At 37.4% G+C, this 115,343-nt stretch carries 106 protein-coding genes, 1 pseudogene and 3 riboswitches (2 of these 110 cut by a window edge); of the genes and pseudogenes, 14 read left to right on the top strand and 93 right to left on the bottom strand.

The genetic code is table 11. The annotated features are described in order from the left end of the window. On the top strand, window positions 1-635 hold the 3' portion of the coding sequence (locus tag ACFSFW_RS11970; RefSeq protein ID WP_388038885.1) for an ROK family protein. 502 nt of this gene lie to the left of the window's left edge; 635 of the gene's 1,137 nt are visible here — the last part of the coding sequence; its start codon lies beyond the left edge, outside the window; its stop codon occupies window positions 633-635. An 88-nt stretch (window positions 636-723) separates the two neighbouring features. Here the strand turns inward: ACFSFW_RS11970 and ACFSFW_RS11965 are convergent, their stop codons facing one another. The 18 genes from ACFSFW_RS11965 to ACFSFW_RS11880 all read right to left on the bottom strand — a co-directional run bounded on the left by ACFSFW_RS11965 (window position 724) and on the right by ACFSFW_RS11880 (window position 18,607). Next, window positions 724-1,713 carry a glycoside hydrolase family 43 protein gene (locus tag ACFSFW_RS11965; RefSeq protein WP_388038503.1) on the bottom strand — a complete coding sequence of 330 codons (990 nt, stop codon included), beginning with the start codon at window positions 1,711-1,713 and terminating at the stop codon, window positions 724-726. Between the two features lie 152 nt (window positions 1,714-1,865). Next, on the bottom strand, window positions 1,866-2,534 hold the full coding sequence (locus ACFSFW_RS11960; RefSeq protein WP_388038500.1) for a P-II family nitrogen regulator: 669 nt from the start codon (window positions 2,532-2,534) through the stop codon (window positions 1,866-1,868). Further along, entirely contained in the window at window positions 2,524-4,014 is a 1,491-nt protein-coding gene (locus ACFSFW_RS11955; protein ID WP_388038497.1) for a DUF1538 domain-containing protein, read from the bottom strand. The genes ACFSFW_RS11960 and ACFSFW_RS11955 overlap by 11 nt, the downstream gene beginning before the upstream one ends. An 89-nt stretch (window positions 4,015-4,103) precedes the next feature. Next, window positions 4,104-4,667, bottom strand: a complete 564-nt coding sequence (locus tag ACFSFW_RS11950) for a tyrosine-type recombinase/integrase (RefSeq protein ID WP_388038494.1) — start codon at window positions 4,665-4,667, stop codon at window positions 4,104-4,106. A gap of 169 nt (window positions 4,668-4,836) precedes the next feature. Beyond that, a complete protein-coding gene (locus tag ACFSFW_RS11945; protein WP_388038491.1) occupies window positions 4,837-6,009 on the bottom strand; it encodes a sulfite reductase subunit alpha in 1,173 nt (390 codons plus the stop codon). Window positions 6,010-6,390: 381 nt separating this feature from the next. Next, complete coding sequence (locus ACFSFW_RS11940) at window positions 6,391-7,002, bottom strand: DUF2812 domain-containing protein (protein ID WP_388038489.1); 612 nt, start codon at window positions 7,000-7,002, stop codon at window positions 6,391-6,393. Window positions 7,003-7,006: 4 nt separating this feature from the next. After that, on the bottom strand, window positions 7,007-7,333 hold the full coding sequence (locus tag ACFSFW_RS11935; RefSeq protein WP_388038486.1) for a PadR family transcriptional regulator: 327 nt from the start codon (window positions 7,331-7,333) through the stop codon (window positions 7,007-7,009). A 278-nt stretch (window positions 7,334-7,611) separates the two neighbouring features. Beyond that, entirely contained in the window at window positions 7,612-7,935 is a 324-nt protein-coding gene (locus ACFSFW_RS11930) for a hypothetical protein (protein WP_388038483.1), read from the bottom strand. A gap of 87 nt (window positions 7,936-8,022) precedes the next feature. Further along, window positions 8,023-8,844, bottom strand: coding sequence for an alpha/beta fold hydrolase (locus ACFSFW_RS11925; protein ID WP_388038480.1), 822 nt, complete (start codon window positions 8,842-8,844; stop codon window positions 8,023-8,025). A 142-nt stretch (window positions 8,845-8,986) separates the two neighbouring features. Continuing rightward, on the bottom strand, window positions 8,987-10,372 hold the full coding sequence (locus ACFSFW_RS11920; protein ID WP_388038477.1) for an LLM class flavin-dependent oxidoreductase: 1,386 nt from the start codon (window positions 10,370-10,372) through the stop codon (window positions 8,987-8,989). A 20-nt stretch (window positions 10,373-10,392) separates the two neighbouring features. Further along, a complete protein-coding gene (ssuE, locus tag ACFSFW_RS11915) occupies window positions 10,393-10,944 on the bottom strand; it encodes an NADPH-dependent FMN reductase (protein ID WP_388038474.1) in 552 nt (183 codons plus the stop codon). Between the two features lie 179 nt (window positions 10,945-11,123). After that, complete coding sequence (locus tag ACFSFW_RS11910; RefSeq protein WP_388038471.1) at window positions 11,124-11,297, bottom strand: YezD family protein; 174 nt, start codon at window positions 11,295-11,297, stop codon at window positions 11,124-11,126. A 135-nt stretch (window positions 11,298-11,432) separates the two neighbouring features. Next, window positions 11,433-11,533: riboswitch (SAM riboswitch) on the bottom strand. A gap of 478 nt (window positions 11,534-12,011) precedes the next feature. Beyond that, window positions 12,012-12,527, bottom strand: a complete 516-nt coding sequence (locus tag ACFSFW_RS11905) for a hemerythrin domain-containing protein (protein ID WP_304219648.1) — start codon at window positions 12,525-12,527, stop codon at window positions 12,012-12,014. Window positions 12,528-12,909: 382 nt separating this feature from the next. After that, on the bottom strand, window positions 12,910-13,356 hold the full coding sequence (locus ACFSFW_RS11900; protein ID WP_304219646.1) for a poly-beta-1,6-N-acetyl-D-glucosamine biosynthesis protein PgaD: 447 nt from the start codon (window positions 13,354-13,356) through the stop codon (window positions 12,910-12,912). Continuing rightward, the gene (gene pgaC, locus ACFSFW_RS11895; RefSeq protein ID WP_388038468.1) at window positions 13,320-14,552 is read right to left on the bottom strand and encodes a poly-beta-1,6-N-acetyl-D-glucosamine synthase; all 1,233 of its coding nucleotides are present in this window, start codon (window positions 14,550-14,552) and stop codon (window positions 13,320-13,322) included. The genes ACFSFW_RS11900 and pgaC overlap by 37 nt, the downstream gene beginning before the upstream one ends. A gap of 137 nt (window positions 14,553-14,689) precedes the next feature. After that, complete coding sequence (locus tag ACFSFW_RS11890; protein ID WP_388038466.1) at window positions 14,690-15,556, bottom strand: MBL fold metallo-hydrolase; 867 nt, start codon at window positions 15,554-15,556, stop codon at window positions 14,690-14,692. After that, on the bottom strand, window positions 15,556-16,977 hold the full coding sequence (gene nhaC / locus ACFSFW_RS11885) for a Na+/H+ antiporter NhaC (RefSeq protein ID WP_388038463.1): 1,422 nt from the start codon (window positions 16,975-16,977) through the stop codon (window positions 15,556-15,558). Before nhaC ends, ACFSFW_RS11890 begins: the two co-directional genes overlap by 1 nt. Window positions 16,978-17,179: 202 nt before the next feature. After that, entirely contained in the window at window positions 17,180-18,607 is a 1,428-nt protein-coding gene (locus ACFSFW_RS11880) for an alanine/glycine:cation symporter family protein (protein ID WP_388038460.1), read from the bottom strand. Window positions 18,608-18,812: 205 nt separating this feature from the next. Here ACFSFW_RS11880 and ACFSFW_RS11875 point away from each other — a divergent pair, with 205 nt between their 5' ends. Continuing rightward, window positions 18,813-20,510 carry a choice-of-anchor I family protein gene (locus ACFSFW_RS11875; RefSeq protein WP_388038458.1) on the top strand — a complete coding sequence of 566 codons (1,698 nt, stop codon included), beginning with the start codon at window positions 18,813-18,815 and terminating at the stop codon, window positions 20,508-20,510. Window positions 20,511-20,634: 124 nt separating this feature from the next. Here ACFSFW_RS11875 and ACFSFW_RS11870 read toward each other — a convergent pair whose 3' ends face one another. The 10 genes from ACFSFW_RS11870 to ACFSFW_RS11825 form a co-directional block, all read right to left on the bottom strand. Continuing rightward, complete coding sequence (locus tag ACFSFW_RS11870; RefSeq protein WP_388038455.1) at window positions 20,635-21,489, bottom strand: glycerophosphodiester phosphodiesterase; 855 nt, start codon at window positions 21,487-21,489, stop codon at window positions 20,635-20,637. 111 nt (window positions 21,490-21,600) lie between these two features. Continuing rightward, the gene (locus tag ACFSFW_RS11865; RefSeq protein WP_388038452.1) at window positions 21,601-22,968 is read right to left on the bottom strand and encodes an ABC transporter substrate-binding protein; all 1,368 of its coding nucleotides are present in this window, start codon (window positions 22,966-22,968) and stop codon (window positions 21,601-21,603) included. A 38-nt stretch (window positions 22,969-23,006) separates the two neighbouring features. Further along, on the bottom strand, window positions 23,007-23,822 hold the full coding sequence (locus ACFSFW_RS11860) for a carbohydrate ABC transporter permease (RefSeq protein ID WP_388038449.1): 816 nt from the start codon (window positions 23,820-23,822) through the stop codon (window positions 23,007-23,009). Then, window positions 23,819-24,712, bottom strand: a complete 894-nt coding sequence (locus ACFSFW_RS11855; protein WP_388038882.1) for a carbohydrate ABC transporter permease — start codon at window positions 24,710-24,712, stop codon at window positions 23,819-23,821. The genes ACFSFW_RS11860 and ACFSFW_RS11855 overlap by 4 nt, the downstream gene beginning before the upstream one ends. Before the next feature lie 47 nt (window positions 24,713-24,759). Further along, window positions 24,760-25,881 carry an ABC transporter ATP-binding protein gene (locus tag ACFSFW_RS11850; protein WP_388038446.1) on the bottom strand — a complete coding sequence of 374 codons (1,122 nt, stop codon included), beginning with the start codon at window positions 25,879-25,881 and terminating at the stop codon, window positions 24,760-24,762. Between the two features lie 290 nt (window positions 25,882-26,171). Beyond that, window positions 26,172-27,497 carry a TrkH family potassium uptake protein gene (locus ACFSFW_RS11845; protein ID WP_388038443.1) on the bottom strand — a complete coding sequence of 442 codons (1,326 nt, stop codon included), beginning with the start codon at window positions 27,495-27,497 and terminating at the stop codon, window positions 26,172-26,174. 34 nt (window positions 27,498-27,531) lie between these two features. Further along, the gene (locus ACFSFW_RS11840) at window positions 27,532-28,209 is read right to left on the bottom strand and encodes a potassium channel family protein (protein WP_388038440.1); all 678 of its coding nucleotides are present in this window, start codon (window positions 28,207-28,209) and stop codon (window positions 27,532-27,534) included. Window positions 28,210-28,276: 67 nt separating this feature from the next. Beyond that, a riboswitch (cyclic di-AMP (ydaO/yuaA leader) is annotated at window positions 28,277-28,423 on the bottom strand. A 203-nt stretch (window positions 28,424-28,626) separates the two neighbouring features. Then, window positions 28,627-29,049, bottom strand: a complete 423-nt coding sequence (locus ACFSFW_RS11835) for a VOC family protein (RefSeq protein ID WP_388038438.1) — start codon at window positions 29,047-29,049, stop codon at window positions 28,627-28,629. Between the two features lie 107 nt (window positions 29,050-29,156). Next, window positions 29,157-30,398 (bottom strand): MFS transporter, encoded by a 1,242-nt coding sequence (locus ACFSFW_RS11830; protein ID WP_388038435.1) that lies wholly within the window; start codon window positions 30,396-30,398, stop codon window positions 29,157-29,159. A 477-nt stretch (window positions 30,399-30,875) separates the two neighbouring features. Beyond that, window positions 30,876-31,073 (bottom strand): glycine zipper domain-containing protein, encoded by a 198-nt coding sequence (locus ACFSFW_RS11825; RefSeq protein ID WP_304219621.1) that lies wholly within the window; start codon window positions 31,071-31,073, stop codon window positions 30,876-30,878. A 576-nt stretch (window positions 31,074-31,649) separates the two neighbouring features. Between ACFSFW_RS11825 and ACFSFW_RS11820 the strand changes: the two genes are divergently transcribed. The 5 genes from ACFSFW_RS11820 (at window position 31,650) to ACFSFW_RS11800 (ending at window position 37,155) form a co-directional block, all read left to right on the top strand. Next, window positions 31,650-33,590, top strand: a complete 1,941-nt coding sequence (locus tag ACFSFW_RS11820) for an endonuclease MutS2 (RefSeq protein ID WP_388038432.1) — start codon at window positions 31,650-31,652, stop codon at window positions 33,588-33,590. Window positions 33,591-33,713: 123 nt separating this feature from the next. After that, the gene (locus ACFSFW_RS11815; RefSeq protein ID WP_388038429.1) at window positions 33,714-34,259 is read left to right on the top strand and encodes a LysM peptidoglycan-binding domain-containing protein; all 546 of its coding nucleotides are present in this window, start codon (window positions 33,714-33,716) and stop codon (window positions 34,257-34,259) included. A gap of 104 nt (window positions 34,260-34,363) precedes the next feature. After that, complete coding sequence (locus ACFSFW_RS11810; protein WP_388038426.1) at window positions 34,364-34,798, top strand: CBS domain-containing protein; 435 nt, start codon at window positions 34,364-34,366, stop codon at window positions 34,796-34,798. 477 nt (window positions 34,799-35,275) lie between these two features. Continuing rightward, window positions 35,276-36,049: an SGNH/GDSL hydrolase family protein gene (locus tag ACFSFW_RS11805; protein WP_388038423.1), complete on the top strand. Its 774-nt coding sequence runs from the start codon at window positions 35,276-35,278 to the stop codon at window positions 36,047-36,049. Between the two features lie 380 nt (window positions 36,050-36,429). After that, a complete protein-coding gene (locus tag ACFSFW_RS11800) occupies window positions 36,430-37,155 on the top strand; it encodes a CAP domain-containing protein (RefSeq protein WP_388038421.1) in 726 nt (241 codons plus the stop codon). Between the two features lie 147 nt (window positions 37,156-37,302). On the opposite strand, the gene ACFSFW_RS11795 is transcribed toward ACFSFW_RS11800, so the two are convergent. The 4 genes from ACFSFW_RS11795 to ACFSFW_RS11780 form a co-directional block, all read right to left on the bottom strand. Next, complete coding sequence (locus ACFSFW_RS11795) at window positions 37,303-38,406, bottom strand: D-TA family PLP-dependent enzyme (RefSeq protein WP_388038419.1); 1,104 nt, start codon at window positions 38,404-38,406, stop codon at window positions 37,303-37,305. A gap of 225 nt (window positions 38,407-38,631) precedes the next feature. Then, window positions 38,632-39,741 (bottom strand): threonine synthase, encoded by a 1,110-nt coding sequence (locus tag ACFSFW_RS11790; RefSeq protein WP_388038416.1) that lies wholly within the window; start codon window positions 39,739-39,741, stop codon window positions 38,632-38,634. Window positions 39,742-39,755: 14 nt separating this feature from the next. Then, window positions 39,756-40,133, bottom strand: a complete 378-nt coding sequence (locus tag ACFSFW_RS11785) for a RidA family protein (protein ID WP_388038414.1) — start codon at window positions 40,131-40,133, stop codon at window positions 39,756-39,758. Between the two features lie 53 nt (window positions 40,134-40,186). Then, entirely contained in the window at window positions 40,187-40,834 is a 648-nt protein-coding gene (locus ACFSFW_RS11780; protein WP_388038411.1) for a helix-turn-helix transcriptional regulator, read from the bottom strand. A gap of 223 nt (window positions 40,835-41,057) precedes the next feature. Here ACFSFW_RS11780 and ACFSFW_RS11775 point away from each other — a divergent pair, with 223 nt between their 5' ends. After that, window positions 41,058-41,417: a Lin0512 family protein gene (locus ACFSFW_RS11775; protein ID WP_388038408.1), complete on the top strand. Its 360-nt coding sequence runs from the start codon at window positions 41,058-41,060 to the stop codon at window positions 41,415-41,417. Between the two features lie 145 nt (window positions 41,418-41,562). Here the strand turns inward: ACFSFW_RS11775 and argH are convergent, their stop codons facing one another. From argH to ACFSFW_RS11745, 6 genes are all read right to left on the bottom strand, one after another. Beyond that, a complete protein-coding gene (gene argH / locus ACFSFW_RS11770) occupies window positions 41,563-42,891 on the bottom strand; it encodes an argininosuccinate lyase (RefSeq protein WP_388038405.1) in 1,329 nt (442 codons plus the stop codon). After that, the gene (locus ACFSFW_RS11765; RefSeq protein ID WP_388038403.1) at window positions 42,892-44,421 is read right to left on the bottom strand and encodes a Na+/H+ antiporter NhaC family protein; all 1,530 of its coding nucleotides are present in this window, start codon (window positions 44,419-44,421) and stop codon (window positions 42,892-42,894) included. A 352-nt stretch (window positions 44,422-44,773) separates the two neighbouring features. Continuing rightward, entirely contained in the window at window positions 44,774-45,949 is a 1,176-nt protein-coding gene (locus ACFSFW_RS11760; RefSeq protein ID WP_388038401.1) for a M20 metallopeptidase family protein, read from the bottom strand. 53 nt (window positions 45,950-46,002) lie between these two features. Beyond that, window positions 46,003-47,199: a hypothetical protein gene (locus tag ACFSFW_RS11755; RefSeq protein ID WP_388038398.1), complete on the bottom strand. Its 1,197-nt coding sequence runs from the start codon at window positions 47,197-47,199 to the stop codon at window positions 46,003-46,005. 300 nt (window positions 47,200-47,499) lie between these two features. Then, the gene (locus ACFSFW_RS11750) at window positions 47,500-48,030 is read right to left on the bottom strand and encodes a CueP family metal-binding protein (protein ID WP_388038395.1); all 531 of its coding nucleotides are present in this window, start codon (window positions 48,028-48,030) and stop codon (window positions 47,500-47,502) included. 162 nt (window positions 48,031-48,192) lie between these two features. After that, window positions 48,193-49,572, bottom strand: coding sequence for a sensor histidine kinase (locus ACFSFW_RS11745; RefSeq protein WP_304219590.1), 1,380 nt, complete (start codon window positions 49,570-49,572; stop codon window positions 48,193-48,195). Between the two features lie 171 nt (window positions 49,573-49,743). Between ACFSFW_RS11745 and ACFSFW_RS11740 the strand changes: the two genes are divergently transcribed. Then, window positions 49,744-49,998 (top strand): PLC family EF-hand domain-containing protein, encoded by a 255-nt coding sequence (locus ACFSFW_RS11740; protein ID WP_304219588.1) that lies wholly within the window; start codon window positions 49,744-49,746, stop codon window positions 49,996-49,998. Window positions 49,999-50,069: 71 nt separating this feature from the next. Here ACFSFW_RS11740 and ACFSFW_RS11735 read toward each other — a convergent pair whose 3' ends face one another. Both ACFSFW_RS11735 and ACFSFW_RS11730 read right to left on the bottom strand, forming a co-directional pair. Then, a complete protein-coding gene (locus tag ACFSFW_RS11735) occupies window positions 50,070-50,735 on the bottom strand; it encodes a response regulator transcription factor (RefSeq protein WP_304219670.1) in 666 nt (221 codons plus the stop codon). Between the two features lie 218 nt (window positions 50,736-50,953). Continuing rightward, complete coding sequence (locus ACFSFW_RS11730; RefSeq protein WP_304219586.1) at window positions 50,954-51,304, bottom strand: hypothetical protein; 351 nt, start codon at window positions 51,302-51,304, stop codon at window positions 50,954-50,956. Window positions 51,305-51,600: 296 nt separating this feature from the next. On the opposite strand from ACFSFW_RS11730, the gene ACFSFW_RS11725 reads away from it, so the two are divergent. Continuing rightward, window positions 51,601-52,761 (top strand): YncE family protein, encoded by a 1,161-nt coding sequence (locus tag ACFSFW_RS11725; RefSeq protein ID WP_304219584.1) that lies wholly within the window; start codon window positions 51,601-51,603, stop codon window positions 52,759-52,761. A gap of 382 nt (window positions 52,762-53,143) precedes the next feature. Here ACFSFW_RS11725 and ACFSFW_RS11720 read toward each other — a convergent pair whose 3' ends face one another. The 23 genes from ACFSFW_RS11720 to ACFSFW_RS11610 form a co-directional block, all read right to left on the bottom strand. Next, on the bottom strand, window positions 53,144-53,764 hold the full coding sequence (locus tag ACFSFW_RS11720) for a YdhK family protein (RefSeq protein WP_304219582.1): 621 nt from the start codon (window positions 53,762-53,764) through the stop codon (window positions 53,144-53,146). Window positions 53,765-53,899: 135 nt separating this feature from the next. Beyond that, entirely contained in the window at window positions 53,900-54,160 is a 261-nt protein-coding gene (locus tag ACFSFW_RS11715; RefSeq protein WP_304219580.1) for a metal-sensitive transcriptional regulator, read from the bottom strand. Between the two features lie 35 nt (window positions 54,161-54,195). Then, complete coding sequence (locus ACFSFW_RS11710) at window positions 54,196-54,561, bottom strand: rhodanese-like domain-containing protein (RefSeq protein WP_388038388.1); 366 nt, start codon at window positions 54,559-54,561, stop codon at window positions 54,196-54,198. Between the two features lie 34 nt (window positions 54,562-54,595). Then, window positions 54,596-55,372, bottom strand: coding sequence for a sulfite exporter TauE/SafE family protein (locus ACFSFW_RS11705; RefSeq protein WP_388038385.1), 777 nt, complete (start codon window positions 55,370-55,372; stop codon window positions 54,596-54,598). A gap of 57 nt (window positions 55,373-55,429) precedes the next feature. Further along, window positions 55,430-56,557 (bottom strand): MBL fold metallo-hydrolase, encoded by a 1,128-nt coding sequence (locus ACFSFW_RS11700; RefSeq protein WP_388038382.1) that lies wholly within the window; start codon window positions 56,555-56,557, stop codon window positions 55,430-55,432. Window positions 56,558-56,607: 50 nt separating this feature from the next. Continuing rightward, window positions 56,608-57,183 (bottom strand): sulfurtransferase TusA family protein, encoded by a 576-nt coding sequence (locus ACFSFW_RS11695; RefSeq protein WP_388038379.1) that lies wholly within the window; start codon window positions 57,181-57,183, stop codon window positions 56,608-56,610. 109 nt (window positions 57,184-57,292) lie between these two features. Further along, the gene (locus tag ACFSFW_RS11690) at window positions 57,293-57,589 is read right to left on the bottom strand and encodes a rhodanese-like domain-containing protein (protein WP_304219570.1); all 297 of its coding nucleotides are present in this window, start codon (window positions 57,587-57,589) and stop codon (window positions 57,293-57,295) included. 21 nt (window positions 57,590-57,610) lie between these two features. Beyond that, the gene (locus ACFSFW_RS11685) at window positions 57,611-57,970 is read right to left on the bottom strand and encodes a rhodanese-like domain-containing protein (protein ID WP_304219568.1); all 360 of its coding nucleotides are present in this window, start codon (window positions 57,968-57,970) and stop codon (window positions 57,611-57,613) included. A 39-nt stretch (window positions 57,971-58,009) separates the two neighbouring features. Further along, a complete protein-coding gene (locus tag ACFSFW_RS11680; RefSeq protein ID WP_388038376.1) occupies window positions 58,010-58,237 on the bottom strand; it encodes a sulfurtransferase TusA family protein in 228 nt (75 codons plus the stop codon). Between the two features lie 248 nt (window positions 58,238-58,485). Further along, window positions 58,486-60,180, bottom strand: a complete 1,695-nt coding sequence (locus ACFSFW_RS11675; protein ID WP_388038373.1) for an FAD-dependent oxidoreductase — start codon at window positions 60,178-60,180, stop codon at window positions 58,486-58,488. A gap of 166 nt (window positions 60,181-60,346) precedes the next feature. Next, entirely contained in the window at window positions 60,347-60,742 is a 396-nt protein-coding gene (locus ACFSFW_RS11670; protein WP_304219562.1) for a DsrE/DsrF/DrsH-like family protein, read from the bottom strand. Between the two features lie 326 nt (window positions 60,743-61,068). Further along, on the bottom strand, window positions 61,069-61,500 hold the full coding sequence (locus ACFSFW_RS11665) for a hydrogenase maturation protease (RefSeq protein ID WP_388038370.1): 432 nt from the start codon (window positions 61,498-61,500) through the stop codon (window positions 61,069-61,071). After that, the gene (locus ACFSFW_RS11660; RefSeq protein WP_388038367.1) at window positions 61,500-62,906 is read right to left on the bottom strand and encodes a nickel-dependent hydrogenase large subunit; all 1,407 of its coding nucleotides are present in this window, start codon (window positions 62,904-62,906) and stop codon (window positions 61,500-61,502) included. The genes ACFSFW_RS11665 and ACFSFW_RS11660 overlap by 1 nt, the downstream gene beginning before the upstream one ends. Next, a complete protein-coding gene (locus ACFSFW_RS11655) occupies window positions 62,899-63,804 on the bottom strand; it encodes a hydrogenase small subunit (RefSeq protein WP_388038364.1) in 906 nt (301 codons plus the stop codon). Before ACFSFW_RS11655 ends, ACFSFW_RS11660 begins: the two co-directional genes overlap by 8 nt. After that, window positions 63,804-64,328, bottom strand: a complete 525-nt coding sequence (locus ACFSFW_RS11650; protein WP_388038361.1) for a cytochrome b5 domain-containing protein — start codon at window positions 64,326-64,328, stop codon at window positions 63,804-63,806. Before ACFSFW_RS11650 ends, ACFSFW_RS11655 begins: the two co-directional genes overlap by 1 nt. Before the next feature lie 55 nt (window positions 64,329-64,383). Next, window positions 64,384-65,391, bottom strand: coding sequence for a hydrogenase expression/formation protein HypE (gene hypE, locus ACFSFW_RS11645; protein ID WP_388038358.1), 1,008 nt, complete (start codon window positions 65,389-65,391; stop codon window positions 64,384-64,386). A gap of 5 nt (window positions 65,392-65,396) precedes the next feature. Further along, window positions 65,397-66,506: a hydrogenase formation protein HypD gene (gene hypD / locus ACFSFW_RS11640; RefSeq protein WP_388038355.1), complete on the bottom strand. Its 1,110-nt coding sequence runs from the start codon at window positions 66,504-66,506 to the stop codon at window positions 65,397-65,399. Further along, window positions 66,463-66,714, bottom strand: coding sequence for a HypC/HybG/HupF family hydrogenase formation chaperone (locus ACFSFW_RS11635; RefSeq protein WP_341332883.1), 252 nt, complete (start codon window positions 66,712-66,714; stop codon window positions 66,463-66,465). The genes hypD and ACFSFW_RS11635 overlap by 44 nt, the downstream gene beginning before the upstream one ends. A gap of 66 nt (window positions 66,715-66,780) precedes the next feature. After that, a complete protein-coding gene (gene hypF / locus ACFSFW_RS11630; RefSeq protein ID WP_388038351.1) occupies window positions 66,781-69,033 on the bottom strand; it encodes a carbamoyltransferase HypF in 2,253 nt (750 codons plus the stop codon). Then, the gene (gene hypB / locus ACFSFW_RS11625) at window positions 69,018-69,677 is read right to left on the bottom strand and encodes a hydrogenase nickel incorporation protein HypB (RefSeq protein ID WP_388038348.1); all 660 of its coding nucleotides are present in this window, start codon (window positions 69,675-69,677) and stop codon (window positions 69,018-69,020) included. Before hypB ends, hypF begins: the two co-directional genes overlap by 16 nt. After that, entirely contained in the window at window positions 69,674-70,024 is a 351-nt protein-coding gene (locus ACFSFW_RS11620; RefSeq protein WP_388038345.1) for a hydrogenase maturation nickel metallochaperone HypA/HybF, read from the bottom strand. The genes hypB and ACFSFW_RS11620 overlap by 4 nt, the downstream gene beginning before the upstream one ends. Before the next feature lie 147 nt (window positions 70,025-70,171). After that, window positions 70,172-71,389 (bottom strand): amidohydrolase, encoded by a 1,218-nt coding sequence (locus ACFSFW_RS11615; RefSeq protein ID WP_388038342.1) that lies wholly within the window; start codon window positions 71,387-71,389, stop codon window positions 70,172-70,174. Window positions 71,390-71,586: 197 nt separating this feature from the next. Then, window positions 71,587-72,129 carry a DUF6143 family protein gene (locus ACFSFW_RS11610; protein WP_388038340.1) on the bottom strand — a complete coding sequence of 181 codons (543 nt, stop codon included), beginning with the start codon at window positions 72,127-72,129 and terminating at the stop codon, window positions 71,587-71,589. Window positions 72,130-72,376: 247 nt separating this feature from the next. On the opposite strand from ACFSFW_RS11610, the gene ACFSFW_RS11605 reads away from it, so the two are divergent. Beyond that, on the top strand, window positions 72,377-73,576 hold the full coding sequence (locus tag ACFSFW_RS11605; protein WP_388038338.1) for an iron-containing alcohol dehydrogenase: 1,200 nt from the start codon (window positions 72,377-72,379) through the stop codon (window positions 73,574-73,576). A 553-nt stretch (window positions 73,577-74,129) separates the two neighbouring features. Here ACFSFW_RS11605 and ACFSFW_RS11600 read toward each other — a convergent pair. From ACFSFW_RS11600 to ACFSFW_RS11510, 19 genes and pseudogenes are all read right to left on the bottom strand, one after another. Then, on the bottom strand, window positions 74,130-75,131 hold the full coding sequence (locus tag ACFSFW_RS11600) for a DUF3231 family protein (RefSeq protein WP_388038335.1): 1,002 nt from the start codon (window positions 75,129-75,131) through the stop codon (window positions 74,130-74,132). Then, window positions 75,131-76,234, bottom strand: coding sequence for an NAD(P)-binding protein (locus ACFSFW_RS11595; RefSeq protein WP_388038332.1), 1,104 nt, complete (start codon window positions 76,232-76,234; stop codon window positions 75,131-75,133). The genes ACFSFW_RS11600 and ACFSFW_RS11595 overlap by 1 nt, the downstream gene beginning before the upstream one ends. A 265-nt stretch (window positions 76,235-76,499) precedes the next feature. Beyond that, a complete protein-coding gene (locus tag ACFSFW_RS11590; RefSeq protein WP_388038329.1) occupies window positions 76,500-77,132 on the bottom strand; it encodes an FMN-dependent NADH-azoreductase in 633 nt (210 codons plus the stop codon). A 223-nt stretch (window positions 77,133-77,355) separates the two neighbouring features. Continuing rightward, the gene (locus ACFSFW_RS11585; RefSeq protein ID WP_388038879.1) at window positions 77,356-77,859 is read right to left on the bottom strand and encodes a DoxX family membrane protein; all 504 of its coding nucleotides are present in this window, start codon (window positions 77,857-77,859) and stop codon (window positions 77,356-77,358) included. Window positions 77,860-78,102: 243 nt separating this feature from the next. Further along, window positions 78,103-78,873: an SDR family NAD(P)-dependent oxidoreductase gene (locus ACFSFW_RS11580; protein ID WP_099354436.1), complete on the bottom strand. Its 771-nt coding sequence runs from the start codon at window positions 78,871-78,873 to the stop codon at window positions 78,103-78,105. 182 nt (window positions 78,874-79,055) lie between these two features. After that, a complete protein-coding gene (locus ACFSFW_RS11575) occupies window positions 79,056-79,766 on the bottom strand; it encodes a DUF421 domain-containing protein (RefSeq protein WP_304219550.1) in 711 nt (236 codons plus the stop codon). 114 nt (window positions 79,767-79,880) lie between these two features. Then, window positions 79,881-80,525: an HAD-IA family hydrolase gene (locus ACFSFW_RS11570; RefSeq protein ID WP_388038325.1), complete on the bottom strand. Its 645-nt coding sequence runs from the start codon at window positions 80,523-80,525 to the stop codon at window positions 79,881-79,883. A 102-nt stretch (window positions 80,526-80,627) separates the two neighbouring features. After that, window positions 80,628-80,927, bottom strand: a complete 300-nt coding sequence (locus ACFSFW_RS11565; RefSeq protein ID WP_304219546.1) for a hypothetical protein — start codon at window positions 80,925-80,927, stop codon at window positions 80,628-80,630. Between the two features lie 194 nt (window positions 80,928-81,121). Continuing rightward, window positions 81,122-81,604, bottom strand: a complete 483-nt coding sequence (locus tag ACFSFW_RS11560; protein ID WP_388038876.1) for a peptidoglycan recognition protein family protein — start codon at window positions 81,602-81,604, stop codon at window positions 81,122-81,124. Window positions 81,605-81,619: 15 nt separating this feature from the next. Then, window positions 81,620-84,022, bottom strand: coding sequence for a tetratricopeptide repeat protein (locus ACFSFW_RS11555; RefSeq protein ID WP_388038322.1), 2,403 nt, complete (start codon window positions 84,020-84,022; stop codon window positions 81,620-81,622). A gap of 255 nt (window positions 84,023-84,277) precedes the next feature. Then, window positions 84,278-88,744, bottom strand: coding sequence for a hypothetical protein (locus tag ACFSFW_RS11550; RefSeq protein ID WP_388038320.1), 4,467 nt, complete (start codon window positions 88,742-88,744; stop codon window positions 84,278-84,280). Further along, on the bottom strand, window positions 88,722-89,468 hold the full coding sequence (locus ACFSFW_RS11545) for a DUF6063 family protein (protein WP_099354439.1): 747 nt from the start codon (window positions 89,466-89,468) through the stop codon (window positions 88,722-88,724). Before ACFSFW_RS11545 ends, ACFSFW_RS11550 begins: the two co-directional genes overlap by 23 nt. Next, window positions 89,465-90,979 (bottom strand): hypothetical protein, encoded by a 1,515-nt coding sequence (locus ACFSFW_RS11540; protein WP_388038316.1) that lies wholly within the window; start codon window positions 90,977-90,979, stop codon window positions 89,465-89,467. Before ACFSFW_RS11540 ends, ACFSFW_RS11545 begins: the two co-directional genes overlap by 4 nt. Further along, window positions 90,970-92,037, bottom strand: a complete 1,068-nt coding sequence (locus tag ACFSFW_RS11535) for a Wadjet anti-phage system protein JetD domain-containing protein (protein WP_304219535.1) — start codon at window positions 92,035-92,037, stop codon at window positions 90,970-90,972. Before ACFSFW_RS11535 ends, ACFSFW_RS11540 begins: the two co-directional genes overlap by 10 nt. A 340-nt stretch (window positions 92,038-92,377) precedes the next feature. Next, the gene (locus tag ACFSFW_RS11530) at window positions 92,378-93,565 is read right to left on the bottom strand and encodes an amidohydrolase (protein ID WP_304219533.1); all 1,188 of its coding nucleotides are present in this window, start codon (window positions 93,563-93,565) and stop codon (window positions 92,378-92,380) included. A 123-nt stretch (window positions 93,566-93,688) separates the two neighbouring features. Then, a complete protein-coding gene (locus ACFSFW_RS11525) occupies window positions 93,689-95,092 on the bottom strand; it encodes an MFS transporter (RefSeq protein ID WP_304219531.1) in 1,404 nt (467 codons plus the stop codon). 251 nt (window positions 95,093-95,343) lie between these two features. Beyond that, window positions 95,344-97,680 carry a helix-turn-helix domain-containing protein gene (locus ACFSFW_RS11520; RefSeq protein WP_388038312.1) on the bottom strand — a complete coding sequence of 779 codons (2,337 nt, stop codon included), beginning with the start codon at window positions 97,678-97,680 and terminating at the stop codon, window positions 95,344-95,346. A gap of 110 nt (window positions 97,681-97,790) precedes the next feature. Further along, window positions 97,791-98,399, bottom strand: a pseudogene (locus tag ACFSFW_RS11515) (transposase); the annotation flags it as partial. Between the two features lie 132 nt (window positions 98,400-98,531). After that, on the bottom strand, window positions 98,532-100,757 hold the full coding sequence (locus tag ACFSFW_RS11510) for an FIMAH domain-containing protein (protein ID WP_388038309.1): 2,226 nt from the start codon (window positions 100,755-100,757) through the stop codon (window positions 98,532-98,534). Between the two features lie 622 nt (window positions 100,758-101,379). Between ACFSFW_RS11510 and ACFSFW_RS11505 the strand changes: the two genes are divergently transcribed. Next, window positions 101,380-101,829: a S1 domain-containing RNA-binding protein gene (locus ACFSFW_RS11505; RefSeq protein WP_304219525.1), complete on the top strand. Its 450-nt coding sequence runs from the start codon at window positions 101,380-101,382 to the stop codon at window positions 101,827-101,829. Window positions 101,830-102,002: 173 nt separating this feature from the next. Here ACFSFW_RS11505 and ACFSFW_RS11500 read toward each other — a convergent pair whose 3' ends face one another. The 3 genes from ACFSFW_RS11500 to ACFSFW_RS11490 all read right to left on the bottom strand — a co-directional run bounded on the left by ACFSFW_RS11500 (window position 102,003) and on the right by ACFSFW_RS11490 (window position 104,821). Continuing rightward, the gene (locus ACFSFW_RS11500; protein WP_388038307.1) at window positions 102,003-102,458 is read right to left on the bottom strand and encodes a hypothetical protein; all 456 of its coding nucleotides are present in this window, start codon (window positions 102,456-102,458) and stop codon (window positions 102,003-102,005) included. 783 nt (window positions 102,459-103,241) lie between these two features. Further along, a complete protein-coding gene (locus ACFSFW_RS11495; RefSeq protein ID WP_388038305.1) occupies window positions 103,242-104,039 on the bottom strand; it encodes a hypothetical protein in 798 nt (265 codons plus the stop codon). Window positions 104,040-104,413: 374 nt separating this feature from the next. Continuing rightward, entirely contained in the window at window positions 104,414-104,821 is a 408-nt protein-coding gene (locus tag ACFSFW_RS11490; RefSeq protein WP_388038302.1) for a GNAT family N-acetyltransferase, read from the bottom strand. Between the two features lie 312 nt (window positions 104,822-105,133). Between ACFSFW_RS11490 and ACFSFW_RS11485 the strand changes: the two genes are divergently transcribed. After that, complete coding sequence (locus tag ACFSFW_RS11485) at window positions 105,134-105,430, top strand: hypothetical protein (protein ID WP_304214971.1); 297 nt, start codon at window positions 105,134-105,136, stop codon at window positions 105,428-105,430. A gap of 22 nt (window positions 105,431-105,452) precedes the next feature. Then, window positions 105,453-106,244, top strand: a complete 792-nt coding sequence (gene yidC, locus ACFSFW_RS11480; RefSeq protein WP_388038299.1) for a membrane protein insertase YidC — start codon at window positions 105,453-105,455, stop codon at window positions 106,242-106,244. 105 nt (window positions 106,245-106,349) lie between these two features. Here yidC and ACFSFW_RS11475 read toward each other — a convergent pair whose 3' ends face one another. The 8 genes from ACFSFW_RS11475 to ACFSFW_RS11440 all read right to left on the bottom strand — a co-directional run. Beyond that, a complete protein-coding gene (locus ACFSFW_RS11475; protein WP_388038297.1) occupies window positions 106,350-106,853 on the bottom strand; it encodes a carbonic anhydrase in 504 nt (167 codons plus the stop codon). A 62-nt stretch (window positions 106,854-106,915) separates the two neighbouring features. Beyond that, the gene (locus ACFSFW_RS11470) at window positions 106,916-109,543 is read right to left on the bottom strand and encodes a DUF2309 domain-containing protein (RefSeq protein WP_388038295.1); all 2,628 of its coding nucleotides are present in this window, start codon (window positions 109,541-109,543) and stop codon (window positions 106,916-106,918) included. Between the two features lie 26 nt (window positions 109,544-109,569). Continuing rightward, the gene (locus tag ACFSFW_RS11465) at window positions 109,570-111,072 is read right to left on the bottom strand and encodes an NADH dehydrogenase subunit 5 (RefSeq protein ID WP_304214976.1); all 1,503 of its coding nucleotides are present in this window, start codon (window positions 111,070-111,072) and stop codon (window positions 109,570-109,572) included. Between the two features lie 151 nt (window positions 111,073-111,223). Further along, window positions 111,224-111,589, bottom strand: a complete 366-nt coding sequence (locus ACFSFW_RS11460) for a Na-translocating system protein MpsC family protein (protein ID WP_099354449.1) — start codon at window positions 111,587-111,589, stop codon at window positions 111,224-111,226. 268 nt (window positions 111,590-111,857) lie between these two features. After that, the gene (locus ACFSFW_RS11455; RefSeq protein WP_099363901.1) at window positions 111,858-112,601 is read right to left on the bottom strand and encodes an amino acid ABC transporter ATP-binding protein; all 744 of its coding nucleotides are present in this window, start codon (window positions 112,599-112,601) and stop codon (window positions 111,858-111,860) included. Between the two features lie 18 nt (window positions 112,602-112,619). Beyond that, the gene (locus ACFSFW_RS11450) at window positions 112,620-113,366 is read right to left on the bottom strand and encodes an amino acid ABC transporter permease (protein WP_304214981.1); all 747 of its coding nucleotides are present in this window, start codon (window positions 113,364-113,366) and stop codon (window positions 112,620-112,622) included. Window positions 113,367-113,431: 65 nt separating this feature from the next. Then, window positions 113,432-114,268, bottom strand: coding sequence for a transporter substrate-binding domain-containing protein (locus tag ACFSFW_RS11445; RefSeq protein WP_388038291.1), 837 nt, complete (start codon window positions 114,266-114,268; stop codon window positions 113,432-113,434). A gap of 99 nt (window positions 114,269-114,367) precedes the next feature. Next, a riboswitch (Lysine riboswitch) is annotated at window positions 114,368-114,549 on the bottom strand. A gap of 149 nt (window positions 114,550-114,698) precedes the next feature. After that, on the bottom strand, window positions 114,699-115,343 hold the 3' portion of the coding sequence (locus tag ACFSFW_RS11440) for a UxaA family hydrolase (protein WP_304215442.1). Its footprint extends 504 nt past the window's final position; the window shows 645 of its 1,149 coding nt (coding positions 505-1,149); its start codon lies off the right edge, out of view — the gene reads right to left on this strand; it ends in the stop codon at window positions 114,699-114,701.

Below are 115,343 nucleotides of genomic sequence, written 5' to 3'. Positions count from 1 at the left end.
TCCAATTAAAAGAAGAGCTTGAAAAACTCTACAGTGTTCCCGTTATTATTGAAAACGAAGCAAACGCCGGGGCTGTTGGTGAACAGAATTTTGGTTTAGGGCAAAACCATGAAAACATTCTTTATATCAGCGCTGGTATAGGAATTGGTGTCGGAATCATTGTTAACAGGCAGCTTTATAAAGGAATAAATGGATTCTCCGGTGAAATGGGCCATATGATTATTGACATGAACGGCAAGCGTTGTAACTGTGGCAGTCGCGGATGCTGGGAAGCTTATGCATCAGAGCAGGCATTATTGGAAATGTCTGACCCTAGTATTGAATCACTGGAAGTGCTAATTGAGTTAGCGAAGAATGGTGACGAAAAAGCGAAGCATCTCTTTGAAGAGATCGGAAACTATCTAGGACTTGGAATTAATAATATCATTAATACGTTTAACCCAGAACAAGTCATCATCGGAAATCGACTAGCCTTAGCGAAAGAATGGATCGAAGCACCTATCCGGGATACGATTGAAAAACACACACTCGCATTCCACCAAAACGACTTGCAACTCAACTTTTCAAAACTTGGAAAATACTCAACTTCATTAGGTGTATCGGCCTTCGCTGTAGACAACTTTATCAAAGGTTAGGAAACTGTCTCACATCTCTCCCCTGCTTTTAATAGCAGGGCTTTTTTTATAAAAAAAATTCGACAGGCTCTCCTGTCGAATCTCTACATTATTTATCTCCATATGGATCAATCGTTTGGATTGTCCCATCTTCGTTGTATTTAAGTTCTGTAAATTTAACACTGCGCTTATGGTTAATCCCATTTGATAAAGAGCAGTCATGGTAGAAAAGATACCACTTATCCTTAAATTGGACAATTGAATGATGGGTTGTCCAACCTATGACTGGCTTAAGAATGGTCCCCTTGAACACAAATGGTCCTTGTGGATTTTCACTGACAGCGTATACAATTTTATGTGTTGAACCTGTTGAATAGGATAGATAGTAAAGTCCATTGTATTTATGAACCCATGGTCCTTCAAAATATCGACGGTCTTCATCACCTGCTAATATTGGGTTTCCATCTTCATCAACAATTGAAATTTCCTTTGGCTCACTTTTAAAAGTAAGCATATCATCATTTAATTCAGCGAAGATCGGTCCTAATGCAGGTTCTGTAGGAGCTGGTCCTTCTGTAACCTCAGCTTTAAATGAACCTGTTTGCCATTTTTCAAGCTGTCCACCCCAAAGTCCTCCGAAATACATATAAGCGCTATCATTTTCATCTACAAAAACAGCCGGGTCGATACTAAAGCTTCCTGGTATATAATTTTCCTCTGGTGTAAACGGTCCAGCTGGGCTATTTCCTGTCGCAACCCCAATTCTGAAAATATCTTCCTTGTCTCGTGCCGGAAAATAAAAATAGTACTTGCCATTTTTGTAAGCTGCATCTGGTGCCCACATTTGCTTACTTGCCCATGGTACATCCTTTACATGAAGTACTTCCCCATGGTCTACAATAGGTCCTTCCATATCCTCCATGGATAAAACGTGGTAATCTTCCATTTTATATTGGTCCCCATTATCATTTGACGGTTCATCGTGTTCAAGGTCATGTGACGGATAAATATAAAGTTTCCCTTCAAAAACGTGTGCAGAAGGATCTGCTGTAAAAATATGTGTAACGATTGGTTCATTAGGTTTCGTGTTTTTCACCATAACAGCCTCCAGTAACTTTTATGATACCTACACATTCATTAAATCATATTCAATATACTTTGTATAGTGAGACAACTAACTTTTTAATTGCTTTTTTAAAATAAAAAAGTGCCAGCCCCGACTCTTTAACACGTCAGTGCTGGCACCTCATTTTATTTATAGATTCCGTACGTTTTTTTAACATCTTGTATAAAAATGATCCCATTACCTGGTTCATCGATTTTTATTTTTTTCCTAATTGATTCTACAATTGCATCGGTACTTTCTGACTCGGATAAAATTAATACAATCTCTTTTTCCGGTTCTATTTCCATTGAAAATAGTTTACTTGTTTCATGGATTCCAGAACCTCTTGCATTCATGATTGTACCACCCTTAGAGCCAGCCTCGACCGCTGCATCAATCACATCTTCCGCATTACCCTTTTCTACAATCACTGTAATCGAATGATACATTGGATTGTCAGCACCTTCCTCTTCTTTTATTTCTCCACTTTTACAGCTACTTGCTCCAACAATATGACCAACAGAAGTCGTAAATGCTATGCCATGATTGGGTTTTGAGAATTTAAATTTTTTATCGAGTTGATCTAGCGCTTGTTCCGCTATCTTACTATTAGAAACCATTAAGACAATTTCTTTTCGAACATCGTTTAAAGCTAAGAATTCTAAGAGGCGGTTTTTTATCGTGCCTATACCTAACAACACTGTGCCCCCTGATATCCCGTTTTTCTTAGCTGTTTGCATGATTTTACTTCCCATACCATGATTTACAATAATGCAAACCAGTTCAAAGTCGGCTGATTCAGAATTACCCAACATTCTTCTCCAGTCCTCCTTTTTTTGATTTTAATTTAAATACAAATCCTAACACCTGTAAAGCAATTAATGGTGTTAACGCTACCATCGCAATCATTCCAAATCCATCAATTAGGACATTGGCACCTTCAATTGCCTCTGCTGCACCTTGAATGAACGCCAAGATAAAAGTGGCTGTCATTGGACCAGAGGCAACACCACCTGAATCAAAGGCAATCCCCACGAATAGTTTCGGTACGAAATAAGTCATCGCTATAGCAATCATATACCCAGGTAGAAGATAATGCCATAACTGTAGTTCGGGAATTAATATTCTCAGTATCGACAACGCGACCGCAATGCCTACTCCTATGGATAAAGAAAACATGACCGTCTTTCTCGGTACATACCCACTTGTAACATCTTCTATTTGATGTGTCAACACGTGAACAGCAGGTTCTGCCAATATTGTTACAAGCCCCAAGATAAAAGCTACTATAACAAGATATGCTTTACTGTCTAAAGATGCAATACTGTACCCAACTGCGGTACCGACATCCATAAATCCGGCATTCACTCCAACTAAAAACAGGACAAGTCCAATAAATGTGAATAAAAGCCCCATTAAAATTTTCCGAACTGCTTTCTTAGACTTCTTAAATGAGATTTTTTGAAAGATAAGAAAAAGAAGTAAGATAGGTAGTAACGCAATAATGATTTCAAACGCTATGATTGGAAATTTATGCAGGAAAGGTCCAATAATAGAGCTTGAAACCTCAGAGTCTTCCAAACTACCTGAGATTTTATCCGTTTTAGCAATGATGTTCATGATCATGACAGAGATAATCGCCCCTGTAGAAGCTACGGCGACCAGTCCAAAGCTATCTTTTTCAGACGCTTTACTATCCTTTTTTAGCGTAGAAACCCCTAAAGCAAGAGCTAAAATAAACGGAACGGTCAAGGCACCAGTGGTTGCTCCTGAAGCGTCAAATGATATGGCTAAAAATTCTGGAGATGTAAATATGGCGAGTACAAAGATGAGTAAATACAAGATGGATAACAATTTATATAAAGGAAAGTTGTAAACAATTCTGGAAAGACCAACCGCAATTAAAGCACCAATGCCAATTGAAACAATCACAACAAGACTGCTCTTAGAAATTAATCCGGATGTAACAAGATCAACCTGTCCGGCGAGGATATGTAAATCAGGTTCAGCAATTGAGATGAAGAATCCTAGCGCTAATCCAGCTATCACCACGATCCAAATTCTATTAGACTTTGCAATACTTGCTCCCATCGACTGGCCAATTGGCGTAATTCCAAGATCGACTCCAAATAAAAAGATAGACAATCCAATAATGATTAAAATCGCTCCAATGATAAAGCGAATTATTAGTGTCATATCTAAGTGAACCAACGTAAAGTTTAGTATCAAGACGATGGCTGTAATGGGGAGAACAGCATACAAAACTTCTACAAGTTTAGAAACTAATACATGCAATTTTAGCTCATTCCTTTCTATTAGATTTGGGTTAACCTGAAAACAATATCTTAATTACAAAAAAATGGCGGTTCATATTAAATTTTGGATTACAGATTAACGTCCACTTTTATAATATATTTTTCATTTTTATCAATACCGATGTAATGTAGCGTTTCTGCAGAGGATTGGTGGCGATAAATTTTTGATAGGATGGAAACGGCAATCCCCTTTCGATATGCATGATACCCAAAGGTTTTTCTTAAAGTGTGGGTACCGATTTTCCCTGGAATCCCCACCTCTTTTGCCGCATGATTAATAATTCGATACGCTTGCTGACGAGTAATCGGCTTATCATGCTTTTTTGATTTAAATAGATAATCACTCTCCTCCAAATTAACTTGGTTTAAATACTTCCTTAATTCTGTTTTCACACTAAGATTAATATAGAAGTCAGTTACTTCATCCGTGGAAGAACCTTCTATCGAAACAAATTCTTTTATATCCTTCCCATCCCAGATATCATTGACTTTTAAAGAAAGCAATTCACTAACCCTCATCCCCGTATTGATCCCAAAGACAAAGAACAACAAATCCCGCTGCGAATGTTGACTCAATACTTCCTTCATAACCTTAATATCAGCAACCTTTTTTATAGGTTCAACAAACTCCATAGGATTTTCCTCCAATTACCAATGTTACTTAACCATATTTTAACACCAACTATGTAACACCACAATAAAAAATGGGTCACAGGGACAGGTCCCTTGTCCCAGGCATATCCAGAGGTATAGGCCACGAAAAAACCCCTCGCCAAGTGCGAAGGGTTTCGTAAACTCTCTATTAATATACGTCGCGTAGGTAACGACCTTGTGTTTTCATTTCTTTTAGGTATGCTTCTGCAGCTTCTCGGTCCATGCCGCCTTCTTGTTCAATGATTGTGAGAAGGGCTTCATTCACATCTTTTGCCATATGTTCTTTATCTCCACAAACATAGAAATAAGCACCGTTGTTAATCCATTCAAATAATTCTTTGCCATGCTCAAGCATTTTATGCTGTACATATACTTTTTGAGTAGAATCACGTGAGAAAGCAACATCGATTTTTGTCAAAGTACCGTCTTGTTGGTATTTTTCCAATTCGTCTTGATACAAGTAGTCAGTCGCTTTATGCTGATCTCCAAAGAACAACCAAGAACGACCTGTTGCCTTATTTACAGCAAGCTCTTCGATAAATGAACGGAATGGCGCAATCCCTGTTCCAGGACCAACCATGATAATATCTTTATCTAATTCTTCTGGTAAATGGAAGTGTTTATTGATTTGAACAAAGACTGGAAGTGTATCGCCTTCCTGAACTCGTTCCGCACATTGAACTGAGCAAACGCCTTTGCGTTCACGACCGTGCGCAGTATAACGCACTGCACCGATTGTTAAATGAACCTCATCTGGATGTGCTGCTAAACTACTCGCAATGGAATAAAGTCTAGGTACCATTTGTCTTAATAATGCAACGATATCTTGGGCAGAAGCCTTCCACGGGCCAAAGTCACGGAGCATATCAAGTAAGTCCCGGCCATCGCAATATTCTTTTATTGCTGCTGTATCTTCCACAAGTTTTTGCAACTTTTCATTATCTGTGAATGCTGCCGCCCCTTGTAATATTTTCTTTGTAAGTAATGTGATGTCTAAATACGTTATTAATGCTTCTTTAAGCGGCAATGTTTCGCCTTTACGACCAACTGTTACAACCTCATCTGCATCCCACTTCATTTCCTCAAGAAGGGCTGCGACTAATTCTGGATCATTTGAGGGAGCAATTCCAAGTGTATCACCAGGAATATAAGAGAATCCTGAACCTTCTAATGATAGTTCAATATGTCTAGTTTCCTTGCTAGAACCTTCCCCATTTAAGTTGATGTTCTTAAGAACTTTTGCTTGAAATGGATTTGTTCTTGAAAATGTTGCAGGAACAGGCTTTTTCGGATCTTTTTCGTTATCTATAGTTCGTTGCATTTTCTAAAAACCTCCAACAGTTATATATATAGTTAGAATAACACATGTACAAGTTATCTTGTGTGCATTTTGACACATTTTCAGCACTTTTTCATTATACTACCAAAAAAGAGCGCAGCCCAATATATTCGCTTAGTCTTTACATAATCCCAGTTCTTTAATGCTATATTTTTTGCATAACAGGGTAGCACCCTAAGCATTCGTATTTGTTCGAGGTGAAGCAAAGTGGTTCTTTGATATTATATTGTACAATTAATCAAATGCGTGCATGAGGAGCTTGAAAAATAGGATGTAGGAATTTATTTGTAGTCGGTAAGATTCTTAGACAAATCCTCTTGTTTCAACGCCGAGGTCCATGGTGGGACAACGTACTTGCCCCACCTATTTTAGCGTGTTTTTAAAGTTTTGGTCGGCTTTGATGCTGAAAATAAGGTAGAGTATTACCATGATTGGGAAAAAGAAGACTATTATTGCTCTGAAGAGTGCAAATGGTGTTTCAAATAGAAAAGCTCCCCAAAAGTCCATTCCTGCCTTTTCCCATAAACCTGGAGTATAATAAAGTTCCTTTGGATTTAAAAGAGCGGAAGCGTAAAAATAATCTTGAGAAATTAGTCCTATAAGAATAGGTAAATAACAGATAGCAAGAGTCATGTACATTTTTGACAGTCTTTTATATCGGAAAGCCCTGGAGTCAGGGTCGGAGAAAATATCCTCGTCCGCACTTTCACTCACCTTTTTAAAATATTGTGTGCCGGAACTCTTTGTTCCCGCAATATGCTTCCATCCGCAATCCTCGAAAAGAGTTATATAGTCGATAAAATCCTCTTTGGATCTAAATTTTCGGTAATCAATTTTTATATTTACATTTTCGGGTTCTGCAGTGCGAAATTGATAAGTAAATGACTTTCCAACAAATTCAAATCCTCTTTTCGCCATTTCAATTAACCATGTTTCTTCTTTTTCAAAGTTCAGGAAAAACTTTAATTTTCTCATCTCTTCACCTCTTTTTTTCAATTTTAAAAGCCTTTTCGGTTATTCGAATCATATGCTTCATTCTTTCTAAATCAAGGTGCAACATTTCTTTTCCTGTTTCTGTAATGACATAAACCTTCCTTCTGCTGTCTTCACTTGCTACAGGCTCGATAAACTTCAATTTTAGCAAATTATCGATAGCCCCATATAGAGTCCCCGCAGCCATCCTCACCTGTCCATTACTAAGTTCTTCAACTTTTTGAAGGATTAAGTACCCATGTGCCGGCTCCATTAACGCCAAAAGAATGTAATAAACTGTCTCTGTTAGTGGAATATTTTTATCTCGTTTCATAAGTTTCGCCTCAATTCAGGATAACTATATAGTTCGACTGTATAGTTTGATTTTATACAGTTTAACTGTATATGTCAATAAAGCTTTTGAAAAATGGGCTATTCCCCATTAACACCTTTAAAAAAAATTAAAAAAACACCTAGTCTAAAGACTGGTGGAAAGTAATAAAGTTGATGTATTATGTAAAATAAAATGGAGATCTATACAAACTGGTTTTTGGGACAATGGACCTGTCCCTCCGTCCCAAAAAAAAAAGAGCTCAAGGGCTCTCTTTCGAATTATGCTTTAATTTTTAGATTGTGTTCTGTATGCAGTGTTGCGATTATGCCGTAGAATGCGTAGTAAAAGGATTCTGGTGCAATTAAGCGAAAATGACCAACTTCATCTGTGTTGAATTTCAGGGCGTTTTCTAACAGACGATAGGTGGAGTACGCATAAAAGCAAAAATAGACATAATCAAACTTTGGCATTTTCTCATAAATAACGGCAATTTCTTCTTTATATACATCAATATTAGCTGTTGCTTCATCAATGATTGTTTTTAAATCTTCAAGTCCCGCTTCAAGAATTAGATCATTCTTTTCGATTTTTATTGTAGCCATTTTTATACCTCCATGATCATTATCTACCCCCATTAGACCATTTTTTGAAATGTTTTGTTATGATATGAATCACTCATTATTAGAATCTTATTTATCATGTAGAAAATCTTTCACAATCGCATTAAACTTTTCACCATGCTCCCAAAACATCATGTGGCCACCTAGAATCCTCACTTGAGATTCTGGTGTTAATTGTTCTGTATATTCTACGGCAATATCCGCCCAGTGCTCTGCGACAATCGTTAAGGTAGGAACGGCTTTACTAGCTTGTTTGGCTTCCTCTCGATAATCTGAAAACATACCTGAAGCAAATAAATTACCAGCGATGTAATAGGGTGTTTTCAAAGATTGCTCCACTAACCAGGTTAGCTCTTCTTTCTCAAGATCTCTTTGTACCATCACTTGGGTGATATAACTGGTTATGAACTCTCTATGTCCTGTTGGATTTCGTAAATAACCGTTATAGATTGCTGCAATATCATCTAGCTTGCCTTCAACCCATTCTTCATCATTTACCGATAAAGATTTAGGCGGCATATCTACAAGTATTAAAGATTTAATGTTTTCTGAGCCATTTTGCTTCAAATATTCCCAAACTGTAAAACAACCAAACGACCAGCCTACTAGAGTTGCAGTTTTCACATTTAATGCTTGCAGAACGGAAGCCAAATCTGATCCGTGTGTCACATAATCATTTCCGTGAGGAGTTATCGTTGATCTTCCGTGGCTCCTTGGATCTATTACGATTACCCGATTGGTTTTTGAAAAATACTCAACTTGCTTAATAAAAACCTCTGTCGTGAAAGTAAAACCTGGAACGAAAACAATAGGTTCCCCTTCGCCAACATCTTGTACAAACAATTCGACCCCCAGATCGACTTCAATATATTTCCCCTCATTAGTACTCATCATAACTCCTCCTATATTAAGCTTTTAAACACTATATTCATCTATTCAGATCTAAATTCCTTTTATATCGTGAATCAAAAAATGCCAAATAGAAAAGCCTCCGAATCGTTTCGAAGACTTAACTGATACTATTTTTCACACCTTATTTTACTGCTAGTGCCGCAGTTTTGGAGTATTGCTTTCCAGGATGATGGGCAGGCAACTGTCTCCCTTGACCAAATAGGCTATCTCTAAGTGTGTCACCTTCGTATTCTTTTCGTACTAGACCTCTTTCTTGTAATACCGGTACAACAAGCTCTATAAAATCTTTAAATGTTCCAGGTGTAATCGCGTAAGCAATGTTAAACCCATCTACTCCGGTTTCTTCCACCCAGCTTTCTAAATCATTTGCTACCTGTTCTGGGCTGCCAACAGTAACAGGACCTAGGCCGCCAATTCCAGTATATTTTTTGATCTCATCAATCGTCCAAGTTTTATCTGAATCAATTTTTGTAAAGTTCTCAACGGTCGATTGAATCGCGTCGTTTTTAACATACTTAAGATTTTCATCTGGACCATACTCTGAAAAATCTATTCCAGTCCAACCACCCAAAAGTGCTAATGCTCCTTCATAGCTTACGTGTTTTTGATATTCATTGTATTTTTCTTGCGCTTCTTCTTCTGTTCGACCAACGATTGGAGTAATACAAGCAAGTATTTTAATTTCCTCAGGTGCTCTGCCAGCCTTTATTGCCTCTTCACGCAGCTTCTTGACAGAATGCTTAGCTGCATTTTTAGTAGGTGCACCGATGAAGATTAGTTCTGCATGTTTACCAGCAAAAGCGCGCCCCTTACTAGAAGTTCCGGCTTGGTAAAGTACTGGCGTTCTTTGTGGAGACGGCTCACAAAGGTGAGCACCTGGAACCTTATAATACCTACCTTCATGGTTGATGTCGTGAACTTTACTTGGATCTGCGAAAATCCGATTCTGTTTGTCTAGTAAAACGGCATCATCCTCCCAACTTCCTTCCCATAATTTATAGCAAACTTCTAAGTATTCATTGGCAATGTCATAGCGCTCATCGTGTTTAATTTGATCTTCCAATCCCATATTCACAGCGGCACTTTTTAAATATGAAGTTACAATATTCCAGCCTACACGCCCTTTTGTTATATGATCGAGCGTCGACATCCTGCGGGCAAATGTATATGGATGCTCATGGGTAACAGATGCAGTAACTCCAAATCCTAAATGCTTCGTCACCGCTGACATTAACGGTACAACAAGGGATGGGTCGTTAACAGGCGTTTGTGTACCTTGTCGGATTGCAGCATCTCTTGAACCTTGATACACATCGTATGGCCCTAGTACGTCTGCTAGAAATATAGCATCGAATCTACCCTTTTCTAAAAGCTTCGCGAGTTCAATCCAATACTCGCTGTCTTTATAACGATGAGATTGATCCTCCGGATGTGTCCATAGGCCTGGGGATTGATGTCCCACACAATTCATATCAAACGCATTTAAATACATTCTTTTCTTAGTCATTTTTATTAGCTCCTCTTCCGTTAGTTTTTTATGGCAAAATCTTTTTTCTTATTTACTGTCTCGATAAAGTAATAAAGCTCTTTTTTCAATCTTACTAACACATCTTCATCTATTATTGGGTTGATTTCTTGTGTTTTATCGATTTGGCAATCTTGGAAGTACACTCCTTGTTGGCTTTGTCCCTTTAATGCAGCCAATAATGGTTTGAGGCTGAACTCAATCGCAAGTAAGTGGGCTGGGCTTCCACCTGTCATGATTGGTAAGACTGTTTTCTGCGCCAACACATCTTGGGGAAGCAAATCTAGGACTGCCTTCAACACCCCAGTGTAGGCTGCCTTGTATACAGGCGATCCGACAATCACTCCATCAGCCCCTTGAAGGAGTAAAGTCAGTTCCTTAAGTGCAGGACTATCAAACCTTAGATTAAAAACGTCCTGAAATGGAATATCTCTAACAGATACATGTGTGACCGAGAAACCCTCTTGTTTCAGCCTTTTTCCAACATACTGTAGGACTAAGTCCGTTCTAGAACTCTCAGACGGACTTCCTGATAAAATTACGATTTCACTCATTTTAATCATCCTTTCCTTGTGTCTTTGTTCATCTAAATGAGTTTAATTTGGGATTATTGTAGTTAAATCCCCTCTCCCGCAAGACAAAAATTGAATTAAAAAAGGCATCTTTATCTAAAACGTCTTTTATGGACGCTTTGAAAATAAAGATGCCTTTAGTTGTCTAATCGGCAAGTTATTTACTTAGTTGTGGTATGGGTTGATGTAGATTTTTGCAAGGAAAAACGCTTCTTCTCTGTTGCATCGATTTGGGTAATTTCCCCATTGTGAACCGTGATTACAATAGATCCAAAATCTAATTTCTCCAAGGTCGATAAAATATGCTTCACCTTTGATTCATCAAGCTGCGCCATACAACTCCCCCTTGTTCAAGATGTATATGATTCATTGCCATTGGTTGACCAGTATGGCAATCCGTTCTTTGGCCCAAAAAACAAAAAGCCCTCTTCATTTAAGAAGAGGGCATACGTGAATAGTTTCATACACTCTTCCTATCTTTTCAAGCTTTACGCTTGCTGGAATTGGCACAGTACAATTGTCTGTTGCCGAGGCTTCGATGGGCCAGTCCCTCCACCTCTCTGGATAAGAATAAAATGGTAATTTAGTTGTTGTTATATAAATTACACGGAATTTTTGTTTCTGTCAATCGATTTCCGCGAAAATTTTTAAAAGGTAGAAATTTTAGTTATTTCGTCATAGGGAATATCATTCGTTTAATGATTAGGAGGTTAACATACCTTCAAAATAAGGTTAATGCTAGGACTTTTGTATATACTTGGAAAAAGTAAATTCTTAATAGCTCTTTTTGATATGGGTTTTGGATGAAACTGGTAATAGCCATAGTATAAATGCTGCTTATACTATGGCGTTTGGATTATTTTGGAAAAACCCGTAGCATAAACGCTCTTTTTCTTATGACTTTTGGATGAAACCGGTAATTCCTACAGAATAAATGCTGCTTTTACCTTAACTTTTGGAAATTATAGAAAAAAATACGTTATAATTGGTAAAACCCAATAAAAAGACCTCGAATCATTAAATAATTCGGGGCCTCCGTTTATGCTATTTTATAAATCTCGAAGCAATCGTCCGAGCTTAACTTTTTCTTCAGCGGACAATATTCTTTGAGCCAATGGAAAAAGCATATTTTCTTCCTTCGCGAAGTGTTGTGTTAAGGTTGCATAAGCCTGGACTGCGTAAACTGTAATAGTTTGCGCATCAAACTCATCGATACTCTCTCCAGCTTGAAGAGCCTCATCAAGGAAATCCAGTAGATGCTGCTCTGCCTTACGATGCTCATATTCCATTGTTTCGATGGTTCGGTCCTTATCTCCAAGGCGACGGTCCATCATTGGGAACAGTCCTTCATCCTCGCGTTTCGAATGTCCCGCAAGCTCATTATTAAAAGCTAAAATCTGCTTGTATAATTCAGAAAACAATTCAAGTACTTCGGGGCCAGATTCGTATTCTATTTCTTCCGCTATCTCATAGAAACGGTCCATGTTTGCTCTCAATGACGTGTGCTCGTCCTTTAATTGTTGCAGCGGAGGACTTAGCTTCACGTTTGGATCCTCTATCAGCATTCTACTTCACCCTTTCCCCGGCCATTTGTTATCTTCCTAAAGCATACTCTAATTGTTCGAAAACTTTAGTGATAGGAATCACTACATTCGAATTCACCCCACATCATGTCCTCAAATACGCTCAGCTGATGATAGATTTAAGAGGCTAATCTACTAACTTAAAAGGTAGTTTTTAAGATATCGGACAAAGGTGGTAACTTATCGGACACGAATCAAAGTATTTAGGACACAAATCCAAAGATTTCGGATTTCCAAATATATCGGACAAAAATCACAATTTATCGGACTTAACCTACCATTGAGACGACCACACTATAAACCCTTCATTTTCAATACAATAATTGTAAAAAAATGGTGGGACACGGGACCTGTCCCTGTGACCCTACCTAACAAGATCCCGAATTGGATTTTTCTTCAGTGTAATGTCTTTTGCATTTTGCAAGGAATCATAGTCTTCTTTACTAATTAAGCCGAGTGCTAAAACCTCTTCTTCAGAGGTGGGTTGCGGATATTTTCTTCTCACCAGATGGCTAAACCTTTTTGTATTATAGTACTTCCAAAACCATAATCCTAAATAACATGCGATAAAAATAGCAAATACTGTATAAATGAATTCTCTTATTTCTATATTTGTTGTTTTAAATAACATCTTCACAACATTTAAATATTCATTATTATTGTTAAAAAGGGCGCTGATAAAAAAGAAGATGACAAATAGACAAAACATCCATATTAATAGGGAGAAAAACCCTATAATCACTTCATGAACCCAATTGCGTTTTGTTTTAATAATTAATTCATTCTGTTTCCTCTGTCTGGGCTTGTCCATGTCGCATAACCACCTTTGATTCGAGACTTAATTGCTTTCGGGAACGCAAACACAACAATAACTGCATTTAGTACCCAATAAATGACCGGATACCATGCTGCCCACAGATAGTACTTCAAAATTTGGTCATATGGGGAATCCACTTTAATTGAAATCCACAATTGAATTAAGCTTAAGAAGATCAGCGAAAATGAGGAGAAGGTGATCCAAATGAATAGCTCTTGAATGCTCGTAGCGGTAACGAAATAATAAAGTGTCACAAAAATCCAAGAGTACGACCATAATAAGCTTACCCACTGCTCGATATAAATTGGCCAAATTCTTCGGTGCTTCCAGTTCAGCAATATTCTCCAATGTCTAAGAATCACTTCTTGTCCACCTTGAGCCCATCGAATTCGTTGTTTCCATATTCCTTTAATCGTTTCAGGTACAAGCATCCAGCACAGAGCACGTGGTTCATATCGGATATCCCAAAACTTCTCCTGAAGCTTCCAAGATACTGAAATATCTTCGGTAATCATATCGCGGTCCCAAAGGCCAACGTTTACGAGAGCTTTTTTTCGAAAAGCTACTACCACACCTGATACTGTCATAATTTTACCCAATGTACGCTGAGTTCTTTTTATCGCACCTATAATCGACGCATATTCCACAATTTGCAGCCTGCTAAGTAATGTATCACGATTACGTATCCTTGGGTTACCTGTTACAGCACCTAATCTCTCACCACGATTAAAAAATTGGTGAATCAAATAATAAGGAGCATCAGGGTCCAAAATGGCATCAGAATCAATACAAATTAAATATTCCGCTTTAGAAGCATGAAGGGCAATATGTAAGGCATTGGCTTTCCCCCTATTTTCCTTACAATCAATGACTCGAAGTTCTTGATAGTGAGGGGCTAATCTATGAAGAATATCTGCTGTACGGTCAGTACTGCCGTCATTCACAACAATGATTTCTTTATGCGGATAATTCACTTTTACAATATGTTTAACTGTTTCCTCAATCGTATCTTCCTCGTTATAACACGGGATTAAAATACTTACAAAGGGCCACTCAACCTGGTCGAAATCTACCTTATTCTTTCTTTCCCGGTACCTAAAAAAGAGGCTCGCACCTGCTATCCAAAATAAGGACATAACCAAAGGATACCAAAAAATAAATTGTGAAAGAGATGCTACCAAACTCTCCATATCATCAACTCTGTTTCCTAAAAAAATTAGTAACTGTAGTCTATGTAATTCCGAATACATTTATAATGGAACAGGTCCACTGCCTAGTTTTTTCCCCCTAATAAAAAAAATGGGAGGCGATAAACGCGTCCCACACTTCATATTCTAAATTCCATTTCTTCATCTGCAATATAGAAGCCTTTTGCTTCGATTTCTTTCCTTAATGCTCCGTCTCTGTATAATACTGGGTTTGAATGATTAAGATGTGTAAAATAAATTTCCGTTTCTCCTACTAAATCCTGAAGCAACTCCATTGTCTCTGTCATTAGTGGATGGGGAACCTGTCGATAATCACGGCCGATATTCGCTAAATCCTGTGGGGAATGAAATGTGCCATCAAGGAAACAAATATCCGCCTCTTTCACCGCTTCTCGAATATCAATTTCCCATTCTTCCCATCGATCAATATCTGGAATAAATAAAACCTTTTTATTCGGTCCTTTGATCCAAAAAGCAAACGTCTCAGAAAACTCATTACGATGCGGAACGGTTACCGGAGTCACTGTTACTTCTGAAGAAACACTCACAGGTTGTCTATCCTTGATTTCTTGGACAACAATGTTCTCAAGTGCGGTTAACTGACTCCAGGGAGCATCTTTTTCCAGTAACTTTTTCATCTTTGACCCTGCCATTACGGGTAATTTTCGGGAATTAATTGCTTCTTTACCTAGAAACATCAAACCTGGATAATGGCCGATATGAGCATGCGTTATAAAAATACTGCTCATCAATTTTGATTCCAATCCATATCTCATTTGTAATCGCGCCATTTGTTCTCGCAAATCAGGAGAAGCCTCAATTAAATGCCATTTATTCTCTTCTGGTAATATAATCGCTAATGATGCCGCTGTTCTTTTATACTTTGGATCTTCCATTGCCCTTTTACAATTTTCACAAAAACAATTCGCTTGTGGTAAACCACCATCTTGCGCAGTCCCAACCACACTTAAAATAACTTCACTCACTATACAACTTCCCTTTCTACTTGTGCCAGTTCTTTATCTTGGCTATAATCCTTTCTAGCAATCGTCCATCCGGTGAAACCAAACAACAGATTTACTAATGGAACAAGATAAATAAAGAAAGCATACGGGATAAACTCCCATGCACTGACACCTAAAATGCTCGTTGCAAACACGGCTGGAACACTCCATGGGATAAGGTTAATTCCTACAGTCCCCATTGACTCGACTGTTCTAGAGAGGTTTTTCGTATCAATATTCATATCTTTATACTTTTGAACGAAGGTTCTTGCTGGTAAGATGATTGCCAAAAACTGAGCCCCACTTGCTAGCGCTACAACAAAGGTTGATAAAAGAGTAGAACCAATGAGTGCTCCAGTCGTTTTTACTTTTTTCATCATTTTACCTGTTAACAATTCAAATGTTCCCGTTTCTTCTAGAATACCACCAAGCGCGGTAGCAATCATAAGCATTCCAACAGTCCCAAGCATCGAAGTAAGTCCACCTCGATTCAACAAGGAGTCAATTTCACCTATTCCCGTTTCAATCTTAAAGCCACTTGTCATAAATTGAACAATTGAACTTACCGAGATTCCTTGAACTACAACAGCGATAACCGCACCTAATAAACCGACACCCATCAATGCTGGTAAGGCAGGAGTACGCTTTAGCATTAAAATGATCGTTAATATCGGTAGCAATAATAACAATGGGTGAATGACGAACGCTTCGTCTAAGCCAGACATAATGGCTTCAATCGTCCCATTACCAATACTTGTGTTATTAGCAATCTCAAAACTGCCAAACACCCAAAATAACAGAAGGGATACTACAAATGCAGGAATCGTATCCCAAAGCATATGTTTAATATGACTAAATAAATCCGTATCTACCAAAGCTGCAGCGATATTGGTCGTATCTGATAAAGGTGAAAGTTTATCCCCTAAATAGGCACCTGAAAGGACAGCCCCTGCAACGAGTGCCGATGAGAATCCCAATCCTTCTCCAATCGCCATGAAAGCTAGTCCTACAGTTGCAATCGAAGTAAAGGATGTTCCTAGAGTAATCGAAACAATACCTGTTATTAGCGCAACGAACGGAACAAACCAGGACGGATCTAAAATCGAAACACCATAATAAATCATTGTTGGAATAACACCACTCGCAATCCAAGACCCAATAATCGTCCCAATCACCATTAATATAAACACGGCTGGTAAGGCTCTTGTTACTCCATTTACCATCATTTGTTGGACATCATTCCAACTCCATCCGCTGCTAATTGCAACGATGGATGCCAAAATCACCCCTATCATTAATGGAAAATTCATTCCTGCATTCCAGATAAAAATAGAGCAAGCTGCAGCAATGATTAAACCTAATAATGGAATGATTGCTTTCCAAATTGTAAGATTTGATTTCACCGTTTCCCCCACCAGTCCATAAAAAATTAACTTAGCACTTTAATAGTTTAGAAGATTCTAATGTTACTTTAACACTTTAAAGCTTTTATGCTTTTAAGCTTTTTACTGCGATAATCATAATTTATTTTATTTGATTAGTCAATGTCCTTATCTCGGATGCACATAAAAAAACGAATCCCATTTTCGGAATTCGTTTTAATTATTAATGCAACCGGCTTTTTTCTTCTTCTCCCCAACATTCAACATCACCCAGATTTGAAACGTTTTTCTTGTAGAATACTGGGTCTTTGCCTTGTTTTCGTTGGACAACATAATCTTGAATAACTTGCTTTACTATCTTCCAAAGCAGCAGAATTGCAAGTAAGTTTATGATTGCCATGATGGCCATAAAGAGATCTGCTAAATCCCAGACAATTTGTACTTTTGCAATGGAACCAAATAGCACAAAGACCACAACAAAAATACGGAATACACTTAAACCAATTTTTGATTCATTAATAAATTCAATATTTGTTTCACCGTAGTAGTAATTGCCGATAATTGAGCTGAAAGCAAACAGAAATACAGCTATAGCTAAAAATATCCCTGCCCACTCGCCTAAATTCTCGGCTAAGGAAACTTGAGTTAAGTTAACAGAAGCAGCGTCGGATTGAAGATACGCATCACTTAGTAATACGATAGCAGCTGTTGCCGTACAAACTAATAATGTATCAATAAAAACCCCTAGGGTTTGAATTAAACCTTGTTTCACTGGGTGAGTAACAGATGCAGTTGCCGCTGCATTCGGAGCAGATCCCATTCCCGCTTCATTTGAGAATAAACCACGTTTTATCCCATTCATGATTGCTGCCCCTAGCAAACCAGCAAAGGCTTCTTCGAATCCAAAAGCTGATTTAATGATTAACATCAACACATTGGGGAGCTCTGTAATATTTATGATGACAACAAGAAGTGCGATGATGATATACAGAACTGCCATAACCGGAACAATAATTTGAGTGACACTTACAATACGCTTTAATCCACCAAAGACAATAATACCTGTTATAACCGCAATTATTATTCCCACTACAACCCGATTAGTACCGAAGCTTTCTTCAAATGCGATGGTTATCGTATTTGCTTGTACAGCATTAAACACAAAACCATATGTAAATGTAATAACCACGGCAAAAATGATGCCCATCCACCTTTTATTTAAGCCTTTTTCTATATAATAGGCGGGACCACCACGATACAACCCAGTATCGTGATCCTTGATTTTATATACTTGTGCGAGTGTACTTTCAACTAGTGAAGTTGCCCCCCCAATTAGCGCAATCATCCACATCCAAAAAATAGCACCAGGTCCCCCAAGGGCAATTGCCGTTGCAACTCCAGCAATATTCCCTGTCCCAATCCGAGAAGCAGCAGAAATGGTAAAAGCCTGAAAAGAAGAGATCCCTTTTTTTCCTGATTCATCTCTTGGAGTTTTTTCCGTAATCACTTTAAACATATCTGAAATTAATCGGAATTGAATAAAACCTGTTTTAACCGTAAAAAAAAGACCCACTCCAACCAACAATATAATTAATAAATACGAATATAAAAATGTATTGATTTCACCTAATGTACTACCAAACCATTCCATAGATTCCCCTCCTACAGTTATAATTGCTAATCCCTAGATTCCTTATACATTTTTGAGGGATGAGACGATGTGGTTTGAATTTTTAATAAACAATCAAATAATTCTTTACAATTACTCAATAGTGTTGAAATAATGCTAGGTTACAATTGCTATATCTGTCGGATCACCTGGATTTAGATAGAATATGATACGTGGAGGCAATACGATGAAAAGTAATTCAAAGCTCAAAATGTTCAGTAAGGTTTTATTAACCGGTTTTTTGCTAAGTTCAGTAAGCCCGATTAGCGGTAATCATGTATATGCGAAAACAGATTTTTCAACTCCCAATGAAGTAAATAAAATTGCAGGCTATAGCATAGGGTTAACCAATGAAGATGGTGGCATTGCTGAAATAGTTAAATATAATGCTGCCAACCAAAAGTTCTATGTTATTAATGGTCATGGACAGACCATTGATATTGTGAGTCTTAAAGATTTAAGATCTACAGACACTGTAACGGAACTACAAAAAGAAAGATCTATTAATATTGCTGACGTCGTGAACTCCGACACGTTTACATATGGTGACTTAACAAGTATTGATATTAATAGCTCACGTAATATAATTGTTGCTGCCGTTCAAGAAGCGGATTATACAAAAAACGGAAAAATTGTGGTAATGAATCCTGATGGCGACATTCAAAAAACCTTTGATGCAGGTGTACAACCTGACATGGTTAAAATAACATCTAATGGAAAGTACATTTTATCAGCGAACGAAGGCGAACCGCGTGGAGGTCTGCATACGGAAGACCCCGAGGGATCGATTACAATTGTGGAAGTGACCTCTGGAAAAGTTACACATCTTACTTTTGATGATCCAAGTGTGATTGATGATGATGTACATATTCGTAAGAATGGGACAAAAGCAGATGCTAGTAAAGATTTTGAGCCAGAATACATTGCGGTTTCAAAAAATGGTAAGAAAGCATATGTTACTCTTCAAGAGAACAATGCTATTGCGACGATTGATGTTGAAAAAGGCAAAGTTTTATCAGTTAAATCCCTTGGTTATAAAGACCATTCAATGGCAGGGAATGAATTAGATGCAGCTAGAGATGATAAAGTAAACATTGAAAAACTTCCGATCCTAGGTGCCTATATGCCAGATGGGATTGCACATGTAACCATCCGTGGCGTCGATTATCTTATTACAGCTAATGAAGGGGATGCAACAGAATGGCCAGAGGATGAATCGGATTTTATTAATGTTGCAGACTTTAAAGATGTAAAAGATAAAATTTCGCTAGACACAGATTTGTTTAAAGGAATGACAGCAAAAGAAGCACAAGACGCATTGGAGAAAATGAAAAACCCCGATAATGGTTATAGTAAACTTGAAGTACTGACTGATCGGGGAAATGATGCCATTTATACTTTGGGTGGCCGTTCATTCTCGATTTGGATGGCTGATAAAATGGAGCTTGTTTATGATAGTGGAAGTGATTTCGAAAAGATCACTGCAGAACGTTTTCCAGAAAACTTCAACTGGTCTAACGACGATGATACATTTGAAAAGCGCAGCGCCAAAAAGGGACCTGAGCCTGAAGATGTGAAGGTAGGCGTAATTGGAAATCAAGTATATGCATTTGTTGGGCTTGAGAGAATTGGTGGAGTCATGACATATAACATTACCGATCCACAAAATCCTCAGTTTACAGACTATACAAATACTAGAGATTTTTCGCAGGCAATAGCTGGTGATGTGGCACCTGAGGGGCTTGAATTTATTGCTCATAATGAAAGTCCTACTGGAAATCCACTTGTTTTAGTAGGTAATGAGGTAAGCGGCACTGTTTCTGTTAATGAAATCCAAGTAAAGCAAGGGAAACTTAATAAAAACCACCCTATAAAAGATAGATAACTTTTATCAAAAAAATGAGCCTAATTTCTCAATCGTTCGAGAAGTTAGGCTTTTTTGGTTACTATTGAGAGTCCTTTTGTAAAAATAAGTATGGGACACGGGACCTGTCCCTGTGTCCCACCATTTATACTAATTTCATCATTTCATTTCTAATACGGATTGCTCTTTCAGGATAATCGGTAATGATTGCATTGACTTGCAGGCTAAGTAATTTTTCGATTTCATTAGGTTCATTAACCGTCCAAACCCTTACCTTATCAAAAAGATGGTGGAAACTCTTCTCATTATCCTCATTAACCTTTTTGTTAAGATAATGAACGACTTCTAATGGAAAATACATTGGGAATTGCTTACTTATTTGTAACACTTGCTTGAACATTTCCCCCTTTGGTAGGAGAATCGATTTGTTTAAGTGAAAAGCGTCTAAATCTAATGCAGTCAAATAATCGTGCGGAAGGGAAACCCCCTCATTTAATAACCAAGCTATTATCGCATTCGGATTGAGTTGCTTGATTCTTAATATCGAGGGCAAATGGAATGATGAATAGATAATCTCTAGATCCTTTCCATACTGATGAACGATTTGTAGGATCTTCTCCTCGATTCCTTCATAAGGTACCAAGTACGTTTTTAGCTCGATATTAAGTTCAATTTGGTAGGGCGCGAGTAATTCTAGAACCTCTTTAAGAGTGGGAACTTGCTCGTTATCCCAAGCTTCTTCATATTCATGAAAGTGAGTAAATGGTTTTCCAGCGCTGTATTGTTTGATTTCAGCTAATGTTAAATCTTTTATCCAACCCGAGCCTGTTGTTGTCCGTTCGAGCGTCTCATCATGGATCACAACAACTTCCCCATCCTTTGTTAAATGGACATCTAATTCCAAACCATCAACACCCTGATCAATCGCTTTTTGTAAACTAAGTAAAGTATTCTCTGGATATGTCCCCTTTGCTCCACGGTGTCCATAAATTTTCGTCATCGAAAGTCACCCTTTACATACGTTTTTAAAAGTGTATTATCCGTACTCTTCTTATAATACTTTTTGTAAAAAAATGGTGGGACACGGTACCTGTCCCCGTGTCCCAATCATTTATTTTGTTCTTGCTTTGTTTGCCTGTTCGATTGCTTTGTTGAATTGGTCTACTGCAGTCGTATAGGCTTCATCTACAGATCCGCCATTATATACGGATTCAAGCGCTGTTTCCATTACTTTTCTTCCTTGTGGAAGCATATCCATTAAAGCACCTTGAGTTGCAAATGATGATTCAGTTGCTTGTAATTGATCGACTGTTACACGTAATTGTGGTTTTTCTGCATGAGCATCTATGACCAATTGTTCCTCGTACGCAGCTGGGTTGATCGCAAAGTAACCTGTACCAACATGCCATTTCGCTTGTACTTCAGGTGTTTGTAAATATTTCATAAATTCCCATGCAGCCTTTGTTTCTGCTTCTGGTTTTCCATCGATCATCCAAAGACTTGCTCCACCAATGACTACCCCTTCACGTTCCTTATTTTCAGGGTGTGGAAGGAATGCAATTCCTACTTCAAATGGAGCATTATCGATCACATCTCTAGCACTAGCTGATGATTGTAAGAACATCGATACATCTCCCGCTAAAAATCCGGCAACCATGTTATCTCCATTCGTGCCATAATTCGCAAATGTACCGTCATCTACCATTCTTTTAACCCATTCAAAAATGGACTTTCCTTCTTCTTCTGTCCAACCAATTTCAGTTGGTGTTTCTGAACGTCCATTGTCATTATTCAGTAATAAAGCACCTTGGTTCGCTAGTAATTGCTCCCATAACCATCCATATGCTTGTAAAGCGAAGCCTTTCATTTCTGGATTTGATTTTGCAATTGCTTTACCAGCAGCTTCTACTTCTTCATAAGTTGCTGGAGGTGTTTCAGGGTCTAATCCAGCAGCAGTAAATGCATCTTTGTTATAATACATAACCGGTGTAGACGAGTTAAATGGCATTGAATAAAACTTTCCATCTAATGAGTAGTAATTAATAATGTTTTCTTCTAATCCACTCATATCATATCCATCTGCATCTACTAATTCTTGAATCGGAATAATATTGCCACTGTTAATCATCGACATTGTTCCGATTTCGAAAGTTTGAATCATTGTTGGTGCACTATCAGTACCTGCAACAGCATTAAATTTTGTTAAGGACTCATCATATGTACCTTGATATTCTGCGTTTACTTGAATCTCCTCTTGAGACTTATTGAAATCATCAACAATCGTATTTAAGGCTTCTTGGCCCGCACCACCCATAGAGTGCCAGAATGTTACAACCTGTGGCCCACTCTTTTCTTCTGAATGCGAGTTTTTATCTGAGCCTGAGTTTTGGTTACCATCGCCAGAAGTAGATTCACCTCCCGCACAAGCTGCTAAAAGTAAAACTAAACCTATTGCAAGGAACATCATCAATTTTTTCATGTTTCTTCATCTCCTTTATTATATGTTCGAGGAAACTGTTATTTTACAGCGCCCTCTGTTAAACCTGTTTGTAACTTCTTTTGTCCAAGGAAAAGCAGTATTAAGGTTGGGATAATGACAATCACAGCACCTGCCATGATAACACCCCAGTCATTTAACTGTTCTTGTGTTTGTAATTGTTTCAAGCCAATTTGCACCGTACGAACCGTATCGTTTGTAGTTGCAAGAAGTGGCCATAAATACATATTCCAGGATGTTAGAAAACCGTATACCCCTAATGTGACTAAGCTCGTTCTTGATACAGGTAAAACGACCGTTAAGAAAAATTTAAAATCACCAATCCCGGCAATTTGGCTCGCTTCCCTTAATTCTTTAGGAATTTGTTTAAAGTGCTGTCGCAACAAAAAGGTGCCAAACGTCGTGGCAAAGAATGGAATCGTTAGGCCTGCGTAGTTATCAAGCCAACCTAGGTCACGGATAATGTGAAAGTTTGGAATAATAGACGCCTCAAAGGGAACCATCATTGTTGCAATAAAAATATAAAATAGAACATCTCTTCCTTTAAACTCTAAAAATACAAAAGCATAGGCTGCTAGACTCGATAAAGCCAATTGTCCGAGCATAATCACAATCGACACTACAAAACTATTAAACAAATACTTGAATAACGGAAAACGTTCAAAAGCAGCCACATAATTATCTGCTGTTAGCTTGGACGGCATACTGGCAGTTAATATATCTTGGTTCGTCATGAAACTCATGACAATTGCCATAATAGCCGGTCCTGCTATTAAAAGTGCTGAAATGATCAATAAAATATAGAAGGTTACTTTTCTTCCCAATGACATCATCATTGATAGTGAACCCTCCTCTCACCCAGCTTAAATTGCAGAGCAGTCATTACTAAAATTAGAATAAATAACACGATTGCCTGTGCACTTGCCGTTCCGAATTGATAATTCACAAATGCCTCTCGGTAAATCGAATAGACGATTAAGTTCGTTTCATTTGCTGGTCCACCCTGTGTTAAAATATCGATCTGACCGAACGTTTGGAACGAATTGATAATTGAAACAGTAATCACAAAGAATAATGTCGGTGAAAGCATCGGGAGTGTAATTCTTCTAAACTTATAAAAATACCCTGAACCCTCAATATCCGCACTTTCATATAAAGAAGTCTCAATGGATTGTAAACCACCTAGCAAAATTAAAAATGTAAAACCTATGTTCATCCAAATGGTGGTAATGGCAATAGCAACCATTGCCCATTTCGGATCTGTAAGCCAGCCAATCGATTCCGCACCTAACATGTTTAGGATTTGGTTCAATAACCCCATAGTTGGATTAAATAAGTACAACCAAAATACTGAAGCTGCGGCAACCGATATACCCATCGTTGACGTAAAAACAGTTCGGAAAAAGCCAATCCCTTTTAGTTTTTCATTCGAAATGACGGCTAAAAACAAACTGATTATAATAGTTGCAGGTACCGTATAGATGACAAACAAAAAAGTATTTTTTAAGCTTTTTAATAAAATAGGATCGGAAAACATGTATAAGTAATTTTCCAAGCCTACAAATACGGTAGTAGCTCCCTTTGCATCTGTTAAAAAGAAACTTAAATAAATGGTCTTAAACAATGGATAAAACAGAAAAACTCCAAACAAAACAATAGACGGCAATAAAAATAGAATTCCTTTTACCAAACTAGTCATTCGCTTTTGCTTGTTTGCTCTCTTCATTTGAGCAGCATAGTTTTTTTCATTTTCTATGATTGGACTGATCATACTCATATTGCTACAACCTCTTGTTTCTTCCCCAGTTCAGCAGATTTAAGTAGATTTCCTGTGTCACCATCAAAGAATAATATGTATTCTGGCATAATTTGCACAGGAACCATTTGTCCAAAGTGGATGTTCCACTGCCCTGGCCATTTTGCCGTCCATAATTCTGAACCTACATCAAAAGCGATTGATGTTTCATTTCCTAATTGTTCAATATTAACTGCTTCTAGATATGTAAGATAATTTTCTTTTTCAATTCCTGAGATGAGATGCTCTGGGCGAATACCAACTACGAGATTTCGGTTTCTCGGTATATCCTTTACAATCGTTGGATCGATTGAAATTTTAAGTTGATTTTCAATTACTATTTGTGTCCCATCCTCTGAAATAACAGCCTTTCCTAGATTCATTTTTGGTGAACCGATAAAAGAAGCAACAAATAAATTTTGCGGTTCATTATATAAATTAATCGGTTGACCGACTTGTTGAATCTTGCCATCATTGAGGACCATAATTCGGTCACCCATCGTCATCGCTTCGACTTGGTCGTGGGTAACATAGATCATGGTTAGCCCCAGACGTTTTTGCAGCCTCCGAATTTGAACTCGCATATTCGCACGAAGCTTAGCATCCAAATTAGATAGCGGCTCGTCCATTAAACATAGAGGGGCTTGGCTTACAACCGAACGTCCAAGTGCAACGCGTTGTCTTTGTCCACCAGAAAGCTCTCTTGGTTTCCGCTTTAGCAATTCGCTTAACTCTAACATTTCTGCAGCTTCTTTCAGCCTTCTTTGCTGTTCTTTTTTATCCACTTTTCTAGCTTGTAACCCAAACAGAATATTTTGCTCTACAGTTAAATGTGGATATAAGGCGTAATTTTGAAAGACCATAGATAAATCTCGATTTTTTGGAGGGAGATGATTCACAACTTCATTGTTAATCTTCAAAATCCCCCCAGAAATTTCTTCAAGTCCTGCGATCATCCGAAGCAATGTACTCTTACCAGACCCAGAAGGACCAACAAGTACGAAAAACTCACCTTCCTCTATTGAAACAGTGATGCCATCCAATACATCCTTTTGTTTATCATAGGATTTAGAGATGTCAGTTAACTCAACTCGACTCATGGCCAACCTCCTTTCTAATTACAACAACATTTAACCACAATTCGTGCTATAAAAAAGCGAATTTACTGTTTCCTGACAATCTCTTAAATTTACTTAATAAATTAAACGAATCTTTACACTAAACAGGCCAGATGTACTATTTACAATGGGACATGTCCACTGTTCCAGAACGATGCACACCTCTTTTTGTAAAAAAATGGTGGGACACGGGACCTGTCCCCGCGTCCCAAAATAAAAAACCCTGATACCGGAAGTTTTTTCACGGTTCAGGGTTTTTTTAGAGAGTTAATTCATCCAGTTAGAATGTCTCCATTTGGATATTTTATTTTATTGACTTTCGGTTTCGCTAAAGAAAAGGCAAGGGTAAGTGGGCCAATTTTGCCAAAGAACATCATGAATATTATTACTAATTTTCCGATGAATGAGAGTGAAAATGTTAGTCCCATTGACATTCCGACCGTACCAAAAGCAGATACTACTTCAAATAACGAAACTAAAAATGGTGCATCCTCTGAAATCGTTAATATGAACACAGCTCCTAATACAAATATAAGACTCATAGTTGAGATTGCTAAGGCTTTGATGATCATTGTTCCAGGTAATGTTCTTTTATAAAGAACTACATCTTGTTTTCCCTTAAGGAACGACAAGGCTCCAAAGATGATAACAAGAAAAGTGGTTACTTTTATTCCTCCACCCGTTGAGGCACTGCCCGCTCCAATAAACATTAAAATGATCATTAAAAAGGCTGTAGATTCATTTATACTTGCAATATCTAGGGTGTTAAACCCTGCGGTCCTTGGTACGACACCCTGAAAGTAAGCTGCCCATAATTTATCTGGCAACGAAGGTAAACCCGCTAATGTTTTCGGATTATTATACTCTAATAAAAACACCAGAATTATTGCTACAACGTTAATAATAAATGTACCAATTATCATCAGTTTGGAGTGGAGACTTAGTTTGTTAAAACGTTTATTATGCCAGATATCCATCAATACAGTAAACCCAATTCCACCTGTTATAAATAGAAAGGTAATCCCTATATTAACGGTTGGATCCCCTGCATAACCCATTAGACTATCTGACCATAATGCAAAGCCAGCATTGTTAAACGCAGATATAGAGTGAAAAAAACTATAATATATTCCCTTCCACCATCCATATTCAGGAACCCACTTAATGGATAAAATAAGCAAGCCAATAAATTCAATTGAAATTGAAAAGATAAACAGGTTTTTAACTAGTTTAATAACTCCTCCAAGCGAAGTTTGATTTAATGATTGTTGTATAACCATTCTTTCTTTCAACCCAATCTTTTTACCAAGCATCATATAGATTAGTACAGCAAAAGACATTATTCCTAATCCGCCAAGTTGAATCAACGACACAATTATTACCTCACCGAATGTTGTAAACACACTTGGAGTATCCACTACTATAAGTCCCGTCACTGTCATTGCAGAAGTTGCGGTAAATAAAGCATCAATCAAACTAATCGATGTTGTCGTTGCTATAGGCAGTTTTAACAATAGCGAACCAACTAGTATAAAAAACATAAATATAAAGATTAAAAGTTGATAAGGAGACAGGTTTATATATTGTTTGATCTTCATAGTTTTTTCTCCCCAATCCTATAAATCCATTAAACTACAAGCCTTTTTCTTCAAACCGTTGTAAATCTAAATTACTTCCCATCACAACCAACGTATCACCCTGATGAAGGATATCATTGGGTAAAGGTGAAATATTGATTTGCTCTCCCCTTTTAATCGCTAATATTGTACAACCGTACTTTGCACGAATATCCAATTGAATTAACGATTTTTGATTTATTTTCTCAGTGGCTTTTAATTCCAGAATGCTATAGTCTTTTGACAGCTCAATAAAATCAATGATATTTTCAGAATTAAGTTGGTGCGCAACTCTTATTCCCATATCTTGCTCCGGATGAATGACTCGGTCCGCACCAATCTTTTCTAATATTTTGTGGTGGTATGAATTTTGTGCTTTTACCCAAACCACAATCCCCATCTCTTTGAGTAACAAGGTACAATGGATACTTGATTGCATATCTTCTCCAATAGCGACAATGGCAAGGTCAAAGTTTCTTATTCCCAATGTTTTGAGAGCATTTTCATCCGTTACATTTGCAACTACTGCTGTGGTTGAATCATTGATCATATTATTCACTCTGTCTTCGTTAATATCGATTGCTAAAACTTCATTACCTAACATGTTCAATTCCCTACACACTGCACTCCCAAATCGACCTAAGCCAATAACTACGAATTGCTTTTTCAACAACCTCTCCTCTTTTCCTTCCATAACACCAATACAAAAAAGACCATCACAAATAGAATGGTCTTAGGCTGAACCTTTGACCTTTCTCTCGATATGGATACTTTAACGCTTACGAGGTTAGCTGTCGGATTAGGAATTGAGAGTATCCCTTCTTACTCTGTAAGATTCACCCCAAGATAGGCTGAGCCTATCAAAAAAATGGTTCCCCCGCTCAAAAATGATTCAGCGAATAAAAGGTGTTCGGATTATTTTTTTGAATTAATAATGAGAATTTACTCCCATTTTACTTTGTTGTCAATAATAATTTTTTTGACGATAAAGAACCGTATTTAGGCGTGATCTCCTTGCACTTGAATTCTTAAATATGAAAAGGCAGTATGCTTTTAAAAAACATACTGCCTCTTCAAAACTTGTAGCATATTCATTTTTTGAACCAATAACCTAGTCCTCAATCTCCCAAGCCGGGTTCCAGACTACTTCCCATAAATGGCCATCCGGATCCTGGAAGTGACCGGAATATCCACCCCAAAAAGTATCATGAGCTGGATCTGTTATTGTTGCACCCGCATTTTTGGCCTGCTCCAATACCTTATCCACTTCTTCTTTACTATTTACATTGTGACCAATTGTAAATTCAGTAGGACTTGCTGGAGTCTTAGTAACTTTTGCCTGATAAGCAATATCCTCTCGTTTCCAGATTGCAAGCTTCAATCCAGATTGTAAATCAAAAAAAGCAACTGCTCCATGCTCAAATTCCTTGCCCACAATACCCTCTGTTGGGAATCCTAATCCATCGCGATAAAATTCTAATGCTTTCTCCAAATCATTTACACCTAATGTAATTACATTGACTCTGGCTTTCATAAACGAATGATGCCTCCTTTTAGGACTGGAACGACAGGTGTGTCATCACAGTCTCCACTATCCTATTTGTCAAAAAATGGTGGGACGAGGGACCTGTCCCCTTGTCCCTATGATTCTGCGATTGTAGGTTTTCCTGCTTCAATTAATACTTTATTTCTGCTCATGAAAATGGCTAGTATGATAATGAATATTCCCGTTCCGAGAAGGAGCCATTCAATTTTGATGATATCTGCAATTGGGCCAAATATAAGCATTCCAAGGGGCATCATTGAGGTTGAAATCATCCCCATCACACCAAACACTCTTCCTAGGTAATCTTCTTCTACTTTCTCCTGCAACAAAACGGTTGCGGGTGTATTAAAAATCGGCATGGCGACGCCGAATAGAGCCATGAAGGCAAAATAAGCCCAAAAGTTAGGAACGATACCAAGTGCAAATGTGCAGACACCCATGATTACACTAGCAAATCCCAATGTTTTAATTTTGTTTTCGAAACCTCCCCAGGAAGCGATTATTCCTCCCCCGACCATCATGCCGATGGAGAAGGCGATTTCGATTGCTGATAAACGCCAAACGTCATCACCAAAACTGCGCGTAACCTGCAGCGGTGTCAAGAAGGCTGCCGGTGCCATTAACACAAAGAACACTGCAAAGAAAAGGAAAAAGCTCTTCAGAAACGTATGGTTATTTACATATTGCAGCCCTTGTTTAAAATCACTAAAGTAGCTAGTTGTTTGTTTTTCTGCTGCCTTCTCATGTACAGAAATTTTTAAAGCGAGCAGTGTGATTATTGCAATTGCTGCGGTTATGACATCGATGAAGAAAATCGTTTCAATTGTCGCAAAACCTAATAGTGCGGCACTTACCATTGGAGAAACAAACATGATAATAGCCTGAATACTTCCATTCACCCCGTTCACTTTTGTCAATTTATCCTTAGGAACAATCTGCGGTAAAATCGCACCGACTGCAGGCATTTGGATTCCGGTTCCAAAGGCACGGACGGCTGCCATCACAAATAACAACCAAATTGCATCAAATCCCATAAAAAAGAGAATTGCAAGGATTAAAGTTGCAGTGGCAATAAGTCCATCAGCTAAAATGATTAACATTTTGCGGTTATATCGATCCGCCCAAACCCCTGCCACTGGTGACAAAATAAAGGCTGGTATAAAACCACAGATGATATATAACGTCATCATCAAACCGGATTCCGTCGTTAACGTTATATGCCACATCATGGCGTATTGAACCAGAGATGATCCAAAGAGGGAGATCGTCTGGCTACTTAAAAAGAGAATAATATTCTTGAACCAATTCTCCTTAAGATTATTATCCATTGTATTCATTTTCTAACAACTCATTTCTATTCAGATTTATTTAATGCACGCTTCACCTACATTCACATACTTCGTGTCACTTATGTCAAAGATCCTTTTTTAGACAACAAAAAAAGAGGGAATCCTCGTCCCCTCTTTTAAATAACCGTAAAATATTGGTTTTCTTTAAAAAATGACAGATCAATCCCGTTGCTCTGAACGTAGGCAGAGCTTCAAACGTATTAAATTAACGAGTGAAATTTGGGAAACGTAATCTGATTGATGCTGTCACAAGGAAAACCTCCATTTCTTAAATGATGAACACATCATAGCAAATATGACCTAAAAATACAAGTAGAGGGTCAAGCCGCTTCCTCACTTTTTAAGGATTTTATCTGAATAAAGAAGTGTCCGAACACGATAAAAAAGCTGAACCCTTAATGGATTCAGCCTCACATAAAGCGATTACTTGTCAGTTCCTGTGAAGTTCCAAAGAAAAAGGAATTTCTACTTTTCCTCTTGGTCTACAGCCTCGTCAGCACCTTCGCCCGCTTTGTTGCCTAGGGCACCTCCGGCAACTGCCCCTGCAACTGTACCAAGTGGACCCAATACAGAACCAATCACAGCACCTGCAGCCGCTCCTGCACCTGTTCCTACTGCCTCACCAGCATTGATATCCTCGGGGTTTCTTTTGTTTTCAGCCAATTATCCCACCTCCTTTTTTGGAAATGCTTATTATTTTTACACTTCCCTCAAAGCTTAGTTTGCTCAAAGCCATTTGCTATTTATTACGTATATCATTTCCTTATTTCCCCAAGTAGTACTTGGCAAAGGGCTGGTTCATTGTTCTAAGCTTTTTCTTGTGGGACGCGGGACCTGTCCCTCTGTCCCAGACACTTGACTTCACATACGAGCATAGGTTATAAAGGTAATGTAAGTAAAAAAACGCCTTAAAATAAAGGGGTATGAGTTTATGTTATCGGTGGTTCTTAACTAATCCATAATTGGATAGCTGGAAGAAGCAAAAAAACGTAGCAAGGCTATGTTTATTTCACTATGGCTTCTTTTGGAAAGTTAAGAACACGCATCATAGCTATGAAAAATGGATCTTGCTATGGCATGTTTGTCATGGTTTTTTTGTGTCTAAAAAACACCAATGACTGTGCTATGCCCAGGTCTATCTTCAGCCGTCATGAGCGATTTGTTCATGACGGCTTTTTTGATATAGCCCGTGAACAATTCCTCACGAACTATGTTTTTTATTAAAAGGAGGATTTACCATTGAATCGTCAAACAATGGAAGCATTAGGTTTTTATCAAATTTTGAATGAAATCGCACAATTCGCAAGAACAGACCGGGGTAAGGAAACACTACTTTCTTTAAGACCTACACAAAACAAAAAAAAGATCGAGCAATCTTTACATGAAATTTCAGAAGCAATGAACATCCTTGCAATCAGTGGGAGTGTTCCGATACACTCTTTGGACCAAATCGATCATTATATTGAGCAAGCAAAAAAAGGAATCGCTATAAAAGTAGATCAATTCACTCGGATTGTCTCATTCCTAGACCACTGTCAAAAATTAAAACAATTTATGAAAGATAAGGAATATGCCGGTCCAATGGTAAGCATGTACGCTGCATCCATTGGAGATGTATCCCAACTAGAAGCAGAAATAAGTCGCTGTTTGCGCAATGGCCAAGTAGATGATTATGCATCAAGTGACCTTAACTACCTGCGAAGACACCTCGCCACTCAACAGGAAAAATTAAAAGAAAAAGCACAGTCATTAGTGAAAAGTGGAAGAATTTCTCCTTACTTGCAGGAAACGAATGTTGCAGAACGATCAGGTCGTTATGTTCTAGCAGTAAAAAAGGAATTTAGGAAGAAAATTCAAGGAGCAGTATTAGATACGTCAGCTTCGGGCTCTACCCTCTTTATCGAACCTGTTGAATTAAGCACGCTTCAGGAAGATATTGAGCTCATTAAAATAGCAGAAGAAACTGAGGTAGAGCGAATTTTATATGAACTCACTCAGTTGTTTCTTTCATATGAACATGTGATCCAGGTTGCCACCCAGACCATGCATCATTATGATGTACTTTTCGCCAAAGCTAAGTACAGTCAAAAAATCCAAGCAAACATTCCGACAATCAATGAAGAGTTCAGGATCCATCTAAAAGAGGCACGTCATCCAATGCTTGGACATGATGCCGTTCCTCTTACGGTTCCAATTGGAGAACAAGAACGAGCTCTTATCATTACTGGTCCGAATACAGGAGGAAAAACGGTAACATTAAAAACAGTTGGACTCCTCACATTGATGGCTCAATCTGGCCTCCCTATTCCAGCCAAAAAAGGGAGTGAAATTGCCATCTTCCAACATATCTTTGTCGATATTGGAGATGGCCAAAGCATTGAGCAAAACTTAAGTACGTTTAGCTCGCGGATGGTCAATATAATTGAAATTTTAAAAACCACAAACGATTCATCACTCGTATTAATTGATGAACTTGGCTCCGGCACCGACCCGAGGGAAGGAATGGCCCTCGCCATCGTTATTTTAGAGCAACTATTTGAAAAAGGGGCTACTTTATTTGCAACAACCCATTATAGTGAAATGAAGAGCTTTGCTGATGAAACAGAAGGATTTTTAAATGGTTCCATGGAATTCGATATCGAAACACTACAACCAACGTACAGACTTTTACTTGGAAAGAGTGGGCAAAGCCAAGCGTTTGATATAGCTGCTAAACTCGGGATGCACCCAACACTTATCGAGCGTGCACATAAGAAAGCCTATCAACAGGATAAGGATTACCATCAAAACATTGCACGCGAAGCATTGCAATCACCCACCTATCAAAAGCAAATCATTGTAAATAAGTATGCTCGAAGTAATGTTGAAAAAAGAAAACAAGAGCCACATGCATCTAAGGTCACGGTCTACAATCAAGGTGATAACGTCCTTCTTGTTGCAACAGGTGAAACCGGCATAGTGTACAAAGGACCAGATGACCGTGGAGATTATATTGTGCAAATTAAAGGGGATAAACGAACTGTTAATTATAAGAGAATTGAGTTAAAGATTGCGGCAGCAGAGCTCTACCCTTCCGATTACGATTTTGACATCATCTTCAAAAGTAAAGAATATCGAAAAATAAAAAAAGACATGAACCGCAAATTCGTAGAAGACAAATGGTTAGAGGAAGATGAGTAATCATGACATAAACTAAAAAAGCGTTAATCCTATTTTGGATTAACGTTTTTTTCTAACTATTGGGGTTTCACAAGCTCCTTCATTAAACATATATTATGTTTAAAAACGACAGGAGCCACATCGATGATTTATATTGTTCAACCTGGAGATACTTTTTTTCAGATAGCCCTAAGATTTAAAACATCAATAGCATTATTGCTCATATACAATCCCCAAATTACAGATCCAAATTTCATTTACCCTAGACAGATTATTAATTTACCTCCGACAGGGCATTCCTACAAACTTTGCCCTATTTTACGACAAGGCGATCGCGGACCATCTGTAAGTAGAATACAAATTCTCTTAAGAGATCAAGGACTTTACAGCGGAGCAATTGACGGCATATATGGACCACTGACACAGAGAGCACTTTTAACCTGGCAACAGAATACAAAGGAGCTTGAAGTTACAGGGATTGTTGATGAGGAAACTTGGGTATCGTTAGGATTTGAATGTAACGAACGTCCTGAGATTGTCCAATACATTGTACGTCCTGGGAGTTCCTTATTTGGAATAGCGATTTGGTTTGGGGTATCTGTGGATAACCTTTTACAAGTAAACCCTCAAATTACAAATCCCAACCAAATTCTTGCTGGGCAGATCATTAATATTCCGGCAACTTTTTAAACCTTTAAAACACGGTAAAAGCTCACAGGGAAAACATTCCACCAATAAATACAACAAATAATTACCAACCTAGTAAAGGGAAAAATTATTTGGAGGTAATGGATATGGCACAATTAAGAGAAATTATGACATCGGATGTTGTTACAATTAACGAAACACAGTCAGTCCAAGAAGCTGCTGCTTTAATGAGCCAACACAATATCGGGTCTGTTCCAGTAGTAAATAGTAACGGACAAATGGTCGGAATTGTGACTGACCGTGATATTACCCTGCGTACGACTGCACAAGGAGAAAGTGCACAAACACCCGTTTCTCAAGTGATGACTGCTCAGAAAATTGTTCAAGGAACTCCTGACATGGATGTACATGAGGCAGCAAATCTAATGGCTCAACAACAAATTCGCCGCTTACCAGTCGTTGAAAATGGGCAAGTAACAGGAATGGTTGCCTTAGGCGATTTAGCCGTACAAAATCAATACGCAAACGTGGCCGAACAAGCATTACAAAACATCTCAACCCCATCCGCACCTCAACAATAATGGGACAGAGGGCTGGGTTGGGACAGAGGGACAGGTCCCTTGTCCCAGAAACCAGAACCACTTTCTTGTAACAAAAATAATGGGACGCGATACCTCGCGTCCCTAAAATACGATTTGAACCAAAACCATGTATACGATTGTTCCACCCTCAATTGAAATGAACATACTTCTCTTTCAAAAGTGAATCATGGCAACTACAGCAACTACTGCTCCCCCAAATATAAAAAGACAACAATCGAAACTCCTCGTCCTACTTAGATGTTTTTCTTCATTCATCCATCGCTCAATATAAATAAAAGAATGGTTTACAATTATCTTTTTGTAGCACTGTATTGTGTTTGATAAAATAATAATACTAACCATATGGGACAGAGGGACAGGTTCACTGTCCCAGAAAGAACATCCTTACCACCCCTTTTGTAAAAAAATGGTGGGACGCGGGACCTGTCCCCGTGTCCCTCAGAGTAGGAGAATGATATGAAGAATCGCCCCAATATACAGCTTTCGTATTTTATTTCTATAATGGTTTGCGTGTTGTTGTTCGTTGGGGTTAACGGGACAATTGAAACCTTCATGTTACCTCAGGAAAGTAAAGCAACGACTCAAGGATCTACATCAATCCACGATTCTTCAGTAATTAAAAAGCTTAACAGTAATCAAGCTGTGACTATTGTTGCGTATGGTGATTCAATTACATGGGGGTATGAACGAGATTCTAATACCGGAAGAGTAACTCAAGTAAAGGAGCCTTATCCAAAGGTACTAGAATATGAACTTAAGCAAAAGTTTGACTATCGTCATATAAAAGTTATTAATAGAGGTCATCCCGGCTGGACATCTATTCAGGCACTTGAAAATATTGAGAAGGAAGTACTTAGCTATCATCCCGACCTAGTCATATTGATGTTTGGGATAAATGATGCAAGAGGTCATTTAAAATACAGTCCTCATTCTCTCCCTGTCCCTGTCGAACAATATAAAGAAAATAATCAACATTTACTTCGAAAGCTTCAAGAAAAAGGAATCGAAGTGGTTATCATCTCACCAACTACATTTACTAGTAAAAAAAATAATGCAAATATAAATCAAGTACACTATACAAATGCAATAAGATCCTTAGCAGAAGAAGAAAATATTCATTATATTAATGGTTCTGAAATCCCGATTGAAGATAATCTTAAAGACGGAATTCACTTTAAAGCCGAGCAATATAAGCTAATCGCAGAGAAAATAATGTCTGAACTATTTTAAGGATCGCGGGAGGTCCCTTGGCCCAATTTCCAGAATGTGGTGGGACGCGGGACCTGTCCCCTTGACCCACTTGGGGCGACGCATAATCCTATGTTCCGTTACATTTGTTATTTAATAGTAATTTACGTCATAATACGTGGCTTTTTTCATTCCTGTCAATAGTCTTATTCTAGTATTTTCTACCTCCATTACCAAAGGTAGACAAATACTAGATATGTGATTCAATTAGACCAATCTATTAATTTTCAATGATTGTTTGTGTTTAATATAGTAGAAAAGTTTTAAGTTATCAAATGAAGGAAAAGTCTTCCTCAAATATTACAAAATTCACATGCTATGATTGTGATGTATCTTGGATACAAACAAGAGGAGGACTGAATATGAAGAAAACTGTATTTTCATTATTAGTGGCAGGTGCACTATTAGTTACTGGGCCATTAGCTAGTTCCGCGGAGCAAGTAAATGATTCAAAAAATGTATATGAAGGTCGTTATGTTGTATCTGTTAACAACTCTACTAATTGGAATGACCTTATTCAAAACTTACTTAAAAAATACTATTCTGGGTATTCTCAAACTCAACCTAAAGTGGAGGCACCTACACAACCAACTGAGGAGCCAACTCAACCAAAAGCTGAAGATCCTATTCAGGAAAAACCTGTTGTTCAACAACCTGTACAACAGCAGCCATCAGAACAGCCAAAAGAAACTGAGAACCAAGCTGCTTATTCATTAAGTCAGTTTGAGCAAGAAGTTGTAACTCTAACAAATAATGAACGTGCAAAATATGGCTTACAGCCACTAAAAATTGATTTAAAATTAAGTGAAGTTGCGAGAATCAAATCTACAGATATGAAGAACAAAGGTTACTTCTCACATACAAGCCCAACTTACGGATCACCATTTGAGATGATGAAGCAATTTGGTATTCAATATCGTGCAGCTGGTGAAAATATTGCAATGGGTCAACGTTCACCACAAGAAGTTGTAAATGCATGGATGAACAGTGAAGGCCATCGTAAGAATATCTTAAGCTCAAACTTCACTCATATTGGAGTAGGTCACGTAGAAGGCAATTATTGGACACAAATGTTTATTGGAAAATAAACTCGTTTAGCAAGCTATGCTTTTCTTCCTTATAATAAATGAGCACCCAACGAAATTTCGTTGGGTGCTTTTTTGTGGGACAGAGGGACAGGTCCCACTGTCCCAGGAAAATATTGGCGGGACACGGGACCTGTCCCCGTGACCCCGTTATTGCAGTTTTCCTCTGCAGAGGATTGGGATTTGGTCTACGACTTCGTCTCCAGAGATTAGGTAGGCGTGGTCATAGAGGTTGCAGACTGGGCATATATGGTTTGGTATGACTTCTAGTGTATCTCCAATTGCAACTTGATTTCTAAATTCTTCATTATAGATGATTGCATGCTCATCATAAAGCTGGTCAATATGAACACCATATTTCTTGATATAACCTATCCCCGTCGTTGCACATATTCCTTCACTTCGCGACTGCATGGTGAGTCCTTTTGCACCGACATCTGTTATGACGCGTTCATTTGTTGGTTTGCTTATGACGGTTGTAAGGACAGTAGCTGCACATCTAGAGTAAGAACCAATTGCATTTCCTTGCGAAACATCCATGAGGATATAAGTTCCAATACGAAGTTCAGTGATTCCCTCCATGACTCCAAAATCATGCATGAGCGGTGGAGTCGATCCAATGCTAACGGTTTCAAGTTTGCAGCCTAATTCTTCAGCTAAATGTGCAAAATGAAGGGTGCGTTTTTGGGCTTCATTATATAGGCGGCGACATTCCTCAAGGTCTTTGGCTTTGTATGTATGACCATCGTGAGAAAAGATTCCTTTTAAATTCACATGCGCGCAGTTTTTAATATATTCTACTAAACTTGTATAATCGCTTTCTTCGATAACGCCTGAACGGTTTTCACCTACTTCAATTTCGATCAGAACTTGAGCTGGCTTTTGACTATCACTAAATACTTTCTCAATCATTTCACATTGTTCGATGCTGTCGACACCAAAGGAAATATCAATTGTTTCAGCAAGCTTTTTGATGCGATTTAATTTGACCTCTCCCACTATTTCGTTTGCAATAAAAATATCACTCAGTCCGTGTTCAGCCATGACTTCTGCTTCGCCAACCTTCGCTACCGTAATACCATTTGCACCTGCCTGAACCTGTAATTTAGCTAGTGCAGGCATTTTATGCGTTTTCGTATGCGGGCGAAGATGAACACCATATTGATTGGCATATGTTTGCATTCTATTAATGTTATCCATCATAATTTCTCGATCAATTAATAAGCTCGGTGTATCTAGTTCATGCTTTTTCATCAATACCACTCCTCACAAAATCAAATGCGCCTTAGCGTATTTGCGCCCGATTTTTTTCGAGCTTGCTCGAAAAGCTACCTCTGAAAAATCGTGGCATCCGCCGGAGGCTTTAACTTTATTCAGTCGGGGTTTGAACCCCTACTGAATTGGTTTCACATATTGCATTCATCCCCCACTTATAGAAGTAGGGGACTTCTGCTGAATAAAGTTAAAATAGGCAATCTTCTAGTTACTTTTTAGACCCGCTCCACATAAAGGAAAGACTAGTTGTTGGTCTTTTAATTCTGGGTATTTCTCTACATATTGTAAATATCCGGCATAATTGGCTGCTGAAGTGATTTCAACATAAATTCCTTTTAATGCAAGCTGCTTTCTTGCCTTTACTATACTTTCCTCAGACACGCCGATTATATCTCCACCAGTTTCTCTCACAGCCTGTAAAATTTCTGTTCCTCTTGCCGGTGCTGCAATGGCAATGCCCTCTGCCAAGGTTCCTGAATGTTCAACAGGTTCCACCGTGTTTTTACCTTCTACAAAGGCCTTCATAAGTGGTGCACAAACTTCTGCCTGTACAGCAAGAAGTTTTGGCATTTTCTCGATTTGCCCATTTGCCAATAGCTCTTGAAAGGCAATATATGCTCCCATAAGCAATGTTCCATTTCCTACTGGAATAATGAATGCTTCAGGCATTTTGTTATTCATTTGCTCAAATACTTCATACACATACGTTTTCGTACCTTCCCAAAAAATCGGGTTGTAAATATGACTTGCATAGAATGCTCCTGTGGTTTCAACCATCGATATCGCAGCGGTTGCAGTATCTTCCCTATTTCCAGGAACCTTATGAATAACCGCGCCATGTGCTTCAATCTGGGCTATTTTTTTAATAGAGGTTGATTCCGGAACGAAAATATCACATTGGATCCCTGCCCTTGCTCCAAAGGCCGCAATGGCTGTTCCAGCATTACCACTACTATCTGCAACGACTCTCTCAACGCCGAGTTTTTTCGCCATGGCAATGAGCAGTACAGCCCCACGATCTTTAAAAGACAAAGTAGGCATATAGTAATCAGCTTTGGCGTAGACATTATCATCAATTTTAATAAGTGGAGTACCTCCTTCCCCTAACGTAATCTCCTGCCATACATCCTCCTGTTCAAATGGAAGTGCATCGATATATTTCCAAAGAGAATGATTTCTGGATGAAGAGGTTTCAGTAAAATCTACTGCCTTTTTCTCAAATTCAAGGTTTAGTAATCCACCACAATTACATTTCCATATATTACTTTCCAACGGATATGTTGAATGACATTCAAAACAGATATAGTTCATCATCACTCTTCCTTTTCTTAATCAATATAGGCTATTGCTTCAAGTTCTATCGAATATCCATAATGTAGTTGATTAGTAGGAACAACAGCCCTTGCAGGCTTATGATCACCAAAATACTGTTTGTATAATGAATTAACGGTATCCCATAGTGAAATATCTGAAATATAAATCGTAACCTTCATAATGTCCTCTTTTTTTGCACCTGCTGCTTCTAAAACATGGTCTAAGTTGGTTAATACTTGTTTGGTTTCGGCCGCAATATCACCGCTAGTTCCCTCTCCTGTAAAAGGATCAACCGGGAGTTGCCCTGATATGAAGAGTAAATTACCCTTTTGTGTTGCAGCGGAATAATGACCTTGGTTTGGCTTTGCACCGTTAATGGTGATAAATTTCATACTAAAAAGCCTCCTTTTGGATAAAATTTTATAATATGTGGATGTTTCTTTGTTTACTTTTTATCTTTAATTTCTTCAATATAGCTGTATACCGTGACTTTTGAGATATTCAACTTCTCTGCCACTCTATCGATTGTTCCACGAATTAAGAAGATCCCTTTTTGTTCCATAAATCGAACCATCTCAACCTTTTCATCACGTCTAAGCTGTTCAACTGGTTTGTTGCCAATAATTTTATCGATCAAATCATTGGCTATCTCCTGAATATGCTCTGTTTCATGCATTTTTTTCTGCTGATGATTTAGGTTCGAAGGCTGGTCCGGATGTTGAGGAATCAAGCTGCTTAGATAGTTTATATTTTCAGTAATTCGTGTCGTATCAATGTTAATGCAAAGTGCGCCAATTACCTTTTTAACCTGATCTCTAATTAACAGGGTAGAAGATTTGATTAATCTACCATCATCAGTATGAAAATAATAATTTGCTGAATAATCATTCGTAAAATTTTGGGATAATAACACTTCTGTAATGAGATGATTAAAACTTTGTCCTACATTCCTTCCGGTTACATGGTTGTTAACTGTGTACACAACTGAGCTTTGAGGCACAGTTAAATCATGCAGTACAACTTCGCAATCATTGCCAAATGTTTTAGCAATCACCTCTGCCACCGGCATGTACTGTTCAAGTATAGAATTCATAAATAAATTCCTTTCCTTAGTCTATTCAACTAAAATATATATAAAATTTTATATGAAATCAAGAACTTTTTATATATCAAGAAAATGAGATTAAACGCTTATTTTTTATACAAATCACAAGAAGTGTATAATGGGACAGAGGGACAGGTCCCGTGTCCCACCATCAAAAGTTGGTGGGACTCGAGACCCTTGTACCATACATAATAAAAGAGGTGTGTATTTAATGGAGCAATTAATGTTTATTGAAACAGGAATGGGAATTGATGTTCATGGCCAGAACATTACGAAGGCAGCCGTTCGAGCTGTAAAAAATGCGATTCATTTTAATTCAATGCCTGGAATTCGATCTGTACTACCAGGCAATAGTTTAGACAATATGGTCGTGAACGTAAAGCTAGCGGTCCCTTGTGATAAAGAGGCGCTGGATATCAATGCGATTAAAGAGAGTATACCGTTTGGAAAAGTGTCAGTGGAAGTTATGGACGGTGGAATGTTAACAACAAGCGGCATCGTCATTGAGGAAAAAGACGATCAAAACGATTTAATGTACATAGTAGTTGCTTCAGTTGAAGTTGGGTACTAATGGGACAGAGGGACAGGTCCACTGTCCCAACCTCCCAAAAAAAGTGGGACAAGGGACCTGTCCCCGTGACCCAGAACAAGAAAATCAACGGTGACTCATTTCGCACAAAAAAGGACCAATCGCACGATTGATCCCTAGAAGTTATTTATTGTGTTACTTGCTTTATTAGTTTTTTATTTCCTTTATTTAAGATATTCTCATAATCGATATATTCATAAATATCATTTGAAATTATGTTACTGAATTCTACCAATTCATCTACCGATAAATCTTCAATGCCTTTTTTGTTCTGTTCACAATAGATAATGATTTTCCCAACGATTTCGTGGGCATCCCTAAATGCGATTCCTTTGCTGACTAAATAGTCTGCCACCTCAGTAGCATTTAAGAAGCCAGCTTTTATTGCCGCCTTCATGTTATCTTCTTTCACATGAAGCGTATCAATCATTTTCGACATAATTTCGAGACAGTCCATTACAGTATCAAGGGCATCGAAAAATTGTTCTTTATCTTCTTGCATATCTTTATTATAGGTGAGTGGCAAACCTTTTAGAGTTGTCAATAACGATACTAAGGAGCCATAAACTCTTCCTGTCTTTCCTCTAATAAGTTCTGCAGCGTCAGGATTTTTCTTCTGTGGCATAATACTGCTACCCGTTGAATACGCATCATCCATTTCAATAAATCGGAACTCTTGGCTACTCCAGAGTATAAGCTCCTCACTTAATCTGCTTAAGTGCATCATTGTAATAGAGAAGCTCGACATGAGTTCTAGCAAATAATCACGGTCGCTTACGCCATCTAAAAAATTATCTACGGGCTTAGAAAAACCTAATAGCTCAGTCGTTATCTGCCGATTAATATTATGGGTAGTTCCCGCAAGCGCACCGCAACCTAACGGATTTTCATCCATAATCTCAATCGCATTGCTGATTCTTTTTTTATCACGATTAAACATCTGTACGTAAGCACCAAGGTGATGACTAAATGTGACAACCTGAGCACGCTGCAAATGGGTATATCCAGGCATGATGACATTGTTTTGACTAGCTTTGTTATTTAGTGATTCTATTAGTTGCCCAAGGGAAGCCATTACTTCGTTTGCTTTTTGTTTAGCGTAAAGTCTCATGTCAACTGCTACTTGGTCATTTCTACTTCTAGCCGTATGCAGCTTTTTACCAACTTCACCAATTCTTTCAGTTAAATTCATTTCTACAAAGGAGTGTATATCTTCATAATTACCTTCTACTTTTAGAGTCCCAGCCTCGATATCTTCCAAAATTGTTTGAAGACCCTCTATTAGCAAAATACCTTCAGCATCTGAAAGCAATTTACATTCTACCAGCATTCTTACATGGGCTATGCTTCCTGTTATGTCCTGATAGTATAGTCTGTGATCAACTGGTAGAGAAGTATTAAACTTCTCCATTATTTGATCCCCTCGCTTAGTAAAGCGTCCGCCCCATAATTTCACTTATATTCCAACTCCTTCACTTGCACCGTACTTCCTTTTGTGATTCTTAGATAATAGAAAAATAGTTATTATGAGTAAGACTAAGATCAATAGTAAAGTTAAAACACTGCCTGTAATACCGGCAACAATATACCCAATAAAGGCAATTGATGCATTAAGGAGTGCATAAGGTAATTGTGTTTTCACGTGGTCAATATGGTCAGCACCCGCTCCTGTAGACGAAAGAATGGTCGTATCAGAAATTGGTGAGCTATGATCCCCCATTATTCCACCCGAAAGAACAGCCCCGATACAAACTAATAAATGCGCATCTAATGTAACGGCCATAGGAATAGCGATTGGTAGCATGATAGCATAAGTTCCCCATGAAGATCCTGAAGCTAAAGACATTAACACGCCGACTAAGAATAATAGAGCTGGAATAATGAATGCAGGCACATTTCCATTCATTGCTTCCACAATAAAGTTTGCAGTACCCATTTCCTTCATCACTTTTCCAAGTGACCAAGCCAGGATTAGTGTAACAGCAACATAAACCATTTTTTGCATCCCAGTTGTGTAGATAGTAAAAATATCACTAAATTTTTTCAATTTATATACAAGCATTAAAATGATAATTGTAATTGCGGCAAACAAATATGCTGTACTTAAGGAAACTCTAAAATCATTTCCTGGTACTGGTTCAAATGGGAAACCATACGAAATCAATAAACCAAAAAGAGTAACAAATAATACTAAAAGAGGCAACCAAACCAATATAGCATGTCGGTGTTCTGTTCCTTCTTCACTATTCTCTACTCTTCTTAATGGTTTTGATGTTGGCCAGTATAGTTCACCAGTAGTTTGAACTCTGTGCTCAGCTTTTGCCATTGGCCCAAAATCTAATTTTGTAAGAGCGACTAGAGGGACCATTACAACAGCTAATATCGCATAAAACTGAAAAGGAATTACCTGAACCAGAGTAGAAAATTCAGATGTCGTAATATTTAAGGCCTCATATTCCTTTTGAATAAGACCCATAATGTATACGCCCCATCCGATAAAAGGAATTAATACTGCAACAGGTGAGGAAGTTGAATCAATAATCCAAGCGAGCTTTTCTCTTGAAATTTTCGCCTTATCAAAGATTTTTTCAAATACAGGGCCAACAATTAGCGGTGTACCCAAATCAGAGAAGAAAATGATAATTCCTCCGAACCAAGCAGAAATCTGCGCTTTAGCCTTAGTATTAATAAATTTAATCGTATTTGCTGCAAGTGCAGCTCCACCACCGGACTTTTCCATAAGTCCTACAAATCCGCCAATAAAAAATAATAATACGATAATAGCTGCATTGTAGCCATCTGCTGCAAGTGGGAAAAAGTAATTCCCTATTGTCTCTGTTGTTGCCACAAGAGGATTTCCTCCGACAAGAATGAGCACTCCGATAAAAGCACCAAAGAACAGTGACACTACTACATTTCTAGTTATAACCGCAAGAATGATTGCAATAATAGGTGGGAGTATTGATATCCAGCCCAAGTGTTCCATAAACATTTCTCCTTCTAATAAATAAGCTATTACATTGCATAAATATAAAAGGATAAATTTTTAGAATTTATCCTAGTACTTGATTATAAAGAACAATTCTATGAAATGCAATAAACTATTTAAATATAATTTTTATAAATATACATTTCGCTATTATATTTATAAAAAAAGAGATTGACGTGGCCTTCTGACACTGTTAAATCGGGTCAATCACCAACTTAATTAAAAGGTTATTATTCTCGCAATCAAATTTTACTCAACAAAAAAACGAAGAGATTACCTCTTCGTTTTCTAGCGTGATGTATAATCAGCATGGATTCACATGATTGATCCAACTGGGAGTTCCCTCCTACTATTTGTTTAGGTATGCCCACGCGTATTGGGCGTATAGTTCTGCCCCAGTGACCATGGCATCTTCGTCGATGTTGAATTTGCCGTGGTGGTGTGCCCACCCGGTGTCTTTTTCGGGATTTCCTGATCCAACTAAAGCAAAGCAACCTGGTACTTCATCAAGGTAGAAACTGAAGTCTTCCCCGCCCATTGTTGGTTTTTCATCATAAAGGACTTCTTCACCAAATGCCTCAGTGGCTACTTGTTGTACGAGCTTTGCACTTTCCTCACCGTTAATGACCGCTTGTGTGCCACGAATATAGTCTACTTCAGCGCTTGCCCCGTAAATTGACGCAACCTGTTCTGCATATACACGAAGCTGCTTTTCAATATGATCACGGATTTCAGGATCAAAACAGCGAACGGTTCCTTCAATAACCGCATTCTCAGCAATCACATTAAAGCGCGTTCCCACTGTCATTTTTCCAACCGTTAATACAGCTGGCTTTTGAGGGTCGATCGTTCTTGAAACAACAGATTGAACATTCATCACAAAGGATGAGGCAACAATTGCGGCATCGATGCAATCCTGCGGAATTGCCCCATGTCCCCCTCTTCCCTTGAATTTCACCGTAAAAATATCTGCTGATGCGAACGAAGGCCCAGGATTGCAGGACACTTTATTGGTTGGCATTTGTGACCAAATATGCATTCCAAATACATTATCGACTCCCTCAACCGCTCCTTGTTTCACCATTTCTAAAGCTCCTGTTGCCACTTCTTCAGCCGGTTGAAAAATCAAGCGGACATTACCATGTAGTTCCTCTTTCATGTCATTCAATGCCTTCGCAGCAATGAGAAGCATTGCAGTATGAGAATCATGGCCACATGCATGCATTTTGCCTTGCGTTTTAGAGGCATATGGCAAATCCAAATTTAATTCTTCAACGGATAAAGCGTCCATATCCGCTCTCAATGCGACAGTTTTTCCCGGCTTGCTGCCCTTTATTTCTCCGATCACACCTGTCGGATTTGTTTTATGATTCTCGATTCCTAACTCATCAAGATATTGCACTACGAATGCCGATGTATTGTACTCTTCCCAAGACAATTCAGGCTCACTATGCAATTTTCGACGAATAGCTGTCAATTCTTCACTATAGTCCGCGATTGCTTGTTTTATTATTTCATTTACCATGAGGTTCAACTCCATTTAAATCATTCGTTGTGCGTTAAAAAGTTTTTTTAATTTTATAAGAATGATACAAAAGTTCCAGCTAGAATAACAGAAACAATCGTAACTGTGATAAATCCACCCACTAGCATTGGCGGTAACATATGACTTGTTAATACTTCTCTTTCTTCTTCATCCTTTGTCAATGAATTAATAACTTCATTTGTAATAATATAATCAGCCGGGAATCCGTATAGGGCTGTTAGTGATACTGCAAATGCCATGTGTTTGCTGACTTTTAGCAACTTACCTGCAATGAATGAAAAGATATACATCCCGATTACCCCTAATACAATACACCCGATAAGCGGTGTTAAAATCTCAAGCATCATGTTAGGAGTTGCATGCTTTAATCCATCAAAAATGAAAAGCATTAACCCCATAATCGCTAAACCAAATCCATTTGCCTTTTGTAAGGAATGTGTTTCAAGGAAACCAACACTCTTTCCGATAACCCCAAAGAGTAAGCAAAGAACAAGCGCATTAACATTCACAACCGGTGCTAATAAAGTTGAAGCTAAGTAAGCAAGGTAACCAACTACTGCTAATCTTAAAAACTTGAAATATTCTGTATTATATCTTTCTGGAATTTTATCAATCCACTTAACCTTTGGAACAGTTTCAGATGTTGCCGCAACTTCCGCTTTTACTTCTTCCACTTTCGAAAGCTGACCATTGCGATATTGTTGTAATAGTTTCTTACCTTCCTTTTTCAAAACGATTGATGTTATCGGGTATCCTGCAAAACCTTGCATTACATAGATCACAATCGCAAAAACAGATAAGCTTGTAAGTCCTGCATTTGCTGCCCCTTCTGACATGATTAATGCTGAAACTAGGCCTCCAACTAATGGTGGAATGGCTACTATGACTGTTTGCACTCCAAAAATGAGTGTTCCAACTCCGAAAAGTATCGCAATAATACCTAGAATACCAGATAAAGCTATTAAAATTGTTTTCCACTGTGCCATTAATTCTTTAAGTGATAATAATGTACCCATATTTACAATTAATAGATACATCAACATCGTAGCAACAACAGATGGAATACCTGCTAATGCAACAATATCTTGCGGAAAAAAAGTCCAATACCCTATTAAAAATAGGACCGCACACACAAACACGGATGGTATCCATGCTTTTGTTTTTATAGAAATAAAGTCTCCGATAAAAAGTATGATAAGTAAAAGAACGAAAGCTAGCATTTGAGACATTATATGTTCAACCCCTTTTTGTGTTAATTGTTATTATTTTTTAAATATAATAACATCTTAACTCACGAAAAGAAAGATTTTTTTGAAAATAGTTGCAATATCAAGAGATTATCAACTTACATTTCTTTTATAATTTGTATTTACTGGGCATATTTGTTATTTTAATATATTTTTTACAAATCCTATCATACATCTTAGATAAAAATAGGGCTGTTCTAAAAGTCATGGCACTGACCTTCGGAACAACCCTGTTATCTTTTATAAAATATCATTAAAAGGCTCATTACATTTTACCGAGATCTACATTAGCTGCATTGTTGTGACACAAGTATTGTCGCCTTCAAATGTGGAAAGTTCTGATTCTACTGTTTTTCCGTCATATCCGATTTTTACTGTATATGTTTTATCCCGCGGTAACCATAGATCGATAAAACCATTTGCGAACGATGTCATGGTTTCATCAACAACCACGTCACCAGCCTCATCTTGAATGTAGACATCAAATTCCTTTTCAACTAATTCTCCTTGACAACCTGTTAAACTGTGAATGGCACATTCGTGTGTTGTTTCAATAAATGGGGCAATCGAAACAAAAAATTCTTCCTCAGGAAGTTCATAAGAGGTTTCTTCTTTATTACTATCCGTAACAATAAGTTCGTGCGAGGTAATCGAAGCAGACACATCTTCAAAACTACCAACACTATAATCGTGTATCATTTCTTTAATATCTTTTACTTCATTTACTTCCTTTTCATTCGATGAACTATTGTTACAAGCTGCTAATAGGAGGATTAGCAGTAATCCAGTTAATCCAAGTAATCCTTTTTTCATCAAGTTACAACTCCTTTTAAAATGCAGGTAAGAATCATATTTGTCATCATCAAATACTATATCCTTGATAATAGTAACTAATAATTATGAAGAAAGTGTGCAGAAAACAGTTTTTGGCGCTAGATATTTTTAGTTTTTTAAAACCATTTCTCTTTTCTACATTTATAGATTATCTTCCAATTCAATCGTTACCTTAGTACCTTTTCCTAGTTCACTATGCATATTTATATGACCACCATGAGCTTCTACAATTTCTTTCACAATTGATAAACCTAGACCTGAACCACCACTTTCGCGTGATCTTGACTTCTCAACTCGGTACAAACGGTTAAATATAAATGGGATTTCCTCTTTTGGAATGCCTATTCCTTCATCGATAACAGATAACACTATTTTATTCTTAGTCTGGTTTTGTTCAACTTCTAATGTAACTCTACTATTCCTGTTTGAATATTTTAATGAGTTATCTAATAGGTTTATAACTACTTGTTCTAATCTAGGTCTGTCTATATTGGCGAATAAGCCATTCGGACAGGAATGACTCAACTGAATTCCTTTTTTCTTAAACGCTGGATGAACTTTCTTCACAATTTTATTTGTGAATTCGCAAAGATTAACCCTTTCCTTTTCAATAACAAAGGTATGCTGGTCAATTTTAGCTAAATCAAATAAGTCTTTGACCAAACCTGAAATATGTTCGGCTTCCTCGCAGATTATTTGTAAATATTTATTGCGTTCTTCTTCACTAATACCATCTCTTCGCGCAATATCTGCATATCCTTTTACATAGGTTAGAGGGGTTCTTAATTCGTGTGAAATACTTGCCAGGAACTCACTTCTCTCCTGTTTTAAATGGTTTAAATCATTTGCTAACATTTGAATACTTCGTGCAAGCTCACCTAATTCATCATTGCTTTGATGTCTAACTGAAACCGTAAAATCCCCTCTACTTAGCGCTTTTGTGGCCTGTTTCATTCTAATTAAAGGAAGTGTTATTACTTTAGAAAGCAAAAAGACTGTCACAACCGTTAAGAGAATTGTAAGACTTCCTACCAGTATAAAATGTTGCTTTAATTTAGAAACCATCATTTGTATCGAATGTGTGCTCTTAAACATATACACATGGCCGATCAATTGATTACCAATCATAATGGGACTAACAGTGGATATATAAGACTCTGTTTCCCACCGTTTTTCGACAATCATCCCCTCGAATGGCACGGGTCCCCTTTCCCTCTCCATCAGCTGTTTCATCGGTGTTGTTAGCTCATTTGACTTAGCAAGTACCTTACCATTATGAGTCATGATGACGACATCCGTATCTGCTTCAGTTTCCATTAAAGCAACATGCTCAATTGTCGTATCATCAAAGCTTTTTTCTAATACATGGCGGTGACTTTCCCCTCTTGCTTTTAATTCCGCAAGTTCTTCGTCAATACGAGAATTGACTAGTCCAGTATATAAAAAAGAAAACAAAATGATTTCAAGAATTAAGATGAATGAGAAAAACAGTAGACCAAGTTTAAGCGATATTTTATTCATTCATTTTCTCCTTATATTTTTAGCCTTCAAAAAAACGTAAATAAATCATAAACATCATACCACTTCGTTTAAAATCCAATTCTGCCCTTCACCAACTATTCATAAATTCTGCATAGATTCTGCAATGTTTAGATGTATTCTAAAGCCATAAAAGATAAGGAGTTGGTAGATATGAAAAAATGGGCAATTAGCATTTTCACAGCTGCATTAGTAATCGGTACAGGTACCGCTGTATTTGCACAAGGAGATGGTGAAGGTTTCCTTCCTTTTGAAAAGATGAAACCCCTCATGGAAAAAATGCACCCCGATTTTTCTGAACAGCAATTAAAAGATATGTTTGATTCTTGTCATGGAGAAAACGGCTCGATGAAAAATACAAATTTTAATGAAATGCATAATCTAGATATGAAGAATAATAGCTTATAACTATACTCATCTTAAGAGAGCCCCCTAGACGCAGCTTTAGGGGGCAAAACAATTTTAGTTAGATGTGCACCTCATTCCCATTTATATCCAATTCCCCAAACAGTTTTTAAATGATCTTCAATCGGAAAACCTGCTTTTCTAAATTTATCACGTATATTTCTAACGTGTGAGTCTACCGTTCGATCCTCAATATTCGCATCATACCCCCATACTGTTTCTAATAGTTTCTCACGACTAAAAACAATATTCTTGTTTTTCATTAACAGACCAACCATCTCGAATTCTTTTGGAGTTAGAATGATACTTTCTTTATTAAAGTACATTGCGTGATTATTGTCATCCCAAATCAACCCATACATTTCAATTTTTTGAGATTGTTTCGTTCTTCTTAAAATAGCTTGAATGCGAGCAATTAATACATTTTCATCAAAAGGTTTGGTAATATAATCATCTGCTCCTATATTTAACCCTCTGACCATGTCCGTACTTGTATCTCTAGCTGTAAGCATGATAATAGGTACATTTGAAAATTTTCTGATCTCTGTCGCCGTCTCCCAACCGTTTAAATTGGGCATCATGATATCCAATAAGATTAAATCAACATGGTTATTTTCTAAATACTTAATCCCCTCTTCGCCAGAATTCACTGCAATACATGTAAAGCCATGGTGCTCTATATATAAGGTAAGTAATTGCAACATTCGTAACTCATCATCTATTAATAAGATTTTCGGCATATAAATCGCTTCCTTTGTTAATTGCATGATTAAAGTTCCATTCTCAACAATTATTGTCCACACTTCTTAATTTATTTTAAAATATATTTTTGCAGAAATTGTGCAGAGCAAAGATCGAAATGACAAAAAGACTGTCCTTACATTCATTTTTCAATGACTTGGACAGTCCCTTAATTGTAAATTAAAAGCAAAATTAACAAAATCAATTATTAAGGCATTTAACTAAAATAACTCACGAAAGCGATCATTATAGCGCTAAAAGATCCTCCAATCAAAAAGAAACCAGAAAAGGCATTTATCGTCTCTTTCCTCTGTAATCTTTTATATTCCGCATAAGTTATCTCCTGTTTTGCAAACTTCACCCCATTGGAATTAGGTTCTACATAATAAACGGTGCCATCATTGTCTTGTAGAATTACCGATTTTATAAAACCTGATTCGTTCCCATCTTTCTGGTTATAATTAATTTCCGAGCGATTAACACCTATAAATTTATATAGTGAATGCTCCCCTATCTTTTCACAAAATTCATTAGCTTGTAACTCAACAAAGTTATTTGATACACACACATTAATCACCCCGCTTTACATACTTAAACCCGCCTTATAAAGCTCTATTAAATTTATTATATTACTCTAGATTGGTTAATGATACTACCCTTACCACCATCTAAAGTGCCTGTTTTCAAATGCTCTTATCTTTATAATAACTGAAAAGTATAAATGAAAAATTTGCAGAATTTGTGGATTTTCACATAACTGTTCTGTTTATTCATCTTTTTTGTAAAAAGTGAAATACATCACATCTTCCAACTATTAATTCCTCTTAAGATGATTGTGTTAAATCTTTTCTAGGAGGCTTTCAAATGAAGAAACATGTAGTTTATTTATTAACAACTATATTTGTATTAAGCATAGTCCTTGTGGGGTGTGGTGCTAAACAGGAGAGTACTGAGCAAAATCAAAAAACTTCGACCGCGAACACCGAGGTAAGCAAGGAAAACACAACATTTATATTCACAGCTAATGAGGGGGGAAGTATATCAAAAATTGATTCATCTACAAATGAAGTCGTAGATACCATTAAGGTGGATGGAGCCGTCCATAATGTTCAAGTTTCACCTAATGGTAAAGTACTTGGCGCAACAGTAGTACTCGGTATGGGTCACCAAGAGGATTCCGATAATACCTCCGAAGACCATACTAGTCATGGTACAAATGACCAATCTGATGAGCATTCTAGTCATGAATCAAACAGCGACCATTCAAATATGGATTCAATGGATATGAGGGGTTACGCGATGTTCTATAACATTGAATCAGGTGAATTACTTAAACAGGTCCAAGTTGGGAACCACCCTGCACATATCGTCTTTACTTCAGATGGTAAATCGGCGCTTGTGACAAACAACGAAGATAATAATGTCTCAGTCATTGATACCCAAAACTTTGAACTAACAAATACAATCCAAACCGGTAAAGGTCCGCATGGATTTAGAATTTCTTCTGATGATCAGTTTGCTTATATTGCGAATATGAGCGAGAACACAGTTAGTGTAGTGAATTTACAAACGTTTAAAGAGGTTAGAAAAATTGAGGTTGGCCAGGCACCCGTTACAACAGGTATTTCAGCTGATGGCAAGACATTAGTAGCTTCCCTAAATGCGGAAAACAAAGTAGCAATCGTTGATGTTGAAACAGGTGAAGTCGAAAAAGTCGATGTTGGGAATGGACCTGCGCAGGTATATATTCAAGCAGACAATCAATATGTGTTTGTTGCAAATCAGGGAACAGAAGACACCCCTTCCGATACAGTGACCAAAATTGACTTAACAAACAATAAAATAGTAGCTACTATCAAAACAGGAAAAGGCTCTCATGGTGTTGTTACAAGTTCAGATAACAAGTTTGTTTACGTTACAAATATGTTTGATCATACGATAAGTGTTATACATAATGAGAAAAACGAAGTTATCGCAACAGTTGGCGTTGACAAAACTCCAAACGGAATTAGTGTTATGCCGTAAGAAAATTACTTTGTTTAAGACTTCATCTATCTGATGAAGGACTCTACGGCCCGAATCCTAGCGTGTTCGGGACTTCATCCAACCGATGAAAGACTTTACCGACTCGGGCTCCGCTCGTTCGGGACTTCATTCACCCGATGAAGAACTCTACAGGCTTGCGCTCAGCTCTTTCGGGACTTCATACACTCGATGAAGGACTTTACGAGCTTGGGCTCCGCTCGTTAGGGACTTCATCCGCCCTATGAAGGACTTTACGGACGGACTCCTACCGTGTTCGGGACTTCATCCAAAAATAGACGACTGAAAACCCCTATTTTTCTACAAAAAAGAGATTGGTTCATCGCCAATCTCTTCAATATAAAAAACTAAATTTTAATGTTCATTATTCAACAGGTGAAAGCTCATCTTCTATTACCCACTTATGATTTTTTATCTTTTCTCCTGTTTTTGTATCTGTGAAATTCACCATATAAACAGTTGTTTGTTTAGCGGTATCAATCGTTGCCTTAGCACCTTTCATACCTTCCATATGGTCCGCAGTTAATACAACTTCATCACCTGGTTTATACGGTTCTTCACCTGCATTTTCAATTTCTTCATGAACCACCCATTTATGATTTTTTACTGGTTCGCCACCATTTGTTGGAGTATATGTAACCGAATAGACTGTTGTGTTAAAGGCTCCTGAAACTGTTGCTTCTGCACCATTCATCCCTGGCATATGATCTGCATGCATGATCACTTTACTACCAACTGGATAGGTAGGATTTTCTGCCTCCGCCAAACCTTCTGGAACTTCACCAGAGCTTGAGTGATTCATGTCTGAATGATCCATTTCTCCATTAGAATCAGATTCTTCTTCGCCCATATCCATATTTTCATGAGTGTCAGATTCTGTATCTGTGTTTTCATTTGGTGTGGTTGCTTCATTACCTGTACATGCTGCTAAAAGGAAAACCAACAATAATGTAGCTAATCCTAACAATCTTTTTTTATTTTTCATCATTACCATCCTTTCAAACTTATTTAACGTCCATATTAAATTATCAATAAAATGTGCAGATTTTATGCAATCATCATAGGACTAATTTAGTATTTTTATACTAAATTCCACAAAAAAAAGACCCATCCAGGTCTTTTATCTACTTCTAACAAGCAGTTCCACTGCTTCTTTAACTAATTCCTCTGTATTTTCCCCTTTTTCATCTGCATTTCGTACACATGAAACGAGGTTTGAGCTTACAATTACACCAATTGTACGATCGATTGCAGTCCTTGATGCAGACAACTGAGTTATTACATCCTTACAATCTTTTTCTTCTTCCATCATACGTAGAATGCCGCGTAATTGCCCTTCGATACGTTTAATTCGATTTTTTATCTTTTCATCATATTCCATGAAAAGACCCCCTCTCTTCCAGGTTTAATGTAACGTTATGTGACCGCATATTTACAGCAAAATTTACGAGAACCGATTATTGAATATCCACTTACTCGAAATCCTTTTCGTCTTAAAATTCGTATGGCAACATTTTTCTCAAGTCTTGTTGATGCCACAACATAAACCTTTTTATCAGGTATTTCATAACAATACCTTGCCAAATAGGCGACAGGAATATTAATAGAATTCTCGATTACATCTTTGTATGAAATATTATAGTCTCTTACATCTATAACCTCAATATTCGTTAAATCAACTTTTAACACATCTTCGCAGTGTATTCCGATTATAGGAAAGTACCTTTTGTATAGTTCCCATACTATAAATAGTAGCAAAAGACTAAATAAAATCAAATGCATACAAACCTCCTTCCTAAAAAGTTGGAATCACTTTCTATAAAATATCCATCCAAATCTTCACTGCAGTTGCAGCGATTAAGATGGCAAGGATAATTTGTAACACCTTTGTATTCATCTTCTTCCCTGCAATTGCACCAAGTGGAGAGGCAATTAAACTTGCCACGATCATAATTACTGCTGGGACATATTCTATTTGTCCTGTCGTGATTTTACCTACAGTCGAACCAATTGATGAAATAAAAGTAATCGCAAGTGAAGAGGCGATTGTCATTCGGGTTGGAATTTTTAAGACAACGAGCATGATCGGTACAAGTAAAAATGCGCCGGCTGCTCCAACTATTCCAGCACCTAACCCAACGATAAAGGCAAGCGCAGCAGCTAGCCACTTATTAAACGTCACTTGATTAAACGGAACATCGTCCACATTCTTTTTCGGAATAAACATCATGATCGCAGCAATTAACGCTAACACACCATAGACAACGTTAATACCGCCCTCTGACATAAACTTAGATCCAAATCCCCCAACAAAACTACCGACTAAAATACTAATCCCCATATAGAGAATAAGTGTTTTATTTAAATAACCGCCCTTACGATAAGCCCAGACACCACCGATGGTCGCAAAAAACACTTGAACAGCACTGATACCTGACACCTCATGGGCACTAAAAGCTGCTAAACCAAATAAAGGTGGAATATATAATAGCATTGGATATTTAATGATAGATCCGCCGATTCCCAACATTCCTGATATATATGAACCAATAAAGCCAATTAAAAAGATTGTAATAATAAATGCAAAATCCATCGTATTTCCCCTCTCTATAGAAAAGGGAACCCACTAATGGTTCCCTCGTAATATTCATTAACGTACCGCACAACGGTTTGGTCCGATTTCCATTTCGCGTTGTTTTTCTTCATCAGGAGAAATTTTCCCCATGTTTGTTTCACGGATTTCTTGATATGCATTTGGTTGTGGTGGTAGATTTTCTGTTACGATTCTTCTAAACACTGCTTCGTCCGTAATATTTAGGCCATGGTTTTTCGCAAATAGTGTTTCAAGTTTTTCAGATACACTTCCATCTTCATTTAATTCGTCAATAATCATGAAGTGAGCTGGTAAAACCACTAGTTCATCAGATAATTCTCTGTAACGGTTATATAGCGTTTCTCTTAGATCTCCTACCCAATCTTGTGCTAAACCAGCAAGGTCTGGTCGACCGATTGAATCGATGAATAGAATATCACCAGAAAGTAAGAATTTTTCATCCACAACGAAAGAAGTAGAACCAATGGTGTGACCTGGAGAATACAAGGCATGAATATTGATTGTCGTATTACCAATTGTCACGTCTTGACCACCTTCTAGAGCTGCGTATTCAAACGTTACTTCTGTTGCATCTTTAGGTGGTAACCAGTAAGTTGCATTTGTAGCTTCTGCGATTTTTCTTCCTCCAGAAATATGGTCAGCATGTAGGTGAGTATCAAATACATGTTTGATCTTTGCACCTTTGCTTTCAGCAAAGTCAAGGAAGATATCAGTCATACGAGTGGCATCGATAATCGCTGCTTCACCGTTTGATACAACCATGTAAGATAGACAGCCTTTTCCGATACGAACGAATTGATAGATTTCGCCACCATCTTTTAAATCGCCCACTTTAACTGGCTCTAAATGCTCACTCCACGCCTTCATACCACCTTTGAGGTAGGAAACAGTTAGCCCAGCTTCTGAAAGCATATCGGCTACCATGACAGATGAACCTTCTTTTGCACAAACAACTAAGATATCTTTATCTTTCGGCAGCTTTTCAAGGATTTCCTCAACCCCGTCTAGTAATTCAAAGTAAGGAATGTTTAAATAGTTGAAGTTTTCACCTTCAATTTTCCAATCGTTAAAATCACTTTCATTACGAACGTCTAAGATAAACAATGTTTCTTTATCGAACACTTTTTTCGTAACATCTTTTGCAGTCATTACGTTCACAGTCATTTTCAAAATTACCCCCTACGGTATATTTTTATTTAAAAAAATTTATATTTTTATTTTGTAATATTTGTTGTGTTACCTGTCCAATTGCTCATTCCAGGAACGACATTCTTTACGTTCACAAATCCATTTTCAGTTAACTTTTGAGATGCTAAGTCACTTCGACTACCAGTACGGCAAATCACATAAATCTCTTTCTCTTTATTTAATTCAGCAAATCTATCTTCTAATTCTCCTAACGGTATAGAGATTGCTTCCGGAATATGATTAAATGCAAATTCTGCTGCTTCACGAACATCAAGAACAAGAATATCCTTTCCAGAAGAAATAGTAGCCTCTAGAACTTCGTTTGATACTACATCAGGATGTTTCTTTTCTACAACTTCATCTCCGCTAGCTTTACGAATATAATGTTTCAGTACATCGCCTTCTTCTAGTGTACCAAGGTATTGATGACCAGTGCTCTCAGCCCATGCTTTAAGATCTGCTTTTGAACCCTTATCAGTTGCTTGTACCTCAAGGACCTGACCGCCCTCTAGATTATTCATTGCTTTTTTCGTTTTCACGATTGGCATTGGGCATGCTAAGCCTTTTGCATCTAATACAGAATTTGTTTTTAATGATTCCATCTATATTCCTCCCAAATATTCATCAAGTAGACATATATGCAATGATTGCATATATGTCATGAAATCTATCGCCTTTACCCACGAAGGTATTATTATTACATCAAAAAAATTATTCTACTTTACCTTCCCAAGCGAGCATGCCGCCCTCCATGTTGATTACCTTGAACCCTTGGCCTTCAAGGAATTGTGAAGCTCTGCCACTTCTACCACCTGAACGACAAACCATTACATATTCCTTTGACTTATCTAGTTCATGCATACGGAATTCAATTAAACCTAATGGGATATTCACTGCTCCAGGAATTTTACCTTCTTTCACTTCGTCCACTTCACGTACATCAATAATATTTAATGTTTTTCCTTCTGTTAAAATTTCTTCAACTTCTTTTGCAGTAAATTGTTTCATGTTTATTCCTCCTAAAATAGATTATCTCCAGGCGCTTACTCCGCCTTTTACATTTGTAATATTCTTAAAGCCCATTCTCTTAAGTTGTTTACTCGCTTTTTGACTTCTCATGCCACTTTGGCAAATGACAACGACCTCTTTTTCCTTTGAAAGTTCAGTTGCTTTTTGACCAAGTTGATGAAGCGGCATATTTTTAAATCCGTTAATATGGAACCCTTTGTACTCTCCAGGAGTACGAACATCAATAAATTGTTTATCTTTATTTTTAAGTTCATTCTTTAATTCAGTTGTTGTTATATTTCGAACACCTTTAGTAGGTATCAAACGTTGTACGATAAAAATGGCAATTAGTGCAATTAGAATGTAATTGATATAATCCATTTTTTCAGCCTCCTGCTTTGTTAGGAAATTTTATTTATGTTACCCTTTTTTTATATAAAACTTGAATACTCCATCTTCTTCTTTTGAATCAAGTATTTCGTGTCCAATAGATGAAGCCCAAGCAGTTAGATCATTTTTTGCTCCTTTATCCGTTGCAAGTACTTCTAGGACTTGACCTGACTCTAATCCGTCAATTGCTTTCTTTGTTTTTACGATTGGCATTGGACATGCTAAACCTTTTGCATCTAAAACTTGATCAATATTCATATTACATACCTCCAAGTAGTTTGTTTTTACCATTACCCCTATGGGTATAATATTATCGAAAATAAAAATGGGCGTCAACCCAATTCTTCGTATCAACTAACAAGATCACAAGACTTATAATATACCCCTAAAGGTATTTTGTCAACACCTTATTAGTCTTTCATTTATTTATGCGCAACCACTTTTTTAATAAAAAAGATAGGGTTTAGAATATCCTAAATCCCTACCATTCAATTTTAGTGTGGAGATTATTTAAAATTATACTCAGTTACTATTTTATCTCGACCTGTAACTACATCATTAAAGTATTCATAAAGATTAACACCTAAATAGGATCCCGAAATATTGTATACATTCTCATATCCTAAATGCTGTAAGGCCAACACCATATTATAACTTCTTTGACCAGAACGACAGTGAATATAGACAGGTTGGTCTTTTGGAATTTCATCTAACCTGTTCCTGAATTCACTTAATGGGATATTAACCGCATTATTAAAATGGCCTGCTTTATATTCACCTTTTTCGCGAGCATCCACAATAAACGCATTGTTTTCAACTAATTCTCGCACTTGCGAAACTTTTACTTCTTTATATCTTCCTTGAAGTAGATTTAAACCAACTAAAGCTGCGTGATTTACGACATCCTTAGCCGTGCCAAGCATTGGAGAATAGGTCAGTTCAAGATCCTTCAGATCTTCCAGTGTACCGTTCATCGTTATCATAGTTGCGATGACGTCGATTCGTTTATCTACATTTCCTTTTCCGATTGCTTGTGCACCCAGAATTCGACCTGTTGGGTATTCAAAAATTAATTTAAAGTGCATTGGATTACTATTTGGCATTAGTCCTACTTTATCCCCTGGCATGAGATAAACATAGTCATACTGAATTCCTGCTTGCTCAGCTACTTTCGCATTTATTCCAGTAGAAGCAGCATTTAATTCAAAAAGATGGATGGATGATGACCCAATTACCCCTATATTTTTACTTGGAATTCCGTACATATGGTCAGCGGCCGCTCTTGCTTGCTTCTGAGCCGGGCCAGCTAATGCTAAACGTGTTGGCTTGCGTAATAAGCGATGGTACACTTCTATAGCATCACCAACGGCATAAATATCTTTATCACTTGTTACATAATTGTGATCAACCTTAATTGCACCCGTTTCACCAATCTCAAGTCCCGCTTCTGTAGCCAGACTAGTTTCAGGTCTTACACCAATTGCTAAAACAACTGCCTGTGCCTCAATTTTTTTACCTGAATTGGTTGTGATGAATCCATCACCGATTTTAGCTAATCCATCATCTAGAACAAGTTTTACACCGTGATCTGCCATTTCTTTATGAAGAATTTGTGCCATATCGTAATCAAAAGGTGCCATAACTTGATTAGCAAACTCAACTAAAGTGACATTATAGTCGGCTAATTTTAGGTTTTCCGCAACCTCTACTCCGATAAAGCCACCGCCAATAACTGCAATATCTTTAATTCCGTTATGCTTAATATATTGATCAATTCTCTCGATATCCACCACATTACGGACTGTAAAAACATTGGAATTATTAATCCCTTCGATGTTTGGACGAATCGGTTTCGCCCCAGGAGAAAGGACTAATTTATCATACTTTTCTTCATAGGTTGTATCCTTCATTATATCTTTTACCGTGATCGTTTTCTTATCGCGGTTTATTTGGATAACCTCTTGATGAACCCTAGCCTCAATATTATAACGATTTCTAAACATATCAGGAGACATTAAAACTAGTTTTTCACTATCTTCGACAATACCGCTTAAGTGATAAGGTAGCGAACAGTTCGAAAAAGATACGTGAGGACCCTTTTCAAACATGATAACCTCTGCACTTTCATCTAATCTTCTAACTCTCGCAGCAACAGAGGCACCACCAGCGACTCCACCAACAACTAATACTCTTTTTGACATAGATATGATCCCTCCGTGTTTAATTTACTACCTATATCTTACCTGAAAATCCTGTGATTATTTAGTTGAAGAATGAAGAATACATCCTTAACTCTTTTTACCCCCTATGGGTATATTAATACGTTTTTTTTGCAGTGAGGAATTCCTCACTGCAAGTAGTAAATCATTAGAACGTTAAAGTTGGTGACGCATCTTTTGCATATTCTAGGAACGTTACGGCTCCTCCAACCTCAATACCATCAACGAAATCTTCTTTCGTTAGTCCCATAACATCCATTGTCATTTGGCAAGCAATAAACTTCACACCTAATTCTTGTGCCATTTCAACTAATGCTGGAATACCCGGTACATTTGCTTTTGAGAAACCTTCAGCAAAATGTTCTTTCCCTGCTGGCATTTCTAATGCATGCATTCCTTGTTTATGGATTAGATTTAAACCTTCAAATGTGAAAAAGATTGCAACCTCTTTATCCGAAGCCGCCGCTGCAGTTGCGATATTAAATACCTTATAAGCATCAAACATTCCACCGTTTGCTGCAATAATTGCTACTTTATTTGACATATTATATTCCTCCAATAACATTTTTTTATTATATTCGCTCCACTCGGTTCACCCAGTAGAACGAGGTATATACTTTTTAAAAACGCCTCATCAAATACCCCTATAGGTATACATACAGTTAAAAAAATAGTCGTAATTGAAAATCACTACATGTGTTATGATATACCCTGTAGGGTAAAAAGTCAACCCATCCTTTTTAATTATTTTTAAAGTTAACTATCTCCCTGACTCGCACCTTATTCTTCAACAAAAAAGATACCCCGAACCATGATTAGTCCGAGGGTACATTTAAATCTAGAGAACTACAATATTTTGCAATCAGGCTATCAATAGTTTGATACATCATGTAAAATCGTTATCCATTTTTCACTTAATGTTTGACTTAAGCCAATATGGAACTTTACCTCATCAGGCTCCACTCCTATGAGATAGCCCTTTATTGAACTTTTTTGTTGATACAATGCTTGAAACAAGTGAAAGTTATGCGCTGATATATCTAAAGTTTGATATTCATGTAAGTTGGCAAGAGGAAAAACAGTAACCGCTCCTGGTTTTTTTCCTGAATATACAGCATCCACAATAATTACAAAAGTAGCTTTCATGATTAGGTCCAAGCTGTAATCAATATCTGATTCTCCAATCAAAAAAGATACATGAGATGTGGGGTTCTGTTTGGATAGTTCCTCAGTTAGATAAATTCCAATACCATCATCCATCATTAATCGATTGCCAATACCTAAAACGATTATATTCTCCATTAAAACACCTTTATCGTTTTTACTTGTTTTCCTGGACTATATACATGAGTCGCACATGACATACACGGATCAAAGGAACGAAGGATTCTGCCAATCTCTGCTGGTTTATCTGGATTCTGAATCGGTGTACCGACTAATGCTTCTTCAGCAGTACCTCGATACCCATTATTATCTTTAGTTGAAAAATCCCAGGTGGAAGGTGTAATGATTTGATAGAAGGAGATTTTTTTATCTTGAATCTTTAACCAATGACCAAGTGCCCCTCTCGTTGTATCAACTAATCCTCTTCCAGAGGCCGATTCTGGAAGAGCATATTTTTTTTGCACATCCACCCCTGAAATAATTTGCTGAAGTAATGTCTTCATAATTTCTGCAATTTTCTTTGCTTCTAGCGCTCTGGCAATCGTTCGATCCATTGCGGAGATTCCGTTGTTATACTCTCCACTTAAAATTAATCGTGCCAACGGTCCTACCTCAAAGGGCAGACCATTATATCTTGGCGCCTTCACCCAAGAATATGCCTTACTTTTATCCATATCTGGCTCTGTCAATGCTTCAGCTGGTTCATTGGTGTTATTCATTGAATTAAAATAAGAATAATCTACTTTTTCTTGAATTTTATTTTCGTCAAATGGCTCGATTGTTTCCATAGTCGATACAAGCGGATCGACATATAATGTGCCCAATTCTTTATAATGATTAAAAGCACCATATGTTAAAAGATTGCCATATCCTCCGCCTAAACGAAAATAGTCCGGATAATATCGTGCAATGTCATAGACATCTGGAATCATTTTTTCATCAATGAACCGAATAATCTTCCCTAAAATAGAATCGATATGAACAACTTGCTCTGCTGTTGCCTGCGTCGTGATTCCTCCAATAAACACACCATGATTATGAGGAGCTTTACCTCCTAAAACAGCTAACATCTCGTGTGCTAGACGACTGAATGTGAGGGAATCAAAATAATGCTGTGATATCCGGTCATTGATATTTATAGGTAATCGAAAATCATCATGGTCCGTCTCTAAAAGAGAGTTTTGTTCAATTTTCACAAAATCAGGAACAGTGTATTGATAAAAATGGCGAATATGGTTTTGTAAAAACTCACAACAATGGATGATATCTCGTAAGTATTTCCCCTGTTCCATTGGTTCTATTTGTAAAGCATCTTCTAAAGCATGCGATGAGGCGATTGAATGTGCTGCAGAGCAAATACCGCAAATACGTTGAGTAAAATAAACGGCATCGAACGGACTTCTACCTACTAACATTTGTTCAAAGCCTCTAAATAGATTTCCTTTTGTTTTGACATCAACGACTTGATTCTGATCAATCATCACATCAATTTCCATAAAGCCGCTAATTCGGGTCAACGGATTAATGACAATTCGCTTACTCATTCTTCACCACTCTTGTTGTGTCATAGCTAATGAATGGCGCCATGGCATCTGGAAAACCAAACTGGGCGCAACTAATGCATGGCGTATTAGCTCCTATCGGCCAATTTACATGACCATTCCATTGCCTTGTTGGACAATCCACTCTCGTCACTGGCCCTCGGCATCCGAGCTTAAATAAACAAGTTTTATCCCCTAATTTTTCAGCAAAGATCCCCCGGTCAAAAAATGGTCGTCTTGGACAGCGGTCATGGATAAGTGTGCTATAGAACATTAAAGGACGGTCTAAGTTATCTGTTTCTGGCTCACCGTATAATAAAAGATGCGCTAAAGTCCCTAGGAACCAATCTGGATGAACCGGACACCCCGTAAGTTTAATTACATTTTTGTCAGGCAGAACCTGTTGTAGCCCCACCGATTGGGAAGGATTTGGCTTTGCTGCTGAGACACCGCCATCTACGGCACAAGCCCCAACTGCTAAAATATGTGAGGCCTTTTCTCCGAGCATCTTAGCTGCTTGAAGACCTGTAAGAGGCTTTCCTTGCCAACTACCGATAATATTGTATAAACCATTATTTTTTAATGCAACAGCTCCTTCTACTGCTAAAATATATTCTTCCTCCATTGCCTTCATTAGTTTGTCGATAGCCAACTCACCTTCAGCAGCCATTAAACTATTCGAATACCGAAGATTCACCATCGAATTTAACGTATACTCAAAGTCGGGATTTTGCCCGTTTAATAAGGAAATGATATTCCCAGAACAACCATTTAATTCTAAGTAAATGAGGTTTTTTTTCTTAATAATCCCCTTATTCAGGCTTTCCAAAGCATCACCGGCTAACCTTGCCGCAATAGCTTCATTTGTTAATGACTCTGGTGGCAAAACTTGTTCTTTCATCAACCCAACCTCCCTACAATAGGTAGTGTCGCTAAGATTGATTGTTGCCCAGCATGACACGATGCGAATTCCTTTGTATAGTCTTTACCCGCAATTAATCCAAAATGGGTAGCCGCTGCCCATGCCCGGTTATTTGTCACATCATAGACGATGCCATTCACCGCAACATAAGCTGGCCTCCCATTTTTTCCTGTAAATGTGGACAATTCTTCAATGGTAAACGTGCGTTGATTCGATTGGGACATTGGTGTAGGTAAAGGTGTAATTGGAGGAATTTGTGCTTGATTTCCATTTCCTGTTGGATTTTGAGTATATGGTTGTGCAGGTAAAATAGGATGATTGGAATTTGCGTCTTTTGCGAGCCATTCACTAAGAAAATGAATCGTTGATAGTGCATCCCATAACCGCTGAAGAATTTGCGGCTTCATAGAATTGTCACTCAATGTTGATAACGTGTAGATATCTTGACGGGCTTGAGTAACAAGAAAATTCAATTGCATTCTAATGATTTCGATGTTTCTCATGGTGTTCTCCCCTTTTGACCATTTCCCCCTATCCTATGCATACCTATAAAAATGATTAACAAATCCTAGGTAAAAGCTGACCAGACAACCGATTAAGTCTTCTAGTTGTACCAACAGATGTCTTTAAAAGCAGTTTCCCTGTTTGAACATGACATGATGTAATCTGACCAATTTCACTTGCATCCTTTCCTAATTCATGGTTCTGCAATATTTCAAGGGCCTTTTGTTTTTCATTTGAATCAACGATGATAACTACTTTCCCTTCATTTGCAAGATAAAGAGGTTCATAGCCTAAAATATCACATGCACCTTGAACATCTTTACGTATTGGCAGAGAATATTCATCGATTTCAACTGTAAAATGAAAATCTTCACATAGTTCAACTAGCGTTGTAGCTAACCCGCCTCTAGTCGGATCGCGCATGATCCGAATCCCGTTGATTTTTGTCAAGAGTTCTTGAATTAGGTGGTTTAACGATGCACAATCACTCTTAACATCTGTCAGTAACCCAAGCTCGTTACGTGCACTCAAAATCGCGACCCCATGATCGCCGATTGTACCGCTTACGATTACAGAGTCTCCTTCTTGAATCATTTTAGGCTTCAATCGATGCTGTTTTTGGATCACACCGATTCCAGTCGTATTAATAAATAAGCCATCCACACTCCCCTTTTCGACTACCTTTGTGTCACCAGCAATGATGTTAACCCCAGCTTTTTCTGCTTCTCCCGCCATCGTATGAACAATCTCTTTTAGACTTTTAATTGGAAACCCTTCTTCGATCATAAATCCAGCTGTTATCGCATGTGGAATAGCCCCACTTACAGCTAAATCATTGACTGTACCATTTATCGCAAGCTTTCCGATATTCCCCCCCAGAAAGAATAGAGGCTTTACTACGTAACTATCTGTTGTGACCGCGATGGTTTGTGATGAAATGGTAAGAATCGCAGAATCAAACTGTGTTTGCTCAGAATGTCCAAATGCTCGGATAAAAATGTCTTGTATGAGTTTGTGGGTTAATTCTCCACCTTCTCCATGGGCTAGACTAATTCGCTGCACTAGGATTACACCTCCCTCATGAATTGATAATGGGCCGCACAGGTTCCTTCTGACGATACCATACAAGGACCAATCGGATTTGAAGGAGTACAACCTTTATTAAACAGTACACACTCTTCTGGTGTAATCAATCCCCGCACAATTTCACCACAGCGGCATTTGGTTACTCTCGGCTCCCCTATCGAAATAGTAAACTTCTTTCTTGCATCATATTGGGCATATCGTTCTTTTAACACTAAGCCGCTTTTAGGAATCGTTCCCATTCCTCTCCAAGCTTCATCATCTGCTTCTAAATATTCTTCTAGTAACTTTTGTGCAACCACGTTCCCCGTATCACTTACAACATATGTATAATCATTGATAATCTTAACCTTTGTTTCCAACTGAAGATGCAGCAGCTTATAAATCGCACTTAGCAATTGAACAGGTTCAAAACCGGTAATGACACCCGACATACCAAATTCCTCCGCTAAATAACCATAGCTTTGTTTTCCTAAGACAACGGAAACATGGCCAGGCAAAAGAAAACCATCGAGTTTCACCTCATCTTCAGAACTAAGGAGTGCTCTTAACACGGGTTCGACCAATTTTGTTGTCATCCATACTGAGTAGTTTTTTAACCCCTTACTCGCTGCATCGCGTACCGCAAGTGCAAGAATCGGAATCGTTGTTTCAAATCCAATCCCTAAAAAAACGACTTCCTTATCTGGATTTTCTTCTGCTATTTTCACACTATCCAATGGAGAGTAAACCACTCTAATATCCTTTCCCTCGGTTTTGGCCTTCATTAACGTAGCTTTGGAACCGGGCACACGCATCATATCGCCAAATGTACAAAGAATGGTGTTTGGTTCTTCAGATAATTGAATCATCGCATCAATTGACTTCTGATCTGTGACACAAACAGGACAACCCGGCCCTGCAATCAACTGTACATACTCTTTCAATCTCGTTTTTATTCCTGTTTTTGCTAAAGCCATCGTATGTGAACCACATACTTCCATGAAAACTGGAACTCTCCCTTTTTCTTCTTTAAACCTTTTTGCTAAATCGATAACTGCTTCAACTGATTTACGAGTTAAGGTCGGTTCTGAAAAAAGCTCCATGTTTGCCATCTAACACATTCCTCCATTCTTTTATACTCTCTGTAGCAAATTCCTCATTTACGATAGTCATGGCCTGCCCCGCATGGAGTAAAACATAATCATCAATCCTAACCTCTGGAACAAAAAAGATCCCAACATACATCCTCGAACCCATTACATCAACTAGTGCTCTTTGCCCTTCTATTTCAATGACTTTCGCCGGTACTCCTAAGCACAAAGGATTTCACCACCTTCCTATTCTTTTATCAGCCATTTAACTGATGAGCAGCAATGATGATTTGACCTAAAGACAAGCCTCCATCGTGACAAGGAACATGTCTATGTATATAGACGTTAAATCCCTCTTTTTGAAGACCTTTCTGAATCTCACTGGCAAGAAATACATTTTGAAACGAGCCCCGGACAGTACGACCTTTCTATTTAATTCCGGTCTAGTAGTAACTAGTTTTAGGACCATCTGAATACAACTAGACACCAATGTGTTATGAAACTTTTGGATGATTTTAGGCATGGATAGTTGTTGAAATTTGTCTTGAATGATTTGATAAATCATCGGAGATAAGTCCAGTTGAAGTTGATTTGGATTGTGTGTGTTTAGATGATATGAATACATCTCCCCTTTATTTTCAAGCTCGATCTTGTTCATATAATCAGATACTTTGATCGCAGCCTCTCCTTCATACGTTGTAATCGAACATATACCGAGAATGGCACTAATGGCGTCAAATAAACGGCCGCATGTTCCAGCCAAAGGCGTATTCATCCGATGGAAGATCATTTTTTCGATAATATCTATTTCTTTTACTCTCTCAGGAAAAAGCTTTTTACATAATTCTTTTCCCTCTTGTGGCCAATAATGCAGCAACATCCCTACTGCATTTCTCCATGGTTCTTTGACGGTTTTTTCTCCACCTGGAAGGGGCGTGTATGTGAGGTGAGCCAACCGTTCAAAAGACGTTGCATCCCCATATAGAAATTCAAACCCCCAAATATGTTGGTCTTCACCATATCCTGTACCATCTAAGATGATTCCTAGACAAGGTTCGTTAAGACCGTTATCTTCCATACAGGATACATGGTGGGCATGATGGTGTTGAATGGTGATAATGTTACGATTGAGTTTTTTTGCGATTGAAGTAGTTATGTAGTGTGGATGTTTGTCGACGGCTAGCTTCACATCTTTAACCTTTAAAAATGCTTTATAATGTTGGAGCTGTTCTTCAAAGGCGGCAATCATCTCTTCATTTTCTAAATCACCTATATGAGGACTCATGACAATGTGATTCTGTTTTCCGATGGAGAATGTATTCTTTTGATTTCCTCCTAGTGCGATTATATGATCCACATTGGATGTAGTTTTGAATGGCTCCGGAGCAAAACCTCTGGCACGACGTACAAATATCGTATTTTCTCCATCACATTGAACAACTGAATCATCAATTGGAAATTCGATTTTACGGTTATGAGTTAAGATATAATCACATATGTTTTCAAAATAATTTAATTGATCATCTTTATAAAAAATGGGAAGACCAGACGAATTCGCGCTCGTCATTACCATACAGTCTAGCTTACTATCTTTAAATAAAAGGTGATGTAATGGAGTATAGGGAAGCATCACTCCAATCGTCGTTAATCCGGGAGAAATAGTTTGTGGTAATACTCCATCTCTTTTTTTCTGCAAGACAACAATTGGCATCTCAGGACTCGTTAAGAGCTTTTCTTCTTTACCGGAAATATGACAAATAGCACGTGCCACCTCTAGAGACTTGACCATGATAGCTAGAGGTTTCTGTGGTCGCTTCTTTCTAAGCCTTAATTGGTCAACTGTCTTCTCTTGATATGCATCACAAGCTAAATGAAAGCCGCCGATTCCTTTAATTGCAATAATTTTTCCTTGTTTGAATAGGTCAACTGTTTGGCTGATCGCTGTTTGGTTTTCAGCCAACGCTTCCCCACTTTGGTTATAGAGCATAATAGTAGGTCCACAAACGGAGCAACAAATAGGCTGAGCATGATGACGTCGATTTGATGGATTTTCATACTCTATTTGACATTCATGACACATTGTAAATTCCTGCATTGTCGTATTTGGACGATCATATGGAAGTCGATCGATAATTGTATAGCGTGGTCCGCATTGAGTGCAATTAATGAATGGATATTGAAAACGTCGGTTAGATGGGTTGTTCATTTCTTCTAAACAATACTCACAAATGGATGCGTCACTAGGGATCCAGGGAATAGAACCTCCGTTTTTGCGGCTGGGGATAATGGTAAATTGTTTATAATTGGTGAGTGGAATTTGATGGATGTTGATCTCATTAATTTTCGCCAATTTTGGTGGGTTCCTTTTGATTTCATCCACCATTTTTACTAACTGTCCTTCCTCTCCTTCAGCCAAAATGATGACACCATCAAGATTATTTTGAACCGTACCATGAAGTTGATATTTTTGTGAAAGATAGTAGATAAATGGGCGAAAACCAACTCCCTGCACCCTGCCTTTCACGATTATTTTTATTGCTTTGCACATTGACGATAAGCATCCTTTATCCAATTGATCCATTCTTTCATCCCTTCACCTGTTTTTACGGATAATGCCTTCAATTGCGCTTGTGGGTTAATTTCGTTTAAGTTTCTTTTCGCTTTTTCTAGATTGAAAGATACATAAGGTAGCAGGTCAATTTTATTAATGATCGTGACATCTGTCCGTCTAAACATGACAGGATATTTCGGGATTTTATCATTTCCCTCAGGTACACTTAAAATCACAATTTTATAATCTTGTCCTAAATCATAACCAGATGGACAAACTAAGTTCCCAATGTTTTCGATAAAAAGAATATCAATGGAGTCTAGTTCAAATTCTGGTAATGTTTTCGTAATCATTCTTGCATCAAGATGACAGCCCCCTACCGTATTGATTTGAACGGTTTTGACTCCCAGTGAACGTAATCGTTCTGCATCCAGTTCCGTTGCTAAATCGCCTTCTATCACAGCCATCTGAAATTCATTCTGTAAGGCTTTAATGGTTTCTTCAAGTAAAGTCGTTTTACCCGCTCCTGGAGAGCTCATTAAATTAATGACAAGCATATGGTTTTTCTTAAACATTTCTCTATTGAAGGTAGCTGCCAAATTTTGATCTTTTAGCACATCTTCTTGTAGCATGATTTTCACTGTTCATCACATCCTTCATATGATTCGACCCTAAATGTTTCACCAGAAATGAGTAAACAATTAGGTAGTCTGCACTTTGGACACAGTGCCAATCTATAATCGGGTGTAAACTCAAACATACATGTTTGACATTTTGCTTTCGCTTTCTCACGTATAATATGTAATTCCGTTGATTCATCAAGAATCCCTAACCCTTGTTTTTGAAAATAGTAAAATGCTAACTCAAGAGCATCAGGAAGTACATTAGATAAATCACCCACAATCACATCGATCTTCTCCACTTTGGTAAAGCCATGTAATCTAGCATCTTCGGAAACTATCTTAATAACCTCCGACATAAGCGACATTTCATGCATCCTTCACACACCTTCAGTTGTAATCTCTCTTAAATGTTTATGCATATCTTTACTAAAAAGAACACCGTGGGACAGGTTGCCTGTCCCAGTTCCCATTATATGGTGGGACGAGGGACCTGTCCCTGTGACCCAGATGAATTAATTTGTTAAGCCACCTGCTACGATATTTCCTTTATAGAAAACGGCTTTTCTTTCGGAGCGTCTCGCAATCGTTTCTGCCGAACAGCTTGAATCAACTAAAATCATATTCGCCTCTACTCCTGGCTTTGGCCAGATTCGATTGCCCTCTCGATTTAATGGTGTTATTCCTCCCGTGATAAAGCGTAAAGCCTGGGAGAGTGCAACCTCATTCGTCCAGCGGTATTTTTCAAGTAACCGTCCCGCTCTCTCAAGAATATCCCCATTCCCTGTTGGCCACCATGAATCAAAGATATTATCGTTCCCAACCGCCACATCAACCCCACATTCATCAAGAAGATCGACAGGGACTCCTCTACCAATTGGAAGACTCGTAATGATTGAAATACCCGCATCTTTTAAGATATAAGCCATTTCACGCGCTTCTTCTTTTGAGACATCACCTAATCCAAAGGCATGACTCACCGCAACTCTTCCTTCCCAACCAGCTTGCTTTGTTAAATACGCAAGGCGTTTCATTGTGAAGGTGCCCAAATGACCAGGATCATGTAGATGTAAATCAATATCAACATTTCCTTCAACAGCTATATCGAGTAACTGGACCAATGATTCCTCGATATTATTATCTACCGTCGCTGGGTCTACAGAGCCTACTATTCCTGCACCGTTTCTTACCGCTTCCCTCATTAATTGTACGGTTCCATTCTTAAGCAACCCGTGCTGAGCAAACGCTACAATCTCTGAACTTACTTTATCGGCATATGTTTCAAGTGCCTGATTGACACCTACTAGATTTTGGAGTTGTACCTCCGGATAAATATCAACATGAGTTCTCACGAGCGTAGAGCCTGCAGATAATAAGACATCTAACAATCTTTGAGCACGAGACTTTGTACTAGAAGGAATCGAAGCTAAAATATTCATTTCAATTTCACATCGCTCTAGTACACCTGGAGCAGGGGTACATGCCTTCCACTTTTCACCCATATACGTTTTATCCAAGTGAACATGCTTTTCAACGAATGAAGGAAGCAGTAACATTCCCATTGCATCCTTCACTTTCACATCACTAGGTATAGGTTCAATTACGTCTACAATCCTACTAATTTTCCCATCTTCAATAACTAAATGCTTTATCTCCGTTTCTGTTCCCGTTACGATTCCATTTTCTTTTATATAACCCGTTTCTAATCGTACATTTTTTAACCAGTAACTCATTATTTAATGCTCTCCTCTCTTTTTTTAACTTGTATGTATTCTTGATTCAAAGTAAAAAGGCATTCTTTATCTATACATGCCTCTCTACCATTTTCACTATTTTCATTATAATCGCAAGTTTTTTATAATTACTACCTCATATGTTTAGAAATATTCAAGGAGCCTTCCACTCAGAAAAGGCTCACAACAGTTTACGGTTATTCATGCATCTCTCTTTTATCCTTTTCAAACCAGCCGAATGCAACTTCCGCTTGAATGACTTCATTATTCGGCGACACTAAAAAAATCATAAAGGATCCGCCAGGCGGAAAGATAAATTTCCCATCTTCATCACTGGCCAAAGTACTTTGCGGAGGTACAATCCGTCTAAATGCCATTACCCCTCTTGTTGGAAATCCTTTAACAAATTCAGCATATGCAATTTTCACTTCGGGTTTTGGAAGCGGTGAGAGGGCTGTGTTCGCGGGCGTGACATTAGTTGATAGTCTTGGCTTGCCAGGCGGGATAGGGTTAAACCAAATTTCAGCTTCAAAAGGTTGGTTGGAATGATTAGTTATGGTGAACGCATTTACAAATAAATTAACATCGGATTTAATCGGGTTAACTAAGCTTCCCCATGCATTCTTTCCTTTTCCAAATCGAATATGTTCGGTTTGTCCAACAAAATATCTTCCCTCTAAGGATTGATACAATGGATTAGGTATGTTGACCGCTTTATTAAATCTGTCTTCGTTAAACATGAAATTCACTCCTTTCTAAAATCCACATCTATTTTTCAAGAAATAGGAACCTTACTTCCTATTAAGATATTCATGAAGGGAGACAAGGGTATGGACATTTATCTAGGAGAGTAAGAAGTTGGGTAGAAGACAAAAGTGGGACAAGGGACCTGTCCCCGTGACCCACTCTTGACATAATGATTCTATGTGCAGTTATATAGTTAGTAGAGTGCATATTTCCTATTTTAGTAAAAAGTGAGGTCTTTAGATGTATAAACTGTACTGCCGTACGTTTCAACGTTCTATGAAATTTGCTTCATTCATTCTTCCTTGGCGAAAACCTGAATTACTAAAGGGTGAGAACAGCTTACTGAAGCTACCCCATTTGATCAAAAGTCTTCAAATCGAAAACGTTTTAATTGTTACTGATACGGGAATTACCTCGATAGGATTGATGGATCCATTTCTTCAAAGATTGCGTGAGGAAGGCGTGAACTTCTTTATCTATGACAAAACAGTTCCAAATCCAACAATAGATAATATCGAGGAAGCTCTTCAACTATACCAAGAGAATCACTGCCAAGGGATTGTTGCTTTTGGAGGCGGTTCGCCAATGGACTGTGCGAAAGGAGTGGGAGCGCGGGTGGCTAAACCAGGTAAAAGTATTCCTCAAATGAAGGGGATATTTAAAGTCATGAAAAAGCTACCACCACTGTTTGCTATTCCGACCACAGCTGGTACTGGTAGTGAAGCAACTCTAGCTGCAGTAGTCTCTAATAGCAAGACACATGAGAAATATGCGATTATGGATACATCTCTCATCCCTCATTATGCTGTCCTTGACCCTTTACTAACCGTTAAACTTCCGCCACATATAACGGCAGCAACAGGTATTGATGCACTGACACATGCGGTAGAAGCCTATATTGGCAAAAGTAATACGAATGAAACGATCGAATGCAGCAGAAAAGCTGTAAAACTGATTTTTGAAAACCTTTATGAAGCCTATTCGAATGGATCTAATATTACAGCGCGAAAAAATATGCAAACAGCCGCTTACTTAGCAGGTATTGCTTTTACCCGTGCTTATGTAGGCAATGTCCATGCCATTGCACATACTCTTGGAGGCTTTTATGCCGTGCCTCATGGCCTTGCAAACGCCATTGTTTTACCTTATGTATTAGAGTATTACGGAGATTCAGTACATAAACCTTTAGCAGAACTTGCTGATTTGATCGGCATTTGCGAATTAAGTGATTCCGAAGAAAAGAAGGCAAAAAAATTTATTGATGCTATAAAAAAGCTTAGTGAAGAAATGAAGATACCTAAAAAGGTAAGTGGAATTGTAGAAGATGATATCCCGCTGATGGTTGATCGGGCTTTAAAAGAAGCAAACCCTCTTTATCCAGTGCCGAAGATACTATCAGAAAAAGAAATGATCGAGCTTTACCAATTGATTAAAGAATAGTGAGATCCTCAAGCACATAAAAACCGAAAAAACAATAAGGTAGAAATTCTCGATGGCATTTGTAATAATTATCCATTTGTGTATCGTTTTTAAGCAGATAAGTGATAAAAGCATACGAAAAAAAGAATTGCGTATGCTTTTATATAGATTGTCAGCATAAAAGCATTCACAAAATCCAAAAAAAGGTAGAAGTGATTTCAAAAGAGACAATAATTGTAATAATTATCCATTTGTGTATCATTTTTAGGTAGAAAAGTGATAAAAGCATACGTAAATAAGAATTGCGTATGCTTTTCTATAGATTGGCAGTATAAAACCATTCGTAAAATCCAAAAAAAGGTAGAAATGATTGAGCTTTATCAATTGATTAAAGAATAGCGAGTATTGGAATTGAATAATCATCTAATAGGAGTTTCTCTAGCCTGTTCCTCGGTGCAGTACCCCTATCATACACCGGGGAGCAGGCCGCCGATCTTACTATAAACACTATGACTTGTTTCTAATTATGTTCATTTTTTATGTATTTCTTTAACGTCTACTAGATACGAAAAACCTAGCGTGTGATGGCTCCAGGTACTTTTTCCAACCACTCTTTTTCAATAAGGAATTTGGTAACCTTTTCTGAGAAAATGCCAGCTTTACCAATCTGTGTTGAATATACACCAAGTAAATCGTGCTTCATAACAGAGCCAAGTGAAAAACCATATTGAGATATGAGAGTCCCAAATAATCCAGCCATATGGCAAATCATTATTCGATCGGAGAATAGTTTCTTTTTGGTATCGGTTATTTCAGATACATAACTAGGTGGTACCGGTAATTCATCTTTCTTTATAACTTCAACCAGAGCATTGAGTTGTTTCTTCACGACTGTGACTCCTTTTTGAAGAAGTTTAACGACATCTTCTGATTCAGAAGTTTGAGCAAATCCAGTAAAAAGAGTTTCCATCATAACGAGAAGCTCCATTATTGAGTATAGGTTGGCTATTTCCATACTATTTAATGGTCTCGTATCACCTATCCATCCATTCAGATAACTGTTTTTTTGAATATCTTCTGGTGATGTTGGTGCGGGTAATGATGGTGTTCGCCAGTAGATGCCCTTTGTTAGGAGGAGATTGACCAGCCTTTCATTTAATTGAATAGCAGATTGTAAACAATCCTCCTGGTATTTACGGATATCCACTCTAGTAGATAACGCTAACGACCTTGAATGAAATTCTAGACCAAGCCGTGTCGCTTTATGCAGGTAATATACCATAAACCGATTAGAAAACAGAGGTGGAGAGTTTTCATTAATATCTGTTTTCGAGAATCCTACTGGAATTGGATAGCCCTCCCTACTAAGGAATTCTCTTCTAGCATTAAGCAATTCAGAAGTATCTTGAAGGGCGAGACTAAATATATCCTTCATGTCCGCATCTTTAGAATGTTCCCTAAAAATGGTTAAAAACCACTTTGACATTTCATTAATAGAATAACCTGTCCAAAGATAGCCAAGTTCAGTAGCAGTAAGGGGTATTGACTTTGTGTCATTCATTAGGGGATCACTCATTAGGAGGTCACTCCTTTTTTCATTTTAATATAGGGTCGTAGGAAATGGCTTGCAACTTTAAGCGGGTTAATGGTTTTTGACAAAAATATCTTTTCTCCCCAATTTCCCTGTAACAATCGAACGATTCGATCTATTCCTTCATTGGACAATTGCTCCATTGCACGCCTTAACACGAGGCCATCTTCATAGCTTTGGCGAAGGGGCTCCATTAATCCTTCATAGTTTCCGTTTCCACATAAATCATAGGCAGCATTAACGCCACTTATAATAGAGGCATACTGACCAAAACCCATAAAAGGCATCATTGTGCCAAAATTATTCCCAACGTAAAAGGTATTCCCAATTCGAGGGGACATACAGATTCCCATTAAATAGTTAGTAATTTGAAACTCATCCGTGATCGGTAATTCTTCCTTTAGCTGAGACTGTACCATTCGGTAAAAGTTATCCCAAAGGTTATCGATATTTACATTTGCGTTTTCAGGAAAATCCGGTATAGCTAACGAAATATTCGCTTCTGTTTCTGAATATGGAATTAAAAAGCAATACCCGTACGGAGAGAAGTCGTAATCAATCCAGGCCATTACTGTATACCGATCAAAAGACCCTTCAACTGTAGCACCCTTTATTGATACCGATAAATCTTCTCGAAAATTTTTTGCCTTTTTTGCGTAAGCTCCATCACCCGTTGCCAAAACGACATGAGTATATTCATGTTGTAATTGTTCATATGTTTTTTCAGAGTTGTAATGGATAGGTGATTTAATTTGTTGTACTAATTGTGACTCAAACGAATCTACTTTTCTGCCGCGAACATTTATGAAGCCAAGATGCCCCTCAATTACTACTTTTTCATTTTTTGAGAAAAGCTCCATTTTCTGAATGCTCGATAAAGGCTTAAGATAAATCCCATATTCATTCGACAAGGAAGCGATACAATCCTGAACGGGTCGGGTGAAAATATCCATCAAGACCTCTCCATTAACAAATCGATCGCCTACTTTGTCCCTTTTTTCAAATATCGTTGGGGTAATTCCGTTCCTTTCAAGGGTTATTGCACATGCCAAACCCGATAGTCCGCCGCCCATAATAGCGATTTCCATTTTAATAAACTTCCTCCTAAAATGGCTACAGTACGAGCATTCCCTGTAAGTAAATAATAGATGTATCCACTTTTTTCAAATAACTGGATATTACAAAATAGAAGGTACCTCCATTTTACGGACAATTGCAGTCATGCTACAAACAACTGGATAAATAAAAACCGCAGAGCCCTAATTGGGTCCTGCGGCTAATTAAACTCATTGTAAAAGGTATTTTGGTCCTAACCTTATTCTTAAATAGGATCAGGTACTTTAAAAAATCGGATTAAACCAATACTGCTGATAATTTTTTTGCAACAGCTTTAACTTTTTCTTGTCCTTCAGCAATAATATTTTCAGCTTGATCTGGTGCTGCTGCATGACCTTCAATAATGACTTCATCCATGATTTCCATGCCGAATACGCCACCAACAACATTCTTAATGTAAGTAGCAGCCATTTCCATTGGTGCACTTTCAGGTGTTGAGTAAATACCACCACGAGCACTTAGAACTACAGCTTTCTTGTCAGTCAATAATGGGACTAATTGACCATTTTCATCATATTTGAATGAGTAACCTGCTTGGTACACATAGTCAATGAATGTTTGTAATTTAGCTGGGATTGTTAAGTTCCATAGCGGGAATACGAATACCACTACGTCTGCTGCCGTTACAGCATCCATAGCTTTTTGTTTTGCAGCTAAAATACGTTGCTCTACGTCTGTCATTTCTTCGCCTGATTCTACTTTACCAAATGCATTGAATAAATCTTGACCAAGGTAAGGCATGTCTTCTGCAAAAACATCATAAGTTGTTACATTTACACCTTCAATATTATTCATGAAAGTCTCATACATTTTACTAGAAACAGCTTCTGAAGCTGGACGGTTATTTGCTTTTACTACTAATATATTCATTATATGAAAGTCTCCTTTATTATCTTAAAGTTGATTATCTCGAATTAATGGTATATTGAAATACAACTTAAGTCAACTCAATACACGTAATTCACAAATATTGTAACCTTTGTCCTATAATGAATTATAGTGCTTTAGTATGAAATATTATCACCCACAATAAATTATACTAATATAACAAATAGCTTTTAAAAAAACAACAGAACTTAGCTCTTTTAGAAAATTAAGCAGATACTTTTATTTGCTTTGCAGGATTCTTGTTGAACGCAGTTTTTATAAATGGAATGGCAAAGCGATCAAGTCCATAGTAATACCTTGCTGTTCCTATAAATGTAAGTATCATTGCTACTGCGAAAAGCTTTGTATCCAGACTCGCAAATCCAACCCCTGCCATGATGAAGTTTGCATTCATAAAAGCACCACCAATTAAAGCCGGAATTGTTGCTAACCCTAAGATTAATCCTAAGCCAACAAAGAATTCGCCCCAAGGGATAAGATTGTTAAATAGGTCTATATTTGGCAACGCAACTTTTTCAAGAAAGTCCGCATACCATCCTTGCACTGTAGGGGAATCACCATTTGCATTTGCTATTGCACCTTGTATAAAACCACCTGCATTAAATCCAAGTGTAATTTTATAATAACCCGCTTCTATCCATTGAAATCCTAACCAAATGCGTAAGATTGTCCAAGCTATCGCCATTATGGGTCCTTTGATAAATTTTATCATCATTCGTTTCTCCTTTTAATTGTGAATTCCTTCACAAAAATTATGAAATTTTTATCGATGAGCTACTACATCCTCTCTATCGATATTTTTATTCTAAGATGTTCTTTTTTTGCTTTCTTTGACGTAGGTCAAATTTTTATGAAATCATTAGGAGTTTGAACAGAAAAAAGCCCCGAATGAAAAAATTCAGGGCTTTTTTAGCAAGAGAAGATACGCTGATTTGAGGATATAATTTAATTATTAAACGTTATATAAAGCACCATCGACTGTGAATGAAGATGAGCTTACATAAGAAGCTTCGTCAGAAAGAAGGAATGCAATTACGTTAGCAACCTCTTCTGGTTCACCGTATCGTTTCATTGGAACTGCATCGTTATAAGCTGCTTGCGCTGCTTCTGCTGCACCTGGTGCAACATTTGATTCAATTTTACGCATCATTTGTGTATTAATTACACCTGGGTTTACTGTATTAACACGAACATTAAATGGCGCTGCTTCTAAAGCCGCAACTTTATTAATACCCATTACAGCATGTTTTGATGAGTTATATAAGATCATGCTTGGTGAACCTATTAAACCAGCTACTGATGAAGTATTAACAATTGCACCAGATTTTTGTTCTTTCATTACTGGTAATACATATTTAAGACCAAAGAGTACGCCTTTTACATTAATACCATAAACAAAATCAAAATCTTTCTCTGTAACTTCTTCAAGTGATTTAGCCGGACCTTCAACACCTGCGTTATTTACAAAGCCATCAATGCGTCCAAATTTTGAAACTGTTTGTTCAACATAATTTTTAACATTTTCTTCATTTGAAACATCAGCTTTGACCACTAAACTATTCTCTTCTGTTAAACCAAGCTCAGCTTGTACAGCTTTGATTGCGTCTTCATTTAAGTCCACTAATACTACTTTTGCTTGTGCGTTCGCTAATTTTCTTACAACTTCTTTCCCGATACCGCCTGCTGCACCTGTAACAATAACTACTTTACCTTCAAAATTCATTCTTAACCTCTCCTTATTTATTCGGATTAGCCACTAAATAATCTCGAATTTAATTATCTTGAACGCAAGATATATTAATATTGTAATCCTAATTTTTAAATAAATCAAAAAAAACGCTTAGCCTGCCCCCAGCACATGCTATCGCTGATAAGAGGCAGGCCCATCGCTATATACAACAATAGTTATTCCTTATCAATTGGAGAGAAAATATCGTCATGATATGTATCAACATACATATTACCATTCGCTGAAAGTACGGCATAAACCACATCATGTTTTGTTAGATTACGCTTTTTTAATTCCGCCTCTAGCCATGGTATTGCCAGTTTATTTTGTTCTAAATTTTCCTTCATAATTTCTCCATCCATAATAAGCTCAATCGGTAGTTTTGGCTCAGGAGTTACTGCAAGCATCATGTCATTTCGCGTTACGTTTCTAAATTGTGGCTTCTTTAACACTGTTAACGTGCCATTCGTTTCAACGATTGCAAAGAGAACTTCTTCGATGTTAAAAACATCTTTTTCCCTTAGTTGTTGGTTTAAATAATCTAAAGTGTAACGCATTTTTTTCATGTTTCCTTCTAAGATTTTCCCATTTTGTATCACAATTGTGGGATCACCGGCCAGCAATTTTCTTCCTTTTTTACTATTTAAAGAAATGACGGCAATTAGAAGGATAATTGCTACATAGATAATAAATGCGATGATTGCATGATGAACTTTAGTTGAAGTATTAAAGGCTAGATTAGCTGATATGGCTCCTAAGGAAATGGCCGCAACAAAATCAAACATGGTCATTTGCGCTATCGTTTGTTTACCTAAGATTCTTGTTCCAATTAGTAATAGAACGAAAGAAGTAATGGACCTTAAAATTACTTCAATATGTTCAGGCATTTTACCACCCCGATTTTAATCCATCATCAGTCTTAGGTTAGCCATGAGTTTCGTATTTTATAAACGTATAAAAACAGGGCCTGTCCCAAAGCAGTCAGCCCTTGAAATGAATATTTATAGATAGGGTAGGACGTTCGTTCTGAAGTCCGCATAGTTGTCAATGTGAAAGTCCGCCTCAATATCCGGATTTTCAAAGGCAACGGTTTTAATTCCTAATTCTCGAGCAGGAATTAAATCTAACTCACGATCACCGATCACTAAATCAATGGGATAATCCTTGATTACATGTTGATATGACGCTGCATGTGGTTTCCGCTCAAAGCCCTCTTCCTCGACGGAAACAACCACCTTAAAATAATGTAATAACTTAAACTTTTCCAAGAGGGACAAAGTGGACTCCTTGTCGCGGTGCGTAACGATAAAATTGTTATCCGCAATTTGTAAAACCTCTTCTAGTTGTTCAAACGGACGGCTGTCAAAAGAGTATTGATTATAAAGCTTGATGTATTCCTCTCGCTTGCTTTCATCAATTCCATAATGCTGAAAGGCCACTTTTGAGTTGACCTTTAGCCATTTTAGAACCTCGCTCGGATCCAAATCCTTGCTGCTTAAATGGATAAAACCCTTGACCAGTGCTGGATAGGTGTTAAACAATGTTCCGTCAAAATCCCATAGAATATTAATGTGAATCCCTCTCTCTTTTACATAGTACATACCATTATAGGAATGATGCTCATGAAAATAAAGCTTTATGTACAAAGGCTGTCTGAAAAGTCTCCTATAAACTATCACCGCATTTCAAAAATATGCATAAAAAAAGAAACTCGTCCGGAAGTTAATTGAACAAGTTTCTTCAGATTCTTATTTTATAGGAGATAGAGATCTTTTTAATGCTTCTAATTCCTCTTTGAGTCGCTGATTTTCAGATTCAAGGTCTTGAGAGTCATTTGATGTAGTCTTTTCAAGAGGTAGTAGATTAACTTCATACCAGCACTTTCCATCTGGTGATTCCGTCGTGTCACACTTTTTCATACTAGCTTTTGGAAACTTTTTTAACACATAGTCTGCTTCTTCTTGGGATAACCTTAACTCCCGAAAATATACATCATTGGCAAATGAATTCGTCAGGAACTCATCAAATGTTTCTTCTTTTGGTATCATCCTTTTTCCTCCAATCCGCTACTAACTCTACTCTATATATTCCTTACTCAGGTTGGACCATCGATTTTGACCAGTTTACTACCCAAAGTCTATCATTTTTTTAATTCTGTATCGATTACCAGCACTATGCTAATCTATTTCATTCTATGCTTGTCTGACTTTTTCTATGTTTAATTTGACATAAAAACCCCTAGCTAAGCTTTTGAGACTCCTACTTGTGCGTTTTCCAGCATCGTCCGAAATTCATTCATGTTAAATAACGTTCCAGGACATGTTGTATAGTCGAAGCCCTCAAGTTCTCGGTGCCCAAGAACATCCTTAGGTTGAAGGAGGTATTGTTCCATAAAATAGTGACAAATATCAATTAAAGATGTAATCTGCGCGCTTGTAGGATACTCAATATCAAAATCGCCTGTTGCACAGATGCCAAGAGTTTTCCGATTATACCCGTACGTATGGGCTCCCACATGGAGTCCTCTGCCTTCGAAAATGGTTCCATCTTTTTCAATGAAATAGTTATACCCGATGCCGCTCCAGCCTCTTTCATTTTGATGAAATTGGTGTGTTTTTTCTAGTGTAAAATCAACTCGTGACGTATGATGAATGATCAATTTTTCAATTTTCTCTAATTCCTCAAACGGTTCCTTAAAATGAAAGTTGTTCGGCTTAATCGTAATCATGCTGCTCACCTACTAAAAGTTAAATTTCAATTGATCATAATCAAGCTGGTCTTCTTGTAATAACAGATTCATTTCCTGGCTATAGCGATAGTTTAAATTATCCTCGCTTAGAGTCTCTACGCTAACCATTCTATTTTTTATTTCAAGGCACTTGTTCATATTATCAATGCTTTTGATTTCGTTTTTTAACAACTTAAATGTTATCGACATGTTATGCAATACTTTTGACACTTCTAAACTTTCTTCTCCTAGTCGACTGTTAAAAATGTCATAGGAATTTTGAAGGAATTCAAGTGCTTCATCATAATGACCAAAAGCCGTTTTTGTAATAGCAACTACATTTAATGCCTTTGCATAATTGATTGGGTTAAAATTCTCGTCATTCTTTACAATGTCCATAACCTTGTTGGAAAATTCATAGGCCATATCGTATTGATGCAATTCATGGTAACAGCTAATTAAGTTCATCATGCTGGTCGAAATGTTACCATAATCTGATTTATTCAGAGTTTCATAGATGTTAAGTGCTTTTCCATAATACTCTAATGCTTTTTCATAATCCTTCTTATTTTGATAAAGCATAGCTAGTCCATTAGAAGAATATGCTAGACCGATTAAATTGGATGAATCACAATATTGTTCTCGTAACGAAAAGGCCTTTAAATGAAGTTCTTCCGCTTCTAGATTTCGGCCCATTCGTTGATACAGAGTGGCTAATCCAAAATAAGATTTTGCAAGCATTAATTTATCATCAGGAAATTTCTGTTCACGAAGCTCCAAAGCCTCCTTAAATAGCGGCTCTGCTTTCTTGTAATCGCGATTTTCATGCATATAGACAAAAGCAAGATCATAGAGAATAACACCTAAATATTTTTGAGCCTCGCTATTGGAACTGTTCTCTAAGAATGTTCTTAACTGGTTTAAAAGAGGCAATGTTAAATAATTTGCCTTACTATTTAAAAAGACAATATCGTAATCCCTAAACCAATCAATAAAGGAAGACTGTGAAATTTCTCCTTGCTCCATTAACAGAAAGCCTTGGTGAAATGCTTGATTAATGATTTTACCAGCGTAATGCGTATCGTTTCTAACCAGTTTTTTTGATAGTTTTTCTTTATAATAATCAAATAAAAATGTTCTACCTTTTACCACTTTTTGAGGTGGTTGATAGTCAATTAGACTATCTCGCATTAATCGATGCATATCCCATGTATCGCCATCTAGTGTCGTAATAAATGAAAATCGAGTCAAATTATAATGATCATCCTCATTCATTTGTATTCGAAAATTATTCATTAACGCCTCAAATGTTTCAAGGTCCCATCCAGTCGTGAGTGCTAATAATTCTAACGCCTGTTTTTCAGGTACTAAAAGATATCTAATAAATCTTTCAAATAACTGAACTGGCGTTTTTAATCCATTAAAATCGGATACAACCGGAACACGATTAGTTGATATAGTATCATATGTATCAATTGATAGTTTAATAGAATAGGGGTGCCCCTCGGAATTTCGATAAATTTCATTCTGAATGGCCTCATCAAAAATTTGGTGTTTTCGTAATAGTTCTTTTGTTTCTGCTTCTGATAATGCGTCAAGTGGCACTTGACCAATATAAAGATTCCATACTTCTTCATAACGTCCCCAATCAATTGGTTCTCGGCCAAATACTACCCAAAACACATTAGGAAGTTGTCTCACCAAATCTCGTATCCATCCATCTACTCCAAAATCATAAGCCTTCATTCTCTGGTCCGTCCATAAAGATTCATATGTATCAATAAAAATGACGAATTTATGATCTGATTTCATTAGGTATTTTTCCAAGTCTTCTGCGAAAATGAACGGTAATAGTTTTAGTAGTTTATGCTCTGGTAAGGATTCGAATTTGCGTATCTTCATCATATCTTCTTTTGATAGATAATTTGCTAATCGTTTTGAGATCGTATTAATCAGTCTCGTCCCAATCGATACATAGGTGTTATCTGCTACTATATTAACAAAATCAGCTAACCAGGTACCTTTTTCAATAAAAGGCAACGTCTTTTCATTTATGGTAACAGCATTGTTTGTTTTTTCCATGTAGATGATGTAGGCAGCATCAAATAGTGTAAACTGTACCCCATATTTTTTACCAATTTCTGTTCTTAAATAGACAAGCGCTTTTTCTACCTGTTGCAGTTCGTTGGTTTCAAAGTCAATATAAGTGGATTCCGCTTCGGAGCCGTTCTCCAATTTCTTCATTATTTCCTTACGCAATTCCGTTTTCCCAATTCCTCCGACCCCATAATAGGAAAGGATCTTATACTCATTCCACTGTTTACTTTCCAACGAATCAAAAAACAAATCTAATTCTTTTTGACGACCCGTGTATGTATCCTCTTCTTCTAATAGTTCAAGTAAGTCTATTTTCATTTCTTTACCTCTCCAACCAGGATCTCTATACTCTTCTAAACCAAGTTTTTCTAAACACCGCTGAGTACTTTTTCATGGGTATATTCTATCATTCCTTCTGCTTTTTTTGGTATAATTAACCTAAAAAAATACAAATCTATCTAATTAGATAAAAAGAATCCATTTTGAAAAAGATTTATCAAAATGGATTCTTTCTTTGTGCCCCCTGGCGGTCAAGGCTATAGTGATATTTCCCTCTATAAATGTATAACTGCTCTATTGACCTACTTTTTCACCCTGATAGATCCGAAACGCTGGAACAATCGTGTCGGAAACAATTTCTTTTCCATTTTCACGAATGAAATCTAGTTTGTAATAAGCATCGAATCGTTGGCTGATCTCCGTTTTCACCAACTCTGGTGGAGTAACGACGATAAATTGGAATTTCAGCTTCTCTGCAACGGCGAAAATTGGGTCAAGGACATGGGCCGATGCCGCTTGTCCAAATGGATTATCACACACTAACGGAACCCAACTCTGGTCCGTTTCGCTCTTAACAGATAATAACATCATCATCATGACCATACGGGCTGATAGTTTTTGTCCTCCGCTCCCATCGGATTTCGTCTTCGAGCCTTGATTAATCGTCTGCCATGTCGAGTAATGCTCTCTTTGCGGTTTTCCGTACATAAAGGCATTATCTGTTCTCATATTATAGACGAGCAACTCCGGATATCGATTCCGAAGAGAGACAAATAAAATTTGCTCATCACTAATGAGCTCTTTTATTTCTTGGTCTAACACTCGATTCTGGTCATCAATCATATCAAATTGCTTCGTAATTTTGTTAATGGACGATACGAAATGCTGTTTCAATAATGGCTCGACGTCCTCTGGCCGTTTTGGTAAAATATCCTCTCTTAGCTGAACAAGTGGGAATGAACCTCGTTCATTTTTCAGCTTCATTTTTGCAACCATCGAACGGATCGCCTCTGAAATACTCATCACCTTCATACTGGCACGACTTGCCCAGAAGTTTTGAGCCTTCTCCGCCCTTTCCTTGTCACGTTCTAATTGCTCCAAACCGCTTTGTGAAAAAAGTTTCATATTCTTTACGACGCTTTGGATATGAGTATAGTGCCTAGTATCCAAATGATCTAGTGTCGTTAATACCTCATTTTTGAAGCGAATCTCCCAATCCTTGCCTTCAATCGTCAGTTTTAAATTACGCAATGATTGCTCAATTTTCGCATGCTTCTCCTGGCCTTCCTCCTGAATGGCCTGATGCTCATCACACCATGCTAAGATACACGCTTTTCCCTGGCTCTTGATTTTTTCTATCTCATCATTTGTGAATATTGTTGCTTCTTCCTTGAGGATAACAGATAAGGTTAATAAATCCCCTTCATAGCCAGTTATTTTGGTTTCTGTTTCTTTTTGAAGCTTCTCAGTCTGTTTAATCTCATCTTTTGTTTTCTTCGTTTGGTCTTTTATTTCGATTTCTTTTATCTTTAAGTCAAGGTCTTCCCATTCTTCTGGCTGTTTTTCAAGCTTTGTAACTTTTTTCCCTGCCTTGGCACGCTGTTCCTTCTCATGTTCCAGGGTCGTTTCTGCTTTCGTTACAGCTGTACCCTGTTCACGTTCTTCCTTTTCTGCTCGTTTTGCTTCCTTTTGTGCAGTTTGTAGCATTGTTTCTAATATACTAATCGGTTCATTTGGCTCCGGTGCTTCATTCCAATTCTGTCCGATTGCATTCAGTTTTTTCTCTAATTTCTTTTGCTGCTTCTGCTCAGATTCTTTCTTAGCCTGAATAATAAGTAATTCCCTGGCCTGCTCTTCCTTTGATTTTTGAAGCTGTTTTAGTTCATCCATGCTTCCATTTATCTCTTCTAATAGATGGGGAGATAGACGGGGAATCTCCTCACTTTGGTCTGCTTTTTCATCAGAAGGAAAAGTCGCTCCATCTATAAAATTGGCAATCTCTTTTATATTTTGTTCCGTTTTTAGCTTCCATTCCAAATAGGTTTGGTTCCACTGGGATTCTAGGCCAACAATCATTTCATGCTCTTTACCGATTTCCTGTTGTTTGACAACGAGTGTTTTCTTTTGTTTCTCCTTCTCCAACTTCACCCGTTTGTTTTCCTCGTGGATCGATCTTTCCCGTTCAAAATCCTCTAACACGTCTACATCCTTTGAAAGCTTGTCTATCTTTCTTAAAGCTTTCTCCAGTTGCTCCTTCAGCTGGAGTTGTAGTTCCTTTTCTTTTTCGGTTTGTTTCGTGATGTCCTGTAGTTTTACTTTTTTCAATTGAATCGTATGCAGTTCTTGATTGATTGCCTTTTCCATATCAATAGAAAGATCGCTTGATAGAAATCGATCGATTTCTTTTAAAATCCTACGAAGTGAGTTTTCTGTTTTTTCGATTTCAATGAGGGTATCTTTCTTTTCTTCTATGTTTTTCGCGATCTTGATTTTCCAATTGGTGAATTGATTTTTATCTGTAAGTAGCTCTCTTTCTGTACCATTAATCATTACAAAAGGTGCATGAGCATTTTCGTTTCCGTTCATATCCTCACGTAAAAAAATCGGAACTGGACTGTTAAACAATCTTACTGAGAGAACCTGCTGATTTATTTTTTGCCATTGATGCTGGTTGACGACTAATCCATAGGGAAGAAATGGGTAAGTAATGAGGTGATTTGCCATTTCCTCGGTACTTAATGACTGAAGAAATTGCGAACCATAAAACACATCAATGCCTGTTTTTTCATCAATCCATTCCTTTAATTCCTTCACATCCTTATTAGCAATCCAAAAAGGTTCATCATTTAAGGAATGGTCGAGCTGAGATTCCCAAAGCTCTTTTTTTATTAACTCCCCTTCTTGTCGATTTTGTCCAAGCATTTCTTCAATCTGCATCGAATAATTCGATAACAGAGAGTTTGTAAATGGGAGCGATATATCAGTCAACAGCCCATGGAGCTTATCGTATAGCTTTGTTTCCTTCTGCTTCTGAACTTCATTTGCTGCCTTTAATTCTTCCCATTTTTCTTCTGAATACTGAATCGATTGAACAAGCGTTCCATGTGTCTCAGCAAGTTGATTTTGTCTGTCACTCGATGCTTTTTCCTCAGCTTTTAGCTCTATGAGTCTAGTCTTTTTCTCCTCTTTTTGTTTCATCAAACTTTCGATGAAACCCTTTAAATCATAGGTTAAGCGGTCGCCATATTCTTCAATAAGTGCCTCTTCCTTCGTCTCAAAGGCATGAATTTGAGTATAGAGGAAATCAATTTCCGTAGAAACTTGAGCAATTTCTGTTGTCATTTGTTTATCCTGCCTAGAAAGTTCTAACCCTTTTTTCTTTAAGAACTTTTGATAGCCAAAATGTTGCTTCACAGCTTCTTGTAATTTTTGAAAGGCTTGCTCCCACTCCACCGTTACTTCTTTTTTAATCTCATCCATTCTTTGATTCACTTGCTCTAGGCCACTATTTTGCTCCAGTGTTGCAATCTGTTGTGAAAGAGAGCGAATGGTTTGTTCGAATTCATGCCACTCTTTCAAAAGAAGTTGAAAAGCGAGTTCATCTTTTCGTTGTTGTTTTTCTACAACAACACCCTCTAAGGTTGTATGTTTCTTCTTTTCTTCTTCTACCTTCTTTTCCCAGCCTAAAACCTCTTGATGGGCTTTGGCGTACTCCAAATTGTCCTTTTGAAAGCGTAAATCCTCTTGCTTTTCCGTTAATTTTTCCATTTCCTTCTCTAAATGGAGCTGTGTTTCTTCTTCCATTTGCTTTAAATGTTCTAAAGCTCCGAGAAATTGTCTACCTACTTTAATGCTTTCTTCCACAATTTCCTTATGTTCGATTCCTTTTGCTAGGTGCTCTTCAAATGGGACAATATCCTCTAGGAACTCCTTGTGGGCTTGTTCTCTTTTTAATAGGATCGGCAGGTCCTTCGCGATGCTTGCCTGACTTTTGAAGATTTCCACGAGATCGTTCTTTTGATGCTCGGTTCGATGTAACACCTGACTAACCGTCGGAATGATTCTTTTTTGGAATAAGGAATGGTCATCCTCCGCTCCTTCAAAGTATTTTCCAACTCCACCTTCATCTTTATTGATATCCTTCATAATATCCCAGTCTTTACGGTTAATCCCATATGTATCTAGGATGCGAAAATGTTTCTTCGTATCTCGGTAAACATCATAGCCATTCCATTTTAAATAATCCTTTAATTCTTCTGTGTCCGCCACTGCATCATTTTCATAGAGCGGAATATGCTCAAGGGCTGCTACTTCGTTCCGTTCAAATTCTCTTGTATAAAAGGTAATATTCGGAAGGATTTTCGCTTCTTGCTCCAATGACTTTCTTTCATTTTCACCCTCATCACTCATGGAAATCCGTTGTTCTGCTGAGAACATGCCCCCAGTGATCAAATGCCTTCGGTCAGCCCCGTCTAATTCCCACTCCATGGCGACATGAAACGTATAAGGAATAAACTGCTCTTTATTATTAAAAAAGAACTGCTGATAATACCGATTATTTTGCTTACCCCATGCTGTGCCTGGCTTTATGATTTGAAAGATTGTTTGCAAAAACACCCCTTTTCCACCACCGTTCATCATCGCTATAAGTCCATTTGATGATGTTTGCTCATTATGGAAATTGAAGGTAGTATCCTTATATTGCTTTTGCATGCCATCATACTTAAGGCCAACAATTCTAATTCGATGAATTTTCGGCATGCTCATCCTCCTCTGTTGTCATCAATTTTTTAAACATTTCATAACGGTCATAATCGTGATAGAGGTATTCAATACGCTCAAATAGCTCATTCTTAGGAATCACCTTTGGAACATCGTCCCGGTCTAGAATAACAATCAAACCTTCCGTCTCTAATAACCGCATACTACTCGCAATTAAACCAATTCTCGTACGGCGATTGCCTTTCTTCATTCTATAATCGTCTGTGTCAACCTCCATGTACTTCCAGGTTGTTACAGCTTCCTTCATATCAATTCGTTCTTCTTCACCAAAACGAGGGTTCCCTTTCAGAAGGCTATCCCAATTCATCATAAGGTCGTTGACTTGACGTTCTAATGCGTAATAGCTTATACCTTCCCGCTTTGTACGAACTTTAGCAGCTTGGTTCCGGTCGATGCTTGCTAAAAAGGACATAATAATGATACTCATAAGATGGAAATGTTTTTTCGTTTCGACTTGCCGATGTTTATCTTTCATATGAGTGAAATTAGTAGCAAAGACAGATCCGGTAGGCTGGACAACCAAGTGAATGCGCTTTGGTGCTTCAATAATATATGTACCTGATTCATCTGCCAATAAAAGGACCGTTTGCCTTACTTCCGGATCAAAATAAGTTTGAAAATGCTCACTGTTTTCGTCAATAACTTTATCTTTTAAGAGAGTAAAATAAACAGTCGATGCTTTTTTGATTGTTTCTGTGTTCATCGCTTCTCCTCCTGTACACAAATTTTAAAAGGGGTTATTTTCATTCGATGCCAAAGGAGTGGTTCCGCTCGATGATCAAATTCTGTATAAATCTTCATGCCCTCAAACATTTGAAATTGGGGATATTCCTTCATTAACTTATAAAGAAGGATTTCCCTTTCATCACCTAATGACTCTTCTTTCCGATGGATGACTTGAATTTTCAGTGGCTTTTTATCAAACATCATCCATAAATCAATTGTTTCTGATTCCTCTAACCATAAATCCTGCACCTCTAATGGTAAATCCGATAGATCCGCTAGAGAAAACTCACGGTGTGTTTGTAAATATTGAAAAACAAAGCTCCAAGCCTTAATAACAGAATCCCAGTTCGTCACGCGCTGAGTTGTGATGGTTTCTTTTGGTTCCTCTTCTTCAACTACATCAGGTTGAGGATTTTCATCGAATTCTTGTTCACCCCAAATCCAATCAAGAGGCAAAACAAACTCATTCTTCGGCGAAAATAAAGGAGAGAGAACATTTTCAATTTCATCAAAGCGATTAAAGCCTTCCTTCATGAACCAATTTTCATAAAAATGCTCTCGAAATGAAACGAGGCTGTTTTCCCAAAACAAGGAAGGGTTTTCTACTTTCAGCTTCATCTCATAGGAAATATTTTGAATAACAAGCTTTGCAAACCGATCATGCAATTGCCTTGTATGGCCAATTTTTTCCTGGAGAAGAATCAGTTCCTTCTGAATATAATCATCTTCCTCGTTCCTTCGTTTCGTTTTTTCAATCATACTAGTAATCGTACGGAAATGATTTTTTTCTTCTTCAAATTGGTTTTCAATTTCTTCTCGATTGTCAGCCCTTTGCCATTCCTCTTCAATTAAAAGGATCTTGGGATTGTTAATCACTTCCTTTTGAAAAGAAAACTCCCTTGCCATTAAGCGGTTCACTCGTGAAATAAGGTGGTCGAGGTTTCGGGTAGCCTTTCTGAAGTTCCCATTCTTAATAAGCTGCATACTATAGAGCTGCTCAATAGTAATCGAGAATTCCTCTGCCATTTCTCTGCTCATAAAGATCATCTCTTGAGCAACCTCTGTGAGCTTATAAACAATGGAGCTGCCTATCTCTAAATTCGTATAGAGTTCATCCATTGTGACATATCGGAAGGTTTGCGTCTCCCATGAACCTCTTATTTCATCGTAATATAGCGCTTCAAATGGTTTACTAAACTCTTCTTTTCCTTGATACAGAAGTCCGCTTGTAATTCGATCGATTTGTTTTTCGTCTGCTAAAAGCTTCATCTCCTTGATTGTATCTTCAACCATATACTTAATATCAGATTTACGTCTATTGTCGTCATCATTTAATTCTCGGTAAAAGATGGTGAGGAGCACCTGCATAAGAATGGTCTGGATATGTGGTTTTAGCTCCCCTATGTCCATTCCCCTTCCAAGCTCAAACAGAGGATTCAATCGTTGCATTCTCTGAGCAAATCCTTCCCATGACTCGTTCACATCCATCTCCTCCATGTTTCGCTTGTTAGTACTTCCTGTGGAATCCGTTTATTTTCTTCCCATAATTGGAGTAATCGTGCTTGCTCCTCCTCAGTAAACCATTGAAAAAACGCATCACGGTATTTAAGGTTTTGTGATTGCCCTTGTTTTTGCTCATTCTTTTGTTCGAAACAATCGAGCATTTTGCGGTAAATTTTCAAGGCTGGCTGAATCGAGCAATCCGGATATTTTTCAATCAACCTAATGAGGATTCCGTACCCTGCCGCGTCTAAATCGCCTGCATAATAGAATAAATACGGCTTTGATGGAAACATTCGAAAAAAATAGGAAAAACTCCGTTCAATTTTCGTTCCTTCACCATAAATAATAAGTTCTGGTTCATAATCTAGTTGATTAGCTTCCAATAGCTTAATGGATGTATGAAAGAATGATAGATTTTCAACAATAAGGACCCTTCGAATATCATGTATTTCTTTTCCTTGCTTCAACCAGAAGACAAAAGGCTCCCCATAATTCACCATTTTTAGCTGGTCTTCAGATATTCCAATTCTCGCTAAAAAGCCTTTTCCCTCAGGGAAACTATCAGAGTCCAGTAAAAACTTTTCATGTCCAAAGAGTTCGAGGCTTCTTTCCTCAACGGATACAATTTCCCGTTCTGGAATGGACTTTAAAAATGTATATACATTTTGGATTCGCATCCATTCCTCTTTCGTTTGCCATTCAGGATGATGCTCATAATAGGAAAAATCAAATATATCGCTTAATTTCATCATTTCGAGACGATCCCATTTGTCTTCCTGTACCTTAATATTCACCCAGTAATATAAGGAAAGTGATGGTGTTCTTCCATTATGTTGTTTATTTAGAATCGGAGTCAGTACCCCTTCAGTTTGCAATGCTTCAATTGATTGATAGAACAATGAATACCCGTCCATATCAAAATAGTCATCCAAAAGCTTCCGTAACTGAAGCTCTAAATCATTTATATTAATCTTCTTTTTCTGCTTCGGGTGCTGAATATCCTCGATAAAACCTCTCACCCTTGCTTCAATGATATTGATCATACTCACCTACTTGTATCTTCTTATTACCAAAGAATAAAACCTATTTATCCAAAAAAGGGATATCTTTTTATTATAAACTAGTTATTTAAAAGCAGGTAAATGGATTTTTCTTCTAGTATCTATTTATCCTTCAGTGTCCTTTATATATTTTTTATAATAGGTTGTACTGGCTTATGATACCGTTTGAAAAAAAGCCGAAAATAGGCATATTATGAAATACATTGCCTATTTTTGGCTCGTTGTAATTTAAAATATAGAGTTACAAAACCCTTGCCTATATACAAAAAATCCATATCACATACTAATCAAAAGTATGTGATATGGATTCTTACTCTCACTATTAATCTAATTGATAATAATTGCAGACAACTTGTCCAACAGCTTTCGCAGCTACGAGAAGGGCATCCTCATCGATATCAAATTTTGGATGGTGATTAAAATATGGATTTTCTACTCCTTTTGGAGTGCACGCAATGTAGAAAAAGCATGCTGGGAATTTTTCAGCATAATATGCAAAATCCTCAGATGGAGACATTGCAGGGAACTCTTTTACTTCTTTAATATCCTTATCGTCCATGCTTCGTAAACTTTCTGCAACCTTAGCAGTTAGCTCAGGGTTATTGTATAAAGGTGGATAATCTGGAAGATAAGTGAGCTCACAAGTTACACCGAACTCTTCTTCTATTCCTCTTACAATCCGCTTCACTTCCTTCTCAATTGTTTCTTTTGTTTCTACCGTCATATAGCGAATATCACCTTCAAGCTCAACACTATCCTTGATTACATTGAATGTGCCTTTTCCATCAAAAGAACCAATTGTGATAACACCGATATCAAATGGGCTTAATCTCCGACTAATAATAGTTTGTGAAGCTGTAACAAAATGAGCAGCAGCAACGATCGCATCGTTAGCTAGATGTGGGGATGATCCGTGCCCGCCTCTTCCTTGCACTTTTAATTTCATATAAGCTCGTCCATTAAAGGAATATCCAGCATGATATCCTACTGTACCTGCCGGTCCCATTGGTAATAAATGAATGCCGTATACAGCATCTAAGTCATCTATTAAACCAGACTCTACGATACTTTTCGCTCCACCAGGCGGAACTTCTTCTGCATGTTGGTGAATGATTTTAATTGTACCTGGAATGGAGTCTTTTAATTGAATTAAGCAATCCGCTAAAACTAATAAGTAGGCAGTGTGTCCATCATGTCCACATGCATGCATAACGCCCTCATTCTTTGATTTAAACGGTACATCCGTTTCTTCTACAATGGGAAGAGCATCAAAATCTGCGCGTAGACCAATGGTTTTTCCGGGTTTTCCACCTTTAATCGTTACGATAATACCATAACCATTTCCAACATTAGTATGAACTTCAACATCTTTTCCCTTGTAAAAATCCGCAATAAATTGAGCTGTTTTTTCCTCTTTAAATGAAATCTCAGGATTTTCATGTAAATACCGACGGATATTAATCATTTCCTCTTTACGTGATTCTAGCATGCTCATTAATTCACTTTTCATCATGTTCGTCTCCTTTTTGGCGGTATAGAATGAAAGAATTCATCATTCTATACCAAATTATAAAAATGAGCTGAATCGGACTTCTATTTAAATTCTACTTTCAATCTAGCAACCTATTTGTGTTTATGCTGTTTTATCTAATGAAACGTCTGAAGTTTTACCAGCATCTTTTGGTACCATGAATGTAATTGAAAGAATCGATAGGATACCAAAGATCACATTAACGATAATCCCTACTGATGCAGCTAACTCAACACTTCCAGCTGCTGCTACTGAGCTATAAACCGTTGCGGAAATAGCTACTCCAATCGCACTTCCTAGTGAGCTTGCCATTTTGTAAACCCCGGCAGCTTCCCCAACTTTATCTGAGGGAGCATTTGAAACAGAAGTATCAGTAGATGGAGTAGCATATACTCCAAGCCCAAGACCGAATAAAACAAATCCAATAAATACGACTACTGTATACGCAAGATCTGGTAAGAAGGTTAGACCCATAATTGCTACACCAACGGTTGTTATTATTGCACCCCAGACCATTGGTGATTTCGCTCCTACTCTTTGCAAGATTTTTTCTCCAACACGAATCATTGCAAGAACAACGATTAAATATCCAATTGATAGCATTCCTGATTGAAATGCAGTGAATCCTCGACCGACTTGAACATAGGTATTCGCCACAACTAGTGTCCCAGCTATCGCATTTAATAAGAAGTTTGAGTAGGTTGCACCCGCATAAGGTTTATTTTTAAATAATGAAAAATCAATAAGTGCGATAGACTTTCCTTTTTCTACTTTGAAGAAGACAATGGCTCCAACTATCGTTACTACTGCAAGAAGAATCGTGATAGGACTTGTCCAACCTAGATCTGCACCAAAAGTAATAAATACGTTCAAGGCAATCATTGTAATGATAAAGATAGCTAAACCACTATAATCAAATTTAAAAACACCATTGCCTTTTACCTTGCTTTCAGGTGTATCTTTAATTAACCACATCGCAAGAAGAGCAAAAATAATGGAAAAGATAAAGATCCATCTCCATCCCATATATGTCGCGATTGCACCACCAGCGAATGAACAGACACCTGAACCACCCCAAGATCCAATTGACCAGTAACTAAGAGCACGCTGTCTTTCTTTTCCATCAAAGTAAGCTTTCATTAAAGCAATCGTTGCTGGCATAATACAAGCTGCGGAAATACCTTGAATGATACGTCCGATAATTAATAAAACTGAACCTTGCGCTAGTACAAGACATAAAGAACCGATAACACTCAAAATTAAGCCAATATACGTAATTTTTTTGCGTCCAACTTTATCTGCGAGCCCACCAGCCGCTACGATAAACATACCTGAGAATAAGGCTGTTAAACTTATGGCAATGTTTAGCGTTCCATATGATATTCCTAAATCCGATTGAACAGCCGGAACGACATTGACCATCGCCTGTGCAAAAAGCCAGAACGTGATAACCCCGAACACAATACCTGTAATTAACTTATCTGTACCTTTATATGTTGTCTCCATTGTATAACCCCCATTTTTTCTCCTAGAATTTTTGTTTCGTTTCTATACTTGTATTATAGAAATTTAGGCTTAAACTAGAGAGTCATTAATTGTGCAAATCACTATACAAAAGAGTAAAAATATTAACCTGTCATATTATTAATGAAAAAATAAGGGGTAGATTATTGTCATTTATCCTTCTCATAAATGGGAATAAAGAATGGCCAGACACATATCGTGCTGGCCAATAACGGTATTATTGAACACTCTTACTAGTAAACTTTTCGAATTTCAAAAAAGTGAACGGCATTGCTTGTTAAGTAGGAATAAAAAGACCAATCATCTACAATCGACTCATCAAAGATTTCTAAGGATGGTCTGCTGGAATTGATAATATAGTCAATAATTTCAGCATCCAAACCATACTTACTATTCAATCGCCACCACTTTGTGTATAGGGCTCCGTGATTTTTATCAAACACATGCTTACGTATTTGATAGTCTCCTTTCGGAATTCCAGAAATCGTGACGTAAATTTCTTTATTAAGTTTTTGCAGAAACGTCTCTTCAATCGAAAGATAAGGATTAATAATATTACAGTTCAACAGGATCAACTGATATCCCTGCTCATTCCTTGTCATCACATAATCCTTATCCTGTGCAACAATTTCGCCACTTAGACGTTTCAAAAACATCAATGCAAAATACGCTGGACGTTTTCCTTTTAAGTAATGGAATAATTCAACCGCGTCCATTCGATAACGTGGGTCTTTCCCGGCATCCTCATGTGCAATGGTGTTAATCCAGAGAGCAACTGATTTCACGTCATTGGAGATATCCAATACATTTTTCAACAGCAATGCTCCTCGAAAAAACGTTCCATTCGTATACCGAGTATTGCCTGACAATGTGTTCCATGAAACGAGATGAAGTGGTTTTTCTAGATGGTGTTTCTTTAAATAGAGCTTCAGCTTGTTTGTTTTTTCTTTGATGTAACTTTCAGCTAAATCAATTTTCATACCCGCCATATCTTTAAAATCTATGACCTCATTTTGATTCGCATTATAACCGATAAAATCAATAAACTCGCCATGTTCTAGCTGCCAATCATGATGAACTCCCGTCTTTTCTTTACGGAAAGAAAATGGCATATATACACCGACCTGAATTGAAGGAAGTAGCGCTTTTAACACCTTATGTAATTTTAAATAAACTCTCTGAAGTTCACTTGCTTGAACACCTGTATAATATGGCTCATGAAAGATTACATGCCAGTGCTTAACAAACGATTCGCCATAAAGCTGTATACAATGTCTGATGAATTGAAGAAGTTTTGAAAAGTATTGTTCTTCATTTCTTGAAATATCTAGATAATCGGCACGAATAAATAATGATAAATCATGCTTTTTCATAAATTCCAAAGCACTATCAATATTAAAATAGGGTGATGTTGTCGGAATCTCTTCATCCGTCTCAACTTCAGGAGGGATAACAGTATTACTCATGAGACGATGAACTCCGATATACTTTAATTGCAAATCCTTTTTGACCTCTATTATTTGAGAACGAACATCTTCCTTTAAGAGTTCAAAAATTTCTCCCACAATCAATGTATGTTCAGGATATTGTAAATTCACTGATTTAGCTTCAGACAAGGTTATCGATAGCTTTTCATATCTTGTCTCTGTATGGTTATAAGGTTTTTGGTCATCTTCATTCAAACGACTTAGTCTCGCAATAATCTCTGAAGATTGGATTAAATTTGAAGCATCTTCCTTCGTATAGCTAAGAACCGAATCCTCTTTTTGGACCGAATGGCTCTCTCGATAGGCATGGGGTGTCATTCCGTGTTCTTCTTTAAAAAAGGTGGTAAACGATTTTGTGTTTGGAAAGCCATTATTCATAGCAATTTGTGAAATAGAGTCAGTGGTATAAAGTAAATCCTTCAAACAACGCTTAAGTCTGATTGCCGTTAAATAACGACTAAATCCCATTCCCATTTTCTGTTTGAAGTAGCGGGAAAGATAGCTTTTTGACAGAAAGTATTTCTGTGCAACCTCATCTAACGTGATCATTTGATCATAATTTCTTTCCATAAAGTCAATGATTTGCAAGAGGCGTTGATCCTCTGTATCTATTTTCTGGACGACGCTTCCTACTCCTTTAAAACCCCGAATCAAAATAAGTAGAATTTGACAGATATAGCTTTTCACTTCTATTCGGTAGCATTCATCTTGTCTGTAATAGCTAATCATCACATTAGCCAGTAGCTTGCGAATGGCATGAATCATCTCTTCTCTTCCAAGATCAATTTCCCTTGAATAACATTCAAACTGCTGATTTCGATAGTCAGCATAATGATGGTCCATGAAACTATCAGAAATCGATAAAATCATGACCCGATTATCTTCATCTCCTTGAACCTGGTAGAGCTGATTTCGATTAATGACAAGCAAATCATTTTCTTCCATATGATAGAAACGACTAGAAGTCTCTATTTTTAATTTTCCACTAATGACCAGAATAAATTGTATCCCTTTATTTATTCGTGGAACGAGTAACTTAATATGTTGAAATGATAGTTGAAAATCTGAAAAGGAACCGTCCATTCCACTCACTCCTAACTTGTTCGTTCATATCATGATCATTAACATTCATAGTATGAATATATTTTCAAAAATTTAGGCTTTGTTGAACAATTAATCATTCTTCCCTGTAATTATAAACGGTTGGAAATAATAATTTCACGAAAAAGAGGCTGGGACATAACCAGCTTCGAATATTGAAAAAAAGTGAATTTTCTTAATTTCACTGCCATTAAAGCTAGACCCATTTCGTTTTCCACCTTCGATTTTCCCCGTACAGAAAATCGGGAGAAACGCAAATTAGCCTTCAAGAATCCAAAAACTGGTTCCATATCGATCTTTCGTTTTCGATAGATGGCACTCGTTTTCTCTTCTGAAAGCTTCGCTCTTACATATTCTTTTTGATGTTCCCACTTTTCATTCACCCTTAATTTTCGATTGTTGCCTTCTTTGACTTTTGTACATGATAAACGGAATGGGCATCCCGTACAATCCTCGCACTCATAGATTTTGAACTTCCGTTCAAAGCCTGTACGATCAGTGCGAATAGAATGATATTGAAAATTAAGCCGTTTATGATTAGGGCATGCATATGTATCTGTTTCTTCATCATAATGCCAATTGTCAGGATTAAATATGTTTTGCTTATACTTTTTGTTCTGCTCCTTCAAAAACATGTTATAAGTAATAAGTGCTTCTCGTTTTCTATTGGAAAGGATATCATTATAGTTTTGTTCACTACCATTCTGAAGGTTGAAACCAAAACTGAACAAAGGACAACTATTTCATTCTTATAAGCTTTGTTCCAATAAAGTAAAGAGAACTATCCCAACTGTTATGCTTTTGGCATATCTCAGTTAGGATGGTTCTGCTTTTTACATTTCGATTGATTCAAGGATTCTTTGCAATTTAATAGATATATGTTCGGCTATATCTGTTTCTTTTGCATTCTCAAATTGTTTGATCGCATCTTGTAAATGTTTTAAAGCTTGTTCTTGTCTGCCCATGTCCCGATGATGGATTGCTGAAGTTAAAGAATTAGACAATTGCATACTTAATGAATTTGTAATATCTCCCTCATTAGCATGCTTTTTGATAAATTTCAGCGCAGATTCTAACGTTTCTGCTACTTCAACTTTCATTAGATTCGCTTTGTCTGCATAATAAATATTTCCATCATCACCTATCGTCATCAACTCAGTTTCAGCTAGCTTTTTAGATTCCAGGGTCTCAGGGTCGATTACTGTTAGATTACCGGCAAGAGTTGTGTACATCAGTCCGTCCTCACTCCAGCGTATATGAATGGGTCTCCATCTTCCATAATCTTTTACTTCAGGATAAACGTTTTTACTCTTCACTATTTCTAAGCTTTCCGGATCCATTGCAAAGATTGATCCACCCGCTGCTGACCATAATAACCCGTCTGGTCCCAAGCTCATTCCACTAATCAGCTTCGGTTGAACGGTAACTCCTGGTATTTCCGGAACAAACTCCGTAATTTTTTCACCTTTTTCTATATCCCATACGAATATTTTAGCTGCAGGCTCTGTAGGGTCTATTCCTAATCCGCCAGCAACGGTCGTTGAACCATATAGCTTTCCATTTACTTCTTCCAACCCTGCAATAGCTTGATTATGGACAACATTTTCATACACGACTGGATCTTTTGCACCGGTAGGATCAAGTACTGTTAATGAACCTCCCAAATGGCCATAATCCGGTATGGTACCAATATATAATTGATCGTTGACTGCAGACATTATAAATGGTCGGTCCTGATTAGGAATATCATAAATTTGTTTTGCAGAGAGTGCTGGGTTAATAGGATCCATTTCAAAAATGGTAGCACCTGGATAAACCCCAAAATACATTTTGTTGCCAAGGGGTACCATACCTTCTGCTTGCCCCAAGGTGAAATTTTTGTACTCATTTGTTTCGGGATTATACACTGCACCCTTTCCTCCTGGATAACCGCTTAAATATAAATTACCCTCGGGACCTTTCTCTAACGTTTGTATAGGAATTGGATTACCGACAATTGGATATTGAATGGTTTTTACTTTTTTGGTTTGTAAATTAAAATAACTGACTTGGCCACCAAATTGAACGGTAACTAATGATTGTCCAGGTAAGTCAGGATCATTTTCAACTTCAACCCACGTTGTATTTCGTAAAAAGGTTCCAAACACGACTCCTGTATCAACCGCTTCTAGGGTATCCAGGTCTACCTCCTTTAATCTACTACCTTGCAAGAAGTAGACTTTATTGCTTCCTGGAAGGCCATGAATCAGGCGTAACCCTTTATTGTTTGTATAGTATTTGTCACTCCATTGGCCTGTTTCTGTATCATAAAAGAGAAGTGTATTACTACCACCGCCAACACCCGCAATGATATACTTTCCTGCTGCGTCTAATTGCCAAACACTGCTTCCAGGTACAACATGATCTGGTACCGCTATTGATTCATACTCACCTGTATCCACATTCAATTTCACGATTCGATTGTCAACACCGATACCTACATATAAGTAACCATTGTGATATGCCGTGGATCGCGAGTAGCTCTGTCCCGGAGCAACCGATCCATAGTCTTTCATCTCCCCGTTATTTGGATCATATCGTCCAGCTTTTGCATTCGGGTATGAACCAAAATAAACCCGACCTTTATCATCATAAGATAAACCGTATACAACAGTTTCTCCTATACCCCCAACATTTTTTACTTCCTGTGTATCTGGGGAATATTCATAAAGATACCCATTGCCCCCAATATAGACATTGCCATTTGGTACCGTAATATGTGTCCAAACTGCCCCCGTTCCTTCTAAAGGATATGTCCTAACTACTTCCTGGCTTTCAAGATCGATAACCTGAAAAATAGCTGGGTCTCCACTAGCAGTTGTATACATCATATCTCTTCCATTTTCAGTGCCATAGGTAGAATCATAGATTGCAATGCTTTGAATAGTAGACCCCAAATTAATAGGGTCTTTAAATCTTTTTTCTACTTCTGCATGAACGGGCAAACTATAGAGTAGAGAAGAAACAATTAACACACCTACAGCTAATAAAATTACAAACCCCTTTGTAAACGCTCTCATTTTATTCGCTCCTTTTTATTAAAGTTTTTATTATATGTCGGTTACTAAGATCCCTCCTTCTTTTTGGTATATTTTAAAGGTAACAAATCTAAAATTATATGGATATGACGATAAATAGCCCAAAAATAATACAGGAATATAGTCTTAGGGAAATATTTGGAACATGAAGACTCAACGTCTTTTTATAGTTCTTATGAACCACTACCAAACAACTGTTACGAATTACTTTACTTTCTTGATTACGGTAACGGATATAATTATCAATTGATACTTAATTTTAGGTTCTTTTTAAGTTTAATGTTGATATTAATTATAAAAATGGAACCTCCACAAATTAGGAAGTTCCATTTTATAACATTGGCTGTTTGACTAAAGCACCTTTTACTTTAAGTACATTCTTTTACAATATCAATAGAGTAAAGTCTATTGATACATAATCAAATCACCTTTAAGTAAGACTTCGTAATGTCTCATAAGACTTGTATCAAAATGCTTAGCGTTGTAAATCCGATTTCCTATGCTTTCTCTTAGAAAAATAAAAGCAAAATAAATCCAATAGATATTATTTCTCAATTTGCTATAATGAAGCGTTGGTAACATTATTGAGGAGGAATATTTTTTTATGGCAGTAGAAGTTGGAAGTAAGGTACAAGGTAAAGTAACAGGCATCACTAATTTTGGAGCATTCGTTGAATTACCAGAAGGAGTAACAGGTCTTGTGCATATCAGCGAAGTAGCGGATAGCTATGTAAAAGACGTTAATGACCATCTCAAAGTAGGCGATCAGGTTGAAGTAAAAGTGATTAGTGAGAAGGAAGGGAAAATTGCTTTATCCATCAAAAAAGCTATAGAAAAACCCAAAGAACAAACCTCCACTTATTCAAAACGTCCATCGCGACCAGGAAGACCAAACGGCCATTCCAAAGATTTTCGTTCTAAAGGAAATTTCAAACCAAAAGAAAGTTTTGAAGATAAAATGACAAGTTTTTTAAAGGCTAGTGAAGAAAATTTATCAACACTCAAACGTAGCACCGAATCAAAGCGTGGTGGTAGAGGCGGTAGACGCGGATAAACTAGATTTGTTTTGTCATTAAGATCATATAGGGGTAGCATCAGGATGGTGCAGATTTACAACGTTAAGAATTTGCCAATCATAAAAACCCCAATTTTATCTATGAGATACAAAGATAAAATTGAGGTTTTTATTTTTACTAAAGCACCCGTTCGTCGAATTTCTTCCATACGCTACTCAATGACGAATTCCATCCTTTGAAGTCCTATGTCATAACTCTCTACTGCTGGGGATAGAGTAATTTCATATTTTCCCTTTGGATAGCCACTTAAATGCAACCTATATTCAATTCGTTCATTTGGTTTTAATAATAATTTCCTTGCCTCGTCATTTCCCTCGTTCAAATCTATATGTTCTGTTGTTCCATCGAGAGAAACTACATCTTGGTCAGTCAAATAATCTAAGGAGTAATTATATTCCAACCAAGTGAGGAATTGTAATTCCGCCTCATTTTTGCCTACATTCTCAAGACTGAAAATAAATTCTCTTTTACCATCAACAATGCCGTTATCCTGTAATTCGGTTAATATTTTTGGTGACTCTTGAGTTTGTTTATTATTGTTAATAATTAAAATAGAAATAAGTCCAATAATAAAAATAATTGATAACACTACTAATAACTTTTTCAACATATCATCCCCTTAACCAATTCATTATAAAAAAAAGACTATCCCCCTTCTTAAACTAACCTGCTCCGTTAGTACAACAAGAAAAAGCTGCCCTTATGGCGGCTCTGCTCTTAGACTCTCGCCCGTTCTAGGGACTTACTCACCAACCATACAGTCATTATCATTATCGCGCATATAGGGGTATAACCAATGATATATTTAGGTTGGGCGTCAAAATGGTTGATATTAAAAGGACTACACATTTTAGATATGTCTAATATGTATAGTCCTTTATAAGCAATAGTGTTCATTTATCATAAGCATTTCCTCAAATATAAATTCATCTTGAAGCCAATAACAACTTTCACCCTTAACTTTTAATAAAGTGTTCCAACAGCTCCGCTAACGAATTTGCAATTATTGGGCAACTACCATAAACTCTAAATTTGCTATCATACAATCTAATTTTTGGTTTGATTTTATATCAGTTTCAACATTCGATTTCAAAAATTGTTGACTTGAAATAATCAACAAAGACGACTCCAATTGGAATCGTCTTGAAATTAATGCTTCCTTATATTTAACCTAGTTTGGCTCCTTTCTAGTTATGTAAAATAAGAAATGATTAGGGATACAACATAGATTAATATAGTAGTAATTACAATATCAATAACAACTTCCTTTTTTGTTTTATTCTTATAATTTGAATCAAAAAAATATCTAAATAGATAAAACACAATTACAACAAGCAAAGCACTTAATATAGTCATAGTTTGAAGTCTTCCTTTGCTTTAAAGTTATTTTTTAATTTGCATACGATTTAGAATAGCTTACTGTCTTATTTGGTGTAATTGTAAATAATATTCTCTTGTGCCACGTTCCGTTTTTACCCGATGTTGATACATAAACTAATACTTGTTTCGTACCTGCAGATGGTACGCCGGTAGTTATGACTTTTGCCCAACCCGGAATATAGCTTTGAAGCTGCCACGAAGCAACAGTTTTTGCATAATCTCCAAAGTTATATGGTTTTGAATAGTTATACCTATCAAATAACCTTGCCATGTAAGGGATTTTATCTACTCCTTTAAACACAACAAACGTTCCGAAGCCTGTTGCCCACGTTTGAGCAAACTTACCTGTTACCATATTAAAATGCGATTGAGTAGCGTTTTGTATATAGTAGTATAAGTCTGGTCTTTTCATAACTACAAATTGGCCATTTACGAATCCATATTCAATTGGTGTACCATATAAATCTACTGTACTAGTTTTAATTCTAAGTGGGCTACCATACGATCCACCGCATCCACAATCAAAATTATATGCGTTGGTACTTACCCCACCATCAATAGGATTTGTTGGAGTTAACGTAAATCCTCCTGACTGGGTGGTTGTACCTACAAAAGACTTATCAACCACAGCTTCTTCTTCAATATAATTTTGATTCACAACTGTCTCATCTACAGTATATGGATCGCTGTAATCTTCGACTTCCTCAACAACTATTTCCTCTGCTTTTACCCCTACTGGTGCTAGAGTGAAGCCTAGAAGAGTGATAGATAAAGTTGATAATAAACCTAATTTTCTGATTTTTTTCATTAATATTCCCTCTTTAATTTCGATTCTAGCACTTTTGGTTTTTGGTAAAAATAGGTACAAAGTAGCATTTTGGAAATATTTTATATTTTTTCATATTTTATACAACTGTATAGAAACCCAAATATTTTTACCTTACTATTAGACTGCAACTAGTTTCCCGTCTCTTGGAATAAAGTCCTTAGCAATCATAAAGGTGGTAACCCAGATTCTATTGTTGGATCATCTCCTCTCCTTGACTTCATTTTTACTACTTCAACACAAAATCATAGTTTTTCTTATTCAACTATTCTGCTTCGTTTGTTCAATAAAGAATTCAACAAAAAGGGTGGTTAATCCTTCTTGGATCAACGCACTCGTTAAAGAAGAAAGTTAATCTATCTATTTATATTTTTTGACATACCAATGGTGAATTTTTTGAACCCAAAGGTTTCATAATATGGTTCCAAACTTTCCACACACATTAGTTGAGGAATTACCCGATTTTGCTCACAATGGTGAATTATTCGATTCACCATTTCTTTGCCGATTCCTTCGGATTGATAGCTTGGTAGAACACATAATCCACAAACTACTCCAGTAATTACACCATCTGAAATAACACGTCCCATACCCACTAATTGTTTTTCATCAAATGCGTAAATGGCGTACCAACTTTGATTGCACATCCGTTCCAAATCATTACTTGTTAATTTAAGTGAATTCCATCCTAAAGATTCATATAGGGTTAGTAATCGGTCAAAGTTAATAGGGGGTTCTGTCGTATAATTTATATTTTTCACCATATATACCTCCTGAATTTTTTTCTCATTTCAAACCGTTAGTTCATTAACTTCTATTATAATAGGCGATAATCCTTCTTGGATAACGCACCCGTTTACTTAGTAGAACAGTTCCTGCCAAGGTAGATGCAGTAAGAGGCATTGACAGTGACAGTTAAATATGTAGTGAATAATAGTTTAGGGCACCACAATACGACATCTGAATCAAACTACTCATTCTGTGATGCCCTCACTTCCATAATTTAATTTTGTGAGATTAACTGTATTCATGTATAGTAAAAGTATTCGCTAACGAAATTGAGAGGTGAGAATCCTTTGTTGTTTGATTTATTTTTACTTGATCCGGAAATGTACACCCATATGGCACTTAACATTAGTATTTGTATCGGGCTAACGTTACTGATGCTGACTACACAAAGGGTTCATATTGGTTTTGGTTCACCGTTTTCCAATTTTACAGATAAGCAGAATTGTGAAGATAAGTGCTTTGATGGTAACAGGAGTCTTTTAATTCAGTACTTTATCTCGAGGAGAATTACAAAGTCGATCCGTAATAAAATGGCTACAAGTGATGATTCTGATGGTGTTGTTTCCTTCTATCTTAACAGTTAAGTCTAACTTTTTAGGAGGAAATATGAAACAGAATCACACTTTTACTAAACTCATTGTCCTATTATCTATCCTCACTGCATTCCTTTCTGGATGTGGAATTCAGTCAAGTGAGGGTAATGAAGGGTTTTTCCACAACTTTTTAGTGGAACCTATAACAAACCTCATAAATTTTATCGCAAATACGTTTGATGGTAGTTACGGAGTGGCTATTATTATTGTCACTATATTAATTCGATTGATTATGATGCCATCCATGTTAAAACAGTATAAAAATCAATCGGTGATGAAAGAAAAGATGGGATTACTTAAGCCAGAAATGGAAAAGATTCAGGAAAAAATCAAGACTGAAACAGATCCGAAAAAGAAGCAAGAATTGCAAACTGAATTGATGGGGCTTTATCGAAAGCATGGAATTAACCCACTTAATATGGGGTGTTTGCCACTTCTCATTCAAATGCCTATTTTAACTGGACTTTATTATGCCATTCGTGGCTCAGCAGAAATCACTCACCACACTTTTTTATGGTTTAGTCTAGGACAACCCGATTTACTGTTAACCATTATTGCGGGTGTCATTTATTACACTCAATTTAGAATCTCACAGTTAAATATGGCGCAAAGCCAACAACAACAAATGAAATTTATGGGATTATTATCACCCATCATGATTGTTGTCATTTCATATAATGCTCCAGCTGCACTGCCACTTTACTGGACAGTAGGTGGTATTTTTCTGACAATCCAGTCATTTATTGGTTATCGCCTTTATCGAAACCAAAAGCTCGAGCCGGTCGTAGAAAATAAACAAATGTAAACAAATAAAAAAATAGGGCCTGACCCCAGCGGTAACACCACTTTCCGCCGGGGTCTGGCCCTTTTTAATTCTAATAGAAGGTATCGTAATTGCCTAATTAAGGTCTTATTGTTGATTAACAGTTGCGACTTCTACATATTTATTTACCACTAAGCTATGAATTTTAACATCAGATGGTACTAATGGATGATGGCGAATTTTTTCAACACTCTTTTCGATACTTTCCGCGACATTTCTACTTCCCTCTAACCAGTCACTTACACTAGCATCAACGAATTCTGGGTTCACATTTTTAAAAAGATACTCTACTGTTTTTAGCTTATCATTCATATTTTTATTTACTGATGTAAATTTCAGTTGGCTTTGGGCATCATCTAAAACGTTCCTCTTGCCAGTAGTACCAACTACAAATATCTCCTCAACATTTTCCTGATAGATGGCAAGGATGATTGATCTCATTATTTCTCCAAAAGGGTGAGAAATGATTGGCCCATAGCTTTGTATCATTAACATATTTTCAGGTTGGACGTTCGTCTCTTCTTGTAAAATAGGCTCCAATCCAGATTCCATGTCCGTTATAAATAATGTTTTTTTTCTTGTTTTATCCATACAGCACACCCTTTCATCTTAATAAGTTGTTTAGAATCAGTAGCTTCATAAAATATTCTAGTTTAATAGTTTTCCCATTCGTATTGGGGAGTAACGCATGCAAGCCTAACCCATCCATTTTGAACTTTTCGATTAAACACATCATCATTTTCTAATAATCTATTCACATACTCTCTCGGTGCTTGGATGACAATTTGCAAACGAAGAGGAGCGTGATAAGCCTCTTCATCGGATTTCATCACAGACTGCCAAGGAAGTCCGGGTAATAAGTCACTTGCAACACCTTGCATGACACCGAGTCCGGAGGTTATCGTTTGTGTTCCTTTATTCCCACTCCCATAGAAGTGTGGTGCAACGGTAGATGCATAATACTGTAAGTTAATCCATTGGGCTACGGTTCCTGGCCCAGCAATGATATTTGCGAGAATCTCTCCATCTTGATCCTGCTCCCAATCATAATTATGAAGAAAAACTCTTCCTTCTAAATCACAATGATGGGTCAGCTCTCTCTTTCCTATAATAAAAGCTGCATTACGAGCCAACCCCCATTCAGGACGTATTTCACTCCAATCTTCTGCTATCCGATGAGCCTCTGCCTTTGGATTTTTACAATAAGTGTCGATAGTTGGTAATTGTGATATACATTCTGCATTTGCTTGATGACTTACGTTAGGTAAGACTTCCTCAATACAATCAAACGATTCCTGAGCTTGCCTTGATAATTCGGGAACATAAACCCATTTCAATTCATTTACAGTTGTATTATGCTCAGCTGCAACGAACACCGTCTCATCTGGAATTTCAATGCCTTCGGATAAAAGTGCGTTTCTTACCTCTGACATGTTGCACAAATTTGCAAGAACTCTAGCATTGAACGCTCCTGACGCTCCACCGCAAGCACCACAATCAAGAGAAGCTGCGTACGGATTGTTTGTACTCCGACTTCCGTGTCCACAAATCACAATTAATGGTGCGAAGTTTTTAGTCAGCCCCATCATCTTAAGTGTTTGACGAACATAATTGACTTGATCTTCCTTAGAAAAACCGACTGAAATCTCAGATTCATTGTTCTGAACAGATTGAAGTGTGAGATTTGTTTCTGGTTTCCGTAACCATGATTCTCGAAGATTACGTATGAAATGTCCCGCTTTTCGGGATAGAAAACTACGGCTCAGCGTTTGAATCATAAGCCATGGTCCACTTACCTCTGGTAAAAGTAAGCTTGGAAGTGCATTCTGTTTCATCGTTTTAAACGTATACGCTACAGAGTCTAACGCTTGTTTACGTTGTTGATATTGCGTTAATTCATTTGTATCCAATCTTTCTTCTATTTTATGTTTTGGCCTATGCATGACGGGCAAAGAGGCATGGGTATGTTTACAATCAAGTTCACGTGTTTCAATTGGTAATCCGAAGAAACCAGCGACACCAAATGTTTCAAAAGGCCCTTCTTTCTCTAAATACCGTCTAAAGGTTTCTGAACGGACATCTATACAAAACGCAAATTGGGCTAATGCAGAATTCGTTTCATTGTTCACTTGTTGTTTAGCAAAGATTTTCTTTTTCAATTGATCTGTATATGTTTGTTCCCAAGCCTCAAGCCACAATTTTTTTCGAATCTTTTCATTAAACGTGTAGGCAAATGTCAAATATTCTTCTTGTTGTGTAGTAGACATCCTCAACCATTTCTCGATTGTTAGCCCTCCATACTGAATCCAAGCTTTTATAAGTGAATCAAGTTGAACTTTTTTCTCTACGCTATTTATGTGTAAAGGTAGGTAAGGACTCACTAGAGCCCATTCCATAGAAATTCGAACGGCTAAATATTCTACTAAAAGTGATTGTTCATGTTGAGATTGTTGAGAACGCCAAAGCATCATCCCTGCCCAACCAGGCAAAGATAGCAAATGTCCTTCAAGGTAATTTTGCATCTCTGATTGAGGAATTTTAAAAGCAGATAATACGACTTCCAAAGCCGTATCTGCATCTTGTGGCCAGTTTCTAAACATTTTACGTTGGTTTTTACTTAATGCAGGGTCATGCTGGATAAGTCTTTGCCAGGTTCGATAAAATCCCTCTTTATGCTTCGGCATTGACCAGCCTGCCTGAGATTCATCCAGATATAACTTACACCATTTAATCACATGATGATCTAGCACTTCCGTTACATTCCCACCATTCTTGTGCTCTATATACATGCTTAAGGGCTGTATCGGAATATTCTTGGAAAGTTCTATATTTCGCTTTTTTGTATTTTCTATAAATTTTTTTACCTCTATTGATGATGAAGGATTTGTAGACATCGAATCCAATTCTAGAGAAACTCGACAAAAACGTTCAGCCTCTTTCCGAGGGATTTTAAAAGAATGTGAGTTTAGCCAACGCTGCAAGCCATTTTCTAAAAAAACTACATCAATTTCTCCGTGATTTTTAGCCGATTGGATCATTGAAGTACTAGGGTATATTTCTACATTTCGGGTGGTTTTTAACCAGTTAGCAACATCTTCAAATGTTAAATCTTCCAGTCCCACCCAGGGATGACGAGCCGCAAATGTTGAAATAGGTCCAAGTGGTGCTATTACTCTACTTGCTGAAGAAACTAACGTTTTTATATCAATCACTGTATCGATTTCTTTTTGTTGATCCATTTGTATGTTTACTTCTTTTTGTAATGTAGAGGATACCGTCACACCAACAACCTCCTTATAAAAGTGATTTATTTATGATAGCTTGGATGACTTTCGGTAGACTTTGCTTCACCTTCTCCAAACTTTATTAACCAAAGAAAAAGCACAGAGAAAAAAGGAGAAGCAGGATAACGAGAAGCGAGCGCGCCTATTACACTACCAAATATCAATAGACAAACGACAATGAACACGATTGGCATAGGTAGTTGAAGACTTTGAAAAACGGGTGTATATAACCATTCTTTGAAAAAGCTATGTAAAAGAAAGTAGACTGTTGCTGATCCGCCCAAAAGGAAAAGACCGGCCAATCTATCAATTCTTCCTTTACAAAAAACAACCAACTGCATCCAAGAAAATGATAAGGACCACCCTACTATCAAAGCAGTCACAATGTCATAAGGACCACTAGAAGACATCCTCCAATAGGCAATCCCCGTAAGTAAACCTAATCCATAACCAGCGAAAATCCATAAAATGGACGATCTTTTAGTCACATTAGAAGAGACTTCAATCCGGCGTATTGCCGAACCAGCTTGTAAAAAAAGAGTAGCCTTAAAAATACCATGAAATATAAGGTGAATAATGGCTGCTGAATAAGCACCTAATGCACATTGAATCAGCATAAAACCCATCTGCGCAATTGTAGAACCCACCAATTGACGTTTATAATCAACCTGTACCAAACTTATTCCACTACCGATTAAGACAGAAATAATGGAGAGGACGAGTAATAAAATTTGAGCTTTATCCCCGTTAAACAACGGTGAGAATCGTGTTAGGATAATTCCGCCCGCATTTACAATTCCAGCATGCATGATTGCAGAAACGGGTGTAGGAGCAACAACAGATTCAATTAACCATTTTTGAAATGGCCATTGAGCTGCTGGAATGATTACAGCCAAAATTAACAATAGATTTATTCCTGTCTTTTCCCATGTACCTATATGTGTCAGACTTTCATGAGTCAAGATGAGAGATAGCTTCCAGCTGCCTGTAATTTGAGAAAGCCAAATGATCGCAAAAAGAAGAGCCAACCAACTACCTGCAAATACCTGAACAGAAAGTCTTGTTGCTACTCTCGTTACCTTCCACTCCCTCTTTAGACTAATAAGAATCGTTAACCCTATAAGAGTGATTCCCCAACAGCCGACCATCAATCGAAGGTCATCACTTAACCAGGAAACAGAAGCCGTACCTGTAATGAGTGTGAAGAATGCAAAGTATTTCCGGTAAGAACGATCTCCTTGTAAATACCTTATAGAAAAGCGTTGGATGACAATGCCTATCGTAAGAACAAAACATGACATAAGCCAAGCTAAAGAATCCAAGTGCAAGGGGCCGACATTGTGATTCATATCGTTCATTAAAAGAATCAATAATGATACCAAAGCGGGCAATGAAATAATCCCTATGTGTATCCGCACATACCTCAAGGGTACCCGTTTGGACAAAAATACGAATCCACTTACCATAGCTAAAAAAAGTGCGATAAAAAATAAGGTAAGTAGTATGGATATGCTATTCGAAATCATAAAACTTCCCTCCGTCAAAATGGACCGAACTAAAATAGTAAAAATAAAGCTATTAAATAAAAAAACCGAGAGCTAGTACCAGCAGTAGTAACCACTGATACTAGTTCTCGGTTTATTTTTAACTGACTAATAAAGTCTTTTAAAAATCTCCCTAAACTAATTCTTTCTCTAGATCATTAAACAACTTAAATACGATAACTCGTTCTCCAGTACGAGTACTTAAATCAGTATGAAAGCTTTTAACTTCTTCTCCAGTTATGGATAAAATGATTTCTTTTAAACCATCTAAACCAGATTCAACTAACCCGGACCGAGTATGTTTAATTGATAGCATGCCATCCTTTGTTTGACAAACAGCATATTCCGCAGGAGTTAATATACCTTGTAAATAAACGATTATCATATCACGGAGAATATCTGTTTTAACGGAAACAGACCCACGACCCAGAAAATCCTTTTCCCAATGAGTAATCGCTTTGCTAATTTCTGCTTCGATAGACCCTTTTGTTTTTTTCAAGAAACTTCCCCCTAAGCAAAAAATCGGTATATTTCCAGACTATTCCCTCTAAGTCTAAAAATATACCGATTTGTCTTATTCTGTACTTCTAAATACAAAAAGATTGCTTCTTCATTCTACCAATTCTACATTAATAAAATGCTAAAGCTCTTTATTATCATTCAGAAGGTAAATAATATCACTCGGTTATTAATCTAACTAATAATTTAATTGAAAATGGTCAACTTGTCAATATTAAATTGACAGATGATTGATTCTATTTATTTTTTTAATAGGCTTGTACGATTGTACGTTTTAGGAATTCCCTCGTACGCGCTTGTGTTGGGTTATTGAAGATGTGCTCTGGACTTCCTTCTTCAGCAATAACTCCCTTATCCATAAATACGACTCGATCCGATACTTCTTTTGCAAATTCCATTTCGTGCGTTACGATTAACATCGTAAGACCGGATTCGGCAAGTTCCTTCATGACTTTTAGGACTTCTCCTACCATTTCTGGATCAAGTGCTGATGTTGGCTCATCAAATAACATGACATCTGGTTCCATCGAAAGTGCTCTTGCAATCGCTACTCGTTGCTTTTGCCCACCAGATAATTGCTTTGGCTTGGCGTTAATGTATTTATCCATGCCAACGACCTTCAAGTATTTCATCGCTACTCTTTCCGCTTCTTCCTTTGTGCGTTTCAATACTTTTAGTTGCCCTACTACACAATTGCTTAGGACATTATGATTATTAAATAAATTAAATTGTTGGAAGACCATTCCTAAATGTCTTCGGTAGGTAGCGACATCATGCTTGTTATCCAAAATATTTTCACCTTGATAGATAATTTGCCCACCGCTAGGTCTTTCTAATAGATTAACACAACGAAGAAGAGTTGATTTACCAGATCCGGAGGAACCGATGATGGAGACAACTTCTCCTTTATTCACCGAGAAATCAATATCTCTTAGTACTTCATGAGTGCCAAAGGATTTGCTTAAGTGTTGAATATCAATAATCTTTTCCATGTTCTCTCCTCCTTCTTCCTATTGTTGTTGATTAACTTGTATGGGGCGATCGTTTCCAATCATCGTATAGTTATCAGAGCCATCTAATTTTCTTTCAAAGTATAGTAGGATTCTTGTAACAATAAAGGTCATCACAAAATAAATCATACATGCTACGAAAAACGATTCAAAATATCTAAAATTATTGCCTGATATCGATTTTGTCACGAAATATAATTCTGTAACTGAAATCACGTTAAGAACGGAGGTATCTTTAATATTAATCACAAATTGATTACCTGTTGCAGGTAGAATATTACGGATAACCTGTGGCAATACAACGTTCCACATCGTTTGGAAATGATTCATTCCAATCGCATGTGCTGCTTCAAATTGTCCCTTATCAATCGAGACAATCCCACCACGAACATACTCAGCCATATAAGCGCCTGTATTAATCGAGACAACAATGATCGCTGCAACAAAAACATTCATATCTATCCCAAATGCTAACGCAGAACCATAATAAATAACCATCGCTTGTACAATCATCGGTGTTCCACGGAAGAATTCAATATAGATGGAGAGGATGGCATTAATGACTTTTAATATTAGTTTATTCATTCCACGTTCAGGCATTGGTATTGTACGGACAACTCCTGCCAGCAATCCAATCATTGCCCCAAAGATCGTCCCGATAAGAGCGATCAAAAGTGTTAAACCCGCACCACGAAGGAACATTGGCCAGTTTTCGATGATAATTTTAATGACCCACTCAAAACTCATTGTTTCTCCTCCTTTGCCCTATAAAACCGACTGCATGTTGATATACAGTCGGTTCCCTGTATTTTTTATTCTGCTGCTGGTTGATTTTGAATAGCCGAATCCATAATGCTTGTACGTTCTTCTTCTGAAATACCTGCTAAAGTTTCATTTATTTTTTCTGTTAATTCGCTACCCTTTTGAAGTCCGACAGCAATTGCTGTATCATCTTCTGATGTTTCAAATCCTTCTTCAAATTCAACCATTACAAAGTTTTCATTAGCAGATGAAGCACTAGTACCCTCTGGACGTTCTGAAACGTAACCATCAATCATTCCTGATTCAAGAGCTACTCGCATTGCTGGGAAGTTGTCCATCGCCGTTTTCTTTTCGACACCTTCAATTTGGTCTATTACTGTATAGTGGAATGTATTTAATTGAGCCGTAACTTTTGCTCCGTTAAAGTCTTGGATAGAAGTAGCACCTTCATAAGTGCTGCCTTTTTTCACAACCATAACTAAATTTGAAGTATAGTAATTATCCGAAAAGTCGATTGTTTCTTTTCGTTCTGCTGTTGGTGACATACCAGCTATGATTGCATCAATTTTACCTGATGTTAAAGCTGGTACAAGACCATCCCACTCTGTTTTAACAATCACTAATTCTTTACCTAAACCTTCAGCTACTTTTTTTGCAATTTCTACATCATATCCACCTGCATACTCTGCAGAACCATCTATTTTTACTGCACCATTGGAATCATCGTTTTGAGTCCAGTTAAACGGTGCATATCCAGCTTCAAGACCTACCTTAAAGGTATTATCTTCTGATGACCCAGTATCCGAACTAGTACTTGTTCCACACCCCGCTAATAATAGAATGCTAGAAATTAGTAATACAAGAAATAATGTTAATTTGCTTCTCATGTTGTATCTCCTCCGTATTTTTATAAATTTCGACAAAAAAACGACCTGAGATATACTCAGGTCGCAGTAAATTTGCCCTAAGGTCCTCTCTTTTATCTCAAATGAGATAGCACAACTCAATAAACTGGGGGTTTATTGAGACAGTCCTGCAGCTCTTAACTACAGACCCAGCATGTAATACTGAGGATATTACAAACTTCGGCGATATTTCCTTCTCCCTAGCATCACTGTTTCCTCAAACTCCACTAAAGACTGTTAAATATCGCGCCTCTACCTCACTAGTAAAAGTGAGGCCTTATTTAGTTATTTTTTATACTACAATAATATCTATCTATCCGTCAACCACTATTCATTAGCAATATCTAGTAATTCGCACTAGCCAGAAACTACCCGTCGCATGAAAACACATAAATCCTAATAAAACAAAAGATTAAAAGGTTGGTCCAATTCTCCATATACCAAAGTCGTTTTGCTTCAAAATTTCTGATTTTGTTAGTTTTCCGGACGAGACTGATTTAATCTCATCAAAGATCGATTGTCCAACTGATTGAACCGTTTCTTTTCCTTCAATAATGGTTCCTGCATTCAAATCCATATTATCTCTCATACTATTAAACATGGGGGTATTTGTTGAAATTTTAATAACAGGAGCAATTGGCGACCCCGTCGGCGTACCACGACCAGTTGTAAAGAGGACTACCTGTGCACCTCCCGCGACCATTCCTGTAAGTTGTTCAATGTCCTGCCCTGGAGTATCCATCCAGACAAGCCCCTTTTTAGTTGGAATGTCTGCATAGTCAATTAGTTCTTGAAGCGGACTTGTGCCAGACTTTGTAGCTGCTCCAAGTGACTTTTCCTCAAGTGAACTTAGTCCTCCAGCGATATTTCCAGGCGTAGGATTACCTGTGCGGATATCAATCCCCATCATAAGCGCTCGACCTTCTGCCTGCTTAATTTTTTCATATACTCTTTCTACGGTACGATCATCAACCGCTCGGTTAGCAAGTAAATGTTCAGCGCCGATTAATTCAGTAGTTTCGGCAAGAATTGCGGTTCCTCCTGCTTTTACAATTAA

Source organism: Ferdinandcohnia salidurans (assembly GCF_042680725.1).
GTDB lineage: Bacteria > Bacillota > Bacilli > Bacillales > Bacillaceae_L > Ferdinandcohnia > Ferdinandcohnia salidurans.
Note: the sequence above shows the minus strand (reverse complement) of the source record. Positions and strands in the feature narration are given on the sequence as shown.

What these genes read in the sequence shown, in the direction of transcription:
- ACFSFW_RS11965 (WP_388038503.1), bottom strand. Translation starts at nt 1,713, where the DNA reads ATGGTGAAAAACACGAAACCTAATGAACCAATCGTTACACATATTTTT.
- ACFSFW_RS11960 (WP_388038500.1), bottom strand. Translation starts at nt 2,534, where the DNA reads ATGTTGGGTAATTCTGAATCAGCCGACTTTGAACTGGTTTGCATTATT.
- ACFSFW_RS11950 (WP_388038494.1), bottom strand. Translation starts at nt 4,667, where the DNA reads ATGGAGTTTGTTGAACCTATAAAAAAGGTTGCTGATATTAAGGTTATG.
- ACFSFW_RS11945 (WP_388038491.1), bottom strand. Translation starts at nt 6,009, where the DNA reads ATGCAACGAACTATAGATAACGAAAAAGATCCGAAAAAGCCTGTTCCT.
- ACFSFW_RS11940 (WP_388038489.1), bottom strand. Translation starts at nt 7,002, where the DNA reads ATGAGAAAATTAAAGTTTTTCCTGAACTTTGAAAAAGAAGAAACATGG.
- ACFSFW_RS11935 (WP_388038486.1), bottom strand. Translation starts at nt 7,333, where the DNA reads ATGAAACGAGATAAAAATATTCCACTAACAGAGACAGTTTATTACATT.
- ACFSFW_RS11930 (WP_388038483.1), bottom strand. Translation starts at nt 7,935, where the DNA reads ATGGCTACAATAAAAATCGAAAAGAATGATCTAATTCTTGAAGCGGGA.
- ACFSFW_RS11925 (WP_388038480.1), bottom strand. Translation starts at nt 8,844, where the DNA reads ATGAGTACTAATGAGGGGAAATATATTGAAGTCGATCTGGGGGTCGAA.
- ACFSFW_RS11920 (WP_388038477.1), bottom strand. Translation starts at nt 10,372, where the DNA reads ATGACTAAGAAAAGAATGTATTTAAATGCGTTTGATATGAATTGTGTG.
- ssuE (WP_388038474.1), bottom strand. Translation starts at nt 10,944, where the DNA reads ATGAGTGAAATCGTAATTTTATCAGGAAGTCCGTCTGAGAGTTCTAGA.
- ACFSFW_RS11910 (WP_388038471.1), bottom strand. Translation starts at nt 11,297, where the DNA reads ATGGCGCAGCTTGATGAATCAAAGGTGAAGCATATTTTATCGACCTTG.
- ACFSFW_RS11905 (WP_304219648.1), bottom strand. Translation starts at nt 12,527, where the DNA reads ATGCTGATAGAGGATCCAAACGTGAAGCTAAGTCCTCCGCTGCAACAA.
- ACFSFW_RS11900 (WP_304219646.1), bottom strand. Translation starts at nt 13,356, where the DNA reads ATGGACAAGCCCAGACAGAGGAAACAGAATGAATTAATTATTAAAACA.
- pgaC (WP_388038468.1), bottom strand. Translation starts at nt 14,552, where the DNA reads ATGGAGAGTTTGGTAGCATCTCTTTCACAATTTATTTTTTGGTATCCT.
- ACFSFW_RS11880 (WP_388038460.1), bottom strand. Translation starts at nt 18,607, where the DNA reads ATGGAATGGTTTGGTAGTACATTAGGTGAAATCAATACATTTTTATAT.
- ACFSFW_RS11875 (WP_388038458.1), top strand. Translation starts at nt 18,813, where the DNA reads ATGAAAAGTAATTCAAAGCTCAAAATGTTCAGTAAGGTTTTATTAACC.
- ACFSFW_RS11870 (WP_388038455.1), bottom strand. Translation starts at nt 21,489, where the DNA reads ATGACGAAAATTTATGGACACCGTGGAGCAAAGGGGACATATCCAGAG.
- ACFSFW_RS11865 (WP_388038452.1), bottom strand. Translation starts at nt 22,968, where the DNA reads ATGAAAAAATTGATGATGTTCCTTGCAATAGGTTTAGTTTTACTTTTA.
- ACFSFW_RS11860 (WP_388038449.1), bottom strand. Translation starts at nt 23,822, where the DNA reads ATGATGATGTCATTGGGAAGAAAAGTAACCTTCTATATTTTATTGATC.
- ACFSFW_RS11855 (WP_388038882.1), bottom strand. Translation starts at nt 24,712, where the DNA reads ATGAAGAGAGCAAACAAGCAAAAGCGAATGACTAGTTTGGTAAAAGGA.
- ACFSFW_RS11850 (WP_388038446.1), bottom strand. Translation starts at nt 25,881, where the DNA reads ATGAGTCGAGTTGAGTTAACTGACATCTCTAAATCCTATGATAAACAA.
- ACFSFW_RS11845 (WP_388038443.1), bottom strand. Translation starts at nt 27,497, where the DNA reads ATGAAGATCAAACAATATATAAACCTGTCTCCTTATCAACTTTTAATC.
- ACFSFW_RS11840 (WP_388038440.1), bottom strand. Translation starts at nt 28,209, where the DNA reads ATGGAAGGAAAAGAGGAGAGGTTGTTGAAAAAGCAATTCGTAGTTATT.
- ACFSFW_RS11835 (WP_388038438.1), bottom strand. Translation starts at nt 29,049, where the DNA reads ATGAAAGCCAGAGTCAATGTAATTACATTAGGTGTAAATGATTTGGAG.
- ACFSFW_RS11830 (WP_388038435.1), bottom strand. Translation starts at nt 30,398, where the DNA reads ATGAATACAATGGATAATAATCTTAAGGAGAATTGGTTCAAGAATATT.
- ACFSFW_RS11815 (WP_388038429.1), top strand. Translation starts at nt 33,714, where the DNA reads ATGATTTATATTGTTCAACCTGGAGATACTTTTTTTCAGATAGCCCTA.
- ACFSFW_RS11810 (WP_388038426.1), top strand. Translation starts at nt 34,364, where the DNA reads ATGGCACAATTAAGAGAAATTATGACATCGGATGTTGTTACAATTAAC.
- ACFSFW_RS11805 (WP_388038423.1), top strand. Translation starts at nt 35,276, where the DNA reads ATGAAGAATCGCCCCAATATACAGCTTTCGTATTTTATTTCTATAATG.
- ACFSFW_RS11800 (WP_388038421.1), top strand. Translation starts at nt 36,430, where the DNA reads ATGAAGAAAACTGTATTTTCATTATTAGTGGCAGGTGCACTATTAGTT.
- ACFSFW_RS11795 (WP_388038419.1), bottom strand. Translation starts at nt 38,406, where the DNA reads ATGAAAAAGCATGAACTAGATACACCGAGCTTATTAATTGATCGAGAA.
- ACFSFW_RS11790 (WP_388038416.1), bottom strand. Translation starts at nt 39,741, where the DNA reads ATGATGAACTATATCTGTTTTGAATGTCATTCAACATATCCGTTGGAA.
- ACFSFW_RS11785 (WP_388038414.1), bottom strand. Translation starts at nt 40,133, where the DNA reads ATGAAATTTATCACCATTAACGGTGCAAAGCCAAACCAAGGTCATTAT.
- ACFSFW_RS11780 (WP_388038411.1), bottom strand. Translation starts at nt 40,834, where the DNA reads ATGAATTCTATACTTGAACAGTACATGCCGGTGGCAGAGGTGATTGCT.
- ACFSFW_RS11775 (WP_388038408.1), top strand. Translation starts at nt 41,058, where the DNA reads ATGGAGCAATTAATGTTTATTGAAACAGGAATGGGAATTGATGTTCAT.
- ACFSFW_RS11765 (WP_388038403.1), bottom strand. Translation starts at nt 44,421, where the DNA reads ATGGAACACTTGGGCTGGATATCAATACTCCCACCTATTATTGCAATC.
- ACFSFW_RS11760 (WP_388038401.1), bottom strand. Translation starts at nt 45,949, where the DNA reads ATGGTAAATGAAATAATAAAACAAGCAATCGCGGACTATAGTGAAGAA.
- ACFSFW_RS11755 (WP_388038398.1), bottom strand. Translation starts at nt 47,199, where the DNA reads ATGTCTCAAATGCTAGCTTTCGTTCTTTTACTTATCATACTTTTTATC.
- ACFSFW_RS11750 (WP_388038395.1), bottom strand. Translation starts at nt 48,030, where the DNA reads ATGAAAAAAGGATTACTTGGATTAACTGGATTACTGCTAATCCTCCTA.
- ACFSFW_RS11745 (WP_304219590.1), bottom strand. Translation starts at nt 49,572, where the DNA reads ATGAATAAAATATCGCTTAAACTTGGTCTACTGTTTTTCTCATTCATC.
- ACFSFW_RS11740 (WP_304219588.1), top strand. Translation starts at nt 49,744, where the DNA reads ATGAAAAAATGGGCAATTAGCATTTTCACAGCTGCATTAGTAATCGGT.
- ACFSFW_RS11735 (WP_304219670.1), bottom strand. Translation starts at nt 50,735, where the DNA reads ATGCCGAAAATCTTATTAATAGATGATGAGTTACGAATGTTGCAATTA.
- ACFSFW_RS11725 (WP_304219584.1), top strand. Translation starts at nt 51,601, where the DNA reads ATGAAGAAACATGTAGTTTATTTATTAACAACTATATTTGTATTAAGC.
- ACFSFW_RS11720 (WP_304219582.1), bottom strand. Translation starts at nt 53,764, where the DNA reads ATGAAAAATAAAAAAAGATTGTTAGGATTAGCTACATTATTGTTGGTT.
- ACFSFW_RS11715 (WP_304219580.1), bottom strand. Translation starts at nt 54,160, where the DNA reads ATGGAATATGATGAAAAGATAAAAAATCGAATTAAACGTATCGAAGGG.
- ACFSFW_RS11710 (WP_388038388.1), bottom strand. Translation starts at nt 54,561, where the DNA reads ATGCATTTGATTTTATTTAGTCTTTTGCTACTATTTATAGTATGGGAA.
- ACFSFW_RS11705 (WP_388038385.1), bottom strand. Translation starts at nt 55,372, where the DNA reads ATGGATTTTGCATTTATTATTACAATCTTTTTAATTGGCTTTATTGGT.
- ACFSFW_RS11700 (WP_388038382.1), bottom strand. Translation starts at nt 56,557, where the DNA reads ATGACTGTGAACGTAATGACTGCAAAAGATGTTACGAAAAAAGTGTTC.
- ACFSFW_RS11695 (WP_388038379.1), bottom strand. Translation starts at nt 57,183, where the DNA reads ATGGAATCATTAAAAACAAATTCTGTATTAGATGCAAAAGGCTTAGCA.
- ACFSFW_RS11690 (WP_304219570.1), bottom strand. Translation starts at nt 57,589, where the DNA reads ATGAAACAATTTACTGCAAAAGAAGTTGAAGAAATTTTAACAGAAGGA.
- ACFSFW_RS11685 (WP_304219568.1), bottom strand. Translation starts at nt 57,970, where the DNA reads ATGGATTATATCAATTACATTCTAATTGCACTAATTGCCATTTTTATC.
- ACFSFW_RS11680 (WP_388038376.1), bottom strand. Translation starts at nt 58,237, where the DNA reads ATGAATATTGATCAAGTTTTAGATGCAAAAGGTTTAGCATGTCCAATG.
- ACFSFW_RS11675 (WP_388038373.1), bottom strand. Translation starts at nt 60,180, where the DNA reads ATGTCAAAAAGAGTATTAGTTGTTGGTGGAGTCGCTGGTGGTGCCTCT.
- ACFSFW_RS11670 (WP_304219562.1), bottom strand. Translation starts at nt 60,742, where the DNA reads ATGTCAAATAAAGTAGCAATTATTGCAGCAAACGGTGGAATGTTTGAT.
- ACFSFW_RS11665 (WP_388038370.1), bottom strand. Translation starts at nt 61,500, where the DNA reads ATGGAGAATATAATCGTTTTAGGTATTGGCAATCGATTAATGATGGAT.
- ACFSFW_RS11660 (WP_388038367.1), bottom strand. Translation starts at nt 62,906, where the DNA reads ATGAGTAAGCGAATTGTCATTAATCCGTTGACCCGAATTAGCGGCTTT.
- ACFSFW_RS11655 (WP_388038364.1), bottom strand. Translation starts at nt 63,804, where the DNA reads ATGAAAGAACAAGTTTTGCCACCAGAGTCATTAACAAATGAAGCTATT.
- ACFSFW_RS11650 (WP_388038361.1), bottom strand. Translation starts at nt 64,328, where the DNA reads ATGAGAAACATCGAAATCATTAGAATGCAATTGAATTTTCTTGTTACT.
- hypD (WP_388038355.1), bottom strand. Translation starts at nt 66,506, where the DNA reads ATGGCAAACATGGAGCTTTTTTCAGAACCGACCTTAACTCGTAAATCA.
- hypF (WP_388038351.1), bottom strand. Translation starts at nt 69,033, where the DNA reads ATGTGCAAAGCAATAAAAATAATCGTGAAAGGCAGGGTGCAGGGAGTT.
- ACFSFW_RS11620 (WP_388038345.1), bottom strand. Translation starts at nt 70,024, where the DNA reads ATGTCGCTTATGTCGGAGGTTATTAAGATAGTTTCCGAAGATGCTAGA.
- ACFSFW_RS11615 (WP_388038342.1), bottom strand. Translation starts at nt 71,389, where the DNA reads ATGAGTTACTGGTTAAAAAATGTACGATTAGAAACGGGTTATATAAAA.
- ACFSFW_RS11610 (WP_388038340.1), bottom strand. Translation starts at nt 72,129, where the DNA reads ATGTTTAACGAAGACAGATTTAATAAAGCGGTCAACATACCTAATCCA.
- ACFSFW_RS11605 (WP_388038338.1), top strand. Translation starts at nt 72,377, where the DNA reads ATGTATAAACTGTACTGCCGTACGTTTCAACGTTCTATGAAATTTGCT.
- ACFSFW_RS11600 (WP_388038335.1), bottom strand. Translation starts at nt 75,131, where the DNA reads ATGAGTGATCCCCTAATGAATGACACAAAGTCAATACCCCTTACTGCT.
- ACFSFW_RS11595 (WP_388038332.1), bottom strand. Translation starts at nt 76,234, where the DNA reads ATGGAAATCGCTATTATGGGCGGCGGACTATCGGGTTTGGCATGTGCA.
- ACFSFW_RS11590 (WP_388038329.1), bottom strand. Translation starts at nt 77,132, where the DNA reads ATGAATATATTAGTAGTAAAAGCAAATAACCGTCCAGCTTCAGAAGCT.
- ACFSFW_RS11580 (WP_099354436.1), bottom strand. Translation starts at nt 78,873, where the DNA reads ATGAATTTTGAAGGTAAAGTAGTTATTGTTACAGGTGCAGCAGGCGGT.
- ACFSFW_RS11575 (WP_304219550.1), bottom strand. Translation starts at nt 79,766, where the DNA reads ATGCCTGAACATATTGAAGTAATTTTAAGGTCCATTACTTCTTTCGTT.
- ACFSFW_RS11565 (WP_304219546.1), bottom strand. Translation starts at nt 80,927, where the DNA reads ATGATACCAAAAGAAGAAACATTTGATGAGTTCCTGACGAATTCATTT.
- ACFSFW_RS11555 (WP_388038322.1), bottom strand. Translation starts at nt 84,022, where the DNA reads ATGAAAATAGACTTACTTGAACTATTAGAAGAAGAGGATACATACACG.
- ACFSFW_RS11550 (WP_388038320.1), bottom strand. Translation starts at nt 88,744, where the DNA reads ATGCCGAAAATTCATCGAATTAGAATTGTTGGCCTTAAGTATGATGGC.
- ACFSFW_RS11545 (WP_099354439.1), bottom strand. Translation starts at nt 89,468, where the DNA reads ATGAACACAGAAACAATCAAAAAAGCATCGACTGTTTATTTTACTCTC.
- ACFSFW_RS11540 (WP_388038316.1), bottom strand. Translation starts at nt 90,979, where the DNA reads ATGGATGTGAACGAGTCATGGGAAGGATTTGCTCAGAGAATGCAACGA.
- ACFSFW_RS11535 (WP_304219535.1), bottom strand. Translation starts at nt 92,037, where the DNA reads ATGATCAATATCATTGAAGCAAGGGTGAGAGGTTTTATCGAGGATATT.
- ACFSFW_RS11530 (WP_304219533.1), bottom strand. Translation starts at nt 93,565, where the DNA reads ATGAAAAGTGAATTAATGAGCATGCTAGAATCACGTAAAGAGGAAATG.
- ACFSFW_RS11525 (WP_304219531.1), bottom strand. Translation starts at nt 95,092, where the DNA reads ATGGAGACAACATATAAAGGTACAGATAAGTTAATTACAGGTATTGTG.
- ACFSFW_RS11520 (WP_388038312.1), bottom strand. Translation starts at nt 97,680, where the DNA reads ATGGACGGTTCCTTTTCAGATTTTCAACTATCATTTCAACATATTAAG.
- ACFSFW_RS11510 (WP_388038309.1), bottom strand. Translation starts at nt 100,757, where the DNA reads ATGAGAGCGTTTACAAAGGGGTTTGTAATTTTATTAGCTGTAGGTGTG.
- ACFSFW_RS11505 (WP_304219525.1), top strand. Translation starts at nt 101,380, where the DNA reads ATGGCAGTAGAAGTTGGAAGTAAGGTACAAGGTAAAGTAACAGGCATC.
- ACFSFW_RS11495 (WP_388038305.1), bottom strand. Translation starts at nt 104,039, where the DNA reads ATGAAAAAAATCAGAAAATTAGGTTTATTATCAACTTTATCTATCACT.
- ACFSFW_RS11490 (WP_388038302.1), bottom strand. Translation starts at nt 104,821, where the DNA reads ATGGTGAAAAATATAAATTATACGACAGAACCCCCTATTAACTTTGAC.
- yidC (WP_388038299.1), top strand. Translation starts at nt 105,453, where the DNA reads ATGAAACAGAATCACACTTTTACTAAACTCATTGTCCTATTATCTATC.
- ACFSFW_RS11475 (WP_388038297.1), bottom strand. Translation starts at nt 106,853, where the DNA reads ATGGATAAAACAAGAAAAAAAACATTATTTATAACGGACATGGAATCT.
- ACFSFW_RS11465 (WP_304214976.1), bottom strand. Translation starts at nt 111,072, where the DNA reads ATGATTTCGAATAGCATATCCATACTACTTACCTTATTTTTTATCGCA.
- ACFSFW_RS11455 (WP_099363901.1), bottom strand. Translation starts at nt 112,601, where the DNA reads ATGGAAAAGATTATTGATATTCAACACTTAAGCAAATCCTTTGGCACT.
- ACFSFW_RS11450 (WP_304214981.1), bottom strand. Translation starts at nt 113,366, where the DNA reads ATGAGTTTTGAGTGGGTCATTAAAATTATCATCGAAAACTGGCCAATG.
- ACFSFW_RS11445 (WP_388038291.1), bottom strand. Translation starts at nt 114,268, where the DNA reads ATGAGAAGCAAATTAACATTATTTCTTGTATTACTAATTTCTAGCATT.